Below are 115,343 nucleotides of genomic sequence, written 5' to 3'. Positions count from 1 at the left end.
CAACGCCGTGGCCCGCGGTTTGGCGAGCAAGAAGACAACGACCGTAGGCGTCATCATCCCGGACATCGCCAACGCCTTCTATGCCGAATTGGCCCGCGGCATTGAAGACATTGCCAACATGTACAAGTATAACATCATCCTCTGTAATTCGGACAAACAGCCGAAAAAGGAACTGACGCTCATCGAGACGCTGTTGGAGAAACAGGTGGATGGCCTCTTGTTCATGGGGGCGCAGGTAACGGACGAGCACCTCGCGCTCTTCCGTTCGGCCCCTGTGCCCGTGGTGCTGGCCACGACAATCGATCCGGGATGTCAGCTGCCTTCGGTCAACATTGACCAGCGGCAGGCTGCCTACGACGCCACGCGCCTGCTGCTCAATCACGGCCACACCCGCATTGCCTTCCTGGGCGGCCCGTTGGAGGAGTTTGCCGGACTCAGCCGCTTTGAGGGCTATCGCCTGGCGCTGGAGGATGCCGGCGTGCCCTTTCGGGAGGAGCTGGTGCAACTGGCCGATTACCGCTACGAGACGGCGCTGAAGCGGATGGATCATTTCTTGGCCCTTCCCGAGCGCCCCACGGCGGTGTTTGCCACCAGTGACGAGATGGCGGTGGCCGCCATCCACGCCTATCAGGACGCCGGTTTCCGTGTGCCGGAGGACGTCGAGGTGATCGGCTTTGACAACATCCGCCTGGCGTCAATGGTGCGCCCGACGCTGACGACGGTGGCCCAGCCGATGTACGACATTGGTGCCGTGTCGATGCGCCTCTTGACCAAGTACATGCACAACGAGAAGGTGACCGATTCCCTCGTGTTCCTCCCGCACACGATCGAGTTGCGCGGCTCGACGCGCGCCGAGGCGCAAACGGCGGTTGTGGCGCCGTAACAGGAGTTCCAGGACGGCTGGACCGGATTGTCCCGATGCCCGGTTGGTGCCCGCCTTCGTGGCGGGCACGATTTGCGCCTGGCGCGGGTGACCGCGGCAGGTGCCCCTGTTATAATGGAACCGTTGCCGCCAAGGCGCTAAACCGCCCTGGATAATGGGCGGGGGAGACGGTTACGCTTTGACGCAAAGGGGGAGAGGTGCCATGACGATCGGCATCATCGGGGCCATGGTCGAAGAGGTAGAACGCTACCGCGAGGGGATGTACGGCGAGCAGGAGGTGCGCCATGCCGGAATCCCGTTCTACCGGGGCGAGCTGGCCGGGCAGGATGTGGTGGTGTGCAAGTCGGGCGTAGGCAAGGTGAATGCGGCCGTCTGCGCGCAGCTCTTGATCGATCGCTATCAGGTGTCCCACATCGTGTTCACCGGCGTGGCAGGGGCGCTCCATCCCGAACTGGAGATCGGCGACATCGTCGTCTCGCGGGACTGCGTGCAGCACGACATGGATGCCACCGCGCTGGGGTTTCAGCCCGGCGAGATTCCGTTCCATCCCAAATGGGTGTTTGAGGCCGATCCCCAGCTTGTGGCGCTGGCCGAGCGGGCCGCGCGCCGGGTAACCGAGGTGCGCGTGATGACGGGGCGCGTCCTGTCCGGCGACCAGTTCGTGACGAACCGGGAAAAGGCCCGCTGGCTGCACGAGCGGTTCGGCGGACTGTGCCTGGAGATGGAAGGCGCCGCCGTGGCCCAGGTGTGCGACATGAACGGCGTGCCCTTTGTCGTCATTCGCTCCATGTCGGACAAGGCTGATGGCTCGGCCCACGTGGATTTTCCGGCCTTTGTGAAGCTGGCGTCCCAGCGTTCCTGCGAAGTGGTGTGCGCCATGCTGGAGGAGCTGGCGACTACTTCAGCAGGCCGAGAAGGATGAACAGCCCGCAGGCTGCCGCCGCGACAAGGAACAGGAGGCGAAAGGCCTGGCGAACGGCGGTGAGCACGAACGTGGCGATGAACAGGAGAATGGCGGGCACGTATAAGTCGGGTGCCGAAAAATAGGCCACGGCCAAGAGCACAAGCGACAACAGCCACAGCAGGCGAATCATGACACACCCTCCTTTGGGGGTTGGTTGCGGTTACGGCGCATACAGCAAGGCCAACTCGACGGTGTGCCGGTTGCGCGCGTCGATCTCGGACCGCCGCGGGATGGGCGGGACGATGTCCGGCGGATCCAACAACCGCTGGGGGAGGGGGACCGGGCTCTGGGCCTGCCAGCGTTCCCGCCAGGAAGGCGGCAATTCGGGATTGCCGGCGAAGGGACGGTCGACCAGCTCCGCCCACAGGAGGGCCCACGCGCGCGGTACGACGCGCCAGATGTCATAGCCGCCCCCGCCGACAGCGACGAGGCGCCCGTCGCACAGTTCGTGGGCCAGGCGGTGGGCCAACTTGGGAATTTCCGCGTAGATGCGCGTTGTGGCGCACAAGTGGCTGAGCGGATCCCACACGTGGGCGTCGCAGCCGTTCTGGGTGATGATGATGTCGGGGCGGAAGCGGTGCGCCACGCGCTCCACCACGGTCGTGTAGCATTCCAGCCAGGAATCGTCCTCGGTGAAGGGTTCGAGCGGCACGTTGATGCTGCGCCCGAAGCCGGGGCCGTCGCCCCGCTCATGGACGAAGCCGGTCCCGGGGAAAAGAGTGCGGCCCGTTTCGTGAAGGGAAACGGTGAGCACGTCGGGGTCGTCGTAAAAGGCCCACTGCACGCCGTCGCCGTGGTGGGCGTCGGTGTCGAGATACAGCACGCGCGCGCCGTAGTGGCGGCGCAGCCAGGCGATGGCTACGGCGCAGTCGTTGTAAATGCAAAACCCGGACGCCCGTCCGCGCAGGGCATGATGGAGTCCGCCTGCCAGGTTGACGGCGTGATCGGCCTTCCCTTCCATCACCCATTCCGCGGCGAGCAGCGTGCCGCCCACGGCCAACGCCGCCGCCTCGTGCATGCCGGCAAAGGCGGGATTGTCCTCGGTGCCGATGTAGTAGGCCAGGTAGGCCTCTGGGGTTCCCGGGTTTTCCGATGCCCGCTTCACGGCGTCGATGTACGTGGACTCGTGGGCCAGCTGCAGCTCGTCGTCGGTGGCCACCCGTGGGGCGATGATCTGTCCGGGGGCGATCAGCCCCCATTCCTGCAGCAGATCGACGGTGAGGACAAGCCGGCGTTGGTCGAAGGGGTGGTCGGAATGGAAGCGGTAGGCGAGGCAGTCGGGACTGTAGATGAAGACCGACCGATGGGTCATGGCGATCCTCCTTCGGTGTGTCACCAGATCGTTCGGTTTTGAAAGCGCAGGCGGTCGAAGGTGGCCACCGCTTCCAGGGGGACGTTTTTGCCGATGCGCACCATCAGGCAGTTGGCCGGATGGGCGCAGATTTCCGGATCGTCGGTGGCCATCCACACCAACCCGGCACTGCCCATCACCTTTTCCATCACCCGGCGGTACGCCCACACGTCGAGGCCGGTTCCTTTCAGGTCCCAGTGCCAGTAGTACTCCGTCGTCAGCACAATGTAGTTCTCCATGAACTCGTCGAGAAACGCGACGCGCAGGAGCGTTTTGGCCAGGCCCCCGTGGCGGTAAGGGGGAGCGACCTCGATGGCCCCGAGTTCGAGCAAGCAGTCGATTCCGCCCTGTGCCCAGCGTTCAAAGGGATCGGGATAGTGAAAGGTGACGTATCCGACCACGGTGTTGGCGCGGCGGGCGACGATCACGCGTCCCTCGGGCAGCGCGGCGATCTCCATCAGGGCCTGGTGTTGTTTTGCGGGCGGACGGAAGGCGACAAGGCCGTCATCCAGGCGAAAGGTTGCGAGGACGTCGGGAGATACGGGGCCTTCTACCCGCAGCGTCCCACGGGGATGCGGCCAGTCGATCCCGTGGTAGGTTTTGATGTGCTCCACAGCAATCTCTCCTTGAGGGTTAACGTTGGCCCGCGCCGCCGCTGGTCTCTTCCCCAGCGGCCTCCGCCGCAGCCGGCCCATCGCCCCGGACGGGGGTCAGGGCAATGGCCCGGTTGTGGAGGAGGGCAGGGGGGATGGACCTCTGATTGAATTCCGAACATTATGAACAAACAAACATGCTGGCCTGTTCCTGCAGTACGGACAAACTGCCGCTCTGACCGAGGGCGCGTACCACAGCCGACGTCTTCGGGATGCGGGCGAGGTCCCCCTTCCATGCTGCGCGGGCCTCCGGTCGGTGTTTCCCATGCCTCCGTCAGGGCTGTTTGCCTTCATCCCCAGCGGAGGGCTCTCCTTTTAGCATACCGTTTTGACGGGTTTCGGCAACCTCGGATTGCCCGTACCGTTCTGGACGGGCGGCGCCGTTGGGCGCCGGAGGCGGAGCGGGGCCGAGGTGAAGTTGCGCGAGGATCCGGGTATACCGGTTTGCATCCGCCAGGCTGGGGAACAGACGGGAACCGATGTAGGCGACGGCAAAGCTGAGCGGTACGGTGAAGAGGGCCGGGTTCGTTGGCGACAGGAGGGGCGCGGCGGCGTCGCGGAAGACGGGATAGCCGGAGCGGGAGCTGAGAACAACAAAGGCGATCGGCGCCAGTGTGCCGGCCAGCAGGCACCAGGTGGCGCCGCGGGCCGTCAAGGGGCGCCAGTAGAGTGTCAGCACGAGAACGGGAAAATGGGCCGAGGCGGCCAGGGAAAAGATCAGCGCGACGAGCCCGGCGGCGTTGGCGTCCCGGAATTGCAGGGCCAGCAGGATCGCGATGAAGGCCACGCCGACAGCCGCGCCCCGTGCCACCCGCATCTGGGCCGCATCGGAGACCGCCCCCCGGCGGAGGACGTGTCCGTACACGTCGTGGGCGAAGGAAGAGGAGGCGGCGATGACCACGCCGCAGACGACGGCGAGGATGGTGGCGAAGGCGATGGCGGCGACAAAGGCCATGAGAAAGTCGCCGCCAAGGACCTGGGCCAGCAGGGGAACGGTCAGGTTACCGGTCGGGTCGGCATCCTTTAGCGCGTTCCAGCCGACAAACCGCACGGCGCCGATGCCGAGGAGGGCCGTCATCAGGTAGAAGCTGCCGACCACAAGCGTGGCGGTGAGGACCGAGCGGCGGGCTGTTGGGGCGTCCCGGACGGTCAGGCAGCGAACAAGGATATGGGGCAGGCCGGCCGTTCCCAGTACCAGAGCCAAGCTGAACGAGAGCAAATCAAGGGGGCGCGCAAAGAGGTTGCGGGGGTTGAGGAAGGCCTCGCCCCATGGCGTGGCCCGGGACGCGTAGGCAAGCAGTGCGGCCAGGTCCCACTCGATGCGGGCCAGGATGATCAAGCAGACCATAGCCGTGCCGGTGACAAGGAGAACAGCTTTGACGATCTGCACCCACGACGTGGCCATCATCCCGCCAAACACGACATAGAGGGTCATGAGCAGGCCGACGGCGAGCACCGACGCGGAATACGGCGCGCCGAGAAGCAAGTTTAGGAGCAACCCGGCGGCCACGAGCTGCGCCACCATGTACAGGATGGAAATGAACACGGTGCTCAGCCCGAGCAGCAAGCGAAGGGACAGGAGAGGGAACCGGGCGCAGACCACGTCGGCCAGGGTGAAAGTGCCGAGGTTGCGCACCGGCTCGGCCACCAGTAGGAGCAGCACCAGGTAGGAGGCCAGAAAGCCGATGGCGTAGAGAAACCCGTCAAATCCGTAGAAGGCGATGGTGCCGGTGATGCCGAGGAAGGAGGCGGCGCTGATATAGTCGCCGGCGATGGCCAGGCCGTTCTGCAGGCCGGTCAGCTGGCCCCCGGCCGTGTAGTAGTCGCGGGTGGAGGCGGTCTGCTTGGCCGCCCAGTAGGTGATGAGCAGCGTGCCGACGACGATGGCGAGAAAGAAGAGGAACGTGCTGACGCTCATCGGTTCACCTTCCTCGTTCCCCTTACAGGTGGAAACGCTGCAGCAGCGCTTTCGCCGCCGCACGGCTGACGGGGATGCGCGTTCGCTTTGCATCGTTGACGACGAGGTAGTAGGTGCCGTGCGCCCCGGGGCGAATCTCCTCCACGTGGTTCAAATTGACCAGGTAGGAGCGGTGGGGGCGGAAGAAATGGTACGGCTTGAGCCTGACCTCCAGTTCGTTCAACGTGATTTTAGCGGTATACGTGTTGTGGGTGCTGTGGAGTTTCACCTGGCGCACGTCCCGCTCCACATAGAGAATGGCTGCCGGATCGACGACGATGAGGCGCTCGCCGTCCTCAAGGAGGAGCTTATCCATTTTCGGCTCGGCCTCAGGGGGATTGTGGACGTTCCGCGCCGCGTCGCTTCGCCGCTTGAGTTCGGCCCGCACCCGCCGCAGGGCTTCGGCGAGCTGGGCCTCGCTATAGGGCTTGAGCAGGTAATCGACGGCCTGCAGGCGGAAGGCTTCCACCGCGTAATGGTCGTAGGCGGTGGTGAAGACGATCAGAGGTGGATCTGTGCGGGCGGCCAACTGGCGAGCGGCCAACATCCCGTCGAGGTCCGGCATGTGGATGTCGAGAAAGATTACGTCCGGCTTGTGTTTCTCGTACTGTTCCAAGAGCTCCCGCCCATTGGTTGCGCTGGGAAGGAGGATGAGATCGGAATGCGCCTTGAGGAGGTACTCCAGTTCTTCCCGAGCCAGCTTTTCGTCTTCGGCGATCATCACCTTGATGGCCATGGGCGTTCCCTCCCGCGGATGGCGTCGTGTTGTGGGGGCTCTCGGCGTAGGGAATCGGAGGATTCGCCTGACGGGCGCGGCACGTCGCTGGTGGGGAGGTGCGGCACGCGGAAGGACACGCGGCACCCCCCTTCCGGCTTGTTTTCGATGTGCAGGGCGGCGCGCTCGCCAAAAAGGGTGACGAGGCGCTGGTTAACGTTGTAGAGGCCGATGCCGTTGCCCGGCGTGTTGGGAAGCGGAACGCGTCCCAGGCGGGGCAGGAGGTCTTCCGAGATGCCCGTGCCGTTGTCCTCGACGACGATGGCCACGTGGTCCGGGTGGGGGGTGACGGTGATGAGGAGCCGTCCTCCCGCCGTTTTGTTTTTGAGCCCGTGCTGGATGCTGTTTTCTGCCAGCGCCTGAAGGGTGAGGGGTGGTACGTACGCAGTAGGCGGGACGGCTTCGGCCCGCAAATCGACGTGAAGGCGGTCGGCAAAGCGCACCTGGACGATATCCAGATAGGTCTTCACGTGCTCCAATTCCTGTGCCAGGGGCACGAGGGTTTGAGACAGGATGCTCAGGTTGGTGCGTAGAAATTGGGCCAGCTTAAGCGTGATCTCCCGCGCTTTGGGGGGATCGACGCGAATCAGCGACACGATGGAGTGGAGCGTGTTGAACAAGAAATGCGGGTTGACCTGGGCCTGCAAGAGCCGCAGCTCAGCCTCCCGCATCAGGTCGCGCAGCCGTTCGGCCTCGGCCCGGTGCAACTGGTTGGAGATCAACCGGCCCAGCCCTTGCGCCAGCACGACGTCCACGGCGCGGATCTGCTGTGGCCGCTTGTAGTAGAAGAGGATGGCGCCTGCCCCCCGACCCGCCTGATGAAAGGGAACGACGATGGCCGCCTTCAGCGGGCATTTAGGATGCCGGCAGCCGATTTCCTCCGCTTCGGCAATCACCCGCACGTGGCCGGCATCGGCTTCCCCTTCTCCGTCCCACGGCAGGGGTGCGCCGGGACGGTGGTGATCGGCCCCCAGCCCGACGTGGGCCAGCATGCGCCGTTCGTCGGCAATGGCTACGGCCGCCGGGCCCAGTTCATTCATGAGCAGCTGTGCGGTGGTCCTTGCTGTTTCGGGGGTGAGGCCTTGCTTCAGGTCGGGCAGAATCTTGTCGGCCAATTTCAGCGCTCGCCGCGTTTCGAGGGCCTGAGCACGTTCCGTTTCGTGGAGCACAGCGCGAATCATCAAGGTGAACACGGCGATGGCGATGCTGTTGGTCAGGACCATCGGGATGCCGATGCGGTTGACAAGGCGGACGGCGCCATCGCTGGGGACGGTAAAGGCGAGCAGGAAACCCATCGTCAAGATCGTGGCAAACATGCCGATGAACAAGGATTTTTCCGGCGCGATTACCCGCTCGGCGGAAAAGAACCGGGCCGCCCCGCCGGCGAGGAGGCCGACGAAGGGGGTGGCCACGGCGTACCCGAGACTTGTGACGCCGGCGGTGGCAAAGAGAAACGCTCCCGTGATCAGCCCGGCGCCGAGGCCAACGACCGACCCGCCAAGCAGGCCGGCCATCACCACGCCCACGTTTCCCGAATGGGCCAGCGCGTCCCCCTCCTCAACCACCGGAACCCAAAGCGGCTGCACAACGGTGTCCTGCCGCACCACAATGCCGGCCAGCACCCCGCCGATGCCGAACAGACCAAAGAGCAGGGAATGGGTCGCAGCCGTCTGCCAGGTTAGATCCCGTGCGAGCAGCGCTTGGAAGGATGGGATGCGCGTGAGGAGGAAGGCGGCGAGGAGCAGCAGGCCCATGCGTTCCATCAGCGCAACGGTGAGCACGTCCATCCTGTTGGACTCCTTGTCCGTACAGATGACCGGTTTTGCTGCCAAACAAATGCTCGGTGGGAAACCGCGAAATTTACGGTATTGAGAAAAGAGAATCAATTGAATGACAACGGATGGCGGTCTCTTCTCCGCGATCCGGAGTGGGGCAAAGGGAACGGGCGATGTTAGAATTCGATCTGTGCTTACGGAATTCCTGCATCGGATGCGTGGGAGGATACTGCTTTATGCCCCTCTTGCTGTTCACCAAGAAGTAGACATGCCCCGTCGCCTTGTGGTAAAAGATAAGGCGTAACCTCTCGATCAGCGCAAACGCGAGGAAGGACGCCAGTAGTCCCTGGGAAGCCGCCTGTCAGAGAGCCGGTGGTGGGTGTGAACCGGTGCGGTCCAGCGGGCGAAGTACCGTCCGGAGCGGGGCCGGTGAAGGGCGCGCGGATGCGCCTGCGTAGCCGGCTGCCGGGCCAGAAGGCCCGTTATCGCAACGGAGCGGCGGGAGAAAGCCGGTGTGCGGCCTTGTGTATTCTCCCGGCCAGAAGGGTGGTACCGCGGCGCTGTCCGTCCCTTTAACGGGGCGGTTTTTTGTTTGCGCCCGGTCCCGCCGAAAACCGGACCCGGTTCTGTGTCGGCGTCAACGATGTCGGGTGCATGTTCCGGAACCCTTGCATACGGAGGCGAAGCGGGATGGAGGAAACGAAGGCGCGCAACGGTGAGGAAGCAATTGTCCTGACGGCGGATCAGGAGCGGGAGGTGGAGCGGCAACTGGCCGTCATTGCCCGCGGCGTGGCGGAGATCCTGCCGGAAGAGGAGCTGCGCCGCAAGCTGGCGCGGTCGGTGGCCACGGGGCGGCCGCTGAAGGTGAAGCTGGGGCTGGACCCGTCGGCGCCGGACATCCATATCGGCCACACGGTGGTGCTGCAGAAGCTGCGCCAGTTCCAGGAGCTCGGCCACACCGTGCAGCTCATCATCGGGGACTTCACGGGGCGCATTGGGGACCCGACGGGCAAGTCGGAGACGCGCAAGCCCCTCACCGAGGAGCAGGTGAAGGAAAACGCGCGCACCTACGTCGAGCAGTTTGCCAAGGTGCTCGACATGGACAAGGTGGAATTGCACTTCAACAGCAAGTGGCTGGCGTCGCTCACCTTCGCCGACGTGGTGAAGCTGGCGGCGCAGGTGACGGTGGCGCGAATGCTGGAGCGCGACGACTTCGAAAAGCGGTACAGGGCGGGCCAGCCGATCAGCCTGCACGAGTTTTTCTACCCCCTCATGCAGGGGTACGATTCGGTGGCCCTCCGGTCGGACATCGAGCTCGGCGGCACCGACCAGAAGTTCAACCTCCTGATGGGCCGCCACCTGCAGGAGGTGTTTGGCCAGGAGCCGCAGGTCATCCTCATGATGCCGCTCCTCGAGGGGCTCGACGGCGTGAAAAAGATGTCGAAGAGCCTCGGCAACTACATTGGCATCAGCGAGCCGCCGAACGAGATGTATGGCAAGACCATGTCGGTTCCCGATGAGCTGATGGTCAAGTACTTTGAGCTGGTCACCGACCTGTCCAACGAGGAGATCGCCGCCATCCGTCGCGGTTTGGCCGACGGCACGCTCCACCCGCGCGACGCCAAGATGAAACTGGCGCACACCCTGGTGCGCATGTACCACGGCGTGGAAGCGGCCCGGCAGGCCGAGGATTACTTCCGCACCGTCTTCCAGGAGCGAGCGTTGCCGGACGAGATTCCGGCGGTGGCTGTCGAGCGGGGCAAGCTGGAGGACGGCCGGATGTGGATTGTGCGCCTCCTCGTCGAGCTGGGGCTGGTTCGCTCGAACGGCGAAGGGCGGCGTCTGATCCAGCAGGGCGGTGTGAAGATTGACGGGGAGAAAGTGGCCGACGTCGACGCCGCTGTGGTGGTGCGTGACGGCATGGTCGTGCAGGTGGGCAAGCGCAAGTTTGCCAAGGTGGTCCTGCAGTAACGATCGCCTCGGTGGGGCGATCGAAGGGGTAAAGAGCCCGCTCCTGGTCGGAAACCGCCGGGAGCGGGCGTGGTTTGTTCGTCAAGGTTTCCCAAACCGGGGATTTTCCTTCCGGCCGTTCGGATAGAACGGCCGCTTTTTTGTGCGCCCGGCATGGGCGCTGTCTATAGGGTGAAAGTCCCGAACGGTGAAGGCGGCAGTAGCCGTTAACTTAAGGAAAGGGCGTCCACCGCGAGGCGGAGTCTGAAGGAAGCCGGCGGCAAATCTCCGGCCCGACGAACAGGAACCCCATACGAGGCTGCCTGTGCTTGGACCAGTCTGCACAACAAGACAAAGTCCTTGCCGCCGAAGGGCACAGTCAGTAAATGGGGCGGGTAGATGGAGGGAAAGACAGCGCTCTTACCCGGGGAGGCCTGCCGGGTACGCCCGGTTACCGGGTAACCCGCGTCGAAAGGCGTGGCTGAACCGGCAGGAGTCAGCAGAGGCCATAGTACGTCTCCCGCGACGTCCGGGAGACGGAAGGGCCGAACACAAGGAAAGGGGTGGGTGCGACATGGGTTCGCGAGAAGGGCGACGACAGCCGAAAATCCCGAAAGGGAGCTGCCTACGGGAGGAAGCGGTGAATCCGCGGGGGACCGTAGGAGCGCCGAGTCCTTCTCCGGCACCCCTCGCCACTCCGCCCCGCGAAGCAGGCGACAACCTGATGGAGCAGGTGGTGGAGCGACAGAACATGCTCCGCGCCTTGCGCCGTGTTGAGCAGAACAAGGGTGCACTAGGGATTGACAGGATGGAGGTGAAAGACCTCCGAGCCTATCTCGTCAACCACTGGACACGCATCCGCGAGGAGCTGCTTGCGGGAACCTATCGGCCGTCTCCGGTCCGTCGAGTCGAAATCCCGAAACCCGGTGGCGGTGTGCGGCTGCTGGCCGTTACCAGCCTACCGTTGTTTCGTTGGACTAATTGGTTCCTCAGGATCACCTGGTCCGCAAAATTGAAAACGCCATCGATTTCTCGTTTATCTATGACCTGGTGGAAGATCGTTACTGCCCAGACAACGGAAGACCCAGCATCGCCCCCGTTGTCCTCATCAAAATGGTGCTCATCCAGTATCTGTTCGGCATCCGTTCCATGCGGTAAACCATCAAAGAAATCGAAACCAATCTCGCCTACCGGTGGTTCTTGGGATACGATCTCACCCAGCCCATCCCCCATTTCACGACGTTTGGCAAAAACTATGTCCGCCGATTCAAAGGTACCGACCTCTTTGAAAGGATCTTCACGCGCATTCTCGAAGAAGCCTGCCATCATGGGCTGGTCGACCCTTCCGTGTTGTATATCGATTCCACCCATGTCAAAGCCAACGCCAACAAGAGGAAATATCTCAAGCGGCTTGTCCAGGAAGAAGGCAAGAAATATCAAGAACTTCTCGAAGAGGAAATCAACCAGGACCGTGTAGCGCACGGGAAAAAGCCGTTGCCAAAAAAGTCTAAAGCCGTCTGGAAGGAGGTGAAAAAAAGAACCACCGATCCGGACAGCGGCTGGTTTGTCAAAAACGAAAAGGAACAGACGTTTGCTTACTCCTTCCATGCAGCCAGCGACCAAAACGGCTTTGTCGTCAGTGCCGTCGTCATGGCCGCCAACGTTCATGACAGTCAGGTCTTCACAGATGTGTTCGAGCAAGCTGTCAGGCACGTCGGAAAACCCAGCGCTGTCGCGGTGGATGCAGGGTATAAAATGCCTTATATCTGCAAGTACCTCTTGGACCAACAGGTCCGTCCGGTCATGCCGTATACTCGTCCCCACACAAAAGACGGAAGGTATCGAAAGCAGGATTACGTGTACGATGAGTACTACGATTGCTATCTTTGTCCTGCCGGACAACTGCTCACCTACGAAACCACGACCCGTGAGGGTTACTGAATCTACCGTTCCGATGCCACGACCTGTCGCACTTGTCCATTCCGCTCCCAGTGCACAGAAAGTCACGATGCGGTTAAACGCGCCGAAAGGAAACGATCGAGCGTGTATTTGCGGATCTCAAGGAGAAGCATGGCTTGCGTTGGACCACGTTGCGAGGATTGGAAAAAGTTACAATGCAGGCGATGCTTGTTTTTGCTTGTATGAATTTAAAAAATCTGGCAATTGGTTATGGAGGTTAGGAAAAACAGGGCGCCATGCCCTTCATTTCGGTATCCTTTTTGTTCTCAGACGACAAGAAAACTTCCTCGGCTGCGTTGGCACCGAGGGAGTTTGTCTGCAGTCTGTAGCCCGGCCAATGAGCCGGGCTTTGCATCTATAGAAGAAGGTTCACCCGTTTGGGTCGGGAGGCTTTTTGATGGGCTTACTGGTTGCGGGCAACCTTGGTCGGTTCGGTCGACAAAATATTACAAATTTCACCCCTTGATTCTCCATGTCATACATAAATAGAATAAAATTCGGAAGATGTAAATTGTTATTTGAAGGGGGGTATATGGACATAATTCATGTATCTCTTCTTTCCTTCAATCGAAGACAATGAATTAGAGGTAAGCTGGGACAACAAAAAAAAGAAAATCAATCGAAACGGAGACTTTCTGGATCTTACTGGGATTCCCCCGACGCAGTCGTTTACCCTTTACTGTTCGGGTAATGCCCTTCTTACAACTTCTATCAAAAAAATTAATCCATCTTGAAAAAATGTTAAACTTATTCGAGGAACCACTTGTCTTGATGTGTGGATGAAACAAGATACGCTTTATCCCGTAAGGCCCACCTCCACCTTCTATATCAACGATTCGCAAATTTGCTTGTTTGCCGAATTAATTGGTGTGCAGCACGATTGCCCTGTCATTGTTACCTGGCATCATGAAGGAGTACTCGTACATGGTTCTATGGCGACGATTCCCGTTTCGAAAGATCTGCATCAGTTCCACCGAACATATGCTGCAGGTTTCTACCTTAACCCTGAGGTGTCGACAGGTCAATGGATGGTTACATTGCACCTTGTAACCGGCAGGGAATTGTTCCAACAAAAATTTCAAATTTTAGATCGTGAACGATTGTATTATCGTCCATATAACGAAAATTACACAAGAGGGAGGATTTTCGATGAGCGTGTTGAATAGGTTTGGATATGCGGTCAAGAGTGGCTTCAGGGAATTGTATAGCAATTACGGGTGGGGCGACCTGGCTAAAGATGTGGCCATGCCTAAAGCGGAAGCATATTCTAAAGCGGTTAAAGCAGGATTAATATCGGCAAAAACGCTTGGAAAGGTCGCATCTCGTGCTATCCCTGTGTATGGTTATTATTCTACAGCACAAGATGTATGGACATTTGGGAAGGGGTTTATCAAGGGGTGGCAAGCATATGGTAGATAGAAAAAAAACAGTTTTCCTTTTTGCTTCGTATATACTCGCTATCATCGTAATGTTAATTTTTGGTTATCTTATGGGTCTTGAAATTTCGAAGAAACCAATAGAAAAACAACCTGACAAATACATCAAATCTCTTTTTTGGCCTCTCGTTGGCATAAGTCTATTTTCCATATGGTTTTTAGACAAATCGGGCACCACAAAATATCCTTATTGGAAATATGTTCTTCTTTTCACTCTGAATTCTGTTCCTTTGTTACTTGTCTTTAATCTAATGACAACTCTTTATTCTAACGTTCCAATTCTATACGTTATTATGCTTCTTCCAAGTTTAGTCCTCTCTTTTGTTATTTTCTCAATACATATCTTGATTTCAAAGATGGATGAAGATCGAAGCATATGGCGACAGAAGAAATACTATCTATTCATAATCCTTTTGATCTTAGTGACCTTTTTTGGCGCTATATATGTCTATATCAAAAACGTCAATTCCCATATCTCTTTTCCAATCATATTATTAGTTTTAACGATCATAATGTTTATTTTAAGTTTGTATGAGCTTAATCAAACTGTTAAGAAAAAACAATTAGGTAGAGCAGATCTTGAGTGACGAGAGACTCCATAAGATTGACTATGAGCTTTGCTAGTTTGTACCCGGCTCATTAGCCGGGCTTTTCTGTTGCCTTCGTTTGGGGTACAATACAAACATATGTTCCAAAGAACGTGTGTTTGGGTAAGCCCATGCTCCGAGTTGACGACCCGCAGTTGATAATGCCAGTATGAGATGCTCTGCGAGCTGTGTTGGGGTCAGAGGTGTGTCTGCTGCGTACGGTACGGTAAACACCGATCCAGGAGTAGGGAAGCCGTAGTAGCGGAAGACGAATAATCCCTAGGATCATGGTACCAAAATCGCGCAAGATCACTTGATGCAAGAGAAGAATATTGATATGATACCAACAGAAAAAAGGGGCTGGAGAACAACTCCAGCCCAATATCAAGAAAACAAACCGGAAGAGGAGTGAGAGGGGCAGAGCGGAGCTCTGCCCTTTTCACATCTCTTTATCATGCGGGTGCTTGCCGTTAAACTCAAGTAGTAAAATATTCCAATAGTGTCCCCGTCGGGTTTTCCCCGACCAAAAGCTCCTTTCCGTCTATATGCTTGCTTCTCGGCACCGGCGACGAAGACTTGGCTGCCGAGGGCGAACTTCAATAGCGTTTCACCAGGCAGTCCTTCACAGAACGCCGCATACCCTCGCAACGAGGGAAGATGCGGCGATGCCGAAGCCGAAGCGGCGCAAGTTCAAGCGAGAAGGAAACGTCGGGCATACCATCGAGGAGGGGCCCCTTATGGCCCCTCAACCAGTAGACAAGACAATGTATCGGGATATGGGGTGGGGGACAGGGGTTACAGGCGGATGCCAAAATGTTCTGCCAGCATCCGGCTCCACTCCTCTTCCGACTTGACGGGAAATATCTCCTGTTTGCCGTTTTCCGTCACTTTCAGCTCCGTGCCGGTGAGCGTAATCCGACCGGTTAAGGTGGCAAGCGAACAGATCTTGTGGCGCGTAAAAGGGGATGCGGGCGATGTTTGGTGAGAGCGGCACATCTCTTGAAATTCATCGATGGTGCGGGGCACAAGGGTGAACAGATATTCATCCGACCAGTTTCCCTCGACCCATCTTTGCATGCTGAATTCGCCGTTTTCAAGCTGCTTCACCCGGTAAGTGCCGCTGATGTCTTCACGGGGTTCCCCGCTGAGGGGAAGGGGGTGGCGGGACGAGTTGCCGAAGCCTACGTCAACCAAGTACGGCTCGGGAAGGCGCACAATCAGGGCGAGGTGGTCAAATTCAGGCCCGAATCCGCCTTGCGCTTTTTTCACCCGTGCCGAAATGAGCGTGGAATCGAAATCGAGTGCGGTCAGAAGCGCATGGAACAGATGGTTCAGTTCATAGCAGAACCCTCCCCGCTTCCGGCGTACGATCTTGTCGAACAGGGACGGGATGTCAAGACGGATCGGCCGACCCAGATGAATGTCCAGGTTTTCGAACGGGATGGTGAGAAGATGGCGTTCATGCAGTTTGTTGAGGAAAGAAAGGGTGGGTTTTTGCGAAGTAGGGATGCCTAAAAGGTTGAGATACGCCTGCACGTCAAACTCGTTGATCTCGTTCATGAGGGCTCCTCTCCTTAAAACCGTGGGAAGTTCCGATTGCGACCACGGACTCTTCTTTTTTCAGCCATCCGGAGTCAACCAGCCGAATAACAGCAGCCAGAACCGACGCCGAGGAAGATTCCAGTAGCAGGCCGGATCGCGCTGCTTCCTTCCAAGCCCACGCCACCTCCCGATCTGTCACGGATACGGCGGTCCCTCCCGATTCCGTTACCGCGGCCACTGCCTGATAGGTCACGGTGGACCCATCTATGGAAGCCAACGAGGTCCTTCCTTCGAACCGCCCGCGCCAATCCTCACCATGAAGCACGCGGGTCAGACGCGGGAAAGGTTCCACCGCCACCATGCGAGGAAGATGTGAAATTTCCCCCCGAGTCCGGCACTCTCTGAACCCTTCCCAGATTCCCCAGATCAAATCGCCCCGGGAGGTGGGGACGATCACAGCATCCGGCGCTTCACCCAGCTCTTCCACCAGCTCATAAGCAATGGTTTTCAATCCCTGTACCCCGAAGGGATTGCTGCCCACCGGCGGGACATGGAAATTGCCCGCTGGCCAAAACCCCCGCTCCCGCACCAGTTTGCCCATCAGCGGCCACCGCTCATCTGACCTGCTGACCATCCACACGTTGCCGCCGTAGCTCCGTATCCAGTCCTGAACCTGCGCTGGAACTCTAGGGGTCACGATAACATGGGCGGTCAGACCGGCAGCCGCTGCATACGCCGCCAGGGAAAGACCCGCATTTCCGCTGGACGCGATCACCACATCCGTTTTGCCGAGCAACCGGGCGGCTGCGACGATCAGCGGACTCATGCGGTCCTTGTGCGATCCGGTCGGGTTGGCTCCTTCCCATTTGATCCAGAATCGGGAAAGCCCGAACTTCCTTGCCCACGTTACCAGCGGGAGTAGAGGGGTAAACCCTTCCCCTAGTGATGGAAAGTTCCATAGCGGCAGTCCGGCCGCATATCGCATCATTCCACGCCCTTTTGGTGGCTTTCCGGTATCGGTTTCTTCATACACCATCCGCACACTGGCCGGCATGCCTTCTTCCAGGCATATGGGACATCCCAACGGAAAATCGAAGCCGGTCAGCCTGGCTCCGCAGCGGATGCATTCTGCGCCCTTAAGTCCTGGATTCCAGACAATGGAATTCTTCACGCGAACCACCGCTTTTCGTAACCCTCCAACTTCTTCTATCCGTTGGCCCGTTTCATTTCTCCTGTTTCGAGAATCACGTCCATGAAAAAATGGGGACGTCATCATGGGAATTAATTCGATCAATTTTTTTTATGGTAAGGACCATCATTAATCTGGGTTTCGATAGGTCAGCAGCAAGAGGGAGGCATGGAGCTTGTCCCGAAGGCGGCCATGCGGTTCGACGTAGCAAAGGTGCTTTATCGCTCATCTGACCGAGGCAAGGGGGGCGCCCAGCCCCCTTTTGGTTTGGGAGGGGATTGGACTTGAACGACAAGACCCCTTGCGTCTTCAAAAGGGTGAAAACTCAATCATTCCTGCGGGCCTCGCCCGACCGTTTTTTCTATGCCAATGAGTCAACCGAACTGGGAGCGTGTAAAGTTTCAGTAGGAACACGGTGAGGAAAAAACGAAAAGAGACCTCACCGCAAGTTGTCTGGCCAGGCAACTTGCCCCGACACGAAGTCGAGGAGGCGGTGAGGTCTCATGGAATGGATTCGCGAAACCGTGCAAGAAATCCTCCTTCTTGTACAGGAAATGGCTGACCTCCTGAAGCAAAGCCCGGATTTTGAGGCATTGGAGAAGGGCATCTACCGGCTGGTGCAGCAGGCAACCCTCCGGCTTTTGCAGGCGGCCTGTGCGGAGTTGGATCAACAGTTTATGAAAAGCCGGGATCGGAAGCATTTAAAGATCGTGCATCGCAAGGAGCGCACGGTCCTGACGCCCTTTGGTGAGGTGCGTATTATACGTCGGTACTACGTGGACCGGGAAAGCGGTCAGGGCCGGTACCTTCTGGATGAGGCGCTGGGCTTGGCACCACGCCAGCGGCTTTCGCCGTGGGCAAGACAGTTGGCCGTAGCCCTGGCGGTGGAGATGCCGTATCACCGGGCAGCGGAAGTGCTCAAGCACGTGACGCTTGGGAATGTGGACATCCGGGCCATGAGCATCTGGCAGGAGGTACAAAAGGCCGGTAGGGAATTGGGGCAACAGATCGAACAGCGGCGGCGGGATGTGTTTGAACGGGGCGTAAGCCCCAAAGGGCAACGAAAGAGCTCGGCAGTGTATGTGGAAGCGGATGAGGTTTGGGTACCAGCCCGGCGTTCGGAAGGGAAGCGGGCAACGATTCCCGTCAAGGTGGCGGTGGCCTACGAGGGAAAAGGGGACGTTTCGGCCCAGCGGCGTCGTTTGCAAGAACGTTGTGTGCATGCCGGTGTAGCAGAAGGGTTGACTTTTTGGGAAGAGTGTGTGGCGAAATTTGGTCAGCATTGGGACTTCGATGCAGTGGAGCAATGGTATGTGGGAGGCGATGGGGCCGCGTTTGTAAAGGAAGGGTGTGCGTATTTTCCGGGAGCGCAATACCGGCTCGATCCATTTCACCTTCGCCGGAACTTGGTAGAGAGTCTTCGACATGACGAGAAGGCGTATCGGGAGGTTTGTGCTGCGCTGTCAACATCCGATTGGGAAGGGGTTGAGCAGGCTCTGAAAGCAGCCGAACATCGCAGCCGCGGGGCACAGCGGCAGCGTGTGGTTCAGTTGTGGCGCTATTTGCGGACGAACTGGGAAGGCATTCGGGAGTTGGGAGAGCCCGTGCGATTAGGGGCGATTGAGGGACAAGTGTTTCATCACATTGCACGGCGGATGAAGCGTCATGGAGCGCGTTGGAGCGTCGAGGGGGCCGGCCGGTTGGCGCGGCTTTTGGCGTCGCGGGCAAATGGGGAACTGGCTGAAGTGGTGAAAACCAAGTGGACAGCCCAACCGGAAAGATTGAGCCATGTGTTTGGCAAAGGAGCGGCGGAGGAAAGGGAAAAGAGTTGGAGAGCAGACATAGAGGGATGGCTGCGCGCAAGGATTCCGGCCCTTAACGGGCCTGGATCCGGTGCGCCTTGGGTAAAGTATGTGCTTCGTGAGCTTGTGCGGACGATTCCAAGAATGGTTTAAATTGACCTAATTTTTGTGTCGGGGCACCTACTGAAAGTTGACACGCACCCGAACTGGTTTTTTCTTATTCCTGTCAGATTTACGTGGTAGTATTGATAGTTAATCACGTTGAGCCGGTCTGGCGAACACTTCCCGAGTTGGTGAGGGATTCTTTCACCCTTGTTCTTTGAGATGAGATCGTAAAGTAGCTGTGCTTGGCTGCCAGGAGATCTTACAAAGGTCAAATGGGTTGCTCCTGAATAACTTCGTGGAGAATCTGTTGAGTCTTGTACTGTTTGTATCCAATCTCCATTCTTGCAAGAACTCTCAGGAAGATTCCAACACTTTGTAGGACTTACAGAATCTTGACGGATGGGATTATGTGTTGTACAATGTTTTCAGAAAGTTACGTTCTCACTTCTCCACAATATGGTTTGGAGGTGTTATTTTTGAATGATGGGCGCCTTTTTCGTCAGTTCCTCATTTCCATTATAATGATCTTTGGTGGTGCTTATAATGTATATTCCTATTATAAACAACCATACAGTATTAGTGCTTTCATTCTTAGCATCATTATTCTGATAGGAGGGATTAGTGAATTCATTTCAGGGTTAATACGGGTGAAAAAGTTAAAAAACAATTCCAATAATAATTAACAAATTGTTTTAGTTGAAGACTTCAAGCAAGAAGCTAATCTTTCTATCTCTCAGTATTTCGTGTTCACGCTATCCCCACCTTGTAATCAGGTGGGGATTACTTTTGTGTGCGCCCGGCATGGGAGCTGTCTATAGGGTGAAAGTCCCGAACGGTGAAGGCGGCAGGAGCCGTTAGCTTTAGGCAAGGGCGTCCGCCGCGAGGCGGAGTCTGAAGGAAGCCGGCGGCAAACCTCCGGCCCGACGAACAGGAACCCCATACGAGGCTGCCTGTGCTTGGACCAGTCTGCACAACAAGACAAAGTCCTTGCCGCCGAAGGGCACAGTCAGTAAATGGGGCGGGGAGATGGAGAGAAAGACAGTGCTCTTACCCGGGGAGGCCTGCCGGGTACGCCCGGTTACCGGGTAACCCGCGTCGAAAGGCGTGGCTGAACCGGCAGGAGTCAGCAGAGGCCATAGTACGTCTCTCGCGACGTCCGGGAGACGGAAGGGCCGAACACAAGGAAAGGGGTGGGTGCGACATGGGTTCGCGAGAAGGACGACAGCCGAAAATCCCGAAAGGGAGCTGCCTACGGGAGGAAGCGGTGAATCCGCGGGGGACCGTAGGAGCGCCGAGTCCTTCTCCGGCACCCCTCGCCACTCCGCCCCGCGAAGCAGGCGACAACCTGATGGAGAGGTGGTGGAGCGACAGAACATGCTCCGCGCCTGCAAGGTGAAGGACAAGCGCGTCCTGAAGCTGATTCGGAACTACCTCCAGGCTGGCGTCATGGCGGGCGGAGTGTGCGTGCGCAGCGAGGAAGGGACGCCACAAGGCGGTCCGTTGAGCCCGCTCCTGGCCAACATCCTCCTGGATGACCTGGACAAGGAACTGGAGAAACGCGGCCATAAGTTTGTTCGCTATGCCGACGACTGCTACATCTACGTGAAAAGCCGTCGGGCAGGCGAACGCGTGATGGCTAGCATTCGGAAGGTCGTCGAGGGACGGCTATAGCTGAAGGTCAACCTGGAGAAAAGCGCGGTGGATCGCCCATGGAAACGCAAAAATTCCTGGTATTCTCGTTCACCAGCGAGAAATCGCCGCGCATCCGCCTGGCGGCGGAAACCGTCAAACGGTTTAAAGCGCACATCCGAAACCTCACCCGTCGGAACCACAGCGTCAACATGGAGGAGCGAATGGAGCGGCTGAATGCCTACCTGCGGGGGTGGATCGGCTACTTCCGCTTGATTGACACCCCAAGCCCGCTTCAATCCCTGGATGAATGGATCCGAAGGCGGTTGCGGATGTGCCTCCTAAAGCAATGGAGAAGACCGAAGACTATCCGTCGAAACCTGATAGCCCTTGGGTTGCCGCCTGAATGGGCGAAAATACTGAGCGGTTCCCGAAAGGGATACTGGCGCCGGGCTCTTTTCTCCACAAATGAATAAGGCCACCGGCCTCGCCTACTGGCGAGAACGGAGCCTTTTCAGTTTCGCCGACTTGTACGCTCAGCTTCGTCAATCCTTGTGAACCGCCGTATACCGAACGGTACGGTACGGTGGTGTGAGAGGACGGGGGTTAGCTGCCCCCTTCTACTCGATTGTTCCGGGTTTGCGTCCGGCAAGAAAGACGCCGGTCAAGATGAGGATCAGCCCGAGAAACAGGTTGGGCGTCAGCGGTTCGCCGAGGAAGAGCGTGCCCCACAACATGGCCGTGACGGGCACAAGGTAGGTGACAAGGGTGGCAAACTCGGCGCCGCCGACGCGGATCAGGTAGTAAAACAGCAGGTAGGCCACGCCGGAGCCGAGACAGCCCAGGCCGACGAGGGTGAGCAGGAGGTCGGCGCGCGCGAGATTGGCCCACGTCGCCGCTTCGAATGCAAGGGCGGGGACGAGGGAGCCGAGCGTGCCGACGACGAGGGTGGCCACCGTCGTTTCGTACAGGGAGAGGTTGGTGAGCCGGTGCTTGGCCAGCTGGGAACTGAGGGCGTACCCCCAGGTGGCGAGAAGGACGGAGGCATAGGCTGTCCAGTGTCTCCCCGCCTGGCCCGGCTCGAGGCCGACCACCGTGACGAGCCCGGCAAAACCGACGACGATGCCGAGCCACTGCAGGCCGGCTAGGGTTTGGCGAAAGGCCAACAGGCCGACGAGGGCTGTCCAGATCGGCGTGCTGGCGTTGAGTACCGAGGTAAGGTTGCTGGTCAGGCGGGTCTCGCCGTAGGCGATGAGGGCCCACGGCACTGCCGTGTTCAGGAGGGCGACGACGGCGGCGGTGGGCCACGAAATGGCGCGCCAGCGGATGGGCGTGCGGAGGACGGCAACGAGGGCGGCAACGGCGGCCAAGCCGAACGCCGTGCGAAAAAAGGCGACCGACAGCGGTCCCATCGCCTCCAACAGGATCTTGATGAAAAAAAACGACCCGCCCCAGATCAGGCTGAGCAGTCCGAGCGCTCCAAAGCGCAGTGTGGCGTCCTTCACGGTTTCCACTCCCTTGTTCGGTTGCAGTGATGGCGATCTCTCAGGTTCGATGAGCATGCGATGTCCCGGTTCGATCATATCACAGGGCGACGCACGGGTGGACCGCGGAACAGCCGAACAGTATGATCAACATGAACATTGTCCCCAACACGATGTTTGAGAATCATTTCCCGCATTCTTATAATGAGAAAAGTGAGTTAGAAACAGGGTAAAGGAGAGGAGATTCGGTGAGGAAGAGAATCAAGTTGCAGAACCTTACTGTGCAGGTGTTGTTGGCCATCTTGTTGGGTATCGCGGTGGGCTACGCCTTTCCGGATGTGGGGGCCCGCCTGAAGGTGCTGGCAGACGTGTTCATCAAGATGATCAAGATGATTATCCCACCCGTGGTGTTTTTCACCGTCGTGTTGGGCATCGCCAACATGGGCGACATGAAGAAGTTGGGACGTGTTGGCGGTAAGGCGCTGTTGTACTTTGAGATTGTCACCACGTTTGCCCTCATAATTGGCATGATCGTCGTCAACGTGATTCAGCCCGGTGCCGGTGTTGACCGAACGGCCGTACAGGAGGGAGACATCAGCCAGTACACGCAGCAGGCGCAGGAAGTCAATCAAGGCTTTGTCGACTTTGTGGTGAGCATCATCCCCGACAACGTTGTGGCCGCCATGGCCAAGGGCGACCTGCTGCCTATCCTGTTCTTCGCCGTCCTTTTCGGCATTGCCCTCGCGCGACTCGGCGAGCGTGCCAAGCCGGTGACGCAGCTGTTTGAACGGCTCAACGAGGCGTTTTTCGGCGTGGTGAACATCGTGATGCGGTTTTCCCCCATTGGGGCGTTCGGCGCGATGGCGTACACCATCGGCAAGTTTGGGATTGATTCGCTGCAGTCGCTGGGCAAGTTGATGGCGTGCGTGTACCTGACCATGTTCTTCTTCATTCTTCTCGTCCTGGGCGCCATCGCCCGTATGTACGGCTTCCGCATCCTGTCGTTCATCCGATACATCAAAGACGAGATTTTGTTGGTGTTGGGAACGTCCTCATCTGAGTCGGCCTTGCCGCGACTGATGGAGAAACTGGAACGCTACGGATGTTCGCGTTCCGTGGTGGGGCTGGTGCTCCCGACGGGATATTCCTTTAACCTGGACGGTACCTCCATCTATCTGTCCATGGCCGCCCTGTTTATCGCCCAGGCCTACGGCATTGACCTGTCGCTGTGGCAGCAGCTGACGTTGCTGGGCGTGTTGATGCTGACGTCCAAGGGAGCGGCGGGGGTTACGGGTTCAGGATTTGTCACGTTGGCGGCGACATTGGCGGCCTTTCCAATGGTGCCCCTCGAGGGTTTGACCCTGCTCATTGGCGTGGATCGCTTTATGTCCGAGGCGCGGGCCATCACCAATCTCATCGGCAACGGCGTGGCCACGGTGGTGGTGGCGAAAATGGAGAAGGAGTTTGACGATCACCAGCATCGGCAGGTGGTGGCGGAACTCGAAAGGCGCCAAGCCAAGGCGGGATAAGGATAAATCGAGCCTTGGTTCACGCCGCGTGAGGCACAGGGCGGCCGGGCAGAACCCACCGCGCCGGAAGGGAAGCACAAAAACGCCCTCCCTTCGCTTTGCCGTAGAAGGGAGGGCGTCGTGCTTACCGCGAGTAGAACTCGACAATCAGCTTTTCGTTGATTTCCTGCGGCAACTCGGAGCGTTCCGGATAGCGCAGGTAGGTGCCTTCCATCTTGTTTTCATCGAAGGACAGATAGTCCGGCAGGTACGCGCGGTTTTCCAGCGCTTCCTTCACGACTTGAAGGTTGCGGCTTTTTTCGCGCAGCCCGATCACGTCGCCCGGCTTCACCTGGTAGGACGGGATGTCCACCTTCTTGCCGTTCACCGTCACGTGACCGTGCGTCACCAGCTGCCGGGCCGCCGGACGGGTACGGGCGAAGCCCAGGCGGTACACCAGGTTGTCGAGGCGCGACTCGAGGAGGATCATGAAGTTTTCCCCCGTCGCGCCGGGCATCTTTTGGGCCCGCTCAAAGGTGCGGCGGAACTGCCGCTCCGTGAGGCCGTACATGTGGCGAAGCTTTTGTTTCTCCATGAGGCGAATGCCGTACTCGCTCAGCTTACGACGCTGCCCCGGACCGTGCTGCCCCGGCGGATAAGGGCGTTTCAGCTCTTTGCCCGTCCCGCTGAGGGAGATGCCCAGACGGCGGCTGAGTTTCCAACGAGGTCCCGTGTACCGTGCCATTCAAACCGTCTCCTTTGCTGTAGATTGGAGGGTCCTTCCGGTGGGCGAGTCCGGACTTTTTCTACACGAACGTCGGACGGTAGCGTTCCGCATCGTGCAACCTCCCGGCCACCTGGTTTCCCAGTCAGCCGCTGGGCCGGCAAGGGTCCGAACTCCACTCCGCACCGTTTTTACCCTCAATCATTGCTACCCTACAACAAATGCATATTAGCGCGGATTGGAAGGGTTGTCAAGAGGATGGCGGCTCTACGCTAAAAAGTGTGGGTTCTAAGAGGAAAAGGCGGTCGACAAGCCAAGGGATAGTTAAGCACACCACATCCCGAAGGAGGCTCGCGACCGCCTATGAACAAGCTTACCGCAGAAATGTTCGGCTTACAATCGTGGATTGTTTACCGTACCGTCCATCAATCCGACAGCATCCACGTCTACGCAGGTCGGCCGCGTAAGGAAGCGCGGTGTCCGGATTGTGGACAGCTGACACGCCGCGTCTACGATCGTGCACGTGAATGGAAACGGAAGCTGCACACCTGGTGCAACGAGAAACCGGTTTACCTCTGGGTACGTCCCCGGCGCTTCCAGTGCACGGCCTGTCGAAAAGTGTTCACCGAACGCTTTCCTGGTATTCGCCCCTGGGCACGCAGGACCGAACGGGCCGAAGCCCTTTTGCTCCAGCGCCTGAAAGCGGGCAGTTTCCGTCGTGCCGCCCAGGAAAGCGGGACAAGTGCCAGCACCTTGCGCCGTCTGCTCCTTCGGTACGTAGGTCAGCAGGTAAATCTCGAGGAAGCCCTCCGGGATGTCGATGCCTTCGTGCTTAGCATTGATGAACACAGCTATCGTGGCCGTGACATGATGGTTACGGTCACATGCGTGTGGCCAAAACGGTGCCTTTTGGCCATCTTGCCGGATGACCGCATGAAAACACTGGAGCGCTTTTTGCGCCAGCTGCCGGAGACGGTTCGTCGGCGGATTCGGGCCGTGTGCATCGACCTGAAGGATGCTTGGCGCCATGCCGTGAAGCGCGCTTTGCCCGGCGCTGTCATCGTGGCGGATCCGTTCCACGTCATCCAGGACGCGAATCGGCGGGTTGACGAAGCACGGCTTGTGGAACAGCAGGTGACCGGGGTACGCCTGAGGCGCTGGCCGCTTTTGAAGAACGAGGACGACCTCACCGAACGCCAAGCTGCCCAGCTTGCCGCCATTCGGAAGCATCACAAGAACGTGGCCCACTTTCACTGGGTCAAGGAGCAGCTGCGAGACGTTTACCGTGCTTCCAATCGAGACGAAGCCGCAGCCATCCTGGACCGCGTGATCTTTGAGACCCAGTCGGCAAGCGATGCCGCGCTCCTGCAGTGGGGACGCACGCTCCGCCGCTGGCGCGAGGCGATTCTGGCCTACCACACCTGGCGTGTTTCAAACGGCTACACGGAGGGCGTGCACACCAAGATCAAGCTGCTCAAACGAATCAGCTACGGCTTCCGTAACCGTGAGATCTATGTGCGAAAGATGCTCCTCGCTTTTATACCCTTGGCTTGGTTGACCTCCCATCCACAGTTATTGACTTAGAGCCGAGGATGGCACGACAGAAAAGCGGCTTCCGACGAGTTGGTTTTGACTACAATAGAGAGCAAACGCCGATGGGAGTGATGCGCACGATGACCACAGAGCTCTATTTGGTTCGCCATGGGGAGACGTTGTGGAACCGTGAACGGCGCATCCAAGGTCACCGCGACGTGCCGCTGAGCCCGCAGGGGAAGTGGCAGGCCGAGGTGCTGGCCCGGCGGCTTGCGACCGTCCCCTTTGCCGCCATCTACAGCAGCGATCTCATGCGGGCCCGCGAGACGGCGGAGGCGGTGGCCCGCGCCGTCGGAAAGGCGGTGATCCCGCTGCCCCAGCTGCGCGAACGGTGCCTGGGCGACTGGGAAGGGAAGACGATAGCCGAAATCGGGCTGATGGAGGGGGTACCGCTGGAAGACCCGCGGCTTGCGGCCGTCGGAGCGGAGCCGTTTGAGGCGCTTCAGCATCGTGCGGCGACGGTGTTAACGGCCATCGCCGAACGCCACGTTGGGGCGACGGTGCTTGTCGTCAGCCATGGCGGCTTTTTGAACGCCGCGCTGCACTGGATGACCGCGGGGCGGCTGGGTACCGGCGTGACGCGGCACGGCAACACGGCCATCACCCGCGTGCGCTGGGAGGCGGGGGTGTGGACGGTGCTCACCGTGGCCGACGTCTCGCACCTGGACGAGGCGGAACGGCAGCAGGCAGCGTCGCGTTCGTCGTGAGGGGGGTCTCGTTCGCAGGGAGACACATGGACAGAGCGGCGTCCTTCACCAGCGGTTTGCCTGGGGTGCATCCCGATATTCCCCATTGTCGGAGGGAGCGGGTTTGCGTACAATGAAGCCAAACCCCTTAAAGATTAAAATCCGATTAACTTTTACGGGATTTAGGAGGGACCTTGATGAGCGAGGCCCGATTCAACGAACTGTTTGACCGATGGGCCGCTACGTACGACGAAACGGTCACCGATCCGACGGGGGAATACGCCGAAGTGTTCGCCGGGTATGATCGCATTCTCGCCCGCGTGGCCGGCGAGGTGGGTCTGCCGGCCGGTTCGGTGGTGGTGGAAATCGGGGTGGGCACGGGCAACCTGACACGCGAGCTGCTGATGCGCGGCTACCAGGTCATCGGCGTCGAGCCGTCGAGGGAGATGCGCCAGCAGGCCAAGCGCAAGCTGCCCCCGCTCGACTTGCGGGACGGCGATTTCCTGCACCTGCCCCTTTCCGACGAGCGGGTTGAGGCGTTTGTCAGCACGTATGCCTTTCATCACTTGACCGACGAGGAGAAGGAGAGGGCGCTGACCCAGATGGCCGCACGCCTGGCTCCGGGCGGAAAGGTGGTTTTCGCCGACACGGTGTTTGCCAGCGAGGATGAACGCCGTGCGTTCATCGACGAAGCGCGGCGCAAGGGGTACATCCAGTTGCTGCAGGACCTGGAGACGGAGTTCTATCCCACCCTTCCGGTGCTCGAGACCCTCTATCGCCGCGCCGGTTTTGCCGTGTCGTTTGAACGGCTGAATCGCTACGTGTGGCTGTCCACGGCGGTGCGTCGCTGATCGTTGGGCATGGAGCGCCTTCTTCGCGGATAGGCTATGCCTGGCGGCGAGGACGGCACCACGACACTGCAGCGCAACCAGACGCTCCACGACCTGACCCGCATTCGGTTCAATGGATACGTCGACAAGGGCGACGAGGTACTGGCATCCCGCTGCTCTCGTGCGCGCCGTCGACGCGATGAAGCTGCGCGTTGCCGTCGATCCGCGGCGTTCAACGCCCGACGCGACCTGCCTGCCAATCCTTTGTCACAGTAGTGTCGGACGCGCCCGTTGCGTGGGTGTGGCCATCCATCGTAAAATAGACACGTGCGTATGGCTTTTGCGAAGAACGGGCAAGGAGTTGCGAGGAGGCGAAACCCATGCCGGTGCTGGAAATCCTGTTTCTGCTCATTGGTGCGGTCTGCGTGTGGTCCGTCTTTCGCCAGGCGCGGGAAAAGAATGTGCTGGGCGTGGTGATGTCGATTCTCGGGGCGATCACCGGATTGGGCTTCGGATTTCTGGAGCTGATGGCGAAGCTGAGCTGAGAGAATCGGACCGCCAATCGCGCGGTCTTTTTCTTCTTTCCCCCAACCAAGGCTGCAGGGGTCTGTGGGAGACGGGACAGGAACAGGAGCGATGGCCGTGAAGCGACGAGCGGTCCTTCTCGCGTTGGCGATGGTTGTCGCGTTTTTCTGTGTCCATGCCTCGGCGCAAGCGCTGCCGCCGTGGCAAGACCGGTCCGTCTTGGATGAGGCCCGCCTGTTTTCCACGCCGGAACGGAAACAACTAGAAGATCTGATCCGCGCCTTTCCGTATCCGGTCACCGTCGTCGTCGTGCCGACAATGAACCGTCAGGCGCCCGACGCGTTTGCGCGTAACGCGTTTGCCGCCTATGGTCTCGGCCCGCATCACCTCTTGGTGGCGGTCGACGCGCAGCGCGGCGCCCTGGGCGTCTTTGCGGGATCGGCGCTGTCGGGCGCGGGATTGTCGGCGGAGTGGCTGGCCGAAAAACGGCGCATCTTTTTCGATCCTTATGAAAAGCAGAACGAAATCGCCGCTGGGGTGGCCGCGTTTTTGCAAGCGATACTGGACGACACGGCGCAGCTGGCCGTTGCGGCCAATCCGGCGCACGGGGCGGTCCCCAATGCTACCGACCCGTCCAACCGGTTGAATTGGGGCGTTGTCCTGCTTGCCGCGTCGGCGGTGGGGGCCGCTGCAAGCGGGGCGATGTTGGCGGTGCGCCAGGGGGTGCGGCGCGCCGTGGCGCGGCACCGGGCGCACTTGGCCGCCGTACGCGCCGAGCTGGATGCCGCAGCGCGGGCACATCCGGCTGCCTTGGCCGGCCAGACGGCGTCGGCCTGGGCGGAGTGGTGCCGTGCGCAAGCGGCGTGGATGGAGCAGGCGGCGGCGCTGGACGGGATGCTGGACGACATCGAGGACGCCGGCGAGCGCTTCCGCCTGGTGCGGGCGCTGCGCGGCGTGCGGAGGGCGGCGCAAGAGGGGAGTGCGCTCGAGGAGGAGGGCCGCCGGCTGCTTGAGGTTTCGACCCGGCTGCGCGAGGTGGCCGAGCAGGTGAAGGAGGCGTTGGTGCGCGCAGCGGAGGAGGCCCGCGCCGCCGGCGACGCGCTTGAGGCGGTGCGGCAGGAGACGGGATCCCCCCTGACGGCCCTGGCAGAGGCATGGGAAGCGGGAAACCAACGGCTGGCCGAGGCGGAACGCGATGCCGCTATAGGGGATAGCCTGGCCGCCGAGGCGGCGGTGCGCGAGGCAAGGGAAGCGTTCCGGCGCGTAGTGGCGGACGGCGAAACCCTTTGCCGCAACCGCGGCGCGATGGACGAGCTGGTGAACGCGCTGCGCAGCGTGGAGGCCACCTACCGCATGCTGCAACAGGCCGGGTATCGCTTTACGGAATGGTCCCCGGAAGCGATCCTTGCCGACATTTCCGACCAGGAAAACCGGCTTGTGCAGGCGTGGGAAGCGGGGAACGCCGAACAGGTGACCCTTCTTCTTCCTGCACTGCGCGAAGCGGTGGAAAAGCTGTCGGCACAGCTGGAGGAGGAGCAGACGCTGCAGAGGACCGTCGGCGAACAGCAGCCGGAGGTGGAGGCCCGCTTGCACCGCGCCGAGGAGCTTCTTGCTTCCGTGGAAGAGGAACTGGCCGCCCTGCGGCACATCTACTGCCTCTCGGAGGGGGAGGTATTCGACACCTACGCGCGGCTGCGGGCGGAAGCGGAACACATCGCCGAAAAGCTGGCCAGTGCCGCACTGTTGGCCGGCCCGGAAACGCAGCGGTTTCGCGCCGCGCAGGCCCTCCTGACCGATGCCGCGCAGGCCGTCGACGCCCTGCTGCGCGAAGGGGACGCCTTGCTCCGGCGGCTTGGGGATATGCGCAAGGGGGAGCGGGCGGTGCGGCAGGCGGTGATCGAGATGGAACGCATCCTGCACCGCCGGACGCAGGACCTGGAACGCGCATTTTTACCCCTTCCCCAAGGGATGGACGTCACCTTGCGGGAAGCGCGTGCAGCCCTCCGCCAGCTGCAGGCCGAGTTGCGCAGCGTCCCCCTCGACGTGGAGGCGGTGCAGCAGCAGGCCGACACCCTGATGAAGCAGGTGCGCGCGTGGGAGCAGGCGGTGGAGGGGCTGTTGGAAGGATATCGCCGAGCGGAGACGGCCATCTGTCGGGCCAATCGGTATCGCGGGGCCCATCCGCGTTGGGAAGAGATGCTCAAGGAAGCGGAAGAAGCGTTTCGCGCCCTTGATTTCGCACAGGCCGAGGCGCTCGCGCAGGTGGTCTTGCACGAGGCCGAGGGGCGGCGGCGCTCCTTTGAACGGCGAACAGCAAACCGGTGAGAAACGGGGGAGGGGAGGCCCACGTGGTGACCAACTGGCTGTGGGGGGATCCGAGCTTGCAGGCGTGGACGGTGGCGGTGCGGCGTCACCTCCACGCGCACCCCGAGCTGTCCCATGAGGAAGTGGAAACGGCGCGCTTTGTTCGGTCGCACTTGGAAGCGTGGGGCGTGGAAACCATGGCCTACGGGAACAACCACGTCATCGGGTATGTGCGCGGCGATCGGCCGGGCCCAACTGTCGCCCTGCGCGCGGACCTCGATGCCCTTCCCGTGCAGGAGGAGACGGGCCTGCCCTACGCTTCCACACGGCCGGGCATCATGCACGCATGCGGCCACGACGGCCACACGGCGATTCTGCTCACCGCGGCACGCATCCTGGCCGAACGGCGGGCCGAGTTGGCCGGGACGGTGAAATTCATTTTCCAGCACGCCGAAGAGGCGGTGCCCGGCGGGGCTCGGTTTCTGGTGGAACAGGGCGTCTTGGACGACGTGGACGCCATTTTCGGGCTGCACCTGTGGCAGTCCCAGCCCAAAGGCACTGTGGGGGTGAAGGCCGGCCCGCTGATGGCTGCTGCCGACAGGTTCACGGTGCGCATCCAGGGGAGAGGGGGCCACGGGTCGATGCCCCACGAGACGGTTGACCCCGTTGTGGTGGCCGCCGCTGTCATCCAATGTATGCAAACGGTGGTCAGCCGGAATGTTTCCCCCCTCGAGCCGGCCGTCGTCAGCGTCGGGTCCGTGCAGGCGGGGGAGGGCTACAACGTCATTCCCGATTCGGCGACGCTGGCCGGTACCGTGCGGACCTTTCGCGAGCCTGTTCGCCGTCTCATTGCCGAGCGGCTGCGTCGGGTGGTCGACGGGGTGTGTGTGGCCCACGGGGCGACGGCCGAGGTGATGTACACCTTTGGCGATCCGGCGGTGGTCAATGATGCGGCCATGGCCGATCTGGTTCGCCGCGTGGCCGAGCAGGTGGTCGGTCCCGAGCGCGTTGTCGAGGCGGAGCCGTCGATGGGTGGAGAGGACTTTGCCTACTATCTGCAGCAAAGGCCGGGATGCTATTTCTTTATTGGCATGAACGGGGAGATGGCGCGCTATCCGCACCACCACCCTCGCTTCACAATCGATGAAGCGGTGCTGCCGATTGGGGTGCAGATGATGGTGGGGGTGGCGCTGGCATACTTGGAAGCGGAGTCGGTGAAGGGGAAGCGGTGAGGAAACAAGAAGGCCCCGCCATGCAGGCGGGGCCAAGTCGGTGAGGAAGACGAGGAAGGGGATTTTGGTGTTACCCCTCCCTTACAATAGCAGATTCGCTTGGGCGTGACTGTTAACGTTTTGTGAAAACCAACGTAAGGAAAGTTTCCCGGCTAGGATCGGCGGGTGGTGTCCGTATGCGAAGGAGGGAAACCGGGTACGCTAGCTTCAGGGGGTGATCGGAATGCCCGTTGTCAAATGCAGCGTTTCGAACTGCACCTACTGGGGCAGCGGAAACATCTGCACCGCCGATGCCATCATGGTGGAGATTGACCGCCACGCACGCGCTTCGTTCCGGGAAGAAATCGGGGAAATCCAGGTTGACTCCGACCACAAGGACGTGGCTCAATCGAGCAGCGATACGTGCTGTCACACGTTTAAGCCCCGTCAATGAACAAACCAACCCCGTTCCGGGAACCGGGAACGGGGTTTTCCAATCCCATCAGGTTGCGCAGGGCCGACCAAAGTGGGCGTCCAGGTAGGCGGGGACTTCCCTCCAGGACCGAATGCGCGTCACAAGGGATGGAAGCGGTCCTTGGTTGTAAGGTGTATCAAAAAGCAGCACCGGCACCTGGAGTGCTTCAGCCAAGGCGCAGGCGTTTTCATACCGATCCTCGAGGAACAGCTCCACTTGCTGGCGGCGCGCTTCCGCTACTTTGTCGTGGGAGCCCAGCAGAATGATCTTGTGATAGGGAATGCCATGCGCCTCGAACCATTGTACCGTCACGTCGTAGTGCTCCGGCTCGCGCGCGCTGATATAGATGAGCGTGTGATGACGCGCCAAGCGGCGCAAGACGTCCCGGGCGAAGGGACTGGGCGGTGACGTGCGGTAGACGTCCGCTGAATGGCGTTCGTACCAGCGCCAGAATGCCTCCGGCGTGACCTGGTACACGGGAATCAGATCATATTGGCGCACCTGGGGGTACAACAGCCGCTTGCCAAAGGCGCGGTTGAGGTGGGAAAGGAAGCTGGCGGGGTTCGTCACCGTTCCGTCGATGTCGATGCCGATGCACAAACCGCGAGAAATGTGGGTCACACGCTTCACTCCTCACCAGGCCCGGCGGATGCTCTCATGGAGGAGCATAGCGAAATTGCCGAAGGCTGACAAGGATCCGGCTCCAAAAACTCGGCGCCATAATTGCGGCGGCGGGTCGGCATACTAGGGGTACACCACGCAGAAAGAGGGAATGTGCATGTACGAACCGCGCGCTCGCTGGACGGAAGGCGAGGCGGACGTTCGCGATCGTGCCCGCGCAGGCGATTCCGCCGACGAGGAACTGGCTGCCGAGATTGTGCCCACCACCGCGCCCCGACGTGAGGAGGACACGGGTGAACAATCGGAGCGCACCGACGGAAGCGGGTGGGCGATTGCCGGTATCATCCTCTCGGTGATCAGCCTGTTTGTGCTTCCGTTTCTGTTCGCTCCCGCCGGTGTCATCGTCGGATACGTGGGGCATCGTCAAGGCGCCCGCACCCTTGCCTGGTGGGCCATCGGCCTGGGTTTGATCTCGCTGCTGGGTGCAGTCTTGCTTCGCCCGTTCTTCTTCTAGCGCACGATCCCTTTTCGCGTGAAGAAAGCCTCCGGGACGAACCTGGAGGCTTCCCTGTCGGGCCGGATGCCCGTGTCGCGAGTTAGTTGTACACCTCGGTCAACAGGGTGTCCAACTCGGTGGGTTCAAACCCTTCGGTGTTTTGCAGCATGCGTTGCACTTCTCGATGGAGGCGATCGATTTCCTCTTCCAGACGTTTCAACACTTGCACATCGACGGTCACGGTCATCGTCAGTCCCCTCCGCATCTCATGAATTTATCGATCATTCTAACAACGAATCTTTTACTTGTAAAGAAGTAAAATGTGTTGAAAGCGTTTGCAAATCAACTGGTTTTTTTTAAGATCCTATCGCAAAAAAATACCTTGGCATTAAACCGTGACCGCAGTCGAACGTGATCAGGGACGGCCGCCGGTTTGCTTGCAAGCGGGAAGAATTGTGGTAAGATGGTGAGTGAATGTCAATAGGCAAGGGGTTTTTCACCATGATCTACCTGGATCACGCCGCAACTACGCCGCCCCACCCTGATGTGGTGAAGGCGGTTACGGAAGCGATGACACGTTTTTACGGAAATCCGTCCTCGTTGCACAAGGCGGGAGCGGAAGCGGGCCGTGTGCTCCAGCAGGCCCGCGAAGTTGCCGCGCGGGCCCTCGGCGTGAGCCCGGGGGAGATCGTGTTTACATCGAGCGGTACGGAGAGCAACAACGCGGCGCTGAAGGGCGTTGCCTTTCAGTACCGCGACCGCGGGCGGCACATCGTGACGACGATGGTGGAGCATCCCGCCGTTTACCGCGTGGCCAAACAGCTCGAGGAGCTGGGCTTTTCCGTCACGTACCTGCCCGTTGACCGAACGGGCCGCGTGTCGCCGGACGACGTGGAGCGGGCGCTGCGCGACGACACCCTTTTGGTGTCCATCATGCACGTGAACAACGAGACGGGTTCGCTCCAGCCCATTGCCGAGATCGGCCGCCGTTTGAAGCGGTATCCCAAGGTGCTGTTTCATGTGGATGCCGTGCAGAGCTTTGGGAAGGTGCCCCTTGATCCCAAGGGCTGGGGGATTGACCTCTTGTCGCTCACGGGGCACAAGCTCCGCGGCCCGCGGGGCGTCGGCTTGCTGTACGTGCGGGAAGGGGTGACGCTGTTTCCCCTCTTGGCCGGCGGTGGGCAGGAAGGGGGCCTGCGATCGGGGACGGAAAACGTGCCCGGCATTGTTGGGATGGCCAAGGCCATGCGCCTCATCCGCGAAGAGCAGGCGGCCAAACCCGATCATTTCGCGCGCCTCAAGCGCCGGCTCGTTGCAGGCTTGCGCGCATGGGGCGACCGCGTCCTGCTCAATTCGCCGGAGCGCGACGAAGAGGCTGCCCCCCACATCGTCAACTTCTCGGTTCCTGGAATCAAGCCCGAGGTGCTGCTGCATGCTCTGGAGGAAGAGGGCTACCTCCTGTCGACCAAGTCCGCCTGTTCCTCCAAAAAGGACGAGCCGAGCCGGGTGCTGATGGCCATGTTCGGCGACGAAGAGCGGGCGCGGACCGGCATTCGCGTCAGCTTCGGCTACGAGACCACCGAACGGGACGTGGACGGTTTTCTGGCGGCGCTCGAGAAGCGCCTGTCTGAACTTCTCGCGTGGATGAAGGGGTGACCCATGCGGTACGACGTCGTTCTGCTGCGGTACGGAGAACTGGCGCTAAAGGGAAAAAACCGCGGCCAATTTGAACACCGCCTGCTGGCCAACGTGCGGCAGGCGCTGGCCGATTTTCCGGGTCTGCGTGTGCGCCGGGCCTACGGCCGCCTGCTGGTGGAGCTGGGCGATGTGCCCTTCGCCGAGGTGGCGGAGCGCCTGGAGCGCGTTTTCGGGCTGGTCTCCTTCAGCCCCGCGGTGCGCACGCCGCTCGAACTGGCGGCCATCCAGGAGGCGGCGTTGGCGCTGATGCGCTCCCTTTCGCCCGCGCCGCGGACGTTTAAGGTGGCGGCCCGGCGGAGCGTGAAAAACTTCCCGCACACCTCGCACGAGCTGAACCACCTCGTCGGCGCCCACGTGCTGCGCAACACGGAGAACCTGACCGTCGACGTGCACGAGCCCGACGTGGAGCTGGCGGTGGAAGTGCGCCCGGAGGGGGCGTTTTTGTACGTCGAGTCGCGGCCCGGCCCCGGCGGGCTCCCCGTGGGCGTCAGCGGGAAGGTGCTCCTGTTGCTTTCCGGCGGCATCGACAGCCCCGTGGCCGGCTGGCGCATGCTGAAGCGCGGGGTGACGCTGGAGGCGATCCACTTTCACAGCTACCCGTTCACCAGCGAGCAGACCCTGGAGAAGGTGCGCGACCTGGCGCGGGTGCTATCGCGCTACGGTGGACCGATCCGGCTGCACGTGGTGCCCTTTACGGAGATCCAGACGCGGATTCGCCAGCACGTGCCCGAGGCCTACGGCATCACGATCATGCGCCGGTTTATGATGCGCATCGCCCAGGGAATCGCCGAAAAGCGCCGCGCCCTCGCCCTGGCTACCGGCGAGAGCCTCGGCCAGGTGGCCAGCCAGACGCTGGAGAGCCTCAACACGATCAACCGCGTCGTCACCATCCCCGTCCTGCGCCCCCTCGTGGGCATGGACAAGGCTGAGATCATGGAGACGGCCAAGGCCATCGGCACCTACGAGATTTCCATCCGCCCCTACGAAGACTGCTGCACGATCTTCGTGCCGAAAAATCCCAAAACCAAGCCCGATCCCGAGGAGGCGGCCGAGCTGGAGCAGGCGCTGCCCGTCGATGAGCTGGTGGCCGACGCCATTGCCCGCACGGAGATGGAGACGCTGGACTGGCGCGCGCGCGACGAGATCGCCGATCTGCTGTAACCAAACACCCGGGGAGGAGTGGGGGCCATGTTGGTGCGCTACGAGCACAACGGCAAGGTGCGGTACGGCTGGATGGTGGACGACAAGGTGCGCATGGTGGTTGGCGACGTCTTCTACGCCGAGGGGGGGCGGCCCTACATCCCGGGCAAGGAGCTTCCCGTTTCGGAGGTTCGTCTTTTGGCCCCGTGCGAACCGAGCAAGGTAGTGTGCATCGGCGTCAACTATGTCGACCACGCCAAGGAGATGGGACGCGAGCTGCCCAAAGAGCCGCTCATGTTTCTTAAGCCCTCGACCGCGGTCATCGGGCCGAATGAGCCGATTGTTTACCCGCGGCTGAGCCAGAATGTGCACCACGAGGCCGAGCTGGCCGTGGTGATCAAAAAACGAGCCCGCCACGTGAAGGCGGCCGAAGCGAAGGAGTATATCCTCGGCTACACCTGCGCCGTCGACGTGACGGCCCGTGACCTGCAGTTTGCCGATGGGCAGTGGACGCGGGGCAAATCCTTCGACACCTTTTGCCCGCTGGGACCTGGCATTGTGCCCGCCGCCCAACTGGATCCGATGAATCTGGCCATTCGCCTGACGGTGAACGGCGAGGTGCGCCAGGAAGGGAACACGGCGCAGATGGTGTTTAATGTCTACCAGCTGATCGAGGCGGTGACGGCGGTGATGACGCTCCTGCCGGGCGATGTTATCTTGACCGGAACGCCGCCGGGCGTGGGCCCCATCAAACCGGGCGATGTCGTGTCGGTGACGATCGACGGCATTGGAACACTGACCAACCCGGTGGTGGCCGAAGGGGAGAAGACGGCAAGCGCGTGACGGGTATCCTTTCGTGGGTGTGGAGGAAAGCGCCTCCCCCGTTGGCTCGGGGGAGGCGCTTTCGTTTGTGTGCACAAGGCGTCGGAAGGTGGCAACGCATGACCCACCGGGCTGGCGAATAGGAGTGGTAGGGACAGGGCTGTGCGTCCCGAACGCCTTCTGGTGTCGTCTGCGCTTTGTGGGAAGTAAGGTGTCGGAGGGGAACCGTGTGGCGCTTGAGGAAGGGCTGGCGCTCGTCAACATCCTGCTCATCGACATCGTGCTGAGCGGTGACAACGCTGTGGTGATCGGCATGGCCTGCCGCCATCTCCCCGCCGGCCAGCGCCGTTTGGCCGTGTGGTGGGGGTGTGCCGGTGCGGTGGTGTTACGCGTGACCTTGACAGTGGTGGCCACCTTTTTGCTGCGCATCCCCCTGCTTTCCGCCGTGGGCGGTGTGATGCTATTATGGTTGGCGAAAACGCTCGTCGTTGAACAAGACGACGAGCCCGATCCCCGTTTGGACGGCGGGCGGTCGCTGGGTGCGGCGGTCAAGACGATCGTTGTGGCCGACTTTGTGATGAGCTTGGACAATGTGTTGGCGATTGCCGGGGCGGCGCATGGCGAGGTGTGGCTGATCCTGATTGGCCTTGGCTTGAGCATTCCCCTGCTCATGTGGGGCAGCACCGTCGTGGCGCGGTGGATGAACCGCTATCCCCTGTTGGTTGTGCTGGGCGCATCCGTGCTGGTGTATACCGCGGTGGACATGATCGTGCACGACGCCTGGGTGTCGCGGTGGATGGGGGCGTATCGGGAGCTGGGGCATCGGGTCCTGCCCCTTTTGGCAGCGGTGGCCATGTTTTGGGTGGCTCGATGGCTGCGCACCCGGCCGAGTTGGTGATCCGACGGGCATGGGCGAGGCGCAGGGTGTAAATACTAGGAGATGGGGGTATGATGATCGAAGAAAGGGTTGACGGGGATGAACGGTGGACTGCTGGCCGCATGGCGGTGGTGGGATGCCGTTTACCAGCGATGTACCCGTCTCGAGTACGTGAAAAAAGGGGATAACCTGTTTCGCGTTGTCCTGCTGAGGTATCACGGGGATCCGCTCACGACACGGGATGGCGTGCGCATTCAACCGGGCGACTGGATTTTGAAGCTGCATCTTCACAACCTGCGGTTGGCTGAAATGCTGCGGCATGCCGCGCCGGGCACCCAACTGGGGATTCCGGTCCTGCGGGAGATCCGCCGCTCGCTGCCCGGTCTGGCCCGTTACGTGGCCAACCATCCGCGACGCGCCGAGATCAAGGGCCTGATGGGAACCACCTTCCTGTACCGCGGGGCGGAACGCTTGGGGTTTGACGTGTGCGATGTTCCGCCGACTTTGTATTTCCGGTATAAAAATTATTACCTGAAAGGCTTGCTCTGGCTCATGCATCCATCGGGTGCCAAGCGATTGGCGGAGAAACGCGACTTTCTGATCACGCGTCGGGTATACATTTCGACGGCTGAGCTCTTGCGGCGATACCTTTGACGCGTAAAGGGGTTCGGGTAGGCGATGACCGATGCGGTTCGCATTCTCATCCTCTCGGAATCGATCGCGGGAGAAGGGCACAGCCGGGCCGCCCGCTCACTGGCGGCTGCCATTCAGGAACTGATGCCGACGGCCCGGGTTCGCGTGGTCAATGCCCTGTCGTACGTCAGCCCGCGGTTGGAAAACCTGACGCGCGTGGTGTACCGGCAAACCCTGCAGTCGGCCCCACGCTTGTGGGGATGGGCCTACGAGATGGAACGCCCCTTGAGCTCGCTGATGAAGGAACGACTGGGGCGTGTGGTGGCCGCGCGGCTCAAGCCCCTACTCGAACAGGAACGGCCGGACTTGATCGTCTGCACCCATGCCTTTGCCATCGGGGCCGTGGTGCACCTGCGGCGGCTTATGGGGTTGTCCTGTCGAATTGGGGCGGTGATCACGGACTTTGACATCAACGGGTTCTGGGTTCACGAGGATGTGGATTTTTACCTGGTCAGCGGAGCCGTCCAGCGTGAGAAGCTGGTGCGCGATTTCGGAATCCCGGCCGAGCGCATTTTTCCGACCGGCATCCCGATTGATCCGCGGTTTGGCGAGGTGGCCGATCTGCCTGACCGCGGCCAGTTGCGACGGGCCTTGGGATTGGCGGAAGAGCGCTTCACCCTGCTGTTGGCGGGCGGGGGAATGGGCATCGGGCCGTTCCATGCATTGCTTGAGCAGTTGGCCCAGCGGATCGACGCGCCGCTGCAGGTTCTCGTCGTCACCGGGTACAACCGGGCGTTGTACGACGAATTGACGCCCCTGGTCCGGAGCTACCGCCATCGCCTGGTGGTCTTCCCCTACGTGCACAACATGCACGAGCTGATGGCCGCCTCCGACGTGATGATCACCAAACCGGGCGGCTTGACGACGTCGGAAGCCCTCGCCCTCGGCCTGCCTTTGGTGCTCTTGGAGGCGTTCCCTGGGCAGGAGACGCGCAACCGTTTGTTTCTCGTCGAGCACGGGGCCGCGCTGGCTTGTGAGACGGTAGAGGAGGCGGTGACGACGGTACAGGCGTTGGTGGCCGACCCCAAGCGGCTGGCCGCCCTGCGCGAAGGGGCCCGACGGCTGGGCAATCCCCACTCGTCACGGGATGCGGCGCGCATTGCGCTCAACCACCTTCCTGTGCCGCACGCTGTCGAGCACCCCTCCCGGTAATGGCGAAGGCAGGACTTCCCTTTCTCGGCGTGGAAAAGAAAGAGCGAACGCCAAGGGAGGGAAGCCGATGGATCGCGTGAAACGGTTTTGGCAACAAGGCGGCGCGCAGCTGCCCGACCGGGTGCTGCTGACCGATCCCGCGACGGTGGGGTATTTTACTGGGTTTTGGTGCGAACCCCATGAACGCTTTGTGGGGCTGTTTCTCTTTCGGGACCGGGAGCCGGCGCTCGTCGTCCCCGCCCTGGAGCGGGAGCCGGCTGAAGCGACGGGTCTTTCCGTGTGGGCGTACCGCGACGACGAAGGGCCTGAACAAGCGGTGCGGGGGGCCGCCGGTAGGGGGGAGGGGCCGTTGGGGGTCGAGAAGCACGCCCTCTCCCTGTCCTGGGCCGAACAGCTGGGCGAATGGCTGGGCGTGCGTCGCTGGGTGGACGTGGCGCCGCAGGTCCGCCGCCTGCGCATGATCAAGGACGCGCGGGAAATCGAGGTGTTGCGCCAGGTGGCCCAGTTGACGGACCGCGTCTTGGAAGCGGCACTTCAGCATTTCCGTGTGGGGATGACGGAACGGGACCTGGCCGACGAGCTGGAGCACCAGGCGCGCCGCGCTGGTGCAGACGGCATGGCGTTTTCCCCGCTCGTCTTGTCCGCAGCGCGTTCCGCGTTGCCCCACGGGGTACCGGGGGCCCACCCCATCGAGCCGGGGAGCTTTTTGCTGATCGACTTTGGCCTTCGCTTGGGTGGTTACCATTCCGACATCACGCGCACGTTTGTCGTCGGCGCGGACGATGAACGGATGCGCCGGGTGTACGAGGCCGTGCAAGCCGCTCAGGAAGCGGCGCTGAAGGCGATCCGCCCTGGGATCACGTGTGCCGAACTGGATCGCGTGGCCCGGCAGGTGTTGGACGACGCCGGTTACGGCCCCTACTTCATTCACCGGCTGGGACACGGCGTGGGCCTGTCCGTCCACGAGCCGCCGTCGGTCGACGGGGGGAATAGCGCGGCCCTTGAGGCGGAGATGGTGATCACCGTCGAGCCGGGCGTGTACGTGCCGGGCTGGGGCGGCGTGCGCATTGAGGACATGTGCCGGGTCACCGAGCGGGGGGCGGAGGTGTTGACCCGGTACAGCAAGGCGCTTACCGTTCTCTCCTAACGACACCAGCTTTTTCTTCGCATTTTGTGTCCGGCAGCTTCGCATCATAAGGGTACCACCACACAAGGAGGTGACCAAAATGGCTGATCAGAATCGCGGTGGTCGGAACCGCCTGGTGGTGCCTCAAGCGAACCAAGCGCTGGACCAGCTGAAATACGAGATCGCGCAGGAGTTTGGTGTCCAGCTCGGCCCGGATTCCACCTCCCGTCAGAACGGTTCGGTGGGCGGGGAAATCACGAAGCGGCTGGTGGCGCTGGCTGAACAGCAACTGGCTGGTCGTTTTCCGCAACAATAACCTGATAAGATTGGACCACCCCGGCAGCGGCTTTGGCCGCTGCCTTTATTGGTACCGTTTCCACCGGTGTGCTCCAGCATGAGGTGCGAAGCCGCCGGGTCAACACCCGCGGGGAGCTGCTTGGCCGGGAACGGACGGAACATCTGACCGGGTCTTCTGTTACAGGACTGCCTTCTTCCCGACAGGCAGTTCTTTGTTTTTGAACGTTAAAAATATTTTCATTACTGAAGCAGGGAGATCGGCACTCCTTCGCGAATATACATTGTTGAACAGTTATCCCCCATCTCGTGACAAGGAGGAATGAACAACGTGACGCCGACGCCGGAAGTGGACCTGATTGCGCCAGAGTGGTACAACGTGGCACAGGACATTGACCGCTTTGCCGAAGATCGCACCAAGATTGCGCTATATTGGGAGAACGCCCAGGGTGAAACGCGCATTATCCCGTATTGGCAGCTGAAGGAGGAGTCCAATCGTCTGGCCAACGGTCTGCGTGCGCTGGGGGTGAAAAAGGGCGACAAGGTTGTCATCCTGCTCCCGCGCATTCCGGAGAGCTATGTTGCTTACCTGGCCTGCTTGAAACTGGGAGCTGTGCTCATGCCCGGCTCGGAGCTCTTGCGGGCCAAAGATATCCTGTACCGTGTCAACCACGCGGGGGCCAAAGCCATCATTGCCTATCGAACACTTGTGGACGAGGTCGATGCCATTCGCGCTGAGGCGCCGAGCCTGACGCACTTTGTCGTGATCGGCGGCGAAGCGCATGGATGGGTGCGGTACGAGGACGTCGTGACCGGCCAACCGGTGGCGTTCGAAACGGAAAAGACGCACCGCGATGACCTGGCCTTCCTGCTCTACACTTCGGGCACCACGGGGAACCCGAAGGGCGTCATGCACACCCACGGATGGGCCTATGCCCATCGCGCCATCGCGGCCACGTACTGGCTCGACATCCGCGACACCGACATCGTGTGGGCCACGGCCAGTCCCGGGTGGGCCAAGTGGCTGTGGAGCCCGTTTGTCTCCACGCTGGCTTCGGGTGCAGCGGGATTCGCCTATCATGGGCGGTTCGAGCCGGAAAAGTATTTGCAACTTCTTGAAAAGTATCGCATCAACGTGTTATGCTGTACGCCCACTGAGTATCGCCTCATGGCCAAAGTGGACAACCTGGAGCGGTTCCGTTTGTACCTGCGCAGCGCGGTGAGCGCCGGCGAGCCGCTCAACCGTGAAGTGATCGACACGTTCCGGCGCCATTTCGGCGTGCAGGTGCGCGACGGGTACGGCCAAACCGAGAACACGCTGCTCGTGGCCACGATGGTGGGCATGGAGGTGAGGCCCGGCTCGATGGGCAAACCGACGCCGGCGGCCCGGATGGCTATCATTGACGAGGACGGCAATCCGGTGCCGCCGGGAGTGGTCGGGGACATCGCCGTGCACCGCAGCGCGCCGGCCCTGTTCAAGGGGTATTACAACGATCCCGAGCGCACCGCGCAAGCCTTCCGCGGCGACTGGTATGTCACCGGCGACCAGGCGCGGATGGACGAGGATGGGTACCTCTGGTTTGAGGGCCGCGCCGACGACATCATCATCAGCGCTGGGTACACCATCGGACCCTTCGAGGTGGAGGACGCGCTGGTGAAGCATCCGGCGGTACAGGAATGCGCCGTGGTGGCCAGCCCGGACGAGGTCCGCGGCAGCATCGTCAAGGCGTTTGTCGTCTTGAAAAATCCGGCCGATGCGTCGGACGCACTGGTTGCCGAACTGCAGGAACACGTCAAGAAACTGACGGCCCCCTACAAGTATCCCCGTGAAATCGAGTTCGTTACGGAACTGCCCAAGACGACGTCCGGGAAGATTCGGCGCGTTGAGCTGCGCCAGCTCGAACGGGAGCGCAAGCGCGACCGGATCGGGCGGTGAGTGAACCATTGCCCCCTTCCCCCGTGGAAGGGGGTTTTTGTTGGTCCTGGGCACGTGCGGCAAACGAAAACGCCCCTTCATCGGGGGATGAAGGGGCGTTCAGACTGCAGACAAACTCCCTCGGTGCCAACGCAGCCGAGGGAGTTTTCTTGTCGTCTGTGAACAATAAAGAGAAGAAATTAAGGGCATGGCGCCCTGTTTTTCCTAACCTCCATAACCAATTCGCCAGCTTTTTTAAATTCATGCAAGCAAAAACAAGCATCGCCTGCATTGTCACTTTTTCCAACCCACGTAAAGTGGTCCAACGCAAGCCATGCTTCTCCTTGAGATCCGCAAATACACGCTCAATCGTTTCCTTTCGGCGTGCATATAGGCGTTTATTCACTTCTGTATGGCGCAAGTGCTCCACTTCTTCCATGTAATGGGCCCAGATATGGCGGCTCACACGCTTAACCGCGTCGTGGCTTTCTGTGCACTGGGAGCGGAATGAACAAGATCGACAGGTCGTGGCATCGGAACGGTAGATTCTGTAACCCTCACGGGTCGTGGTTTCGTAGGTAAGCACTTGTCCGGCAGGACAAAGATAGCAATCGTAGTACTCATCGTACACGTAATCTTGCTTTCGATACCTTCCGTCTTTTGTGTGGGGACGGGTATACGGCATGACCGGACGGACCTGTTGGTCCAAGAGGTACTTGCTGATATAGGGTGTTTTATACCCTGCATCCACCGCGACAGCGCTGGGTTTTCCGACATGCTTGACGGCTTGCTCGAACACATCCGAAAAGACCTGACTGTCATGAACGTTGGCGGCCGTGACGACGGCACTGACGACAAAGCCGTTTTGGTCGCTGGCCGCATGGAAGGAGTAAGCGAACGTCTGTTCCTTTTCGTTTTTGACAAACCAGCCGCTGTCCGGATCAGTGGTGCTTTGCTTCACCTCCTTCCAGACGGCTTTAGACTTTTTTGGCAACGGCTTTTTCCCATGCGCTACGCGGTCCTGGTTGATTTCCTCTTCCAGAAGTTCTTGATATTTTTTTCCTTCTTCCTGAACGAGCCGCTTGATGAATTTTCTCTTGTTGGCGTTGGCTTTGACATGGGTGGAATCAATATACAGAACGGAAGGGTCCACAAGCCCGTGATGGCAGGCTTCTTCGAGAATGCGCGTAAAGATCTTTTCAAACAGGTCGGTACCCTTGAATCGGCGGACATAGTTTTTTCCAAACGTCGTGAAATGGGGAATGGGCTGGGTGAGATCGTATCCCAAAAACCACCGATAGGCGAGATTGGTTTCGATTTCCTTGATGGTTTGACGCATGGAACGGATGCCGAACAGATACTGGATGAGCACCATTTTGATGAGGACAACGGGATCGATGCTGGGTCTTCCGTTGTCTGGGCAATAACGATCTTCCACCAGGTCATAGATAAACGAGAAATCGATGGCGTTTTCGATTTTGCGGACCAGGTGATCCTGAGGAACCAATTCGTCCAACGAAACAACGGTAAGCTGGTAACGGCCTTCGGCCGACTGTTTTCTCAGCATGTGGCCACCTCTGCATGATGGGATAAGAACTCTATTCGACAAAAAAGCGTGTAGACCTTGTACCTCCCGGTACTTTGTCTACACGCTGAACGCCCCTTCATCGGGGGATGAAGGGGCGTTTCAAAGGGGTTATTCGGCGTCGAGCTTGAACTTGGCGATTTCCCGGTTGAGTGACTCGGCCATTTCCGTAAGCCGTTGCGCCGCCTGGGCCACTTCTTCGATGGCGCGCGTTTGCTCCTGGGTGGCCGAGTTGACCGTTTGGGCGCCGGCTGCCGTCTGCTGGCTGACCGCGGAGATGTTCTCAATGGTTTGGACGAAGGTGTTTTTGTCGCGGTTCATCTCGGCCATCGCCGCGGCCACCCCTTCCATCTTTTCGCGGATGTGCTCAACGGCCTGCAGGATGCGCTGGAAGGCCTGTTTGGTTTGCTGCACGATGTCGTGCTGTTGGCGGGCGATTTCCGCCGTTTGGCCGATCGTCGTCACCGACGTTTCCACTTGGCTGTGGATGGCCTGTACCACCTGCTCGATTTCCCGCGCCGCCTTGGAGGATTGCTCGGCCAGCTTGCGCACCTCCGAAGCGACGACGGCAAACCCGGCCCCGTGTTCGCCGGCGCGGGACGCCTCGATGGCCGCGTTGAGGGCCAGCAGGTTGGTTTGCTCGGCGATTTCCTTGATCGTGGTGGTGAACGAGGTGATGCGGTTCATCTGTTCGCTGAGGGCCCGGATGTCCGCCGTGACGCGGTCGGCCACCGCCACGTTCTGTTCCGACGAGCGTTCCAGTTCGTTCATTGCTGCCACACCTTGCTCGCCGGCGCGGGTTGTTTCGTCCACGGCTTGTTTCACGCTGTCGGCGCTTTCGTTGACGCGATCGATGGATTGGGCAAACATGTTGACGACTTGGGCCCCTTGTTCCGTTTCCTCGGCCTGTTTGGACACGGCTTCGGCAATTTCGCCGATGGTCCGGCCGATATCGGCCGCTTGGGCCGTGGTCTCCTCGGCCACGGCGGCCAGTCCGGTGGCCGCCTCTTCGATGCTCCGCGACAGCTCCATGTTGGTGGCGATCAAGTGCCGCAGCTGGTCGACCATCTCGTTGAAGCGCAGGGCCAACTCGTCGATCTCGTCGCCCGGCTGGGCGCTGATGTGCTGCGTGAGATCGCCTTCCGCCAGGCGGTTCATCCCGTGGCGGATCTCCTCCACGCGCTGGCCTATGGACCGGGCAAACAGGTAGGCCCCCGTCGCGCAGACGGCGAACAAGACGAGGCCGATTCCCAGCATGACCAGGACGGTGATCAGCTGGCTTGTTTTGAGGGAATCAAGAAGGTGCTGGCCTTGCTGATGGAGGTTGTCGATCGCCAGCTGCAGTTGCAGCAGGTCTTTCTTGTCGACGACGGCGATCAGCTTCCACCCGGTGAGCGGGTTGGTGACGAAATGGCCGAATTTTTCCGTTCCTTGGTACGTGTATTCCACGGTTCCCGTTTCGCGCTGGAAGACGGGGGCCAAGAACGGGAACTTGTCTTTGGCGTTCTGGCCGATCAGCGTTTTGTCTTTGGGGTGGGCGAGCATGACACCGTTTTTGTCGGTCAAGAACGTGTAGCCGGACTGGCCCACTTTGATTTGGCTCACGAGGGTGGTGAGCTTTTCCATGGAAATGTCCATCCCGGCCACGCCGATGATCTTCCCGTTTTGGACAATGGCCTTGGCGATGGTGACGATGGGTTTCCCGGTGACGGCGTCAATGTACGGATCGGTCCACACCACCTTGTCCGGCTGTTTCACGGCCGCCTGGTACCACGGACGGGTGGTCGGGTTGTAGTCGCGCAGATCAGCGTCCGGCACCGGTCCAAGGTATATGGCGCCGTCGGGTGTGCCGAAGAAGGCGTATTGGATTTCTTCATGCGTTTTCGTAAACCGTTCCAGATACGGGATCAGCACCGGATTGAGGGACGGTTTGTTTTTTTGGGGCAATTTGGCGTACGGCGTTCCCTCTGCCGAACCCGACGGGAGTGCCGCGTGGTTGGCGAGGCGTGCCGCCTGTTCCGACTGGGCAATCAGGTTGGTCAGCGATTCCATCTGTTGAAGGAAAAGGGTGAAGCCCTGGTTGATCTGGGTGTCGATGGCGTGGAGGTTTTTCACGAGGGTGTCTTTCGTGATGTTGCTGATCGACCGCATCTGGGTCTGGCTGTCGGAAAGGTACCGGTTCACGTCGCTGGCAAACCGGTAAAACAGGATGCCGAAGCACACCGTGTAGAGCAGCACGGTGAACAGAACGATGGCGGAGATGGATGAGGAGAGCTTCCATTTGAGCGACAGGGTGCGCCACCACTGTTTCATCGATGAAACGCCACCTCCATCAGATCCTGCCGTGGGGTTTTCCGCGTGCATGCGTTTCCAAAAGCTCCGTTCTATTCAAAAGCTCCGTTCCATTATAGAAGGTGACAAAAATCACGTTCAATGGGCCGAAAAGCCTAACGTTGGTGCCCGTCCGTTCACCGAACGTTTTGTGACCGGCGTTCGTGCGGAGAACGAATTGGGGTATCATGTTGAAATGAAGAAGAAAAGCGGCGGCAGAGAGGAGGAGTCGCGAATGAATCGGATCCTGCGCCCCTTGGTGCTGGGAGTGTTGGCGTTGGCGGTCATTATCACCTTTTACCGGGCATTTGGGGAGGACCACCAGGGGGTAGAGAAAGGAGAAGCGGCACCTGACTTTACCCTCCAGACGGTGGACGGGCGGACGTTTACCCTTTCGGAGCTGCGCGGACAAGCCGTTGTGCTCAACTTCTGGGCCACGTGGTGTGAGCCGTGCCAGCGGGAGATGCCGGCCTTGCAAGCGGCGTATGAGGCCTATCGGGATAAAGGAGTCGTGGTGGTCGGGGTGAACTTCGGCGAGAGTCAGGCCACGGTGCGCGGGTTTCTAAGCCGCCGGGGCGTGACGTTCCCCGTTGTGCTCGATCGGGACCAGCAGATCACGACAAAGGTCTATGGCGTCAAATCCTTTCCCACGACGGTGTTCATTGATCCACGCGGGACGGTGCAGGCCGTCCACGTCGGCGAGCTGAACCGGCAGCTGATTGACCAGTATCTCGCGCCGCTGTTGTCGCGTTCCTGAGCGTCGCCGGGCGCGAGCGGAGCGGTGGCCGGAGTTTTACCGGAAAAAATCGAGGAGGAGGGGGCGGCTGCTCCCTCCTCTCACACCTGTTAATCGTTTCGGCGCAACGGTCTCCAGACAAACTCCCTCGGTGTCAACGCAGCCGAGGGAGTTTTCTTGTCGTCTGAGTACGAAGAGGAACCAATTCGTGCAACGAAATAACGGTAAGCTGGTAACGGTCCTCGGCCGATTGTTTCTCAGCATATGGCACCTCTCATGATGGAATAAGCCCCTTCATCGGGGGATGAAGGGGCGTTTCAAAGGGGTTATTCGGCGTCGAGCTTGAACTTGGCGATTTCCCGGTTGAGCGACTCGACCATTTCCGTAAGCCGTTGCGCCGCCTGGGCCACTTCTTCGATGGCGCGCGTTTGCTCCTGGGTGGCCGAGTTGACCGTTTGGGCGCCGGCTGCCGTCTGCTGGCTGACCGCGGAGATGTTCTCAATGGTTTGGACGAAGGTGTTTTTGTCGCGGTTCATCTCGGCCATCGCCGCGGCCACCCCTTCCATCTTTTCGCGGATGTGCTCAACGGCCTGCAGGATGCGCTGGAAGGCCTGTTTGGTTTGCTGCACGATGTCGTGCTGTTGGCGGGCGATTTCCGCCGTTTGGCCGATCGTCGTCACCGACGTTTCCACTTGGCTGTGGATGGCCTGTACCACCTGCTCGATTTCCCGCGCCGCCTTGGAGGATTGCTCGGCCAGCTTGCGCACCTCCGAAGCGACGACGGCAAACCCGGCCCCGTGTTCGCCGGCGCGGGACGCCTCGATGGCCGCGTTGAGGGCCAGCAGGTTGGTTTGCTCGGCGATTTCCTTGATCGTGGTGGTGAACGAGGTGATGCGGTTCATCTGTTCGCTGAGGGCCCGGATGTCCGCCGTGACGCGGTCGGCCACCGCCACGTTTTGTTCCGATGAGCGTTCCAGTTCGTTCATTGCCGCCACACCTTGCTCGCCGGCGCGGGTTGTTTCGTCCACGGCTTGTTTCACGCTGTCGGCGCTCTCGTTGACGCGATCGATGGATTGGGCAAACATGTTGACGACTTGGGCCCCTTGTTCCGTTTCCTCGGCCTGTTTGGACACGGCTTCGGCAATTTCGCCGATGGTCCGGCCGATATCGGCCGCTTGGGCCGTGGTCTCCTCGGCCACGGCGGCCAGTCCGGTGGCCGCCTCTTCGATGCTCCGCGACAGCTCCATGTTGGTGGCGATCAAGCGCCGCAGCTGGTCGACCATCTCGTTGAAGCGCAGGGCCAACTCGTCGATCTCGTCGCCCGGCTGGGCGCTGATGTGCTGCGTCAGATCGCCTTCCGCCAGGCGGTTCATCCCGTGGCGGATCTCCTCCACGCGCTGGCCTATGGACCGGGCAAACAGGTAGGCGCCCGTCGCGCAGACGGCGAACAAGACGAGGCCGATTCCCAGCATGACCAGAATGGTGATCAGCTGGCTTGTTTTGAGGGAATCAAGAAGGTGCTGGCCTTGCTGATGGAGGTTGTCGATCGCCAGCTGCAGTTGCAGCAGGTCTTTCTTGTCGACGACGGCGATCAGCTTCCACCCGGTGAGCGGGTTGGTGACGAAATGGCCAACTTTTTCCACACCATTATGCGTGTACTCGAACGTCCCGGTTTCCCGCTCATACACCGAGGACAGGAACGGAAATTTCTCCTTGACGTTCTGGCCGATCAGCGTTTTGTCTTGGGGGTGGGCGAGCATGACACCGTTTTTGTCGGTCAGGTAGACGTAGCCGGTTTGGCCGATTTTGATTTGTCCCACAAGGTTGATCAGCTTTTCTATCGAAATGTCCAATCCGGCGACGCCGATCACCTTTCCGTTGTGAACAATGGCCTTGGCCACGGTTACGATAGGTTTACGGGTAAATGCATCGAGATAGGGGTCGGTCCAGACTACCTGATCCGGCTGCTTGATGGCGGCTTGGTACCACGGGCGCGTGGTCGGATCGTAGTTGCGATAGTCGTCATTTGTCAACGGGGCAATATAATAGGCACCATCGGGCGTGCCGTAGTAGGCGTATTGGATTTCTTCATACGTTTTCGTGAACCGTTCCAGATACGGGATCAGCACCGGATTGAGGGACGGTTTGTTTTTTGGGGGCAATTTGGCGTACGGTGTTCCCTCTGCCGAACCCGACGGGAGTGCCGCGTGGTTGGCGAGGCGTGCCGCCTGTTCCGATTGGGTGATGACGTTGACCAGAGATTCTATTTGCTGTAGGAAAAGGGTAAAGCCCTGATTGATCTGGGTGTCGATGGCGTCGAGGTTTTTCACGATCGTCTCTTTCGTCGTATTGCTCATGGACCGCATCTTGAGCTGGCTGTCGGAAAGGTACCGGTTCACGTCTCCGGCAAACCGGTAGAACAGAATGCCGAAGCACACCGTGTAGAGCAGCACGGTGAACAGAACGATGGCGGAGATGGATGAGGAAAGTTTCCATTTGAGCGACAGGGTGCGCCACCACTGTTTCATCGATGAGAAGCACCTCCTACAGACCCTGCCGGAGGGGGGCCATGGATGAATGCGTTTCCAAAATCTCCGCTCCATTATAGTTGGTGGCAAAGTCAGGTTCAATAGGGCGAAAAGCCTACGCTGCTTTCCGTCCGTTCATGAGATGTTGTTTTTCTAACATGAGTGGGAGATAAATTGCGGTATTATGGAATAAAAAAGGCCGAGCCGTTTCTGCCTTCCGCAGCATTGTCCAAAAAAGAAAAAGGAGAGCGGCACCCACTTCAATCCAGTTGCCCGCAGGCCCCATCGGCTGGTTGCGGTACACGGTAAAGCCCAGGGTTTCCGTCCAGAAGGCCAGTGCTTTTTCCTGATCTTCCACGTAAATGGTGACGGTGGCGATTTGTTTGATCATGGTTTTCCTCTTTTTCGTTCGCCTTGTCCCTCTCCGCAACCCCCGGCTCTAAGTCAATAACTGTGGATGGGAGGTCAACCAAGCCAAGGGTATAAAAGCGAGGAGCATCTTCCGCACATAGATTTCGCGGTTGCGGAACCCGTAGCTGATTCGTTTGAGCAGCTTGATCTTGGTGTGCACGCCTTCCGTGTAGCCGTTCGAAACACGCCAGGTGTGGTAAGCCAGAATCGCCTCGCGCCAGCGGCGGAGCGTGCGTCCCCACTGCAGGAGCGCGGCATCGCTTGCCGACTGGGCCTCAAAGATCACGCGGTCCAGGATGGCTGCGGCTTCGTCTCGATTGGAAGCACGGTAAACGTCTCGCAGCTGCTCTTTGACCCAGTGAAAGTGGGCCACGTTCTTGTGATGCTTCCGAATGGCGGCAAGCTGGGCAGCTTGGCGTTCGGTGAGGTCGTCCTCGTTCTTCAAAAGCGGCCATCGAGGCAGGCGTACCCCGGTCACCTGCTGTTCCACTAGCCGTGCTTCGTCAACCCGCCGATTCGCGTCCTGGATGACGTGAAACGGATCCGCCACGATGACAGCGCCGGGCAAAGCGCGCTTCACGGCATGGCGCCAAGCATCCTTCAGGTCGATGCACACGGCCCGAATCCGCCGACGAACCGTCTCCGGCAGCTGGCGCAAAAAGCGCTCCAGTGTTTTCATGCGGTCATCCGGCAAGATGGCCAAAAGGCACCGTTTTGGCCACACGCATGTGACCGTAACCATCATGTCACGGCCACGATAGCTGTGTTCATCAATGCTAAGCACGAAGGCATCGACATCCCGGAGGGCTTCCTCGAGATTTACCTGCTGGTCTACGTACCGAAGGAGCAGACGGCGCAAGGTGCTGCTGCTTGTTCCGCTTTCCTGGGCGGCACGACGGAAACTGCCCGCTTTCAGGCGCTGGAGCAAAAGGGCTTCGGCCCGTTCGGTCCTGCGTGCCCAGGGGCGAATACCAGGAAAGCGTTCGGTGAACACTTTTCGACAGGCCGTGCACTGGAAGCGCCGGGGACGTACCCAGAGGTAAACCGGTTTCTCGTTGCACCAGGTGTGCAGCTTCCGTTTCCATTCGCGCGCACGATCGTAGACGCGGCGTGTCAGCTGTCCACAATCCGGACACCGCGCTTCCTTACGCGGCCGACCGGCGTAGATGTGAATACCATCGGATTGATGCACGATACGGTAAACAATCCACGATTGTAAGCCGAACATTTCTGCGGTAAGCTTGTTCATAGGCGGTCGCGAGCCTCCTTCGGGATGTGATGTGCCTAACTATCCCTTGGCTCGTCGACCGCCTTTTCCTCTTAGATCCCACACTTTTTAGCGTAGAGCCGCAACCCCCTTGACAAGGTGGATTATGTATGGTAGTGTTTATCGTGTCAGGCGAACAATCCAAACATGCGTCGTGCGGGAGTGGCGGAATTGGCAGACGCGCTAGACTCAGGATCTAGTGGCCGTTGAGGCCGTGGAGGTTCAAGTCCTCTCTCCCGCACCACCCCTCGCGAGCAAGTCGGACGTCGGTCCGGCTTTTTCTTTTTTCTTGCGTGAGGACGATGCCCCCCCGCCCGGCGTGGACGGCGGGCGGGGGGGATGGAGGTCGGAATCGGTGGGGGGTTGCCGATCAATTGGCTGCGGCCGCCGGCACCACTGAGGCGAGGCGGTCGTAGAGCCGCTTCAGCGCGTCGACTGCCGCGTCGAGGTTTTCGGCGTCGACGGTCGCTTCGAAACGCTCGACGTACCGCTGGCGGGCGTGGCGGTAGCGCGGGTCGTACCAGTGCTCGAGGAGCAGGCGGGCCGCCGTGGCGAAATCATAGCGGTCAAGGGCTTCGTGGATGGCGGCGCGGATGGTGCGTTCCAAGCGCTTTTCAATCGATGCGAGGGCTTCGCGCCACTGGATTCGGACCGTTTCCGGGTTGAGCGGGGCGTATTCTGCCACGATGCGTTGCACCCGCGTTTCGAGTGTGGCCGTCAGCCACACGTGGATTCCGGTTTCCTTCCGTTCCATGATCCATTTTGGGGTCATCAGCTTTCCGATCCGTCGGCTTTCGGCTTCGAGGAAAATGAAGGGCCTGTCCCCCAAGCGATCCAGTGTTTCAAAGAGATAGGCTTCATAGAGCGGCTGCGACGGCTGGCTCCCGAGGCCGATATGGCCAAACACCGAACCGCGGTGGGATGCGCAGGCTTCCAAGTCCAGCACCGGATAGCCGTCGGCGGCGAGGCGTTGGAGGATTTCCGTTTTGCCCACACCCGTGTTGCCGTGGAGGACGATGAAGCGGCCGTTCCAGGACGGCGCTTCATGGAAGGCGAGCACATGGCGCCGGTAGGCTTTGTAGCCCCCGACCAGGCGCAGGGCGGGAATGTCCATGAATTGCGCCATCATCGACACGAATTTGCTGCGCAGGCCGCCGCGCCAGCAATAGATGACGGGAGTCCGGTCGCTTGCGAGGTTCCGGATGGTCTCGACGAGCTGCGGCAATTTGGGGGAAACGAGCGTCAGCCCCAACTTTTTTGCCTCGGTTGCCCCCTGATGCTTATAAACGGTTCCCACTTGAGCCCGTTCGTCGTTGTCCAGCAAGGGAACGTTATGCGCGCCCGGGATGTGCCCTTCGGCAAATTCCCCGGGTGAGCGCACGTCAATGTACACCACATCAGCACGTTGGCGGACCTCGTGAAGGGAAACGTCCATGGTTGTCACCTTCTCGTGCGAATCTATCCCCATTCTTCTCATTTTACCCGATTTTGAAGCGGTTGTGTGCAGAAACAAGCGGTGGTGAGCGACGGATGGATATGATACGATCGAATAAGACATGCGAGCAAGGGGAGCGCCCTTGCAGAAGTTCCGCTATGGAACGGCAGACCAAGACGGCGCCTTGTGTTCAACGCGTTCTCCTCGCCAGCCCCTTTTTGACGGCCAACCGCGGCAACACGATTACGGTGCGGCGCATTGCCGCGGGGCTGCGTCGACTGGGCCTTGAAGTGGAAACGGTCGCCTACGCGGAGGGAAACGCGGTCTTTTCCCCGGCGGATGTGACCCACGTGTTCCACGCCTCGCGTTTTGCCCGCTTCTGGCGGCGCGAAATGGGCCATCTGGCGCCGCCGGCCCCCCTGGTGGTGACGATGACGGGGACGGATGTGAACAGGGACCTGTTTGACGAGAGCGGCCGGTACGACGTGTTCTGGACCCTCGAACGCGCCGCCGCCGTTGTCTTGTTCAGCGAGGAAGCGCGGGAGATGCTCCGGACGCAGTGGCCGGGCGATCCGGCCAAGCTGCATGTCGTGCCGCAGGGCCTGTCGGCGTTTCCCGATGTGCCGCCGGAGGACTGCGCGCGGCATCTCCCGCCGAAGCGAGGGTTTACCTTTCTGCTCCCCGCCGGCATTCGGCCCATCAAGAACGTGTTGTTTGCCGTGCGCGGCCTCAAGCGTCTCCGCGAGCGGGGGATGGAGGTTCACCTTGTCATCGCCGGCCCGGTACTGGATGCCGCCGAGGGGGAGCGCGTGCGGCGCGCCGCACAGGAGGAGCGGGAATGGGTCGCGTATGTCGGCGAGGTGCCGCACGCGTGCATGCCTGCCCTCTACGCGCAGGCCGATGTCGTCCTCAACACGTCGCGCGCCGAAGGGCAGCCGGCGGCGCTGATCGAGGCGCTCCATTTTGGCGTGCCCGTGTTGGCTTCCAACGTCGCGGGAAACCGGACGATCGTGCGGCAGGAGGAGAACGGGCTGTTGTATACCGATCTGGACGAGGAGGATTTCGCCGCCAAGGCGGCGCGGCTGGTGCAGGATGACGCCCTGCGCCGGAGGTTGGTGGAAGCCGGGCGACGCGACGTGGCGGCGCGCTTTTCGGCCGAAACGGAGGCGCGGCGGCTGCTCGCCATTTACCAGGCCGTGCGGGACGGTTGCTGACGGACCTGCATGCGGTACAATAAAGGGTGCGTTCGTTTCGTGTATCGAAACACCGAACGTTGAGGAGGCGTATGCCGTGCGAAAACAAGGGCTCCCGCGTTGGGCGATGATGGCACTGCTGTTGCTGCTCGTGTTCTCGCTCGTCGCGTGCAGCCAGACGCAGGTGCCCGAGCAAGGGCAGGGCGGTGAAGCGGACGAGCCCTTTCACATCGGCGTGATTCCCACACAAAACCAGGGCGAGATGCAGAAGGCGATGAACAAGCTGGCGCAGATTCTGGAAGAGAAGCTCGGCCGTGACGTCGAGATCAAGGTGTATTCCGACTACAACGGTGTTGTCGAGGCCATGGGCTATGGCCACGTCGATATGGCCTTTTTTGGCCCGCTGACCTACGTCATCGCCCACGAAAGGAGCGGGGCGGAGGCGATCATCACCCCGCTCATCGACGGCAAGCCCTACTACTACTCGTACCTGATCACGCACAAAGACAGCCCGTGGAACTCCATCGACGACGGGGTCAAGCATTCCAAGGAGATCCGCCTGGCCTTCGGCGACGTCAACTCTACGTCGGCTTCTCTCATCCCCGGGCTGGTGCTGAAGAAGCAGGGCGTGTTTGAAGACCAGAACCAACACCAATTCAAGTCGGTCGTCTATACGGGGAACCACGACGCGACGGCGCTGGCCGTGCAGAACAAGCAGGCCGATGTTGGGGCCATTGACAGCGCCATGTTCAACGTGCTGAAGAACGAAGGCAAGATTGATGCTGGCGCCTTCAAGGTGATCTGGCAATCGGAGCCGCTCTTTCAGTATCCGTGGGCGGTGAAGAAGGACACGTCGCCGGAGCTGATCAAACAGCTGCAGGACGCCTTTGTCGGCATCAAAGCGCGTAGCCATTGCCCGCGTCCTGATGCAGAAGCCGAAGATGATCCTCGGCGACGAGCCGGTGGCCAGCCTCGATCCGGTGACGGCCCGCTCGATCCTCGCTCGCCCGCGGCTTGACCGTCTACGACGGGCCGCCGGAGGGCGCGTAACCGACGATGTGCTGGCCGAAATCTATCCCCTTGACGCGGTCGGCGTGTGACCGCGAAAGGCGATGAAACGGGAGGTGCGCACGATGACGGAGCGCGAGCGAATCCGGCTGACGGCGCTGTCGACCAAGGCGGGGTGAGGGTGCAAGATCGGTCCCCAGGACCTGGCGCACGTGTTGCGCCACTTGCCCCAGTCGGAAGCCGATCCCCGGCTGCTCGTCGGCTTTGAAACCTCCGACGATGCCGGCGTGTTCCAGCTGACCGATGACCTGGCCCTGGTGCAGACGGTCGACTACTTTACGCCGATTGTCGACGATCCCTACTGGTTCGGGGCCATCGCGGCGGCCAACGCCCTCAGCGACGTCTACGCCATGGGCGCCAAGCCGCTGACGGTGCTCAACATCGTCGGCTTTCCCATCAAAAAGCTGGACCCGGCCATCCTGGCCGATATTCTGCGCGGCGCCGCCGACAAGGTGCGGGAAGCCGGCGCCACCCTGGTAGGCGGACACTCCATCGACGACCAGGAGCCGAAATTCGGCCTGGCCGTCACCGGTGTTGTGCATCCTGCCAAGGTGTGGAAAAACTGCGGCGCCTGCCCGGGCGACAAGCTGATTCTGACCAAGCCCATCGGCGTGGGCATCCTCACCACGGCGATCAAGCGCGACCGCTTGGATGAGGAGGGGACACGTCGCGTCACCCAGGTGATGGCCACGCTCAACAAGGCGGCCGCCGAGGTGCTGGCGTCCTTTTCCGTGCACGCCTGCACCGACGTGACCGGTTTCGGCCTGCTGGGCCACGCTTATGAGATGGCCGTCGGAAGCGGAGTGGGGCTGCGCATCGAGGCCGGTCGCGTCCCGATCTTGCCCGGTGCGCGGGAGCTGGCCGCCGAGGGCATCGTGCCGGGCGGGTCAAGGGCCAACACCCAGTGGTTGGCCGACAAGGTCGACTTTGCCGACGGCGTGGACGAACCGACGCGCGTGGTGCTGTGCGATGCCGTCACCTCGGGCGGTCTCTTGGTGGCCCTGCCGGCCGATGAGACCGACGCGGCCCTGGAAGCGCTGCGCGCGCACGGCGTCGAGGCGTCCATGATCGGCGAGGCGGTGGCCGCGCACCCGGGCCGCATTCGGGTGATCCCGTAACCGGGAGCGGAGCCCCCTTCAGCACACGGTGTTCCGACGATGCAGGTCTTTGGACCTACGAAAAGATAGGTCCAAAGGCCTGTTTTGTTTTTGGGTGATGCCTCGTGATGCTGTTTTCACTTTTTCCTACGCAGAAATTCGGTATCATCTTTGTGAAGGGAAGCGACAACGAATGATGGGAAAAGAGCGAAGGGATGTAATGCGTTTAATACATAATATGTCAGTCAAAAAGAAATTGATGAGCATTTTCCTTTTGATCCTTGTTCTGTTCACCGTGGGCAACGCGATAGCGTGGGGAATGTTGCGGTCCGTGGCCCAGGATGTCGTCCGCTTGGAAGCGGAAGGCCAAATGATGACGCAGATGATGGAGCTGAAGGCCCAGTTGCGTTTGCTGTCCCTCCGCGTGCTGGAGTACCTGCTCAATCCGGACCCGCAGATGCTAGAGGAGTACCGTGCGCAGCAGGAGGCGTTTGCCGCCCAGGCCTTGCAGGTGCAAAAGCGGCTGCAGCCGGAACAACAGGCGGCCTTCCAGCAGGTGTTGGCCCAGTACGCCGCGTTTCGGCAATTGGTTGAGGAGCGGCTGTTGCCTGCGGTGCAACGCGGCGATGCCACCGAAGCCGGCCGATTGGAAGAGGAGATGGCGACTGCCCGCCGCGCGCTGATCAACGAGATCGACCGGCTGGTAAAGGCCGAGAACGATCAGTTTGCCGCCGTTTCTGCCCGAACGCAAGCGAAGGCTACCTTCACCTCCACCATACAGACGGTCGTTTTGGTTGTGGCTTCGGCTGTGGGCCTGACCGTCGCGATTCTGTTCACACGGTACCTGGCGCGGCCGCTGGCCCAAATCACCGCGGTGGCCCAGCGCGTGGCCCAGGGCGATCTGCGCCTCGAAGCGCTTCCCGTTCGTTCGCACGACGAGCTGGGACGCTTGGCACAGGCCGTCAACGAGATGGTGAAACAGTTGCGCGGGATGATTCACAACGTACAGAACGTGGCCCGGCAGCTGGCCGATTCGGCCGACGCGCTGTCGTCGGGCGCTGCGCAGACGTCCCAGGCGGCGCGGGAGATTGCCCAGTCCGTGCAGGCTGTGGCCGGCGGGGCCGAGTCGCAGGTGCGGGCGACGGAGGAGAGCGCGCGGGCGATGGAAGAGATGGCCGCGGGCATCCAGCGCATTGCCGAGGCCATGGGCAAGGTGGCGCAAACGGCCGCGAACGGGGCCCAGATGGCGGAAGGGGGTAGCCGGTTGGTCCAGCAGGCAGTGGGACAGATGGAAACGATTGCCGAAGCTGTGACCCAGACGGCGCAAGATGTGCGTGCGCTAGCCAGCCGGTCCCAGGAGATTGAAACCATCAGCACCGTCATCACCGAGATTGCCGAGCAGACCAATCTCCTTGCCCTCAACGCCGCCATCGAGGCGGCACGCGCCGGCGAGCACGGCCGGGGGTTCAGCGTGGTTGCCGATGAGGTGCGCAAGCTGGCGGAGCAGGCCAAAGGCTCGGCGCAGGAGATCGTCTCCCTCATCCGTACCATCCAGGAGGAGACGCGGCGGGCGACAGACGCCATGGAGGCGACGACGAAGGAAGTAGTGGCCGGCAAGGAAGCGGTGAGCAAGGCAGGGGAGGCCTTTGCGCGCATCGTGTCCGCCATGCATACGGTGAATGGAGAGGTGGAAGAGGTGGCCGCCGTCTCCGAAGAGCTCTCGGCGGGTTCCGAGGAGGTGACCGCATCGGTGGAAGAGGTCGCGCGGCTGGCGCGGGAAGCGTCGGGGAGCGCCGAGCGGGCGGCCGCGTCCACGGAAGAGCAGCTGGCCTCGATGGAGGAAATGACCGCCTCGGCCGCGTCGCTCCACGAATTGGCCAAGACGCTCCGAGAAACGGTGGAAGTGTTCCGCGTTTGACGGCAGCGCACGGCGATCGCAGGCAACGAAAGACGCCTCCGGCGAGGACACGAGGGCGCTCAGCGCGCGGACAGGACGGGGAAGACGCACGGTCGGGCGTTACGGGCGGCCGACAGGGAGGGTATCACCGGGAAGGGGATCGACGAGAATGCCTGCCTCTCTGAGCGCTTGGCAGGCGCGGTCGAGGCGAGACACCTCGGGGGCTTGCAAGGTGTGCAGGTGCAAACCGCCGGTGAGGGAAGAGAGAAGGGGCGCCCGCTCCGCGCGCACCTTGCCGATAAAGCGCTGCACATCTTCACGTGACCGGATCATCAGTGTGCCGCGCAGCTCGCCATAGATCGGGTGTTCGACGATCACGTCGACGACGTTCACACCGTGGTCAACGAGGAGCAGCAGCTCCTGTTCCGTCTCTTCCGGGGTGTGGCGGCAGGCAACGACGCGGGTGATGAGGGGGGGATTTGGCGCCTCCAGCCACACGTAGCCCTGCGGCGTGGCGACAATCGGTTCCTGACGTGCTTTCAAGAGGGCGATGTCCTGCACGATCACCTGTCGGCTGACGCCCATTTTCCCGGCCAGTTCGGTTCCCGTCACGGGGCCGTTTGCCGCTTGTAAAAGCGCGACGATGGCACGGCGCCGTGCTTCGCCAGACAACTTCCGTTTGGGCGCCATTGAGCCCACCCTCCTTAGGTTCGGCGTATCCTCGTGGTTCTGGGTTCATTATAGCGAACGGCGCGAGGAGATCATGGCCTGGCGGCGCGGGGGCGTGTCATGCCGGCGGAGGTGCTTACGACTTTGGAATTCGGGCGATATTGCCGTAACGTAAAGGCATCACATCAATGGTGTATACGAAGCGAAAGACGAAGGGTGCCTTTGAGATGCGCTGCCAAAGAGTGAAATAGGACTGTTAGTCGATTGCAACAAAGGGTCCTCCATGCTATTTTTTTGCTGAATGGAAGAAGATTGGAGAAGGATTAAAGTGGGGTTGAACTTGTTTGTGTGGGTGTTGCGGGGGGTTGTCCCCGAATTTTAAACGTGATTAATGGCTCTACACTTCCTTCCCGGACAGCGAAAATGGTGTACTCGTTTTGTCCCGTTTGAACACTGTAGATCCAACCTTTTTCAGGACAGTATCCAAGATAGTAGTGTTCTTTTTCTTTGATTTGTTGTAAAAACGATTCCTGTGAGAAGGATCCCATAGCACAATCCCCCCTAAGCAAGAAAATTTTACTAGGTTGGGATACCTTTTTTTAATACGACAAAAAAGAGAAGATTCGACAACTTGAAAAAACAACTTCTATGATCAATTAGCTTTTTTAGACGCCGAAAAATGTCGTCTTCGTCTTTTTCTCGTCGTTTTCAAGGGGTTGTGGGTCAATTCAAATGAGAAAAGGGTCAAAGCCGCATCGAGTGAGGGTACCTGTCCTTTTCCCTTACGAGGATGGAAGGGGACAGGTGCCCTTTCGATTTGCAACGACCGGTTTTCCTGTTAGATCGCCAGACGATCTTCTTTACCGACTCAGATGTCAAGGCGGACTTTTGAAATTAAAAAAATGCTCACGCAGTGCTTGCTGCGTGAGAAATTGCAGGCAGATCTTCCGGTTCTCATCTCATCGAGCCCATTGGAACGCATTAGGGTTTGACCAAGATCTTCACTTGGTCTTTTTCGTTCATCAGCGTTTCAAATCCTTCTGTTACGATCTCCTCCAGCTTAATTCGCTTCGTAACGAGTTTTTCGGCTGGGAAGTATCCGCGTTTCATCAATTCCATGACCGCCGGGAAAATGTCACGGTACGCAATAATGCCTTTTACATTCCGTTCTTTCAGGACGATGTTGTTCGGCTGAATGCCGGCTTCTTTTTCCCAGATGCTGACGATGACCGTTTCCCCTTCAAAGGATGTACTATCGATCGCTTGTTGCAATACTGTCGGAACGCCGGTTACTTCAAAGGCCACATCGACGCCACCACCGGTCAGTTCGTGAAGCTTTTGCACCGGATCTTCTTCTCTCGGATTGATGACAGCCGTCGCACCCAACTCTTTCGCTTTTTGCAGCCGTTCCTTGGAGACTTCCACGGCATAAATTTCAGCAACACCGGCCGCTTTTAACGCCTCGATCACCAGAAGCCCGATCGGACCGGTTCCAAAGACGGCGGCTTTGTCGCCGGGTTTGAGCTTGCTCATTCGAACGGCATGCAAGGCGACGGCCGCCGGTTCCACCAGGGCGCCTTGCTCGAAGGAAAGGCCTTCGGGCATTTTGTGAACCATGTACTCGTCCACCACGGTATACTCCGAAAATCCGCCGCCGCCTCCGGAGAGGCCGTGGAACCCGAGCTGCTCGCAAAGGTTGTATTTTCCTTTCAAACAAGCTGGACATTTTCCGCAGCGAAGAATCGGTTCAACGACAACCGGATCTCCCTCCTTGACCTTCGTAACGCCTTCTCCGACCTCGACGACTCGGCCGCAAAATTCGTGACCCAGGATGACCGGCGCTTTGTCACCGCTCAGGGGATGCGGGTCTTTCACCGGAATGAAGATGGGGCCGGCTGCGTATTCGTGCAAATCCGTTCCGCAGATCCCTGCCCATTCCACTTTGATTTTGACTTTTCCTTTTTCTACTTTCGGTTCCTCAACCTCTTCGACGCGAATGTCTCTGGCGTTATACCACCGTGCAGCTTTCATGCCGATTCTCCCCTTTCGTAATTAATCTTTACATTTTTACTGTAACTGAAAATGAGATTTCTGAAAGTGATGTTTGTCACATCATTCCCTCGCTAGCGAAGACGTTGTCCAAATAGAAAAACAGCCGTTCGCATGCACCATCCCGGCGTGGACGGTACCCGCTGTCCGGACCGCGGCGGCATACGGACTGGTTGCGGGGTATCCGGACGGTACGTTTGCCCCAAAAAGCTGACCACCCGCGCAGAAGCGATGGCCCTGCTGTATCGCGCGTTGATGGCTGACGTTCCGACAGAATAAAGACGGGAACGACGGTGACCACTCGTTGACGGTGGAAAACGGCCCTTGCTACAATGAAAGCAAATCCTCGCTGATAACTGGACACGTCCATACCATACGGTGACCATCCACTAGGGGTGCTCCGTTCGGGGCTGAGAGAAGGCGCTTGCGCCTTCAACCCTTGGAACCTGACCTGGGTAATGCCAGCGAAGGGAAGTGGGTGGGTCGGCTCACGAATGCCCAACGCATGCTTCGTGCCGCAGACCGCCCGCTTGTCGGGCGGTTTTTTATTAGGCGTCAAAGGGAGGGGGAAGAATGGCGACCAGCGCGTGGCTGTGGCAGGAAGCACAGCCGATCTTCGCGCGCATCATGGCCCACCCCTTTGTGCGGGGGTTGGGCGACGGCACGCTGCCGCAGGAGAAATTTCGCTTTTACCTCTGCCAGGACTACGTCTACCTCATCGACTACTGCCGCGTCTTCGCCTTGGCGGCGGCCAAGGCCGACGACCTGGACACGATGAAGCTGTTCGGTTCCCTGCTGTCCGAGACCCTGCATACGGAGATGGACATCCATCGCCGCTACGCGGCCCGGTTCGGCATGGCACCGGAGGAGCTGGAGCGGACGGAACCGGCGCCGGTGACGGCCAGCTACACGTCGTTTTTGCTCAAAACGGCTTACGCCGGGACCATCGCCGACATCCTGGCCGCCGTGCTGTCGTGTCAGTGGTCGTACCATGAGATCGCCCTGCGGCTAAAGGCGGCCGGAAGCAGCCCGGCTGACTCGCCCTACAACGCGTGGATTGACGCGTACGCCGCGGACGAGTTTGGCCGGCTTGGCCGGTGGCTGTGTGACAAGCTGGATGCGCTCACGGCCCACGCGTCCGAGGCGGAGCGGGGCCGCCTGCGGGAGCTCTTTGTCACCGGCTTCCGCTTTGAGTACCTGTTCTGGGAGATGGCGTGGCAAGAGGCTCGCTGGCCCCTGTGAGGAGGCGCGCGATGCTGGTCTTTGACGACGTGTGGTATGCCCACCGCGACGGCGACCGGATTGTCCCCGTCCTCGAGGGCGTCTCGTTCCACGTGGGGAAAGGGGAATTCGTCAGCCTTGTGGGCCCGAGCGGGGCGGGGAAGAGCACGATCTTCCAGCTGATCGCCGGGCTGCGCGAGCCCGATCGGGGACGCATCGCCGTAGACGGCCGTGCCGACGGGCGGCTCGGGCGGGTGGGGTATATGCCCCAGCAGGACTCGCTCCTGCCGTGGCGTACGGTGCTCGACAACGCGGTCCTCCCCCAGGAGATCCGCGGCGTGCCGCGGAAGGCGGCGCGGGAGCGGGCGCGGCGGCTGCTCGCGGAGTTCGGCCTCACCGGGTTTGAGCGGTCCTATCCGCACCAGTTGTCCGGCGGGATGCGCCAGCGCGTGGCTTTCCTGCGCACGGTGATGACCGATGCCGAGCTGCTCTTGTTGGACGAGCCCTTCGGCGCCCTCGATGCGTTCACCCGCGCCGCGATGCAGGAGTGGCTCCTGGATGCGCACGGCCGCCTGGGGAAGACGGTGCTCCTCGTCACCCATGACATCGAGGAAGCCGTCCTCTTGTCCGACCGCATCTACGTGCTGCCCGGACGGCCGGCGCGCCGTCTGCACGAGGTGGCCGTGCCCTTGGAGCGCCCGCGGCGGTATGGGCTGGTGACCACCCCGGCCTTCCAGCGCATCCGCCGTGACGTGCTGGCCCTCCTCGCAGGGCAGCAGGGCGCGGCGGGAGGCGAGGGACGGTGAGGCGGGTGTGGACGGATCGGGCGTGGGCCGTTGGGGGTGCCCTCCTGCTCGTGTTGCTGTGGGAGGCCCTCGTGCGGGCCCTCGCCGTGCCCCACTTTATCCTTCCCGCGCCGAGCGGCATCGCGCGGGCCCTGGTGGAGCGGTGGGAGGCGCTCTTCCTTATTCATCTGCCAGCCACGCTGGCGGAAGTGGCCCTGGGCCTCTTGCTGTCCGTCGCCGGCGGCGTGCTCCTGGCCGTGGCGATGGTCGCTTCCCGCTGGGTGGAGCGGCTTGTGTACCCGCTGGTCGTCGTTTCGCAGACGATCCCCATCATCGCGCTGTCGCCCGTCTTTATCCTGTGGTTCGGGTACTCCGTCTGGACGAAGGTGGCCGTCACCGTCCTCGTCACGTTCTTTCCCATCGTCGTCAACACGTACGACGGCCTTACGCGCACGCCGGCGGCACTGGTCGACCTGCTGCGGACGATGGGGGCCACACGCCGGCAGATCTTTTGGAAAGCGCAGGTGCCCGCCGCCCTACCGGCGTTTTTCTCCGGCCTGAAGGTGGCCGTGGTGTTCAGCGTCATCGGGGCCACGGTTGGCGAGTGGCTGGGCGCGGAGGCGGGACTCGGCTATTTCGCCCGGCGCGCGTCCCACAACCTGCGCGCGGAGGAGTTATTTGCCGCCGTCGTCGTGCTGTCTCTGCTCGGCATCGCCCTCTTCGCCCTGACCGCCTTTGTCGAGCGGCGCCTGCTCGATTGGCACCGCGCCGCCACCGGCAACACGGATGGGCGGCCGTAGCGGACCACGGGAACCGGGGACGGTCGGGACGTGTGGCGGGCCCCGCGCGGGGGAAGCGGCACCGCGCGCGAAACGAGCCGGCCGGGGAGGGGGCGGCGTGGTGCCGGGGAGACGGTTTCCCGGTCGGGGTAGAGAAAGGATCGAAGCGGAAGGATAAAGGAGGAAGCCGCGATGCGTCGCATAGGCAAACGCCTCAAGGGGTGGATCGGCAAGCGGGCGGTTCTGCTCGGCTTGGCGGGGCTTGTGGCCCTGCTGGGCGGCTGTCAGACGGCCACGCAGGCCCCGGGAGACGAGGCCCGGAACGCCGGTGCGGGGAGCGGGAGCGAAGCCGGGGACCTGGAACCCGTCACCGTGATGCTCGACTGGTACCCCAACGCCGTGCACGCGTTCCTCTACACGGCACTGGAGAAGGGCTATTTCGCCGAGGAGGGGCTTCAGGTCGCGTTCAACATGCCGGCGGAGACGAACGACCCGCTGCGCCTGGTGGCCAGCGGCGAGGTGATGCTGGCCCTCAGCTACCAGCCGCAGGTGGTGATGGCCCGGGCGGAAGGGATCCCCGTTCAGTCGGTGGCGGCGGTGGTGCGCCATCCGCTCAACCACCTGATGGTGCCGGCTGACTCGCCGATCCGCTCGCCGAAGGACCTGATCGGCAAGAAGGTGGGGTACTCCGGGAGTCCCGTGGATGAGGCGTTTGTCAAAACGATGGTGGAACGGGACGGGGCGGCGTACGACGGGGTGAAGATGGTCGACGTCGGCTGGGACCTTGTGCCGGCCCTCAGCACAAGGAAAGTGGATGCCCTGATGGGCGGCTTTATCAACCACGAGAAACTGCTGATGGAAAAAGAGGGCTTCCCCATTCGCACGATCGACCCCACGCGGTACGGCGTGCCGGACTACTACGAGCTGGTCCTCATCGCCAGCGAACAGACGGTGAAGGAGAAGGCCGAGACGATCCGCAAGTTCTGGCGCGCCGCGCAAAAGGGCCAGCAGTACGTGGTGGAACATCCCGACGAGGGGCTGAACATCCTGCTTGCCCACCAGCAGTCGGAATTCCCCCTCGACCCCGACGCGGAGAAACAGAGCCTGCAGATGCTCTTGCCCCTAATGGACGCCAGGGACAAGCCCTTCGGCTGGCAGGATGAGGCGTCCTGGGACGCAGTGGTCACGTGGATGAAGGACACCGGGTTGATCCAGCAGGCCGTTGCGGGCAACAGATGCTTCGTCAACGTGGCGGAGTGACATCGGAGCGATTTGATGCGTCATGGAAGGAAAAAGACGGGAGGCGATTGCCATGATTCCGCGCGCATTGACCGTCGCCGGATCCGACAGCGGCGGCGGGGCCGGCATTCAGGCCGACCTCAAGACGTTTCAGGAGCAGGGCGTCTTCGGCATGACGGCCCTTACCGCCGTAACGGCGCAAAACACCTTGGGCGTCTCCGGGGTGTGGCCCTTGCCACCGGAGGCGGTTGTCAAGCAGATCGAGGCCGTGGCCACTGACATCGGCGTCGATGCGGCCAAGACGGGCATGCTGTTCGACAGCGCCATCATCGAGGCCGTGGCCGAGGCCGTGCGGCGGTTCGCCATCGACAAGCTGGTCGTCGACCCGGTCATGGTGGCCAAGGGCGGCGCGCCCCTTCTCAAAGAGGATGCCATTGAGACGCTGCGCCGTCGCCTGCTGCCCCATGCCCTTCTCGTCACGCCCAACATCCCCGAGGCGGAAGTGCTGACCGGGATGACCATCCGCACCCGCGCCGACATGGAGAAGGCGGCACGAGCCATCGTGGCCATGGGGGCTAAGGCGGTTGTCGTCAAGGGCGGGCACAGCGACGGGGAGACGGCCGACGACCTCTTCTATGACCGCACGCGCGTCGAGGTCCTCTCGGCGCCGCGCGTGGCCACGCGAAACACCCACGGGACGGGATGCACCTTCTCGGCGGCGGTCACCGCGGCGCTGGCCAAAGGGGAGGATCTCCTGTCCGCCGTGCGGACGGGCAAGGCGTTCATTACCGCTGCCATTCGCGAGGCCCTCGACATCGGCGGCGGCCATGGCCCAACGAATCACTGGGCATACCGCGCGCAACGCGATTCGTGAGGATCCGGGCGCGACGGGCGCAGATGGGCCCGCGCATTGCGAACAAGCGGATTGCGCGCAGGGGAAGCGTTTGACGCGGGGTCGGCGGCCCCGCGCGTTTTTCTAAGCTCCCCGCCGGCCCTCCGTTCTGGTACAATAAAACCAAACGACTTTCTTGTCAGGTCCTCATGCGAATCTGTTCCCGGGAGGTCACGGCATGCCGAACACGCAGCTCTGCGAGTTTTGCGAGGAAACGTATCGGCGCCTGCGTCGGGTGTGCGCGGACATCGAGGCGTTCCTCAACAGCACGACCCTCGCTCAGCTGGTTGAAGAGGCCGGGGGTGACCGCGAGGAGTACGAGGAGTACTTCCGTCTGTACCTTTCCGATTTGCGGCATCTCTTGGTCAATTGCGAAAACGCTTGTGAGCGGCTGGGCATTGTGCTTCGTCGAGCCAAGTTCAACCCCGAGTTTGCCGAAGAAACGCTGTATAAGGTGTACCACAACTGCGTCGACCTGTTCTACTACCCCAAGGGCGAAGTCTACGCCGAGGATGGGCGTTACTCGTACACCGGGCACGATGCGATCATCTTCCGCAAACCGGTGCCGGAACGCCTGAAGCGGCTTACCCTTTCGCTATCCAAGACCTTCGAGTACCTGCGCGACGAGCTGCAGTATTATGAGACCGACTATGTGACAAAAATGCGGATGCGTTCAACGTCCTAAGCGCGTCCTGAGGCCCGGCAACCGGCCGGGTTTTTCCGTTCGAGGAGGTGGGTCCGCTGCGTCTGTTTGTCGCCGTGGAAGTGGATGCGCGCGTGAAGAATCAGGTGCGCGCATGGCTGCCCGCGTTGCGCGGGGCCTTGCCCTTTACACGTTGGGTTCCGATGGACAACCTGCATGTCACGCTGCATTTTCTGGATGAACAACCGCCGGCGCGGGTTCCCGAGATCGTTGCTGGCATGCACCGTGTGGCGCGGGAGATCCCGCCCTTCTCCCTGCGCCTCGGTCCGCTCGGTACCTTCGCACGGCAGGGGGTGCCCACCGTCCTGTGGGTCAGAGTGGAAGGGGACGTGGCCGTGTTGCGCCATGCGCACCGCCGGTTGGGAGAGGTGTTTCGCGACTGGGGATACCGCCCGGACGCGCGGCCGTATACGCCTCATCTTACCCTGGCCCGGAACGGAACGCGTCCGCTGCGTTCCGATGAACTGGCGCACTGTGCGCCGGGAACCCCAATGGCGTGGCGCGTGAACGCCCTTGCCTTGTATCGCTCGGAACTCCATCCCACCGGTGCGCGGTATACGGTGTTGGCGCGCGTTCCGTTGCGCGGGGAACGGCAGGGTGCCGAGGTATGAGATTCCGACGTGCTGCGTATGCATGGTCTTGTGGAGGGAACAGGAACTTGGCCAATCCGTCACGAATGAGTAAGGAGTAGGGAGGACCTTACGGAGGTGAGTGACGTTGCCGTTTACGCCAACCGATGTTCGCAGCACGACGTTTCCCGCCGCGTTCGCCAAAGCCTACGGTCCCCTGGTCGCCTTTTATGTTGGCTGTCGTGCTGGCAGTGAGGCGGAGCGCGATGAACGGTTCCGGCATGCCATCACCCGCTTGCTGGGCGAGGGATGGTTGCGCCGGTACGACGGCGTGGTGTCTTTTGAGCGGTTTCTCTACGTTTGCCTGCGATTTGCCATGGCCGACTACGCCCGGCGCGTGAAAGGGATCTCGCCGCCCGGGACACGGCATATGGAAGGGTGGGCCTTTCCTGCCACATCGGCACCGGTAATCACGAAGGCAGAAGAAGCCTTCCTGATGGACTGGATTGCGGGCCTCGACGTCAAGGACCGCTTGGTGCTGAAACTGACGTACTGGGATCTCTTCGGCGGCCTGACCCCCGAGGAGGAGCGGTACCTCTCCGTGCAGAGCGGATGGCAGCCGGAGGTCTGGGAACGGGCGCGTGTCGGCTTCGAGGCGGATGTGCGTGTCCACGAACTGATCGCCGCCTATGGTTCCGGTTCCGGGGATGCGCACCCGGTTTCCGCGACCGGCGCCGGCTGGGGGGGCATGGAGCTGTCGGCCGGGTCGGCGACGGTGGCCGAGCTGCCCGTGACAACGCAGGTGGTGGCCTTCAAGGGGCATAATCTGGAACAGGTCGGCCGCGTGTTGGGGTTTCCCGGCACGGCGGTGGAGCAGCGACTCTACCGTTTGCGGCGGAAGCTGGCCGACAAGGGCGACGCCGATCTTCTCGACCGCTGGGTGGCGAAACAGCTGAAACGCCGCGCTGTACGGGCAGAATTGTCCGACGCGCTCATCGCCCGCTATGTCCGCGGGGAACTGGCCGACGCCGAATGGGCGGCCCTGGAAGCGTGCCTGGCCGCCACACCGGTGTGGCAGGAGCGGGTGGAGGCGTGGAAGCGCGCCCACATTCCGCCGTTACCGGACCATCTAGCCGCGTGGGTAGACGATTACGTGCAGAAGGTGACCGAATGTTCCGACGACCTCCCCCGCGTGGGCGTTGCCCGGAAGGGGGAAACGGTTGAGGTGACGGTATCCGGTGCGCCGCTCATCGCCGAGGAGGCGGTTTCCACGCCGGCCCGGCGCGCCGACCACTATGCCCAGGCGATGCGGGTGCACGTCGGCATCATTCCCTTGCGCGCGGAACTGTCGCTGACGGCAACGGTTAACCGGTTTGGACAGTGGCGTGTGGAGCTGGGATGGGCGGGCGAGCACGGTCCGCTCGTGAGTGTCCCCGTTGTGTGGCGTTCGGCTTCAGGGGAGGAGAAACGGTGGAAGACCAATTTGCGCGGGCGGTGCGAGGGCTGGCTGAGCCCCGGTGTGTATGTCCTGGCGCTCTCGCGGGAGCCCGTCGCGGAAGTGGCGTTTACGAGCTGACCGTCAGTCATTGTGTGCGGCGGATTGGGAAAGCGGAACGTGGGGCCGGAAACAAACGGGACCGGGGGCGGTTTGCCTCCCGGTCCGTTGTTTTGACCGCGGCCACGAAGGGGCGGCATTACGAGCCGATGTATCGCGCGTAGAGGGATTTGGCCACGGCGGGTTCGTCCGTCCCTTGCACCAGAACCCGGCCGTCGGGGAACACGACCAGCGTGTGGGCATCGGAGACGGTGACACGTAGCAGGAAGCGGTTCCGTGTGACGGGGCCTACCGCAGCAAGCCGCGCTTCCAAATCGGCCAGGTTGAGAGCCAGGGGCTGCGGCGGGGTGATCTGCACCGTGTTTCGCCCGCACAGCGTGGTGACGGTGCCGGCCTCACGCTGGGGATCGAGGAAGTCAAATCGCCGCCGGGCGCAGCACGGACAGTCGGGCTTGCGAGCGCCGTCCAACTTCATGGCGCTGACGTGCCCTTCCCACAGGTCGAAGTAGCGCAAGACCGGGGTGAGCTTATCCGTTGCCCCGACGAGCAGCTTGAGGGCCTCTGCAGCTTGGTACGAGGCCACTACGTGGACGATCGGGCCAATCACCCCGACGGTGTCACACGTTTCCGTATGTGCGGCCGGTGGGCTGTCGAAGAGACAGCGCAGGCAGGGGGTGATGCCGGGACGCAGGAGGGCCACCATTCCCCGTGCGCGAATGACCCCGCCGTATACCCATGGGATGCCGTGCTTGACACAAGCGTCATTGAGGAGGAAGCGGACCTGGAAGTTGTCCGTCCCGTCGAGAACCAGGTCCACGTCGGCCAGAAGCGTTTCAGCGTTGGTGGCGTTGAGATCGACAATGTGCGGCTCCACCGTCACGTCGCTGTTGATGCGGCGCAGCTTTTCCGCCGCCGCCACCGCTTTGGGCAGGTGGTGGTGCGCATCCTCCTCGTCAAACAGCATCTGCCGCTGGAGGTTGCTCATCTCGACCACGTCGCGATCGATGAGCCGCACGTATCCCACGCCGGCGCGCACCATGTGGTTGGCCAGCACTGTCCCGAGGGCGCCCACACCCACGATGGCCACGCGGCTTTGCGTCAGCCGCTCTTGCCCCTCGCGCCCGATCGGGGCGAAGAGGATCTGCCGCGAGTACCGTTCCCACAGGCGGTCCATGCCGAAGCCCCTCCCGTCAGCCGCCGCTGACCGGCGGCAGGATGGCGATTTCGTCGTCCGGGGCCACAGGACGCGTCGGGAGCGCGTAGGCCAAATTGACGGAAACGGCGCAGCGTGGCAGCAAGTCGGCCAGCGCCGGACAGGCGCGGGAAGCGGCATCGAGCACGTCGGCAACGCGTGCGCCGGCGGGGACGGAAAGGATGAGCTCGTCTTGCCCGGCCCGTTCGGCCAGTTCGGCAAAAAGCCGCACCCTAATGGTCATGGCTGGTCCCCCTTTGGATTGGCTCCGAGCGCCATCGCACATCGCACTGGTTCTCCCTACACCCTACCACATGAGGGGCCGTTCTGCCTAGCGTTTTGCATGGTGGAGCGGGGGCGGCGAAAACATGGCGATTTCGGAAACAGCGTGTACATCGCCCGGCTCACATGGGGGTACGCGGTGTACAATAATAGCGATGGGAGGGAAAAGCGAGGTGAGCAGGTGGCCAGTCGGGACGATTTTCACCACGACCCGCACGTGCGCAGGGGAATGCGACAGAATCGGCGCGCCCTGCTGGCGGCTTTTGCGCTGACCCTGATTTTTGCCGTTGTCGAGGGCTTCGGCGGCGTGATCGCCGGGAGCCTGGCCTTGCTGTCCGACGCCGGGCACATGGCCGGCGATGTGCTGGCTCTGGGCCTGTCACTGGTTGCGGCCCTTTTGTCTGCCCGTCCACCCCGTGGGGGTTACACATACGGGTATCTGCGCTTTGAAATGATCGTCTCCTTTCTCAACGGCTTGGCCCTTGTGGCCGTGGCCGGGTGGATTGTCGTCGAGGCGGCGCAGCGGATCCTCCACCCGCCGGAGGTCCAGCCGGGTATCATGATCGCGGTTGCAGCCATCGGGTTGCTCGTCAATCTCGTCGTCGCCGTGATCCTCGGCCACTTTGGCGACACGGAAAACCTCAACGTGCGCAGCGCGCTGTGGCACGTGTTGGGCGACCTGTTCAGCTCTGTCGGCGTCCTCTTGTCGTCGGCGGCCATTTGGCTGTGGAACGTGCGCTGGCTTGACCCCGCAATCAGTGTCCTGATTGCCGTGGTCATCGGACTTGGCGGCATACGCGTTACGGCCCAAGCCGGACGCGTGCTGATGGAAGCGGCGCCGCGCGACATTTCCGTCGATGCCATCCGCGAGCACCTGCTCCGCTTGGACGGCGTAATGGATGTCCACGAGATGCACCTGTGGTCGATTACCAGCACCCAGCATGCCTTTAGCTGTCACCTGCTCCTGGAACACGGCCGCGATCCCCACCAGGTGGTAAAGGAGGCCACCGCGCTTCTCCGGGACCGCTTTGGCATTCGGCACAGCACGATGCAAACGGAATCGCTTCTCGTACACGGAGAGGAGCACCGGCGCCACCCGATCTTTCGGGATCGCGAGGCCGACGCAACGGTGACGTCCGAATGCCTCACGACGGAACCCGACGATTACCCTCCGGCGCGGCAGCCCGTCAAAGGGACATAGCGCCCGGATGGACGCGGATTTTTTCTTGCTTACGGATCTGAACGCGAAGGCCGAGGCGGCGTGGGCGTGCATCTGGAAGGGTGCGGTACGGTACCGGGGTGCGGTACAATGGAGCGGGAGCCACACGCGCCCCGGCCTGCATCGAAGAGCCAGCCGCGGGCCGGTGGAGCTCAACCGCAACGAGGGAGGGCGTGAGATGGACGGGCAAAACCTGACCCACTTTAATACACAGGGGCGCGCGCGGATGGTGGACGTGTCGGGCAAACCGGCGACGAAGCGCAAGGCGGTGGCCGCCAGCACCGTGCGCATGGCGCCGGAGACGCTGGCGCGCATTCGCCAGGGGGGCGTGGAAAAAGGCGACGTGCTGGCCGTGGCCCAGGTGGCGGGCATTCTGGCCGCCAAGAAGACGCCCGAGCTTGTCCCCATGTGCCATCCCCTGCCTCTCACTGGCATCGACATTCGCTTCGCCTTCCCCGACGACCGTACGCTGCGCATCGAGGCGGAGGTGACCACCACCGCCCCCACCGGCGTGGAGATGGAAGCCCTGACGGCAGTCAGCGTCGCCGCCCTCACCGTGTACGACATGTGCAAGGCCCTCGACAAGGCGATGGTCATCGGCCCGACATACCTCGTTGAAAAGCGGGGCGGCAAAAGCGGCGATTTCGTGCGGGACGAGGTTCCGGACGCGCAGTGGGGATGAAACCTGGCCACGGGCCCTGGAACAATAAAAACAGCACCCGAGACCCAGCCCTTGCGGATGACGTGCAGCTGTGGCCGCAGGGGCTGTGTTTTTGGAGAAGGTTTCGTTGGAATTCTTATTCAGATATCGTTGACGCGTTTCTTTTTCCAGGGTTATGATGGAAGCGGAGTAAGGAGATAACCGGGAATTTTACGTAAGTTCAAGGGCAACAATCCAAACCCCAACCCTGGCGAGAAAACAGAGGAACATTTGTCGCACCTTTCGTCACTGGCCGACAAGTTCGACTTGTTACCCGTGACTCATTCTTTTTTCTTATCGGAGGGACATGACGTGACCGTATTTGCCGCATTGTTCCGGATGGAATGGCGCCTGTTCCGAAAGGATCTTTTCCTTTGGTTGGCGCAAGGGCTATTGTTGCTCTATTACACGGGAGTCGGAGGGTATTATCACCGGTATCCCGACGGGATGTTTGATGCCGGGGGCATGTTTAAGACCATGTCGTATTTGATGAGCATGGGCGTGATCATGATCGGTCTTCTCGCGGGCGTGCTTTCGGCCCGCCGGGAGCAGTCTGCCCACTTTGCCGAGGTCATGGCCTCCCTGCCGGGCGATGCCTTTCGCCCCTTTGCCAAACTTTTGGCCTGGGCGACGGTTGTGTTGATCTTTTTCCTCTCGGCTTCTGTTGCGACATTGGGCCTCCAGTGGCTGATGCAAAGCCCGCTTCTTCGTTATTGGCCCGACACCGTCGCTTATCTTGCGGTTTTCTGGGGTCTTCCCCTGTTAAGTGCGGGTATCCTCGGGTACGTGCTGGGCGTGCTGGTGACGTCAAAATGGATTTATCCCCTCATCTTTCTCGTTTGGCTTACGCTCACGCCCTACAATGGTTGGCTTGAGTGGTTCCGTCTCCCGCACGCGCTGACGTTGTGGCTGAATCAGGGTGAAATCGATGATCCCGTGTTCAACAGTTACGAAGGCCTCGCGGTTACCGCGGCGGCGTTTTGGCGTCACATTTTTTTGCTCCTCCTTTCGTTGTCGTTGTTGGCCGCATCCCTTCTTGCCTGCCGTCTTCGCGACCGAACGCGGAAAGAGAGGATTGGGCTGGTCGCGCTTGCCGTGCTCCCCTTTGTATGCGCGTTGGCACTCGTGTCGAAGGTCAATCCCTACCCAGAGGGGGAAAATGTTGCTCTTCTTGGCGGACTGGACATGCGTCACTATGAAGAGGTGCAGCAACAATCCCCCCTGGGGAGCTCGTACGCGCGCCCGCCTTCTTTTTCCGTTCGGCAGGTTGTTTTAGATGTTGAACACCAGGGGTACCGCATGACGTACACCGCTGAACTCGGCATCCAGACCCAGGGCGATGTCGACTGGCTGGAGTTCACCCTCTACCACGGATACACGGTTCAGGAAGCGAAACTTGGCGAGCAAAACCTTCCCTGGGAACGGGAAGGGGATCTCCTGCGGCTGAAATGGCCGGGAGGAAAAAAGGAAGGGACGATTGTGTTGCGCGTCGAAGGTTCCCCGGGGAGCGGCGGCGTGCTGAAGCCCCAGGCGATTTATCTTCCTTCGGGGTTTCCCTGGTACCCAATTCCCGGAAAATGGCGTGTGGCCGAGAGCATTTATGCGTCACCCGCGTTTGGGTATCAATTTCCGAGTCTTTTTCTTAATTTGGAGCTTGAGGAACCGTCGGATTTTAAAGTTTGGATATCTTCCCCTCTCAAAATTTACAGTAACCTGCCAGAGGCCGGTGCCAACGCGTTTCATGGAACAGCTTCAGGGCCAACCCTTCTGGCTGGAAAGCTTGTGGAGGCGCGCGTGAACGGCTACCGGATCGTCGCGCCGCCGGATCGGATCAACCGTGTCCCCGTGATGCTGGCTCATCTCCGGGAGAACGTCAAGCGTATGGGGGAACGGTTGGGAGTACCTAATTATTCCATACCGTCCAATGTTTTTGTCGTGCCGCTGTATAGCGCGCAGGGGGAGCGAAATTTACCGCTCAGGGTTTACCGCGACGCGATTCATCTGGATGAATACTTCCTCCACCTTTACTATGGCAAGGAAGGGGACTTCCTTGCTCAATCAAGGGGCATGTTGCCCGCTTTTTATTGGTATAGTCGCTACCGTGAATCGGACGGCTACGCCCCGTTTTTCCTAACCGCCGTATACGAGCATCTCTATGAAGGATTCTCGCTTTCTTCCTACCTGGATCAACCAATGCCGGCGACCTATCAGAAGGCGGTCCAAGAGATCTTGCATCTGGAGCGGCAAGGGAAGACGGTCGAGGTCAAGCGGAAACTTTCAGCCTGGTACAAGAGCTTGACAGCCGGAACGACAGGGAGGCTGGAGTGGTGATCATTCAAATTGAACAGGTGCAGAAAGCGTTCAGAAAGAAAACGGCGTTGGAAGACGTGACATTGACCATAAAACCGGGCATCTTTGGGCTTTTGGGCCCCAACGGGGCCGGCAAGACCACCTTGATGCGCATCTTGGCCACCATTCTCCGCCCTGACCGGGGTTCGATAACGGCCGACGGGATCGATTGGGCGCGCGACGCCTACCGGGTGCGGGCGATGCTCGGGTATTTGCCGCAGGACTTCGGCGTTTTTCGCAACGTTACGGCGCGTGAGGTATTGGCGTACATCGGCGCACTCAAGGGCGTGGAAAAGGGGCAACTGAAACGGCAGATCGACGCGGTCCTCGAGGAGGTGAACTTGACGGCGCACGCGGACAAGAAGGTGGGCACGTTCTCCGGTGGTATGCGGCGGCGACTCGGCATTGCGCAAGCCTTGCTGGGCGACCCCAAGCTGATCGTGATCGACGAGCCGACGGCGGGGCTTGACCCCGAGGAGCGGGTGCGTTTTCGCCTCCTCCTGCGCCGCCTGGCCCGGGAGGAGCGGGTGGTCGTCCTTTCCACGCACATTGTGGGAGATGTGGAAGCCGTGTGCGACCAGTTGGCGGTGATCAAGAAGGGGAAGGCCCATTCCTTTGCCTCTCCCGAAGAGTTGGTCCAGGTTGCCGATGGCCGGGTTTGGCGCTGGGTGGGCGACGCCCGGGAATACGCCTTGCTGGAAGAGAGGTACCGCATCGTCTCTTCTGTGTCGCGGGGGAGCACCATGGAAGCGCGCATCTTGAGCGACACGCGGCCGAGTGAAGCGGCCGAACCCGTCACCCCCTCGCTGGAGGAGGGCTACCTTGCATGGATCGGCGAATGATGTTCCCCCCGCTGTGGCTCGACCTGCGCGCGATGGGCTGGAACTTTTCCTTTCCCCTTGTGGCGCATCTGGGAATGGTGCTTTACCTTTACTTTGGCCAAGGCGGCCGGGTGGGAATGCTGACGGCGGAAACCATTCTGAAAACGGTCGGCTTATGGTCGCCGCTGTTGATCACGTTTTGGATTGTGGCCCTGTACCAGGACTGGGTCGAAAGCGATGGGAAGGAGACGTTGCTGGCACTGCCCTACAAGAACTGGGTTTTTGGGATCGGACGCGTCCTCCGCACGACAGCGCTCTACGGGTTGTTTGTGTGGGGCGTGGCCCGCTTGCTTTTCCTTTTTAGCCCCGACAGGGGTGTGTCGCCGGTGGTGTGGGTGATGTTGGCCACGAGCATCCTGTTCTTTGCCGCGCTGGCGTTTTTCGCCGTTGCGCTCACCCGGCGCCTGGTCTATACGTATCTGCTTGTGGCTGTCTTTTCCTTGGGGGAAGGAGTGCGCGTGTATGCGTCGAGTCTTCGGGTTGGCTATTCGGTGCTCTCGCACAGCACCGTCTCGTTTAATCCTTTTCAGACGGTATGGCCGTTGCCCGGTACCAGCCCGCTTCGGGTGACGCTGATCTTGTTTGTTGCGGCCCTGCTTCTCCTGTTCCTGGGGCAACTGCTCGTGAACCGGCGGGAGTATCTGCTGGGGTGATTCGCTTCGGTTTTCCATCCCCCTTTAACGTACAGGGCCGCAAGCCCATGGTGGTGCGCGACCATTCGTGGAAAATCTGATGGGGCGCAAGATTCCCTACGTCGGCTTGCGCACAGGGAGGAGGTGCCCAATGAACCGGTTAGGGGCAGTCGCCTTGGGATGTGCCGCGTTTGGCTCGTTTTTCTTCCTCAGCTCTGTGCTGGCCCTGGCCAGCGAGTCCATGCAGGGGGTTGTACGCGGTTCCCTACGCCTTATGTACGAACCGGTTCTCCCCATCTTTAAGTGGTTTGCCTTTGACGACGATGATCCCAGGATTCTCTACCCCATTCTCCTCGCTTCTGCGATGTGGGGGATTCTCGGCGGAGCGGCGAGCGCTTTGGCAGCCTTCTGCGCCCGACGGGAGAGAAGACGCCTGGCGGCTGTGGTGACGGGGGTTGGCATGGCCCTGTTCATCGCGGGCGCCCTGCTCATCGGCAACATTGCCCAGAAAAGCGTGGTGTACCGGACCTGGATGTGGGGCGGGACGGCGGTTCTGGTGCTGCTGGTGGCTGCCGCCGCGGTTTCCTGGACGATAACCGCGCGCTCACCCTGGAGGGCCGTGGGCTTGTCCGTCTTGCTTCCCCTCGTGTGTTTCAGCGTGCTGTTTTCGATCGCGCAGACGTTTCCTACTCTTTATGAACCTGACGGAACGGGTTGGGATGATTATTCGGCAGCGGCTTCCGTTTTGTTGGGCGGCTTGTCGGCGGTGGTGCTCACCCCCGTCTTTACCGTGGCGGCGCTTGTCGGGAAGCGCCTGAAGAGGGATTGAGGGTGGTGAATCCGTGGATTTTTCTGTGGTGGTTCTCCCACGCCGTGTCGGTGATCGCCTTTGGCTATGCCGTTTGGAAAACTTCGGCGGGGTGGGTGCTGGTGAGCCACTCGTCCATGCGGGGTTGGCCATTTAAGTTCCTTGACCATCTGGCTTCCGGGTTAACAGTTCGATTGGGTTGCTTGCCGTGCTCTCGTTGTTCCAGTGAGTATTGTCATTTGCTTTTGTTTGGTAGAAGTTCTTCGGGGAAGGGAGAGAGAAAGGGGGATGGTCGTGGACGCGATTGGGTTTTTTATCTTGCTTATCTGTAGTGTGTCTCTGTCATTTTTGTCGGAATGGATCTTGGCAGTCATGCGATCGCAGCTCGCCACGCAAATGACGCTTCCCGTTCCACTCATAAACGGATTCTTTTTTTTCTCCGACCTGATTTTTTCTTTAGGAATTGGATTGTTGTCCTTTCTCGTTGTTAGAAAAGGAAGGATATGGAAAGCTCTTCTGGTGTTCGCTCTTGGAGTGGGAATGCTGGTACTGTCCGTCGCCGGATTTTACCGTTGGGTTTCGCCTACGTTGTGGGTGGAACCGGGAACGGCTCCTTTTCGGTTTGCCGTTTTTGCGCTCCTCATCGGATTGGTCGGGATGTTTGTCCGGCTGCGAGCCCGGCGAAAGGGGCATGGGTCGAGCTAACCGGGCCATAACCGACCAACTCCACATGCCCATCCGTGGGGAGGGCATGCATCAGAGAGAATGCGGGGGAGATCCATCAAAAAAAACGCCCTTCCGGCGGCCTTGTGCCACCCGGAAGGGCGTTTGCTTTTGCATCGGTCGCGAAACTTATCGTGCCGCGACGGGCGTGGGCTTGTTTTGGCTGTTGGCCATGGGCTGTTCGAGCAGCTTGTTCAGGCCGCCAACCCACAGTTCCTCGATCTTGGCCATCTCCTCGGCGGTCAGCGGCGGGCAGTCGACGGCTTGGGCGAACTCCTTGAGGTTCTCTTCGCTGGTGATGTTCGGCAGCACCGTCTTGACCGACGGGCGGGCCAGGGAGAAGAGGATGGCGGCCTGGCCAATCGTCCGTCCCGTGTCGGGCCCGTACAGGAATGACAGCTGGCGCACCGCCTCCAGCCCGGCCTCCATCCACTTCTTCGGGCGGTGGTTACGGTGATCGCTCTTGTCGAAGTGTTTGTTCGGGTCGTAGGAGCCGTCGAGGAGACCCGAGGCGTGAGGGACGCGGACGATCAGGCTGACCTGCTTCTCCTTGGCCACGGGGAAGAAGTCGCGCGCCGGGTCCTGTTCGAGCAGGTTGTTGATGATCTGCACCGAGGTCATGCCCGGCCGGTTAATCGCGGCGAGGCCCTCTTCGCGCCACCCCAGGTCGGGGCCGAGGGCGACGCCGTAGGCGCGGATCTTGCCTTCCTCCTTCAGCTTTTCGAGGGTCTCGAACACCGCGTCGTTCTGGATGACTTCCATGCGGCAATTGTGCAGCTGATAGAGGTCGATGTAGTCGGTGTTCAGACGCTTGAGGCTGTTTTCGCAGGCCATGCGGATGAAGTCGGGGTCCCACCGCTGGGGCAGCTCGGAATGGCCCTTGCGCTCGCCGGGGTAGGAGTAGATGTCGTAGCCGAACTTGGTGGCGATGACCACCTTGTCGCGCATGCCGGCAAAGGCTTCCGCCAGCATCGTCTCGCCGCGCCCCTGGCCGTAAACATCAGCCGTGTCAAAGAAGGTGATGCCGTATTCCTCGTAGGCCTGGCGCAGGAGCTTGATGCCGAGCTTCTCGTCGGTCACGCCCCACCACTTGGTGGCCACCGACCAGACGCCGAAGCCAACTTCGGATACCTCTATATCGGTGCCGTATAACTTCCGGTATTTCACCGTGGTCACCTCGTTTTTCCATTGGTGTATCACTTCTCATTGTACCACAACGGTTGGTGATTCGAAATGTGGCCATGGCAATTTTGTGGCGGGTGGTGTACACTCCCCATGAAGCCTTTTTCGTATCCACGGTTTTGCGCATGATGGGACGAATGGAGCGAAGGATGGATGTACCGATGGATCAGGCCGCTGTTGTTTCGACTTGACCCGGAGACGGCCCACGAGTGGGCGGTGGGGGCGCTTGCCACCGTGCAGCGTGTGCCGGGCGCGCTGGCCCTCTTGTCCCGCGCCTTTGCCGTGACCGATGCGCGCCTTGCGGTCACGCGGTGGGGCCTGCGCTTTCCCAATCCGGTTGGCCTGGCGGCGGGCTTTGACAAGAACGCGACCGTCTATCCGGCGCTGGCCGCTCTCGGGTTTGGGTTTGTCGAGGTGGGCACAATTACGCCGCGGCCGCAGCCCGGCAACCCTCGTCCGCGGCTGTTTCGCCTGCCGGAAGATGAGGCGGTGATCAACCGGATGGGGTTCAACAACCGTGGGGCGGAGGCGGCGGCCCGCTCGCTGGTGCGGCAGGTGTGCACCGTTCCCGTCGGTATCAACATTGGCAAGAACAAGGACACGCCCAACGAGGCGGCCCTCGACGACTATCGCCGCTGCCTGCGCGCGCTGTATGCCTACGGCGACTACTTTGTCGTCAACGTCAGCTCTCCCAACACGCCGGGCCTGCGCGCCCTGCAGCGCGCCGAGGCCCTTGGCCGCCTGCTCGAAGGGGTGCTGGACGAGGCGCGGTCCCTGGCGCGGGAGACCGGCGCACCGGCCAAGCCCGTTTTGGTGAAGCTGGCCCCCGACCTCGACGTGGAGCTGATGCGGGAGGTGGTGCGCGCCGCTCTCGACCAGGGTGTGGCCGGGTTTGTGGCCACGAACACGACCGTCGATCGCGCCGGGCTGAAAAACCGCGTTCATGCCCACGAAGCGGGGGGACTGAGCGGCCGCCCCCTCGAGGGGCGGGCCACGGAAATGGTTCGCCACGTGTACCGCGCGACGGAGGGACGGGTGCCGATTGTCGGCGTGGGCGGCGTGTTCGACGGTGCCGGCGCCTACGCCAAGATCCGTGCCGGGGCGAGCCTGGTTCAGGTGTATACCGGCCTGATTTACCGCGGGCCGGGGATTGTTCGGCGGATCAATCGCGAACTGCTTGCGCTCCTGGAGCGCGACGGGTATCGTACGATTGACGAAGCCGTGGGGGCCGATGCCTAGACACCGTTGACAGGGAAAGCATCGGCAGTCAGTGGCGGGATACGGCCGTTGGTGCCCAGGGCTAACGCACGGACGAAAAACGTCTCTTGCCCGTTTTGGCGGGCAAGAGACGTTTGTCTATGGTGGGCTACCGGATCGTCGAAGGGTCGCATCCCGCAAATCACGACGATGAAGCGCCTGTCGGGGCGCGGCGAGCCGCAGGGGGCGCTGGTCCCCCGAAGTCTTCCCACGTGGCCATCTGAGGCCAGCACACGCGCGCAAAATAGGCCCAGGCCATGAGCGTGGCCGCGGCGGTCAGGGCGAACGGCACCGTGGCCAGCTCGTGATAGAGGGCTTCACCGGTGGCCCATGTGCCCATGGCCGCGCCGACGTTGCGCGCGATGTTGCGCAGTCCGGCCAGGAGGTCGCGCTGGGCGTCGGGCACAGCCTGGAGGATCTGCCCGTCGGTGACGTTGGCCAGCAGGGTGAACAGGCTGCCCCGTATCAGAAAGAGGAGGACGAATAGCGGAACGGGCAGCGAGACGGCCAGGACGGCAGCGACAAGGGCATTGAGCGCAAAGAGGCGTCCGGCCGTGCGGAAGGTTCCCCATCGCTCCAGCAAGTAGGGGGCCAGCAGGGCGGAGAGGGAAGAGGCCAAGGCATGCACGGCCAGGAGGGTTGCAGTCGCGGTATCGTCCCCTCCCAGCTGTGCGCCGACGATGAGGTTGGCCAGCGGGGTCACCAGGGCGTAGAGCAAGCCGCTGAGGATGCTAAAACCGGTAAACACCCACACCGGGCGCGGCAGACGGGCGGCTCGGAGTGCACCGATTTCGTCACCACGGTGCGGCGCGGAAGGCAAGAGACAGGCGCGCGTCAGAGTGCACAGGGCCATCGCGCCGGCGGCGACCCACAGTTCGGCTTGGTAGGGAGTGCTGCCCGGCAGTGTACCGGCCAGGGCGCCGCCGAGATACGTGCCAAGGGCGGTGAAGGGCGTATACGCGACGAACATCATGCTGAACGCCCGCATACGCGCGCGGCCGTCGGTGCAGTAGCCATACAGCAGCGGTACTTCCGCGGTGAGAAGCAGCGCCAGGCCGATCCCGTAGACGGCTTGGGCCAGGGCCAGGGGGAGCAATTCCCGTACGGCGGCCGTTGCGGCGGTTCCCCCGCTCATCAGGGTGAGGCCCACCAGCAGCACCGCGCGGCGTCCCCATCTGCGGCAAAGCACGATTGCCGGAAGGGACGCGGCGCCCATCACCAGCGTGGAAAACGAGGTGACGCGTCCGATTGTTGCTTCATCATACCCGAGGGCCAGCAGGTGCAGGTTGAGCACCATGGCGATCAAGCCGACGCCGAGACCTAAAAGCGGTTCGCCCAGCAGAAAGCGCCGCACCCCGGGGGGAAGGGAGGCGAGGCTGCGCAGGTACGCGCCCACAGGCCGCCGCTCCTTTCGTAAACCGGATGGTTTCAGCCACGAAAAAAGCATACCACATCTTTCTACGATCGGGGAGGCACGAGGCGTGCCGATGGACGGCATAATCGCGGGGGAGATTGCCATCCTATTGAATGTTGGCGCGCGGATCTCCGCCGCCGGATCATGAAAGGAAAGGGAGGATTCCCATGCACCGGCAAAACCAGCAGCAACAACTGCAGCAACTGCGGCAAGCTGTCCAGCAGGTGCAGCAGGCGGTGCAGCAGGCGCAGGTTGCCGTCAATCCGCAGCAAAAGCAGCAGCAACTGCAACAGGCGCAGCAGCAGCTGCAGCAACTCACGCAGCAGTTGCAGCAAGCCCAGCAGAGCCTGGGTGCACAGCAGGTGCAGCCGGTTCAACAGCAACTGGCGCAGGTGCAGCAGCAACTGCAGCAGTTGCAGGACCACCAATCGCCATTGCAATAACGTGAACGAAGAAAAGTCGCCGGCCGGCGACTTTTCTTCGTTACTCGTTTTCCTTTGTCTTGGCCGAGATGACCCGGAACTGGCCGCGACGGTAATGGGGGCCGAAGAGGGTGGCTTCCCGCGCCCGGGGATAGTGTTGTTCCAGGCGGGCAAAAAAGAGGTCTGTCCACACCTTGGCCATCACGTGGAGGCGCTCGGCATAGTCTTCGTAGCGGGCAGCCCCTTCTTCGCCGTAAGCGTCGAGGTAATCGCCGACCGGCGTCTGCAGGTTGGCGCGAAAGGAAAAGGCCTGTTGAACGGTGCGGAACGCTTCTTCGTCCATGGCGAGGATGGGTTCGGCGATCACTTCTTCCAACGTCTGCAGCGCAGCGAGAAAGAACTCGTTCTTAGCCCCCTCCCAAAACGCCTCGCCCTGGGCAGGGTTGATGCGCTCCCACCAGTCGTCTTCGTGGTAATCGAACAGGGCGTCCAGGATGTAATTTTCGATCCGCTCCTGTGGCGTGTTGCCGAAGTCGTCGGGTCGCTCCTCGATCTGCTGGAGAACGTCGGGCCAGAAGCGGTAGGTGACGCGCAGTCTGCGTAGCATCTCCCAGAATGATTCGATCATCCATTCTTCCAGGGGCAGCACGGCCGACACCTCCTCCTTCAGTATAGCGAAACGGTACACGGGTGGCAGGAGATTTCCGGTTGGCCGCCGAAATCCGACTTCACCACAGATTTCCGCAGTCGACGCAGGAGATGCGGACAAAGGGAGGCGTGTTACGTGCAGACGACGTCACTGGAGACGCGCGTGCGCCGCTTTGCTGAACGCGTGCGTACGATTAAACATTATGAACGGGCCTTGGCCCTGCTCAGCTGGGACGCGCAGACGATGCTCCCCCGAAAGGGCGTGGAAGCGCGCGCCCAGGTGATCGGTACGCTGACGGAACACCAGCTGCGCCTGCTGCTCGACCCGCAGCTGGCTGAGGATGTGGAGGCGTTGACCGAACCGGAGGCGGCGGCGCGGCTCGAGGAGCCGACACGCGAGGCCGTACGCCTGGTAAAGCGGGAGATCGAGCGGCGACGAGCGGTTCCGCTGGAGTTGCAGCGCGCCTTTGCCGAGTTGACCACCGAGGCGGAGGCGGTCTGGGCCGAGGCGCGCAAGGAAAACGACTTTGCCCGCTTTTCGCCCTATCTCGAGCGGATTGTGGCGATGGTGCGCACCTTTGCCGACTGTTGGGGGTATGACGGCCACCCGTACAACGCGCTGCTCGATGATTATGAACCGGGCATGACGGTGGACAAGTTGGATGCGCTTTTTGGGGAGCTTTACCCGCCGCTTCAGGCGCTGCTGGATTGCGTGCGCGGGGCCGGGCCCGTTGACGCGGCCTTCCTGCGCCGCACGTTTCCCGTGGATCGGCAGCGCGCCTTCGTTGAGCGCGTGCTCGCCGACATGGGGTTCGATTTTGACGGCGGCCGCCTTGACGTCAGCGCCCACCCCTTCTGTACGGGCATTCACCCCGGTGACGTGCGCATCACTACCCGGTACAACCCGAACGATTTTGTTGACGCCTTCTTCAGCGCCCTGCACGAGGGCGGGCACGCCTTGTACGAGCAGCATCTGCCGACGGAGTGGGCCGACACGCCCCTCGCGGAGGGCGCCTCAATGGGCATTCACGAATCGCAGTCGCGTTTTTGGGACACGTTCATCGGCCTCAGCCGGCCGTTCTGGGAACGGTACTATCCGGAGGCCGCCAGCCGGTTTCCGGAGGCGTTCGGTGACGTCTCCTTGATGGCGTTTTACCGGGCGATCAATCGGATTGAGCCGTCGCTCATCCGCGTCGACGCCGACCCGCTTACCTATCAATTCCACATTTTGTTGCGGTACGAGCTGGAGAAGCAGCTCCTGACCGGCGATTTGGCCGTGACCGACCTGCCCGCGGCGTGGCGGTCGCGCATGCGGGCGTACCTGGGGATCGAGCCGCAGACCGACGCCGACGGGGTGCTGCAGGATGTGCACTGGTCGGCGGGGCTTTTCGGCTATTTCCCCACGTATACCCTGGGGAACCTCTACGCCGCCCAGCTGTATGACGCGATGCGCCGCGAGCTGGGCGACGTGGACGAGCGGGTGGCCCGCGGGGAATTTGCTTCGATCCGCGCCTGGTTGGCCGATCGCGTGTACCGGCACGGACGCCGCTACTTGCCCGAGACGTTGATCCAGAAGGCCACGGGCGAGCCGCCGACGGCGCGGCCGTTCATTGCCTTCCTGGAGGAGAAGGTGCGCGACGTCTACGGCGTCTGATCGCGCGCATCCCACTGGCCAGAGGAGGGAAACGTACGTGAAAGTCTATGCTGCCTTCTTGCCCATGCGCGATGCGGAGAAAAGCGCGGCCCTCAGGCCGCAGCACCTGGAGTACTTGGAGACCCTGGAGCGGGAAGGGAAGATCTTGGCCCGCGGCCCCTTCGCCGACGGGTCGGGCGGCCTTGTCCTCTACCTGGCGGAGTCGCTGGAGGAGGCAAGACAACTGGCCGAGGGTGACCCGTACGTCGTTCACGGGGCGCGGGGGCTTGCGCTGCACGAGTGGAACGTGACGGGCAAGCTGGTGGAAAGGTAAGGGGAGCAACCGCAAGCCCAGCCGTTTGCTGGGCTTGCGCTGTTGATGTGCGGAACAGGCGGGAGGAGGAAAGAGTTGTCCAAGGTGGAGAAACGGTTTTCCGTGGAGGAGGCGAACGCGCTGCTCCCGTGGTTGCGGGCGCAACTGGAACAACTCCAGCGCCTCAAGGGCGAGTACGAGAACAAATGGATGCAGCTCCAGCGGCTTCGCCGGGCTGTGGCCCAGTACGGGACCCGAGAAACAGATCCCTTTTTCCAGCAGGAAGCGGAGCTGGACTTCCTCAGCATCCAGGCCCGTGCCATCCTTGAGCGCATCCATCAAACCGGGGTTCTGGTGAAAGATATTGATTGGGGGGGTGGTGGATTTCCCGGCGATGGTAAACGGAAAGCCGGTGTTTCTGTGCTGGCGGTTGGGGGAAGATCGCGTCCGTTATTACCACGGCCTTTACGACGGCTTTATGGGGAGCAGGCCACTCGAGTCGGAGGGTGAGGACGGGTAGAGGGAGGGAGCGGCCCGCCCCTCTTTCGGATGTGCGCACACGACCGGATGCGACTGCCTGCGGCTTGTCCCCTCTCTTGAACCCCGTCGGGCTCCGGCTCATACCGTAAAGGAGAGTCGGTTTTCGACGGGGAAGCCGGAACACAGGCGAGGAGGGGATTGACGTGGTTGAACCGTTTCGCCCGCCTTCTGTCGCCGCAGGGCTGGAACGGCTCATCGCGTGGAGCCGGGATGTGGAGCGCGTCCTGCGCCAGGAGGCCGGCGGCCCGTCCCAGGCCGTGGAGGCGGGAATCGACGCCCTGCGCGCGATGCGCCGACAGGCGAGAGCGCTGCTGCCCCATGCGGTTGCCGGAGACCGGGCCGTACACGAGCTGATGCTTCAGGCGCGGCGTATCGGGGACCAGGTGGCGCGCTTGGGTGTTGCCCGGGCGGTCCCGGTGGCGGGAGAGGGGGGATTGCCCCGTCCCGTACCGATTGGTGGTCACACGCTGCCCCCGCTGCCGTATCCCTATGACGCGCTGGAGCCGTACATCGACGAGGAGACCATGCGCATTCACCACGATCGTCTCCATCGCGGATATGTCGAGGCGCTCAACGAGGCGGAGCGGGAACTGGCGCGGGCGCGCCAGTCCGGGCAATTTGCCCTGGTGAAATACTGGGAAGGGCAGCTTGCCTTCAACGGCGCCGGGCACTACCTGCATACCCTCTTTTGGGCGGGGATGTCGCCCCAAGGCGGTGGGCCGGCGACCGGCTCCATCTCCCGGGAGATTGCCCGCACCTTTGGCAGCTTCGACGCGTTCCGCGACCAGTTTTCCGCCGCCGCCGAAAAGGTAGAAGGGCCGGGGTGGGCGCTTTTGGTCTGGTCGCCGCGCGCCCATCGCGTGGAAATCCTGCAGGCGGAAAAGCATCAAAACCTGTCCCAGCAAGACCAGATTCCGCTGTTGGCCCTCGATGTGTGGGAACACGCCTACTTTCTGAAGTACCAGAACCGCCGCCGCGATTACATCGAGGCGTGGTGGCATGTGGTCAACTGGGACGAGGTGAACCGCCGTTTCGCCCAGGCGCGGCGCGTGCTGTGGCCGCCCTATTGACGGGACGGCGTTGCGAGGCGTGTCAGGATGCCGGCGGCTGGGGTGTCGGCGTAGGCGGGCCGTATTTTCCGTACTTGGCGTCAATGTGTTGCCGGATCTCCTGCGTCGATTTCCCGCTTTCTGCCAGGTGTGCCGCCTCCGCCGCGATGCGCAGGCAGGTGTCGCAGCGGGTGGCGTGGTCGTCCCAAATCACCGAGCCGTCCGGCCGGATCTCGTGGATGAAGCAGTCCAGGTTGCTCCGGTGTCCGGCCGACGGACCGCATCCGCACGTGCAGGGCATCCACCGCAGCACGTCGGCGTGCCGCCCGGCCAGGCGGTATGTCGCCCGGATCGGCTCGGGCTTGTCGTCCAAGAAGGTCGGCAGCGTGTCCACCGAGGCGGTCACCTCGCGAAGGTCACCATTCGGCGCCGTGTGGATGGCGGGGTTTGCGCCCTCGTGGGAACCGGCGCCGTTGGAACAGCCGGCCAGCAGGGTGCTGAGGAGCAAGGCCGCCAGCAGCGATTTGCCCTTGCCGCGTCGTGCCATGGCGCAGGAGCCTCCTTTCTCTCCATGCGTCGGGGTTGTTCGACGCCATTATACCAAAGCCGGTACCCGTCCGTGGGGCGTGCGGACGGACAATTTTTTGGCGGGAACCGCGAAACAACAAAGCCGAGCGGGCGACCGCCCGCTCGGCTTGTGCGCCTTACTCGATGTTCACCCACACCGCTTTGACTTCCGTATACAACTCCAGGGCGTAGTGCCCCATCTCGCGCCCGAAGCCGGATTGTTTGTACCCGCCGAAGGGCACGTTGGCGTCAAAGACGTTGTAGCAGTTGACCCACACGGTTCCGGCCTGCAAGGCGTGGGCGACGCGGTGGGCCTTGCGCAGGTCCGTCGTCCATACGCCGGCGGCAAGGCCGTATTCGGAGTCGTTGGCCCTCCGGATCACGTCGGCGAGCTGCTCTTCATCGTCGAAGGGCATCGCCGCAACGACAGGCCCGAAAATTTCCTCCTTGGCGATGGTCATGCGATCATGGACGTCGGCGAAAACTGTCGGCGGAATGAAGTAGCCGGGACCGGACTTGGGCTCGCCGCCGACCAGCGGTTTGGCCCCCTCTTCTTTGCCCTTGTTCAGGTAGCCGGTGACCCGTTCGAACTGTTCTTCCGACACCAGGGGACCGATTTCCGTCGTCTCGTCAAGGCCCGGACCTTGCTTCAGACGGGACGCGTAGTCGGTCAGGTCGGCCAGGAAGTTGTCGTACACCTTTTTGTGCACGAAGAGGCGCGACCCGGCGCTGCACACCTGCCCCTGGTTGAAGAAGATGCCGTGCAGGGCACCCTTAACCGCGCGATCAAAATCGGCGTCGGGGAAGACGATGTTCGGCGACTTGCCGCCCAGCTCAAGGGACACGCGCTTCAGGTTCCCGGACGCCTCGCGCATGATGATCTTCCCGACTTCCGTCGAACCGGTGAAGGCTACCTTGCGCACGCGCGGATGGCGGACGATGGCAGAACCCGCCGTCGGGCCGAAACCGGAGAGGATGTTGACCACACCGTCGGGGAATCCGGCTTCCCGGATCAGTTCGGCCAGGTACAGGGCGGAAAGCGGTGTCTGCTCCGCCGTCTTCAGCACGACGACGTTGCCTGCGGCCAGGGCGGCCCCAAGCTTCCACGCCGCCATGAGGAGCGGGAAGTTCCAGGGGATGATCTGCCCCACGACCCCGATGGGCTCCCGGCGGGTGTACGTAAAGAGGTAAGGGCTTACCGAGTTGGAAAGGGTATCGCCCGTGATCTTGGTCGCCCATCCGGCGTAATAGCGGAAGTGGTCGATCACCAGCGGCAGGTCGGCCTTGCGCGTCTCGCGGATCGGCTTGCCGTTGTCCAGTGTCTCCAGCTGCGCAAGCGGTTCCAGGTTCTCCTCGATGAGGTCAGCCAGTTTCCAGAGCAGGCGCCCCCGTTCGCTGGGAGAGATCTTCGACCACGGTCCCTCCAGGGCCCGCTCGGCCGCTTCCACTGCGCGGTCGACGTCGGCGGCGTCGGCCTCGTATACTTCACACAGGATTTCGCCGGTGGCCGGGTTGACGCTGGGGAACGTTTTTCCGGACGCCGACTCGACAAACTGTCCGCCGATGAACAGCTTCTTCGGAGCGTCGGCGAGAAACGCTTTCACTTTGGGGTGCAGTTCAACTGTGGAAGAGGACGTGGAAACGGACATGGCCATACCTCCTTGATCGTGGGATGTGCGCTTGAGGGGATTCGGAAGGGTGTTGCGTCTCTCCCCTCGCCACAAAATTACGAGCAAGTTGCGTGCCAACGGTTGTGGGGCGGTGGAGGGAGGGGCTGGCCGGCGGTGAAGGCACGCGCGAGGCGCGTTTCGGGACCGGCGTGTTCCGCAGGACCGGTTGGCCGGAGGGGGAACGGTGTCCCGTATTGAAACACCTGTCGCAAAAAACGACACCATTGTGTTCAGAATGTTTGATACAATAACAAATGCACGCCGATCATCCGAAAGGGGGATGGTCGATGAGCCTCGAGGCTTCCTGGCAACGGAGCCGCCGGTTTGGCGTTCACCCGGAGCGGGTTGAGCCGGTGCTGCTTTCCGAAGCGGAACTTCGTCGCCGGCGCAACGCCCGGGGGGAGTTTTTGCGCGAAGCGGACGGGTGGCTCCAGCAGCTTTATGGGTGGGTGAAACAGTGGGGGGCAATGGTACTGGCAGCCGATGCAGACGGCGTGATCCTCGACAGCAAGGGTGATCCCGTTTTCTCGAAAGACGCCGCCCGCGTCCATCTGGCCAGCGGTTCCGATTGGAGCGAGCCGGTAAAGGGGACAAATGCCATCGGGACGGCGCTGGCGGAAAAACGGGCGGTCGCCGTTGTCGGCGACGAGCATTACTGCAGGGAAAACCGCTTCTTGTGCTGCGCCGCGTCGCCCGTGTTTGCCCCGGACGGCTCGCTCGTCGGAGTTCTCGACGTCAGCGGGTACGCCGGTGCCTATCATCCGTTCGTGCTCACGGTCGTGAGCCTGACCGCGCAGGCCGTGGAGGAAGCGCTGGTACGCCGGCGGGCGAACCGGCACCTGCTCCTGCGCATCGCGTCGGATGCGCTGGACTGGCATGCCGTGGTGGCCGTCGATCCTGACGGAAGAATCGTTTGGGGCACGCACGGCGCCTACGCCGGTCCACTGGGCCGGGTGGCGGGCCGGCTGTGGCACACCGTTTTTACCGTCCCCCTCGCCGATGTGGAGAAGGGGGGGCGGCACTCCCTGGTGGTCAAACCGGGAGAGGGGCCCGGGTTTTGGTGCGAGGTGCTGGATGACCGCCGGCCGCGGTCCTTCGGTGTCCCCACGTTCGCGTCCCTGTCGGATGAGGGGGAAGCGGGCCGGTCGAATGCCGAGGCGGGCGGTCAAGAACTGCCAAGGGATGCGGCTTCACCCGGGTCCGTGGCGCCTGCCGTGACGCGGCGGTCGGGGAGGCCAAGGGATACGGTGCGTCGCGAGGCATGGGCGGCCCGTTACACCTTTGACGACCTGATCGGATCCGACCCCGTCTTCCTGAAAGCGCTATCGACTGCTCGCAAAGCGTCGCGCACCGACGAGCCGGTATTGCTTCTCGGGGAAACGGGGACGGGGAAGGAAATGTTGGCCCACGCCATCCATCGTGCCAGCCTGCGCGCCGACGGCCCTTTTGTTCCCGTTAACTGCGGGGCGATACCCGAGAGCTTGCGGGAAAGCGAGTGGTTTGGGTACGAAAAGGGCGCGTTTACCGGGGCAAGCCCGCAGGGACAGCCGGGCAAGTTCGAACTGGCCAACGGAGGCACCCTTTTCCTGGACGAAATTGGCGACATGCCCCTTGAGGCCCAAGGGGTGCTGCTTCGCGTGTTGCAGGAACGGCAGGTTGTGCGGTTAGGCGGGCGCCGCCCGATTGCCGTCGATGTGCGCATCATTGCCGCTACCCACCGCGATCTGTGGGCCGAGGTCAGGGCGGGACGGTTTCGTGCCGACCTCTTTTACCGCCTGCAGGGGGTGGTGATTACCCTTCCGCCGCTGCGCTTGCGCCGTGACCGTGTCGAGCTGGCCGAACGGCTTCTCGCGGGCATTGCCGCCGAGCGGGGCTTGCCTTCCCTATCGCTGACCAATGCCGCCCGCTCCCTGATTGCCGCCCACCCCTGGCCGGGGAACGTTCGCCAGCTGTACGCCGCGCTGCGCCAAGCGGCCTGGGAAGCGGAACAGGGGTGGGTGGATGTGCATCACTTTCCGGAGTGGGTATGGCGGGAAATGGCCGGCGAAGGGGCCGCCGAGGCAGCCGCGGCGGCCGAAGGCGCGGGGAAGAAACCCGGTCCCGGCTTGTTTTCCGCGTCTCTGGCGACGGACGTTCAGACGACGCCTCCGCTCGTGGACCTGGAACGGGAGGCGCTGTTGCGCGCCCTGCAGGCGACAGGGGGCAACAAGTCCAAGGCCGCCGAGCTGTTGGGCATCAGCCGTAGCACGCTTTATCGCAAGTTGCGAACATTCGGGTTCAGGCCGTCTCGTTGACGCAGGAGCGACGCTGCCCTTTAACCTGGTGGTCGGGATCCCGATCGATTTCTGGCTGGCCAATGTGTGGTAACGGCTGCCGATGCCGCGGGGAAGGAGGATGTCCGGTGACGTTGCCTACCTTGTTTGTGGCCCACGGCGCGCCGACGCTCGCCGTGGAGGACAGTGCGTACGCCCGCTTTCTCCGGCAGCTCGGCGACGCGTTGGAGCGTCCGCGCGCGCTTGTCGTGTTTACCGCCCACTGGGTGCATCCGACGCAGCAGGTGAGCGTGGCGGCGCAGCATCGGTTGTTGTACGATTTTTACGGGTTTCCGGAGGAACTGTATCGGCTCACGTACCCCGCACAAGGTGATCCCGAACTGGCGCGGGAGATCGCGGAGTGCCTGGCCCAGGTGGGGATCGCCTGTTCCCTCGACGCGGAGAGGGGGTTGGACCACGGCGTGTGGGTGCCGCTTCGCCTCTTGTACCCGGAGGCCGACGTTCCCGTCGTGGCGTTGTCGGTTAACCCAAGCCTTCCGCCGGAGGAGCAGTATCGCATTGGGCAGGCGCTGATGTCCCTGTGTAATGAAGGCGTGCTGATCATCGGCAGCGGCGGGACGGTGCACAACCTGTTCGCCCTGGATTGGGCGGCTCCGGCGGCGGCGGCGTCGTGGGCGGTGCAATTTGATGACTGGCTGGCGCAGGTGCTTTCGGTATGGGATTTGCCGACGCTCTTTCGGTACGCGGAGCTGGCCCCGCACGCCCAGCGAGCGGTGCCGACAAGCGAACACTTCGTTCCGCTGCTCATTGCCATGGGGGCGGCCGATGGTGTCCAGCGCGCCGCGCGCTTGTACCAGGCGTACCAGTACGGGTCGCTCAGCTTGGGCTGCTGGCGGTTTGGATGAGGACATGGGAAAAGCAAAGCCGTTCGGCATCGCCGAACGGCTTTGTGCGTTCTGGATCATGTTAAGGGATTGTTAAGGAATCATGAAGTCTTTATTTAGGTCATTTTGCGTTTGCCCGCTTTCCCACTATCATAGAAGGGGTGGACAAGTTTTCGCGTGGGAGGAATCAACCTTGTTCTTCAACCGGTCCAAAGACGAGCTGTTCTACCAGACGCTCATCAACGCGGCGCTCAACATCGTCGAGGCCGTGCAGCTGTTTAAGGAGAACGTGGAGACGCTGCGCGAAAAGGAGGTTTACGCGGAGCGGCTGAAGGAACTGGAATCGAAGGGCGACCAGTACACCCACCTGCTCATCAAGGAGCTCAACCAGACGTTTATGACGCCCCTCGATCGCGAGGACATCTTGCAGCTGGCGGTGAAGCTGGACGACGTGCTGGATGGGGTGGAAGCCTGTGCCTCGCGCTTTGTCTATTTCCGCGTGGAAACCACGACGCCCTACCTGGTGCAGTTCGCCGACATCTTGGTCCGTTCGGCCCAGTTCCTGCACGAGGCCTTTGTTGCGCTGAAAAACCGCGACTACGCGACGATTCGCAAGATCAGCGTGGAACTCAACCTCCTGGAGAACGAAGGCGACCGGCTGATGCGGGAAGGGGTGGGACGCCTGTTTGACAGCGCGACCGACCCGATCGAGCTGATCAAGATGAAGGAGATCTACGAAAAGTTGGAGGACGTCACCGACAGTGTCGAGGATGTCGCGGACGTCCTGGAAAGCGTGGTCATGAAGTATGCTTGATCCAATGGTGTTGCTCGTTCTGGTCGTCGTGCTGGCCCTTTTCTTCGACTTCACGAACGGCTGGAACGATTCGGCCAACGCCATTGCCACGGTGGTGGGTACCCGCACCCTGACCCCCATGAAGGCCGTCATCCTGGCGGCCATCCTCAATTTGGCTGGCGCGTTTTTCTCCACGGCGGTGGCGAAGACGATCGGGGGGGACATCGTCGATCCCCATGGCGTGACGCAGCTGGTGATCGTGGCCACCCTGATTGTCGCCACCCTGTGGAACGCGGTGATGACGCTGCTGGGGTTGCCCATCAGCGCCTCCCACGCCCTCTTCGGATCACTGATCGGCGCGGCGGTGGCCTACAGCGGGATCGACGTGTTGCAGACGAAGGGGTTAACGAAAATTTTCCTCGCCATGATCCTGTCGCCCCTCCTCGGCGGGGTGCTGGCGTATGTTCTTATGAAGCTCATTAAAAACCTTTTTGCCAATGTCAGCCCGTCGCGGGTGAAGCGCATTTTCCGGCCGCTGCAGATCTTTTCGGCGTCATTCATGGCCTTTAGCCACGGAACCTCCGACGCCCAGAAAGCGATGGGCATCATTACCCTGGCCTTGGTGGCGGGGGGCGTGCAGGATTCCCTCGAAGTACCCTTCTGGGTCATCCTGGCTTCCGGTCTGGCCATGGCGACGGGGACGGCCGCGGGCGGCTGGCGCGTCATCAAGACGATGGGCCTGCGCCTGAGCCGCATGGAGACGCCCCACGGGTTTGCCGCGGAGACGGCCGCATCGCTGCTCCTCACGACGGTGGCCAAAATCGGCATCCCCGTCAGCACGACGCACACGATCACCGGCGCCATTGTCGGTGTGGGGGCGGCCGAACGCCTGCGCAGCGTGCGATGGGGCATTGCCGGGAAGATCCTCTACGCGTGGATCTTTACCCTTCCGTGCACGGCCGTTGCCGGCTTCGTGGTGTACAAGCTGCTGAGCGTGCTGGAATAAAGCGGGTCACATCGAGAGGGACGCGGTCCCTCTCTTTTTTTGTGGCCGCAGGTGACAACGACATGCCGAGGACCGCGCGAATGGTATAATGGGGGAAAAACGGGAACGGAGGTTCGCCGGTGCCGCTGCGATTATTGCTTGGACGTGCGGGAAGTGGCAAAACCCAATGGTGTCTGGACGAGATCCGTGCACGGCTGGAAGCGGATCCGGGTGGACCGCCGCTGTTTTACGTGATCCCGGAGGCGATGACCTTTCAGGCCGAGCGGGCTCTGGCGTCGCTTCCGGGACTTGGCGGCTTCGCCCGTGTCCGCGTGGTGAGCTTTTCCCGCCTGGCGCAGGTCGTCCTGCAGGAGGTGGGCGGATCGGCGCGCCGGCGGCTGGATGGCGCGGGGCTGGCCCTGGCCGTGCGCCGGGCGATGGAAACGTCCCGCGACGCCCTCGGATCCCTGGGGCGTCTGGCAGATCACCCCGCGTTGATCACGCGGCTGGCTTCCTTGTACCGCGAATGCCGCCGATCGGGTATCGCGCCGGAGCGACTGGCGCAGGAGGCGCGGGCGATGCGGGAGGGCGGTGATGAAGCGGAGGCGCGCCTGGCCGGCAAGCTGGACGCACTGGCACGTCTGTTTGGGGAAGTGGAGCGGTTGCTTGCCGCAGCGTATGAGCTGCCGGAAGATGCTTTGTGGCGGTGTGCCCGGCGCCTCGGGGAAGCCGCCGTGGTGCGCGAAGCCGAAGTGTGGGTGGACGGCTTTGCCGCCTTTGCCCCCCACGAATGGGCCGTCCTGGAAGGGCTCATTTCCCATAGCCGCGGCGTGACGGTGGCGCTGTGCCTGGATCCGCGCGGTCTGGACGACGAGGCGGAGGCGGATGAGCTGGATGTGTTTGCCCCTGTGCGGGAAACGGCGCACGCGCTGTGCGCGCTGGCGGAGCGGCGCGGCGTTCCGGTCGAGGTGGTTGCACTGCCCCAGGGCCGGCGGTTGCCCCGCTTTGCCCGGCGCGACGACCTGGCCCACCTGGCGCAAGCCTTTGAGGGCTGGCCGGCGTCACCCTACTCCGACGTTCCGCGCAACATTCGGCTCTGGGCGGCGGCAAACCGCCAGGCCGAGGTGGAGAAGGCGGCGCGGGAAATCCTGCGCCTGGTGCGCGAGGAAGGGTACCGCTGGCGGGACGTGGCGGTGCTGGTGAGTGACGAGGAGGCCTATTTCCCGCACCTGGCGCGCGTGTTCGCCGACTATGGGATCCCCGTCTTTTTGGACGGGCAAAAGGCGTTGCGCCATCATCCCCTCGTGGAGCTGCTGCGGGCGGCGGCGGATGTCGTGGCCCAGGAGTGGGCCCACGAGGCCGTCTTCCGCTGTCTGAAAACGGACCTGTTGTTTCCCCCGCGTGAGGCGGGGAACATCTCGACCCTTCGTGAGCAGGTGGCACGCCTGGAGAATGTCTGCCTAGCCCACGGCATTGAGGGGCGCGCGTGGACGGTGGCCGAGTCGTGGCCGGAGCTGGGTGCCGACCCCGAACTCGACGACCTGCGCCGCCGGCTCACCGCCCCCCTGCGGGTCTGGGAGGAAGCCCTTTCGGCGGCCACCACGGTGCGCGATGTGGCCGCAGCCATCTTACGGTTTCTCGAGGCCTCCGGCGTTCCGGATCACCTGGCCCGGTGGGCGGCGGAGGCCGAGGCGCGCGGCGACCTGGACGAGGCTCTGGAGCACGCCGATGCCTGGGAGGCGGCGGTGCGCCTGCTCGACCAGCTTGTCGCCCTGATGGGCAGCCTTCGCCTCGGCGCGCTGCCGGTTGTCCGTCTCTTCGTGGCGTGTCTGGAAAGCGCAACGGTCCGCCGCATCCCGCCGTCGCGCGACCAGGTGCTGTGCGGCCGATTTGACCGTTCCCGCGTCTCCAACGTCAGGTGCGTCCTTTTTCTCGGCCTCAACGAGGGGATGCTGGAGCCCCATGGGCATGTCCGCGGCCTGCTGGCGGATGAGGAGTACGAGCGGCTGCGCGCGCGCGGCGTGGTGTTGGCCCCGACCGTCTACCGGCGCCTTGTGGAGGCCCAGCTTGCGGTGTACGAGGCGCTGGCGTCAGCGTCCCACCGCCTGTACCTCAGCTTCGCGTTGGCCGACGAGGCAGGGAACGCGCTCCAGCCGGCAGCGGTGGTCAAGCGGATCCGGACCCTTTTTCCCCGCCTGGCCGAAGCGGCCGTGCCGGACGCGTCCCCGACGGCCGGCACACCGGGCGGGGAGGCCGGGGACTTCCTGTGGCGTCCGTCGGTGGTGCTGCGCGGCCTGGCTGTTCAACTGCGCCGGGCGCAAGACGGGCAGCCCGTCGATGCCGTGTGGTGGGATGCCTACAACTGGCTGGTGGCCCATCCCACGTGGGAAGGCCGCGTGCGCGCGGTAGCCCGGGCGGCGGTGCACCGCAACGAAGAGGGGCCCCTGGCGGAAGAGACGCGTCGCGCCCTCTACGGACCGGTTCTGTCGGTGAGCGCCAGCCGTCTCGAGGCCTTCGCCGCCTGCCCCTTCCGCCATTTTGCGGCGTATGCCCTTCGCCTGGAGCCGCGGCGTCTGGCCCGGTTGGAGGCCGCCGACGTGGGGACCCTGCTGCACGCCGCCTTGCGCATTGCCGTGGAACGGCTGTGGGGTCGTGGGGGATGGGCGGCGGCAGATACCGGAACCTGCCGGAGCCTGGCCGCAGAGGCGGTGGCCCTGGCCGCCCGGGAGGTGGGCGTGGCCGCGCGCGTTCGCACGCACCGCCTGGGCCACCAATTGCGGGTGCTGACGCGCGTGGTGGCGGACAGCCTGTCGGCCTTGGCCGAACAGGGGCGCCGGAGCGCGTTTCGGCCGGTGGCCTTGGAGGCGGCCTTTGGCGCGGGCCGGTCGCTACCGGGCTTGCGCGTGATGCTGGCGGATGGGACCGCGGTCGAGCTGGTTGGGCGCATCGATCGCGTCGATGTTGCCGACGTTGGGGGCAAGCGGTACGTGCAGGTCATCGACTACAAAACGGGCGCGGCGTCGATGACCCTGGCCCAGGTTGTTCACGGCCTGGCCCTGCAGCTCCCACTGTATCTCGAAGTGGCACTGGCCGCTGCCGAAGGGGAAGGGCGGGAAGCCGTGCCTGCCGGGATGTTCCTCTTCCATCCCCATCGTCCCCTCGTCGACGACGCGGTGGCACAGGACGAGACCGAACGAGACCGCCTGCGCTTGCGGGCGTTCCGGCTGCGCGGGTTTGTGACCGCCGACGCGGAAGCAGCGGACCTGCTGGACGGGCAGTGGGCCGGCGGGTACTCCGATGTGGTCCCGGGTTACCGCAAAAAGGACGGCACCATTAGCGGCCGCGGCACCGACACCGTTCTCACCGCGGACCAATGGGCCGTGCTGCGCCGGTTTGTGCGGGCTAAGGTGACCCGCCTTGCGGAGGAAATGGCCGGCGGCACGGTGGCCATCGCCCCGTACCAGCTCAAGGGACAGCGGGCGTGTGCCCGCTGCCCGTACCGGCCGGTGTGCCAGTTTGACGCGCTGATTGACGCCCCGCGCGTGCGCCTGTTGCCCGACGTGGGCGGAGAAACGGCCTGGCAGCTCATGAGCAAAGAGGGGAGGGAAGGGGATGCACACCGTGCCCCCCAAGCCGGAGGGCAGCACGTGGACCGATGAACAGTGGCAGGCCATTTGCCTCCGCGGCGAAAATGTGCTGGTGACGGCCGCGGCCGGTTCGGGGAAGACGGCGGTGCTCACCGAGCGGGTGGTGCGCCGGCTGGCCGACGAGGCGGACCCCGTTGACGTGGACCGCCTGCTCGTGGTCACCTTTTCCAACGCCGCGGCGGCGGAGATGCGCGACCGTATCGCGTCGCGCCTGGAGGCGCTCCTTGCCGCCAACCCGACGTCGCGCCACTTGCGCCGTCAGTTGGCCCTGTTGCCCCGGGCGGCCATCACGACGATCCACGCCTTTTGCCTGGACGTGGTCGAGCGCCACGCGGACGCACTGGGTCTTCCCCCGGTTTTTCGCGTGGCCGACCCGATGGAGGCCCTCCTCCTGGAGGACGAAACGCTGGAGGCGGTACTGGAGGAAGCGTATCGGAGGGTGGACGGCGACCCGTTTTCCCGTCTGGCCGACTGGATGGGGAGCGCGCACGGTGACGCGTCGCTCAAGGCGCTGGTGAAGCGCGTGCATGCCTTTGCGCGCAGCCATCCGTGGCCCGAGGTGTGGCTGGAGGAGGCCGTGCGGGCGTACGAGGAGGCTGACGGCGAACGGGTGGCCATCTGGCGGCGCGAGTGGGCGCGCCACGCGCGGGCGGAACTGGTTGGTCTCCGTGACGCCCTCCGGTACGCCCTGACCCTGACCCGAGAGCCAGGCGGTCCGGCGGCGTACGCCGAGGCGTTGCAGGCCGATCTGGCCCTGCTCGACCGGCTTGTCGCCAGCGCCGGCTCGTGGGAGGGCCTGACTGCCGCCCTGGAGGACGTGACCTTTGCCCGCCTCAAGTCCGTTCGGGGCGAGGTGGACGAGGCACGGAAGGCGCGCGTCAAGGCGATTCGCGATCGGGTGAAGAAGCGCATCGATGCGCTGCGGGAGGTCTTCCGCGCGCACCCGCCCGGGGCGGATGTGGACGACCTGCGCAACATGGCGCCGGTGGTGCGCGCGCTGGTGGAGCTGGTCCGCGCCTTTTCCGACCGTTACAGCCGGGCCAAGCGCGAGCGGGGCCTCGTCGATTTTGCCGACCTGGAGCACGGCGCCCTGAAGGTGTTGTGCGAGCCCGCGGAAGCGCCGCATCGCCTGGTGCCGTCGGCCGCAGCCCAGGCCTTGCGCCGGCGCTTTGTCGAGGTGCTCGTCGACGAGTACCAGGACACCAGCCGCGTCCAGGAGGCCATCCTGCGCCTGGTGGCGCGCGACGGAAGCCGGTTTCTGGTCGGCGACGGCAAGCAGAGCATCTACCGCTTCCGCCAGGCCGACCCGACCCTCTTCGTGGCCAAATCGCGCGCCTATCGCCCGGTGAGCGCCGGAGGGTCGGCGCCGGCGTGCGAGGACGGTGAAGGGACGGTTTTCCCCGGCGCGCCCGCGCGCCGGGATGGCGACGTCGAGGCGGATGCCCGATGGGTCGTGGGAACCTGCGCTGCGGACTGCGAGCGGGAGGCGGAGCGCGGGGTGCGCATCGACCTGGCCCGCAATTTCCGCAGCCGGCAGGAGGTGGTGGACGCGACGAATTTCCTCTTCCGCCAGCTGATGGACGACGAGGTGGCCGAGGTCGCCTACGACGCTCGGGCCGAGCTGGTGTGCGGCGCGTCCTACCCGCCGGCAGACGGGAGCGACTTCACCTGCGAGCTGGTGGTGATCGACCGGGCGGAAGGGGAGAGGGGGATGGACGGTGTCGGCGGCGCGGCGGAAAACGGATCGGGCGGCGAAAACGGTGTCGGAGACGGGAGCGCGACGGATGGCGAGGCAGACGTCGCCGATCTGGAATCGGCCCGCCTGGAGGCGCGGGCCATTGCCCGCACCATCCGTGCGCTGATGGGCCAATCGGGCGCTCCTCCGCTTCAGGTCTTTGACAAGGAACAGGGATCCCTGCGGCCCGTTGCCTATCGCGACATTGTGGTGTTGCTGCGCGAAAGCCGCACCTGGGCCCCGCTCTTGGTCGAGGAGTTTCGCCTTCAGGGCATTCCGGCCTGCGCCGAGCTGTCCACCGGGTATCTCGACGCCACGGAAGTGCAGGTGGTGCTGTCCCTTCTTGCCGTTCTCGACAACCCGTACCAGGACATCCCCCTGGCGGCCGTGCTGCGTTCGCCGATTGTGGGGCTTACGGCCGACGATTTGGCCCACATTCGCCTGCAGAAGCCCGACGGCTCTTTCTATGAGGCGGTCAAGGTCTGTGCCGCGCTGGCGGATCCGGCGCGCCCGGACCTTTCTGCTCGCCTGCGCGCCCTGCTGGCCGATCTGGACCGCTGGCGGACGCTGGCCGTTCGCAAACCCCTCGATGCCCTGCTCGACGCCCTGTACCGGGAAACCGGCTATTTTGAGGCTGTGGGTGCAATGCCCGGGGGATCGCAGCGCCAAGCCAACTTGCAGGCCCTGCTGGCGCACGCGCGCCAGTTCGCCAGGGCCGGCCATCACGGCCTGTACCGCTTCCTGCGCGTGGTGGAGGCCCTCCGCGCGCAGGGGGAAGACTTCGGGGCGGCACGGCCCCTGGGGGAACAGGAAGACGTCGTCCGCATCCTCACCATCCACAAGAGCAAAGGCCTGGAGTTTCCCGTCGTGATTGTAGCCGGACTGGGCAAGCGGTTTAACGAGCAGGACGAGCGGGAGGCAGTGGTGCTGCACCCCCATCTGGGCTTGGGGGCGGCGTATGTCGACCTTGAGGCGGGTGTGCGGCGAGCAACACTGCCCCAGCTGGTGATTCGCCAGCGGCTGAAGCGGGAACGCCTGGCCGAGGAGCTGCGCCTGCTCTACGTTGCCTGCACGCGGGCGCGGGAGAAGCTGGTTCTCGTCGGGACCGTGGGCAACCTGGCCAAGGCGGCGGACAAGTGGGCGCGGGCCGCCGAATCGTCTGGCTGGCTCCTGCCCGCCGCCGAGCGCGTGGCGGCGCGCAGCTTCCTGGACTGGATCGCGCCGGCCGTCCTTCGTCACCGCGACGGCGCGCCCCTGCGCCGGGCGGCCCAGGTGGAGCCGTCCGTTCCACCTGCCGTGTGGAGCGACGCGTCGCGGTGGGCGGTGCGCCTTGTTCCGGCATCTGCGCTGCGCAACGAGCCGTCGGCTTCCGCCCAAGCGGATGCCGAATGGGTGAGGGCGGCGGCCGAGGGGCGCCCGGTACCCGTTTCCTCACCCCAGCGCGACGCGGTGGTGGCGGCCTTGGAATGGCGGTATCCCCATGCCGAGGCGGAGGGACAGTGGGCGAAGTTGTCCGTGTCGGCCCTCAAGCGGAAAGGGGAAACGGAAGGGGATGTTGCCGCGGAGTGGGAGCCGGCTGGTGAGGGAGCGGTTGGCGCGGAACGGGCGGAATTGCCCGGCAGGCGGCCGTTTGCCCGGGTGGCGCAGGCCTTTGCCCAGCGGCCGGCCTTTGCCGCTCCCGCCGCCCTGTCCCCTGCCGAGCGCGGTCGTGCCGTTCACGCCGTGCTGCAACGGCTTGACCTGGATGGCCTGCTGGATGAGGAGGCCATTTGCGCCCAACTGGAGGCGCTGGTCCGCAGCGAGCACCTGACCCCCGAGCAGGCGGAAGCGGTGGATGTGGCGGAGCTGGCCGCGTTTTTCGCCAGCCCCTTGGGACAGCGCCTGCGCGCGGCCCGGCGCGTGTGGCGGGAGGTATCCTTTACGATAGCCGTGCCCGCACGCGCGTGTTATGGCGCTGAGGAAAAAGGCGACGCATCGCCGGCCGAGGATGTGGACGCCGGGGACCTCGTCCTCGTGCAAGGCGTCATCGACTGCCTCTTCGAGGAGGACGGCGGTCTGGTGCTGCTCGACTACAAGACCGACCGCACCGACGCGCTCCCGGACGAGGCAATCATGGCGCGCCATCGCGCCCAGCTGGTGTGGTATGCACATGCGGCCTCGCGTATCTGGCGGCGGCCGGTTCGCGAGCGGTACCTGGTCTTGTTGGACGGATGCAGGGCCATTCGGATCTAAGGACGTCACGAACTTCCCCGGGGGAGCCCTGGGGATGGAAACGAGGGAACAGGTCAGGGGGAGACGGCGGCGATACAGAAAGCCTCCCCGAACCCGGGGAGGCCTTCTGCTTTATGGGCCGTTCCGTTCCCCCAAGTTATTTCGTGTGGGGTTCCAGTTCCGACCGCGCCGGCGGTCCTTGTTTTTCGCGCGGCTTGACCGGATCGGTCACCGTTTCGCGGAGGATGCGCTGAATCTGCTCCAGATCCTCGGCCGAAAGGTTCCAGCCCATGGCGCCCTCCACCTCGTCCAGCTGCTGTGGCCGGCGTGCGCCCCACAGGGCGACGGTGACGCCGCGCTGCGCCAGAACCCAGCGCACGGCAAGCTGGGTAACGGTCTTTCCGAATTCCGCGGCCAAGGCCTTGAGCCGCTCCACCGCGGCCAGGTACTGGCGGAACCGTTCTCCCTTGAAGAGGGGATGTCGGCTGCGCAGGTCGTCTTCCGGGAAGGTGGTGTCGGCCGTGATCTTGCCCGTCAACAGCCCGTGGGCCAGTGTCCCCCACGTCAACGTGGCGATATCGTGGTCGGCGCAGTAGGCGAAAGCGGTGTCGAGCAGATGGGCCTCGAAGAGGTTCAGCTGCAGCTGGTTGGAATGGAGTGGGGCCACCTGGCGCCAGACATCCATCTGGTCCGGCGTGTAGTTGCTCACGCCGATGGCCCGGATTTTCCCTTCCTTGTACAGACGGTGCAGTTCTTCTGCCGTTTCCTCGATCGGCGTGTCGGGGTCGGGCCAGTGGACTTGGTACAGGTCGATGTAATCGGTGCGCAGGCGGCGAAGGCTGTCCTCGATTTCCTGACGGATCCGCTGCCGTGTGGCATTGCGCCACACCCGCTGCTGGTTGTCCCACTCCAACCCCACCTTTGTGGCGATGACCACGTCGTCGCGCCGGCCGCGAGCAGCCAGGGCCTTGCCCACGATTTCCTCCGAGAGGCCGAACCCATATACCGGTGCCGTATCGATCAGGTTGATGCCGAGATCCAAGGCCCGATGGATGGCGGCGATGGCCTGCGCCTCATCTGTGCCGCCCCACATCCATCCGCCCATGGCCCACGTACCGAGACCAATGCGTGAAACGGTCAGCTCTGAGGTTCCCAATTTGACGTACTCCATCTTCCCATCCCCCCTGGCATGCGTTCTCTTCCATTGTCAAAGCTTACCGGTTGTCTGTCAAGGCGTGCGATAGCGAGCAGGTGTGTCTTTCGTGACGCCGCGGTGGGGAGTCGCCACAGGATGTTGCCCGTTGTTGCCGCGGACACCCAGGGAGACGCCGGCGACAATGCAGGCCAAGGCGATGCCGTGCAACCAGTGCAACGCCTCGTCGAGCAGGAGAGCGGAAAAGACCAGGCTGGTGGCGGGGAGCCCGTTCAGCCACATGGCCGTTGACGCCGCCCCGATGTGCCGGACGGCCCAGTTCCAGAGGAGAGCCCCCAGGGCGGTAGACACCCAAGCGGAGGCGAACAGCACCACAATTGGCCACCACCCGATCGCGGGTGGAAGCGGGTGTTCGTCGACGATGAGAGCCGTCACGCCCAGTTGCACGGCGGCGAGCAGGTGAGAGTAAGCGCTGACGACAAGGACCGACGCCTCCCGGGTGGCGACGCGCACCAGCAGCGTGCCGATCACGTAGGTGAGCATGGCACCGAACATCAGCGCGTCGCCCCACTGGATATCCCCGATGCGGCGCAGGTCGCCATCGGTGACGAGGAGAGCCACCCCGAGAAAGCCGATGGCGATGCCGGCAAGGCGTTGCCGCGTAAGCCGTTCGCCGAGGAGCCACGCGGCCAAGAGGGACGTGGCCAAGGGGTTGAGACCCAGAATGAGCGCGCCGTGGGCGGCGGAGCTGTGGACCAGGCCGACGGAAAGAAAGATCTGGTGCAGAAAGATCGACGACGTGCCCGCGGCGGCAATCATCCCCCATGTGCGGCGGGAGAGCCGCGGGAGCCCCTCCCGCCACCACACCAGCGGCACCAGCAAGAGCGCCGCCAGGGCGATGCGCGTAGCGGAAAGCGCAAGCGGTGGGAAGATCCCCACCAGGTACTTCACCATGACCACATTCAGCCCCCATGCCGTCACCACAAAGCTGAGGGCCAGGAAAACCGAACGGCGCATGCCGAATTCCCCTTTCCGCTCGGCGGTCTAATCCTTCGGCACACGAAAGGAAACGGCTATTATTGTACCACAACAGATGGGCAGGGGAAGGGGGGGGAACGCGGAATGGCGGTTTGCGGCAACTTTTGTCGACCCGGCAGGAAAATGCCTTCGGTTCGCGAATTTAGACTCCGTCGCGGAAGACAGTTGCCGGCATGCGGGCCGTCGCCATACCGGGTTTACGAGAGGAGGGGAAGCGGTGGGCGTTCGCTTTGTCCATACCGCCGATGTTCATCTTGACGTACCGCTTTCACACCTTTCCTTGTCGCCGGCGAAACTTGCCCAGCGCCGCGCAGAGTACCGGGAAACGGTGGCCCGCATCTTTCAGCTGGCGCAGGAAAAAGGGGCACACCTGATCCTCATTGCCGGCGATTGGTTTGAGCATGATCTGGTGCAAAAAAGCACCATTTCCTTTTTGCGCGAGTTGTGCACCCGGGTGGCGCCCATCCGCGTCTTCATCGCCCCTGGCAATCATGACCCCGCCCTTCCCGATTCCTATTACCGGACCGTTGAGTGGCCGGAAAACGTACACGTATTTGGCGGGGATTGGGAAACGGTGTACCTTCCCGAGCTGGATTGCGCCGTGCACGGGTACGGGTTTGACCGCTACGCCGTGACCGAGTCGGTGGTTCGGGCCTTTGAGAACCCGGTTCCCGAAGCAAGGCACCACATCATGGTCGTTCACGCGTCGCTGGTGCAGTCGGAGCATGCCGGTGAGCACGATCCCTATCTGCCGGTGACGGTGGAGGAGTTGGCGGCGACGGGCGTGGATTACGTGGCACTGGGCCACATCCACAAGGGGCAAAAGATCCCTCATCCCGCCGAACCGAGCCGCGTGCTGGCCGCCTACCCCGGCAGCCCCGAGGGGCTGGGGTGGAAGGAACAAGGGGTGCGCACCGTGCTCTACGGCGAGCTGACCGAGCGTGGGGTGAAGCTGGAGACGCTTCCCGTCTCGCGCCGCGCGTATGTGGTGCGGGACGTGGACGTCTCCGGATGTGAAACCCCCGAGGCCGTGCTGGAACGCGTGATGCGCCAGATCCGGGAGGAAAACCGCGAGAGTCTGCTCCGGTTGCGCCTCGTTGGCCAGGTTGATCCCGCCCTGGCCGTGGAGGTGGGGTGGCTCCGTGAACGGCTGGCCGACGCCTTCTTTGCCGTCGATGTGGTGAGCGACGTGCGTCCGGCCTATGACGTGCAGCAGTTCGCCCAGGAGCCCACCGTGATCGGCGGCTTCGTGCGCGAAGCGTTGCGCCGCATCGACGAGGCACCGGACGAGCGGGAAAAACGGCTGTGGACCGACGCACTCCACGCTGTGCTGGACCTCCACGCCTACGGAAGGCTGGTGGAGCGAGGATGATCGTGCGCCAATTGTTTATCCGGGGATTCGGCAAATGGGAGAACGCCACCTTCACCTTTTCCCCGGGTTTCAACCTGATTGAGGCCCCGAACGAAGCGGGCAAGACGACGCTGCTCGAGGCGCTTCTTGCTGCCCTGTACGGTCTGAAGCGGGATTACGTGTCGCAGCGCAAGTTCCTGCCCCAGTATGAGCGGTACAAGCCCTGGACGGCGAAGGCCTACGGAACGGTGGTGGAGTACGAGGTACTGGGCCAGGTCTACCGCCTCGAGCGCAACCTGGACCGGCAGAAGGACGAGAGCCGGCTGTTCCTCCTTCCCGAGATGGCCGACATCACCCGCCAGTACCCTCAGGACAGGCGGCGGGAACGCAATTTTGTGGAGGGGCAGATCGGCCTTAACCGCACCTTGTTTGAGCAGGTGGCCGTTTTGCACCCGCTTCCAGTGGAGCACGCCGATCATCTCCTGGATCACCTGCGCGGCCTTAGCGCCTTCGGGGACGAGACATCGGTCGCGCCGCTGGTGGAGGCACTGGAACGGGAGATTCGCGCCATCGGGAAAACCGACCGCGGCCAGACGCCGTACGCCGTGGTCCTGCGCGAGATGCGCGAGGTGACGGCGGAGTGGGAGCGGGCCCAGCAACGCGCGGCGCGTTTGCGCGCGCTCGAACAGGAACACCGCAGGGTCCGCACGCAGCTGGCCGAGGTGGAACGCGTGGTAGCCGCGTGTGAAGAACGCCTCGCCCGCGTGCGCGCCGAAATGCGTCGTCTGGATGCCCTGCGCGCACGCGAGCAGGAGCGGCAGGTCCTCCTTGAGCGGCATCAGCGGGCGGTGGCGGCCCTGGCCGAGTGGAATGAGGCGGTGGAGCAGCTGGCGCAATTGGACAAGGCCTTGGCCGAGGTGAGCCACGCTGCCGCCTACCGGCCCGGCGACGCGGAGCGGGCGCGGGAACTGGCCGACCGGGTAGCGCGTGCGGAGCAGGCCGTTGCCGAATGGGAAGCGCGACTGGCGGCGGTGACCGAGGCGCTCAAGGAACTGGAGAAGGACACGCCTTTCACCGTTGACTGGCTCGCGGTGTCCGCTGCCGACTGGCAGGCGTACGAGCGGGCCGTGGAGCGGTGGCAGGAGGCAACCGCGCGCCTTGCGCAGGTGGGTGAGGAAAAAGGGCACGCCCCCGGTGCGGTGGACCAGGGCGAACGAGCCGCCTTGCGCGGCGCGTTGCGGGCCCTGGAAGCGCACCAAGCGGAGCTGCGCGCACTGAAGGAGCGGCTGGCGGAAGCGCAGCGCCGGCGCGCGGCGTTCGAGGCCAGGAGGGCCGCGCTGCGCGACCAGCAGCAGCAGCGTGCGGACTTGGCCCGGCGGGTGGCGGACAAGGAAGCGCGCCTGCGCGAGCTGCGACAGCGGCAGGCGCGCTCCGGTGGCAAGGGGATCCGGCGCGTGGGCTTTGCCCTCGGTGCGGCCTTCCTGGCGCTGGGCGGGGCGCTGGCCCTGTGGCGGCCGCTGTGGGGCGTCCTCCTTGCCGCACTGGGGTTGGCCGGTCTGGCGACGGGGTTACGGTTCCGGGCGGCGGCCAATGGGGAGGAGACCCGCGCCGTGCTGGAACTGCTTACCCGTGAGTGGGAGGCGGACCGGCAGGCCTTGGCCGCGTTGCCGACGGAGGACGAGCTCGCGCGGGACGATGCGGAACTGGAGCGGCAGATCACAGAAGCGACCCGCGAGGCCGAGGAGACTGCCCGATTGGTCCGCGGAAAAGAGCGGGCCGTGGAGCAGCTCTTGGCCCAGTGGAATTGCGCCGACGCGGAGGACTTCTACGCTCTTTACTATGATACGCTGCGCGAGGCTGACGAGCGGGAACGCCAGCGCCTGTTGCGCGAGGAGCTCCAGCGGCAGAAAGGGAGGGCGTGGGAGACGCTTGCCGCGCTTCTTGCGGCATGGGGAGTGGTCCCGGAGGCTCGCGATCCCGTCGGGCAAGCGGAGCGCCTCCGGATCGAACGGAATGCCTATGCGGAAGCTGAGGCGAAGCGCGCCGCCCTCGAGCGCGAACGCGCCGCCCTTGAGCAGCGCTTGGCCGAAGTGCGGGCGGAGCTGGAGGCGGATCGCGCGGCGCTGGCCGATATTCTGGCACGGAATGGCGTGGAGACGGTGGAGGCACTGGCCGAACGGGCTGCGGCCCACCGGCGGTGGACGGCGCTCACGGCCGCCCGGTCCAGCGTCGCGGAACGGTTGGAGGCGCTCGCCCGGGAAGGGGACGGGCGGGCACGGCAGGCGGCCCTCGCGGAGGTGGAAGAGGCGCTGGCGTCGCTTTCCGGCGCAGCAGCTGCCGAAGGCGAACCGGCTTCCGGCCAGGACGTAGGTGAGGAAGCGGAGGAAGATCCGCACGCGCAGGATTCGGCGTCGCGGGGAGCGGAGGAGAGGGTGGCCCGGATTTCCGCCCGCCTCGTGGCGTTGCGCCGCGAGGAGGAGGCCCTCAAGGAGGAGCTGTCCCGCCACGCGGCGGACCGCGATCGGCTCCGCGCGGATGCCAGCCGCCTGCAAGGCGAGATGGCGGCGCTGGAAGGCGATGGTCCCGGGCCGGCCGACCTGCGCTCGCGCCTCGAGGCCCTGCGCGCGGAAGCCCGCCGCCTCGACGACAGGCGGGAGGCCCTCGAACGCGGGCTGGCGCTGCTGCGTGAGGTGGCCAAAACCGTGCATCGCGACGTCGCGCCGGTGCTCAACTGCCTGGCCTCCGAGGTCATGGCGCACATCACAGCCGGACGGTACGACGTGCGCGTCAACCCCAACGAGCGTATGGCCGTCATGGCCATCGAGCAGGAGACGCAAAGCGCCCGATCACAGGATGCGCTCAGCCGCGGAACATCGGACCAGCTGTACTTCGCGCTGCGCGTGGCTCTGCTTAAACGATTTTCCTACCGCACCCCCCTTCCGGCGCTCCTCGATGACAGCTTTGCCCACTACGACAACGAGCGCCTCCGTCGCGCCCTGGCTTACATGGGGGAACTGGCCAAGACCCACCAGGTGCTGCTGTTTACCTGTCGGGACCGCGAGCGCGCCGTTCTCCGCGAATTAGGCATTCCCTTCACCGCCATTCCGCTGGTGCGGGAGCCGGTCCGTGCCGTCGCTCTTACCAGCAAATCATGAAGCATCTTCCGAACATAGCGGGTAGCCCAACCCACCCGTCGAGGGTAGGCGGTTGGGCGTGCGACAAAAAACTCCCTCGGCTCCGTTGGGACCGAGGGAGTTTGTCTGTAACCTGCGACCGCTGTCCTGGGTGAAGGACAGCGGTATGTTTACGACTTGTAACGCCCGCGCGGCAAGAGGCCGATCTTTTCGCGCACCGCCTCGAGCGTGCGGTCCGCCACCTGGGCCGCACGCTCGGCGCCTTCGGCCAGATGTTCGCGCAACGCCGCCGATTCGATCAGTTCGCGGTACCGCTCCTGGATCGGCGTGAGGGTTTCCACCACCACCTCGGCCAGATCGGCCTTGAACACGCCATAGCCCTTGCCGCGGTAGCGTGCTTCGATTTCTTCCAGCGACAGGCCGGAGCACAGGGAGTAGATGGTCATCAGGTTGCTGATGGCCGCTTTCGTTTCCGGGTCGTAGCGCACTTCCATCTCCGAGTCGGTGACGGCGCGCTTGATCTTCTTGCGGATGACGTCGGGCTCGTCCAAGAGGGAGATGTAGCTGTTGGGATTGGGGTTCGACTTGCTCATCTTCTTCGTCGGGTCGTCGAGGGACATGATCCGCCCGCCGACCTTCTGGATGAGCGGCTCGGGCAGGACAAAGGTTTCGCCGAAGCGCTTGTTGAACCGTTCGGCCAGGTCGCGCGTCAGTTCCAGGTGCTGCTTCTGGTCTTCGCCGACGGGCACGTGTGTGGCCTGGTAGAGGAGGATGTCCGCCGCCTGCAATGTCGGATAGGTGAACAGCCCCGCCGAGACGGACTCCTTGCCGGCCGACTTGTCCTTGAACTGCGTCATCCGGCCCAGCTCGCCGAAGTGGGCCAGACACTGCATCACCCAGCCGAGCTCCGTGTGGGCGGGGACGTGGGACTGCACGAAGACCGTCGCCTTTTGCGGGTCGATCCCGGCAGCGTAGTACATGGCCGCCACCTGGAGCGTCTGTTGCCGCAGTGCCTCCGGTTCCTGCGGCACGGTGATGGCGTGGTAGTCGGCGATCATGAAGAAGCACTCGGCCTCGTGTTGCAAAGCGACAAACTGCTTGATGGCCCCGAGGTAGTTGCCGATGGTGAGCCGTCCGCTCGGTTGGATGCCCGAGAGAATCCTGCGCATGGTTGCCCTCCTTTTTGGTGAAAGGTGTGATCCGATCGCGTCGTCGATTTCCACGACTGGCGTCATGGTCACTCCAGGGCGCGGCCCCGCGTCTCCGCGCCGACAAGGAAGGCGAAGGCGCCCGCCGCGGCGAGGAGCACGCCGTGGGCCAGCAGCACGCCGCCCGCCCCCAGCGCCGGGAGCAGGGCTCCGGTGAGGTACGGCGCGGCCATGCCGCCGAGGCGGCCCGCCGCGCCGGCCAAGCCGGCGCCGCTCGTCCGCAGCGCGGTGGGGAACAGTTCCGGCGTGTAGGCGTAGATGGCGCCCCATGCCCCGAGGTTGAAGAAGGACAGGGCCGCGCCAAAGACGAGCAGCTCCGCCACTGTGTCGGAGCGGGAAAAGAGCAGGGCCGCCAGGGCGGACAGGAGAAGGAAGCTGACCAGTACCGGTCGACGGCCCCATCGCTCGACAAGCCACGCGGCGGTCAGGTAGCCGGGGAGCTGCGCCGCGGTCATGATCAGCACGAATGCCAAGGATCGCACCAGGGAGTAGCCCTGCTCGACGAGGAGCGACGGCAGCCAGATGAAGGCGCCGTAGTAGCCGGCGTTGAGGGTCAGCCACGCCAGGGCGATGAACAGGGTGCGGCGCACCAGCGGCGGACGGAACAGGTCCCCGTAGGGGCGCGGCGTCGGCTCCGGCGCGGGTTGCGGTTCCGGGAGCTCTTTTCCCTCGCCGCGCAGGGCCGCTTCCATGCGGGCCACCAGCGCCTCGGCCTCCCGGGCGCGCCCGCGCGCCGCCAGCCAGCGCGGCGACTCCGGCGCGCCCAGGCGCAGCCAGGCCGCATACAGTGCCGGGATCGCTCCGATGACGAAGGCCCACCGCCAGCCCGCTTCGGGCACGAGGAGGAAGCCGACCAGCGCCGCCAGGAACCAGCCGACGGCCCAGAAGGCCTCCAGCCACACGACAAAGCGCCCGCGGGAGGTGCTGGGCACGAGCTCGCCCATCAGGCTGGCCGCCACGGGCAGCTCCGCTCCCAGACCGATTCCCGTGAGGAAGCGGGAGAACAGCAGGGCCCCGTAGGACGGCGCCAGGGCGGTGAGCAGGCTGCCGACGCCGGCGACGAGCAAGCTGTAGGCGACAACGGCGCGCCGGCCGTACCGGTCGGCCAGCCGTCCGCCCACGGCGGCTCCGAGGAACATCCCCACCAGGCCGGCGCTGCCCAACAGCCCCATCTGTGCCGACGAGAGGTTGAAGGCCGCCTTGATCGCCGGCAGGGTGAAGCTGATCAGGCCCACGTCCATGGCGTCGAGAGCCCATCCGAGCCCCAAGAGGTACAGGTAGCGGTAATGCACACGGCCGATCGGCAGGCGTTCCAGGCGGCTGATGGCGTTCACGGTGGATCCCCTTTCTGCACGGGTAAATGCTGGCTCCTATTGTACCACAATTGTGGACTTACGCGCGCGCTGCGGCATGGTCGCGGGAAATGAAAAAGGCCACCGGTTTCGCCTACCGGCGAGACCGGGGCCTCGTTGTCTCGGGGACAAGAACGGCTCCTTGTCGCCCACTCATGCCAACGTTAACACGACACGCCCGTTGATTTGCCCCTTTTCCAAACGCTCGAAGACCTCATTGATCTTTTCGAGGGGCTGCGTCTCGATGTTCACCCTCACTTTCCCCTGGGCGGCGAATTCCAGGGCTTCCTGCAGATCTTTTCTTGTTCCGACGATTGAACCTTTCACCGTCACCCCGTTTAACACCGTGTCGAAGATGGGGAGCGGCATCTCTTCATTCGGCAATCCGACAACCACGAGGGTACCGCCGCGTTTCAGGGAACGGTACGCTTGATCAAAGGCCTTCCGGGTAACGGCCACGCTGATCGCCGCTTGCACGCCACCGAATCGTTCTTGAATCTCCTGTGCCGGATCGACTTTCGCGCCGTTGATGGTGGCGTCTGCCCCCAGCTTGGTCGCGAGCTCCAATTTTTCATCGACAATGTCGACGGCGACCACATGGTATCCCATGGCCTTCGCGTATTGCACGGCGACGTGTCCCAGACCGCCGATGCCGTAGATGGCGACCCAGTCGCCCGGTTTCGCCCCACAAATTTTCAGTGCTTTATATGACGTTACCCCCGCGCAAAAGATCGGCGCCGCTTGCTCGAACCCAAGGTTGTCCGGGATTTTGACGACATAAGCAGCGGGGGCTTTGCAGTATTCGGCAAAGCATCCGTGTACCGAATACCCGGTGTTCAGCTGGTGCGGGCACAACGTTTCCTGACCGGTCAAGCAGTATTCGCATTCGCCACACGCAGAATAAAGCCAGGGAATCCCGACCCGGTCACCCACTTTGAGCGCGGTGACGCCCGGACCGACCGCCTCGACGACGCCCACTCCCTCATGCCCTAGGATGGCGGGAAGTTTAGGTTTCAGTGACCAATCGGCACGTGCCAAATGCAGGTCGGAATGACACACACCACACGCTTTGATTCTCACGAGGACTTCCCCATAGCCGATTTCCGGAGTGGGCATCTCTTGGATTTCCAGCTTTTCCTTAAAACCCTTGAGAACAGCCGCCTTCATCGATAGCCCTCCCGTGGATCCGTTTTCAATTTCACTCTCTCCTCTCGCAATCGCGATGTCTGTGACAAAGTGCACAGCGTCACAGAATGTTTTTCGGTTGCCCGTATTGGGTACAAGAACAAAACCCGCGCGGGATGGGGGGAAAAAGCGGGAACGTTTGACATGCCGCTGGCGTTTCGGTATCGTTAAAAGTACGACAATCTGACGCGTGATAACGGCATATGGCCCCGCGATGAGAGAGAGGAGTAGCCAGGGGCGCTGCCTCCCAGCGAGCCGGGGAGGGTGGAAGCCCGGCGGCAGTCCTGGTGAAGGGCGCTCTCGAGCGATGGTCGATGAGGGGGTCGACGGCGCCGCGCGGCAGGTGAGCCGAAGCGGGTACGGCGTGCGCGGCAACGCGTGTCCGTCGGCCAACTAGGGTGGAACCGCGGGAGAGCCTCCCGTCCCTAGCGCGCGGCGCTGGGGGCGGGAGGTTTTCTGTTGGGCGTCCGGCAACCATGAGGATGGAGGTGTCCGCCGTGAACTTTCAGGACATGATTTTGGCCCTGCAAGCCTTTTGGGCCAAGCAGAACTGCCTTATCGTGCAGCCTTATGACATCGAAACCGGCGCGGGAACGATGAACCCGGCCACCTTCCTTCGCGTGATCGGCCCAGAGCCGTGGAACGTGGCCTATGTGGAGCCGTCGCGCCGCCCGGCTGACGGGCGCTACGGGGAGAACCCCAACCGCCTCTACCAGCATCACCAGTTCCAGGTGATCCTTAAGCCGTCGCCGGACAACGTGCAGGAGATCTACCTCGACAGCCTGCGCGCCCTCGGCATCGAGCCGGAGGAACACGACATCCGTTTTGTGGAGGACAACTGGGAAGCGCCGACCCTCGGGGCCTGGGGGCTCGGTTGGGAAGTGTGGATCGACGGGATGGAGATCACCCAGTTCACCTACTTCCAGCAGGTTGGCGGCCTTGATTGCCATCCGGTGGCCGTGGAGATCACCTACGGCCTGGAGCGCCTCGCCTCGTACATCCAGGGGAAGGACAACGTGTTTGACCTGGAATGGGTGGGGGGATTCACCTACGGGGACGTGTTCAAGCAACCCGAATACGAGCATTCCAAGTACACCTTCGAGGTGGCCGACGCGGCGATGTTGTTCCGCCTTTTTGCCGATTACGAGCGGGAAGCGCAGCGGGCGCTGGAGGCCGGCCTCGTTTTTCCGGCCTACGACTACGTGCTGAAATGCTCCCACACCTTCAACCTCCTCGATGCGCAGGGGGCAATCAGCGTCACCGAGCGGACGGGGTACATCGCACGCGTGCGCAACCTGGCCCGCGCCTGTGCCCAGGCCTATTTAGCCGAGCGGGAGCGGCTGGGCTTTCCGCTCCTGAAACGAAGCGGCGAACCGGCGCGGCCGGCGTTGGGCGAAACCACGGTCATCGGCAATCCGGTGAAGGGGGAGTGACGGATGGGAACGCGCGATTTTCTGCTGGAAATCGGCACCGAGGAGATTCCGGCCCGTTTCGTGCAGGGGGCCACTCGCCAGCTGGCCGAAAAGGTGCAGGCCTTCCTCCGCGATCGGCGCATCGCCTTTGGGGTGGTGCGCACCTATGCCACGCCGCGCCGGCTGGCCGTATTGGTGGAGGACGTGGCCGAAAAGCAGGAGGACGTGAGCGAAGAGGTGCGCGGGCCGGCCAAGCACATTGCCGTTGACGAGGCCGGCAACTGGACAAAAGCGGCGGAAGGGTTTGCCCGCAAACAGGGGGTGGCCTTGCGCGACCTGTTCATTCGGGAGGTGAAGGGAGTTCCATACGTCTTCGCCCGCAAGTACCACCCCGGCGCGCCGACGCGGGAGATCCTCACCGAACTGGGCGACGTCATTCGCTCCCTCTCCTTCCCCAAGAGCATGCGCTGGGGGACCCACGACCTGCGCTTCGTGCGGCCCATCCGGTGGCTTGTCGCGCTGTTCGGGGCTGACATCGTGCCCATTGAGGTGGCCGGCGTGCGGGCGGGGAACGTTACCCGGGGGCACCGCTTCCTCGGACGAGCGGTGACCATCGACGAGCCGGCACACTACGAGACGCTGCTGGAGGCGCAGTACGTCATCGCGGATGTGGAAAAGCGTTGCCAGCGCATCGTCGACCAGATCCGCGCCTTGGAAGCGGAGAAGGGCTGGCGCATCCCTATCGACGAAGGGCTGCTGGAAGAGGTGACCCACCTCGTCGAGTACCCAACGGTGCTGTGGGGGGCCTTTGACGAGGAGTTTCTCGCCGTCAACCGCCATGTCCTCGTCACCGCGATGCGCGAGCACCAGCGCTACTTCCCGGTGGAAAACGTGCGCGGCGAATTGCTTCCGTACTTCGTCACCGTGCGCAACGGCGACGACCGGCACCTCGACACGGTGCGCAAAGGGAACGAGAAGGTGCTGCGGGCGCGTTTGGCCGACGCGCGGTTTTTCTACGAGGAGGACCAGAAGCTGACCATCCCTGAAGCCCTCACCAAGCTGAAGACGATCGTCTACCACGAGGACCTGGGCACGCTGGCTGACAAGGTGGACCGCGTGCGCGCCCTCTCCGCGCGCGTTGCCGACGCCCTCGGACTCGACGAGGAAACGAAGCGGCTCGTGGACCGTACGGCGGAGATCTGCAAGTTTGACCTCGTTACGCAGATGGTGTATGAATTTCCCGAGCTGGAGGGCATCATGGGCGAGGACTACGCCCGCCGGGCCGGCGAGCCGGAAGCGGTGGCCCGGGGCGTCTTTGAGCACCACCTGCCGCGTTTTGCCGGGGACCAGCTGCCCGCCTCCGATGTGGGCGCCGTGGTGGGCGTGGCCGACAAGGTGGACACCCTCGTTGGCTTCTTTTCCCTCGGCCTCATCCCGACCGGCTCGCAAGACCCCTACGCCCTGCGCCGGGCGGCGAACGGCGTGGTGCAGATCCTCCTCGACCGGAAGTGGCCGCTTGCGCTCGACGCGCTGGTGGAGGCCGCCCTGGACCTGTACGCAGGGAAAGGCCTCGGTAAGCGGCCGGCCGATGCGGTGAAGGCCGACCTGCTCGCCTTCTTTGCCCAGCGCCTCAAGACGGTGCTGCAGGAGGAGGGCATCCGCTACGACGTGATCGACGCCGTGCTGGGGTCCGACTTTGCCGATCTCCGCGCTGCCGTGGCGCGGGCCAAGGTGCTGGAGGCGCGGCATGAAGAAGAAGCCTTCCGCGCCGCTGTGGAAGCCTTCACCCGCCTGTACAACCTGTCGCGCAAGGCGGAGACGGCGGGAGAGGTGCAGGAGGCGCTGTTCGAGGACGATGCCGAGCGTGCCCTGTACAGGGCGTATGGGGCGGCGAGGGAGCGAGCGCGTGCAGCCGAGGAGGCCGGGGACTGGGCCGGCGTCCTCGACGCCTGGAGCGCGCTGGCGGAGCCGATCCATGCCTTCTTCGATGCCGTCCTCGTCATGGCCCCCGATCCCGCCGTGCGGCAGAACCGCCTGTCGCTCATCAAGCGCATCGCCGACGACCTGTGGCGGTACGCCGATTTCAGCAAGCTTGTGCTGGCGTAAATGTGCGCTCGTCAGCCCCCGGGACCGGGACGTATCGGTGCCTTCTGTCCGGATTCCGGGGGCTTTCCCTCACAACAAAACCATGCAAAAGGAAGCGTGAACCTTGACACCAACGGTACATCTCGAATAGTTTGTTAAGGATTTTAAAAAATCAGTCGATTTTTATCAAACCGCAATCCAGTTGGAGCTTTCTTCCCAGAGCGAAACCAGCGCCCTGCTCAAATCGGAACTGAAAGAACAACCGTGGGGCATGACCGAGTTCCGATGCGGAAAAAACGCATGCCTTCTACGCCAACGGGCTCCCGGAACGGCCCGGGAGCCCGACTGGGTTCAGTCGATGCGTCACGGGGAGACGCATACGGGTCTTGCCGATGCGCGAGGGCGCTGTCGGTTTCAGTGGGCCAGAATCAGCTCGCTTGCCGCGTAGGCGCTGGAGAAGGACAGCTCCGACAGCTGTCCCTTCCCCTCGCACCAGTCGCCGGCGAAGTAGAGGTTGCGGTAGTCGGGGAAGAAGACGGGCATCGGCTGCTGGTCCATCGTCCACTTGATTTCCTGCACCACGGCGCGCGGGGAGATGCGGGGCACGACGAGGCGCTCGCGCCAGCCGGGGAAGTGTTTGTCGTACAGGTCCTCCACCGTTTTCTTGTACGCCTCG

92 protein-coding genes, 1 tRNA gene, 6 pseudogenes and 1 riboswitch (2 of these 100 cut by a window edge) are annotated in these 115,343 nt (G+C 62.5%); of the genes and pseudogenes, 66 read left to right on the top strand and 33 right to left on the bottom strand.

From position 1 onward, the window contains the following. On the top strand, window positions 1-883 hold the 3' portion of the coding sequence (gene ccpA / locus ACYQ0Z_RS11310) for a catabolite control protein A (RefSeq protein WP_459868185.1). The gene continues 143 nt to the left of window position 1, outside the view; only the last 883 of its 1,026 coding nucleotides appear in the window; its start codon lies off the left edge, out of view; the stop codon is at window positions 881-883. 202 nt (window positions 884-1,085) lie between these two features. Further along, window positions 1,086-1,805 (top strand): 5'-methylthioadenosine/adenosylhomocysteine nucleosidase, encoded by a 720-nt coding sequence (locus ACYQ0Z_RS11305; protein WP_459868182.1) that lies wholly within the window; start codon window positions 1,086-1,088, stop codon window positions 1,803-1,805. Here ACYQ0Z_RS11305 and ACYQ0Z_RS11300 read toward each other — a convergent pair. The 6 genes from ACYQ0Z_RS11300 to ACYQ0Z_RS11275 all read right to left on the bottom strand — a co-directional run bounded on the left by ACYQ0Z_RS11300 (window position 1,780) and on the right by ACYQ0Z_RS11275 (window position 8,370). Further along, window positions 1,780-1,977: a hypothetical protein gene (locus ACYQ0Z_RS11300; RefSeq protein ID WP_459868179.1), complete on the bottom strand. Its 198-nt coding sequence runs from the start codon at window positions 1,975-1,977 to the stop codon at window positions 1,780-1,782. The genes ACYQ0Z_RS11305 and ACYQ0Z_RS11300 overlap by 26 nt on opposite strands. Before the next feature lie 30 nt (window positions 1,978-2,007). Continuing rightward, complete coding sequence (locus tag ACYQ0Z_RS11295; RefSeq protein ID WP_459868176.1) at window positions 2,008-3,159, bottom strand: acetoin utilization protein AcuC; 1,152 nt, start codon at window positions 3,157-3,159, stop codon at window positions 2,008-2,010. A gap of 20 nt (window positions 3,160-3,179) precedes the next feature. After that, a complete protein-coding gene (locus tag ACYQ0Z_RS11290; RefSeq protein ID WP_459868173.1) occupies window positions 3,180-3,812 on the bottom strand; it encodes a GNAT family N-acetyltransferase in 633 nt (210 codons plus the stop codon). Window positions 3,813-4,125: 313 nt separating this feature from the next. Further along, on the bottom strand, window positions 4,126-5,769 hold the full coding sequence (locus ACYQ0Z_RS11285; protein WP_459868170.1) for a solute symporter family protein: 1,644 nt from the start codon (window positions 5,767-5,769) through the stop codon (window positions 4,126-4,128). Window positions 5,770-5,791: 22 nt separating this feature from the next. Beyond that, window positions 5,792-6,544 carry a LytR/AlgR family response regulator transcription factor gene (locus tag ACYQ0Z_RS11280; RefSeq protein ID WP_459868167.1) on the bottom strand — a complete coding sequence of 251 codons (753 nt, stop codon included), beginning with the start codon at window positions 6,542-6,544 and terminating at the stop codon, window positions 5,792-5,794. Further along, window positions 6,529-8,370: a LytS/YhcK type 5TM receptor domain-containing protein gene (locus tag ACYQ0Z_RS11275; protein WP_459868164.1), complete on the bottom strand. Its 1,842-nt coding sequence runs from the start codon at window positions 8,368-8,370 to the stop codon at window positions 6,529-6,531. The genes ACYQ0Z_RS11280 and ACYQ0Z_RS11275 overlap by 16 nt, the downstream gene beginning before the upstream one ends. A 678-nt stretch (window positions 8,371-9,048) precedes the next feature. Between ACYQ0Z_RS11275 and tyrS the strand changes: the two genes are divergently transcribed. The 3 genes and pseudogenes from tyrS (at window position 9,049) to ACYQ0Z_RS11260 (ending at window position 13,686) form a co-directional block, all read left to right on the top strand. Further along, entirely contained in the window at window positions 9,049-10,329 is a 1,281-nt protein-coding gene (tyrS, locus tag ACYQ0Z_RS11270; RefSeq protein WP_459868161.1) for a tyrosine--tRNA ligase, read from the top strand. 960 nt (window positions 10,330-11,289) lie between these two features. Continuing rightward, window positions 11,290-12,628, top strand: a pseudogene (locus tag ACYQ0Z_RS11265) (IS1182 family transposase). Window positions 12,629-13,416: 788 nt separating this feature from the next. After that, a complete protein-coding gene (locus tag ACYQ0Z_RS11260) occupies window positions 13,417-13,686 on the top strand; it encodes a hypothetical protein (RefSeq protein ID WP_459868158.1) in 270 nt (89 codons plus the stop codon). Between the two features lie 1,399 nt (window positions 13,687-15,085). On the opposite strand, the gene ACYQ0Z_RS11255 is transcribed toward ACYQ0Z_RS11260, so the two are convergent. Both ACYQ0Z_RS11255 and ACYQ0Z_RS11250 read right to left on the bottom strand, forming a co-directional pair. Next, window positions 15,086-15,850 carry an arylamine N-acetyltransferase family protein gene (locus tag ACYQ0Z_RS11255; protein WP_459868155.1) on the bottom strand — a complete coding sequence of 255 codons (765 nt, stop codon included), beginning with the start codon at window positions 15,848-15,850 and terminating at the stop codon, window positions 15,086-15,088. Beyond that, window positions 15,828-17,012, bottom strand: a complete 1,185-nt coding sequence (locus ACYQ0Z_RS11250; protein WP_459868152.1) for a threonine synthase — start codon at window positions 17,010-17,012, stop codon at window positions 15,828-15,830. The genes ACYQ0Z_RS11255 and ACYQ0Z_RS11250 overlap by 23 nt, the downstream gene beginning before the upstream one ends. Before the next feature lie 512 nt (window positions 17,013-17,524). Here ACYQ0Z_RS11250 and ACYQ0Z_RS11245 point away from each other — a divergent pair. The 3 genes from ACYQ0Z_RS11245 to ACYQ0Z_RS11235 all read left to right on the top strand — a co-directional run bounded on the left by ACYQ0Z_RS11245 (window position 17,525) and on the right by ACYQ0Z_RS11235 (window position 21,033). Continuing rightward, entirely contained in the window at window positions 17,525-18,976 is a 1,452-nt protein-coding gene (locus ACYQ0Z_RS11245) for an ISLre2 family transposase (RefSeq protein ID WP_459865361.1), read from the top strand. Window positions 18,977-20,287: 1,311 nt separating this feature from the next. Further along, the gene (locus tag ACYQ0Z_RS11240) at window positions 20,288-20,599 is read left to right on the top strand and encodes a reverse transcriptase domain-containing protein (protein WP_459868149.1); all 312 of its coding nucleotides are present in this window, start codon (window positions 20,288-20,290) and stop codon (window positions 20,597-20,599) included. 38 nt (window positions 20,600-20,637) lie between these two features. After that, complete coding sequence (locus ACYQ0Z_RS11235; RefSeq protein WP_459868146.1) at window positions 20,638-21,033, top strand: group II intron maturase-specific domain-containing protein; 396 nt, start codon at window positions 20,638-20,640, stop codon at window positions 21,031-21,033. Between the two features lie 144 nt (window positions 21,034-21,177). Here ACYQ0Z_RS11235 and ACYQ0Z_RS11230 read toward each other — a convergent pair whose 3' ends face one another. Next, complete coding sequence (locus tag ACYQ0Z_RS11230) at window positions 21,178-22,062, bottom strand: DMT family transporter (protein ID WP_459868143.1); 885 nt, start codon at window positions 22,060-22,062, stop codon at window positions 21,178-21,180. Between the two features lie 227 nt (window positions 22,063-22,289). Between ACYQ0Z_RS11230 and ACYQ0Z_RS11225 the strand changes: the two genes are divergently transcribed. After that, complete coding sequence (locus ACYQ0Z_RS11225) at window positions 22,290-23,570, top strand: dicarboxylate/amino acid:cation symporter (RefSeq protein WP_459868140.1); 1,281 nt, start codon at window positions 22,290-22,292, stop codon at window positions 23,568-23,570. 124 nt (window positions 23,571-23,694) lie between these two features. Here the strand turns inward: ACYQ0Z_RS11225 and rpsD are convergent, their stop codons facing one another. Further along, entirely contained in the window at window positions 23,695-24,294 is a 600-nt protein-coding gene (gene rpsD / locus ACYQ0Z_RS11220) for a 30S ribosomal protein S4 (RefSeq protein ID WP_054671022.1), read from the bottom strand. Window positions 24,295-24,636: 342 nt separating this feature from the next. On the opposite strand from rpsD, the gene ACYQ0Z_RS11215 reads away from it, so the two are divergent. The 7 genes from ACYQ0Z_RS11215 (at window position 24,637) to ACYQ0Z_RS11185 (ending at window position 31,876) form a co-directional block, all read left to right on the top strand. Then, window positions 24,637-25,857: an ISL3 family transposase gene (locus tag ACYQ0Z_RS11215; protein WP_459864201.1), complete on the top strand. Its 1,221-nt coding sequence runs from the start codon at window positions 24,637-24,639 to the stop codon at window positions 25,855-25,857. Window positions 25,858-25,928: 71 nt separating this feature from the next. After that, complete coding sequence (locus tag ACYQ0Z_RS11210) at window positions 25,929-26,573, top strand: histidine phosphatase family protein (protein ID WP_459868135.1); 645 nt, start codon at window positions 25,929-25,931, stop codon at window positions 26,571-26,573. Between the two features lie 176 nt (window positions 26,574-26,749). Then, window positions 26,750-27,403: a class I SAM-dependent methyltransferase gene (locus ACYQ0Z_RS11205; RefSeq protein ID WP_459868132.1), complete on the top strand. Its 654-nt coding sequence runs from the start codon at window positions 26,750-26,752 to the stop codon at window positions 27,401-27,403. A 359-nt stretch (window positions 27,404-27,762) separates the two neighbouring features. Beyond that, on the top strand, window positions 27,763-27,927 hold the full coding sequence (locus ACYQ0Z_RS11200; RefSeq protein WP_459868129.1) for a DUF2759 family protein: 165 nt from the start codon (window positions 27,763-27,765) through the stop codon (window positions 27,925-27,927). A gap of 97 nt (window positions 27,928-28,024) precedes the next feature. Continuing rightward, on the top strand, window positions 28,025-30,232 hold the full coding sequence (locus tag ACYQ0Z_RS11195) for a septation ring formation regulator EzrA (RefSeq protein WP_459868126.1): 2,208 nt from the start codon (window positions 28,025-28,027) through the stop codon (window positions 30,230-30,232). Between the two features lie 26 nt (window positions 30,233-30,258). Continuing rightward, a complete protein-coding gene (locus ACYQ0Z_RS11190; protein ID WP_459868123.1) occupies window positions 30,259-31,443 on the top strand; it encodes a M20 metallopeptidase family protein in 1,185 nt (394 codons plus the stop codon). Window positions 31,444-31,666: 223 nt separating this feature from the next. Then, window positions 31,667-31,876: a DUF1540 domain-containing protein gene (locus tag ACYQ0Z_RS11185; RefSeq protein WP_459868120.1), complete on the top strand. Its 210-nt coding sequence runs from the start codon at window positions 31,667-31,669 to the stop codon at window positions 31,874-31,876. A 48-nt stretch (window positions 31,877-31,924) separates the two neighbouring features. Here ACYQ0Z_RS11185 and ACYQ0Z_RS11180 read toward each other — a convergent pair whose 3' ends face one another. Continuing rightward, window positions 31,925-32,518, bottom strand: a complete 594-nt coding sequence (locus ACYQ0Z_RS11180) for a 5' nucleotidase, NT5C type (protein WP_459868117.1) — start codon at window positions 32,516-32,518, stop codon at window positions 31,925-31,927. Window positions 32,519-32,675: 157 nt separating this feature from the next. Here ACYQ0Z_RS11180 and ACYQ0Z_RS11175 point away from each other — a divergent pair, with 157 nt between their 5' ends. Beyond that, complete coding sequence (locus ACYQ0Z_RS11175; RefSeq protein ID WP_459868114.1) at window positions 32,676-33,032, top strand: hypothetical protein; 357 nt, start codon at window positions 32,676-32,678, stop codon at window positions 33,030-33,032. An 82-nt stretch (window positions 33,033-33,114) separates the two neighbouring features. On the opposite strand, the gene ACYQ0Z_RS11170 is transcribed toward ACYQ0Z_RS11175, so the two are convergent. Then, window positions 33,115-33,261: a hypothetical protein gene (locus ACYQ0Z_RS11170; RefSeq protein WP_459868110.1), complete on the bottom strand. Its 147-nt coding sequence runs from the start codon at window positions 33,259-33,261 to the stop codon at window positions 33,115-33,117. A gap of 254 nt (window positions 33,262-33,515) precedes the next feature. On the opposite strand from ACYQ0Z_RS11170, the gene ACYQ0Z_RS11165 reads away from it, so the two are divergent. The 9 genes from ACYQ0Z_RS11165 (at window position 33,516) to mbcS (ending at window position 42,752) form a co-directional block, all read left to right on the top strand. Beyond that, on the top strand, window positions 33,516-34,670 hold the full coding sequence (locus tag ACYQ0Z_RS11165) for a cysteine desulfurase family protein (RefSeq protein WP_459868107.1): 1,155 nt from the start codon (window positions 33,516-33,518) through the stop codon (window positions 34,668-34,670). 3 nt (window positions 34,671-34,673) lie between these two features. Continuing rightward, entirely contained in the window at window positions 34,674-35,873 is a 1,200-nt protein-coding gene (gene thiI, locus ACYQ0Z_RS11160; RefSeq protein ID WP_459868104.1) for a tRNA uracil 4-sulfurtransferase ThiI, read from the top strand. A 27-nt stretch (window positions 35,874-35,900) separates the two neighbouring features. Continuing rightward, complete coding sequence (locus ACYQ0Z_RS11155; RefSeq protein ID WP_459868101.1) at window positions 35,901-36,695, top strand: fumarylacetoacetate hydrolase family protein; 795 nt, start codon at window positions 35,901-35,903, stop codon at window positions 36,693-36,695. Between the two features lie 208 nt (window positions 36,696-36,903). Beyond that, complete coding sequence (locus tag ACYQ0Z_RS11150; protein ID WP_459868098.1) at window positions 36,904-37,572, top strand: TerC family protein; 669 nt, start codon at window positions 36,904-36,906, stop codon at window positions 37,570-37,572. Between the two features lie 78 nt (window positions 37,573-37,650). Beyond that, entirely contained in the window at window positions 37,651-38,205 is a 555-nt protein-coding gene (locus ACYQ0Z_RS11145) for a YkoP family protein (RefSeq protein ID WP_459868095.1), read from the top strand. 24 nt (window positions 38,206-38,229) lie between these two features. Further along, entirely contained in the window at window positions 38,230-39,396 is a 1,167-nt protein-coding gene (locus ACYQ0Z_RS11140) for an MGDG synthase family glycosyltransferase (RefSeq protein WP_459868092.1), read from the top strand. Window positions 39,397-39,463: 67 nt separating this feature from the next. Continuing rightward, window positions 39,464-40,543, top strand: a complete 1,080-nt coding sequence (locus ACYQ0Z_RS11135) for a M24 family metallopeptidase (protein ID WP_459868089.1) — start codon at window positions 39,464-39,466, stop codon at window positions 40,541-40,543. Window positions 40,544-40,622: 79 nt separating this feature from the next. Next, on the top strand, window positions 40,623-40,838 hold the full coding sequence (locus ACYQ0Z_RS11130) for an alpha/beta-type small acid-soluble spore protein (RefSeq protein ID WP_054669035.1): 216 nt from the start codon (window positions 40,623-40,625) through the stop codon (window positions 40,836-40,838). 300 nt (window positions 40,839-41,138) lie between these two features. Beyond that, window positions 41,139-42,752: an acyl-CoA synthetase MbcS gene (mbcS, locus tag ACYQ0Z_RS11125; RefSeq protein WP_459868085.1), complete on the top strand. Its 1,614-nt coding sequence runs from the start codon at window positions 41,139-41,141 to the stop codon at window positions 42,750-42,752. 205 nt (window positions 42,753-42,957) lie between these two features. On the opposite strand, the pseudogene ACYQ0Z_RS11120 reads toward mbcS, so the two are convergent. Further along, a pseudogene (locus ACYQ0Z_RS11120) lies at window positions 42,958-44,298 on the bottom strand (IS1182 family transposase); the annotation flags it as partial. A gap of 129 nt (window positions 44,299-44,427) precedes the next feature. After that, the gene (locus ACYQ0Z_RS11115) at window positions 44,428-46,629 is read right to left on the bottom strand and encodes a methyl-accepting chemotaxis protein (RefSeq protein ID WP_459868082.1); all 2,202 of its coding nucleotides are present in this window, start codon (window positions 46,627-46,629) and stop codon (window positions 44,428-44,430) included. Between the two features lie 253 nt (window positions 46,630-46,882). On the opposite strand from ACYQ0Z_RS11115, the gene resA reads away from it, so the two are divergent. Further along, window positions 46,883-47,404, top strand: a complete 522-nt coding sequence (gene resA, locus ACYQ0Z_RS11110) for a thiol-disulfide oxidoreductase ResA (protein ID WP_459868079.1) — start codon at window positions 46,883-46,885, stop codon at window positions 47,402-47,404. A gap of 305 nt (window positions 47,405-47,709) precedes the next feature. On the opposite strand, the gene ACYQ0Z_RS11105 is transcribed toward resA, so the two are convergent. From ACYQ0Z_RS11105 to ACYQ0Z_RS11095, 3 genes and pseudogenes are all read right to left on the bottom strand, one after another. Next, on the bottom strand, window positions 47,710-49,911 hold the full coding sequence (locus ACYQ0Z_RS11105) for a methyl-accepting chemotaxis protein (protein WP_459868076.1): 2,202 nt from the start codon (window positions 49,909-49,911) through the stop codon (window positions 47,710-47,712). Between the two features lie 253 nt (window positions 49,912-50,164). Next, window positions 50,165-50,302, bottom strand: a pseudogene (locus ACYQ0Z_RS11100) (VOC family protein); the annotation flags it as partial. Between the two features lie 48 nt (window positions 50,303-50,350). Further along, window positions 50,351-51,571 (bottom strand): ISL3 family transposase, encoded by a 1,221-nt coding sequence (locus ACYQ0Z_RS11095; RefSeq protein WP_459863420.1) that lies wholly within the window; start codon window positions 51,569-51,571, stop codon window positions 50,351-50,353. A 174-nt stretch (window positions 51,572-51,745) separates the two neighbouring features. On the opposite strand from ACYQ0Z_RS11095, the gene ACYQ0Z_RS11090 reads away from it, so the two are divergent. Next, a tRNA-Leu gene (locus tag ACYQ0Z_RS11090) sits at window positions 51,746-51,833 on the top strand. A gap of 126 nt (window positions 51,834-51,959) precedes the next feature. Here the strand turns inward: ACYQ0Z_RS11090 and mnmH are convergent. Beyond that, a complete protein-coding gene (mnmH, locus tag ACYQ0Z_RS11085) occupies window positions 51,960-53,024 on the bottom strand; it encodes a tRNA 2-selenouridine(34) synthase MnmH (RefSeq protein WP_459868073.1) in 1,065 nt (354 codons plus the stop codon). Window positions 53,025-53,182: 158 nt separating this feature from the next. Between mnmH and ACYQ0Z_RS11080 the strand changes: the two genes are divergently transcribed. From ACYQ0Z_RS11080 to ACYQ0Z_RS11060, 5 genes and pseudogenes are all read left to right on the top strand, one after another. Further along, window positions 53,183-54,238: a glycosyltransferase gene (locus tag ACYQ0Z_RS11080; RefSeq protein ID WP_459868070.1), complete on the top strand. Its 1,056-nt coding sequence runs from the start codon at window positions 53,183-53,185 to the stop codon at window positions 54,236-54,238. Between the two features lie 106 nt (window positions 54,239-54,344). Continuing rightward, a pseudogene (gene phnD, locus ACYQ0Z_RS11075) lies at window positions 54,345-55,100 on the top strand (phosphate/phosphite/phosphonate ABC transporter substrate-binding protein); the annotation flags it as partial. A gap of 16 nt (window positions 55,101-55,116) precedes the next feature. Then, a pseudogene (locus tag ACYQ0Z_RS11070) lies at window positions 55,117-55,218 on the top strand (phosphonate ABC transporter ATP-binding protein); the annotation flags it as partial. 132 nt (window positions 55,219-55,350) lie between these two features. Continuing rightward, window positions 55,351-56,403: a selenide, water dikinase SelD gene (selD, locus tag ACYQ0Z_RS11065; RefSeq protein WP_459868067.1), complete on the top strand. Its 1,053-nt coding sequence runs from the start codon at window positions 55,351-55,353 to the stop codon at window positions 56,401-56,403. Window positions 56,404-56,500: 97 nt separating this feature from the next. Further along, window positions 56,501-58,300, top strand: coding sequence for a methyl-accepting chemotaxis protein (locus ACYQ0Z_RS11060; RefSeq protein WP_459868064.1), 1,800 nt, complete (start codon window positions 56,501-56,503; stop codon window positions 58,298-58,300). A gap of 99 nt (window positions 58,301-58,399) precedes the next feature. On the opposite strand, the gene ACYQ0Z_RS11055 is transcribed toward ACYQ0Z_RS11060, so the two are convergent. After that, entirely contained in the window at window positions 58,400-58,969 is a 570-nt protein-coding gene (locus ACYQ0Z_RS11055) for a transcription repressor NadR (RefSeq protein WP_459868061.1), read from the bottom strand. Window positions 58,970-59,929: 960 nt separating this feature from the next. Continuing rightward, window positions 59,930-60,979, bottom strand: coding sequence for a 2,3-butanediol dehydrogenase (locus ACYQ0Z_RS11050; RefSeq protein ID WP_459868058.1), 1,050 nt, complete (start codon window positions 60,977-60,979; stop codon window positions 59,930-59,932). A 73-nt stretch (window positions 60,980-61,052) separates the two neighbouring features. On the opposite strand from ACYQ0Z_RS11050, the gene ACYQ0Z_RS11045 reads away from it, so the two are divergent. The 9 genes from ACYQ0Z_RS11045 to ACYQ0Z_RS11005 all read left to right on the top strand — a co-directional run bounded on the left by ACYQ0Z_RS11045 (window position 61,053) and on the right by ACYQ0Z_RS11005 (window position 68,761). Then, window positions 61,053-61,211, top strand: a complete 159-nt coding sequence (locus tag ACYQ0Z_RS11045; RefSeq protein ID WP_459868055.1) for an S-layer homology domain-containing protein — start codon at window positions 61,053-61,055, stop codon at window positions 61,209-61,211. 167 nt (window positions 61,212-61,378) lie between these two features. Further along, a riboswitch (TPP riboswitch) is annotated at window positions 61,379-61,487 on the top strand. An 83-nt stretch (window positions 61,488-61,570) separates the two neighbouring features. Then, a complete protein-coding gene (gene tenA, locus ACYQ0Z_RS11040; protein ID WP_459868052.1) occupies window positions 61,571-62,239 on the top strand; it encodes a thiaminase II in 669 nt (222 codons plus the stop codon). Window positions 62,240-62,250: 11 nt separating this feature from the next. Next, window positions 62,251-63,024 carry an ABC transporter ATP-binding protein gene (locus ACYQ0Z_RS11035; RefSeq protein WP_459868049.1) on the top strand — a complete coding sequence of 258 codons (774 nt, stop codon included), beginning with the start codon at window positions 62,251-62,253 and terminating at the stop codon, window positions 63,022-63,024. After that, complete coding sequence (locus ACYQ0Z_RS11030) at window positions 63,021-63,803, top strand: ABC transporter permease (RefSeq protein ID WP_459868046.1); 783 nt, start codon at window positions 63,021-63,023, stop codon at window positions 63,801-63,803. The genes ACYQ0Z_RS11035 and ACYQ0Z_RS11030 overlap by 4 nt, the downstream gene beginning before the upstream one ends. Window positions 63,804-63,974: 171 nt before the next feature. Beyond that, a complete protein-coding gene (locus tag ACYQ0Z_RS11025; RefSeq protein ID WP_459868043.1) occupies window positions 63,975-65,042 on the top strand; it encodes an ABC transporter substrate-binding protein in 1,068 nt (355 codons plus the stop codon). Window positions 65,043-65,094: 52 nt separating this feature from the next. Then, a complete protein-coding gene (thiD, locus tag ACYQ0Z_RS11020; RefSeq protein ID WP_459868040.1) occupies window positions 65,095-65,895 on the top strand; it encodes a bifunctional hydroxymethylpyrimidine kinase/phosphomethylpyrimidine kinase in 801 nt (266 codons plus the stop codon). A 196-nt stretch (window positions 65,896-66,091) separates the two neighbouring features. After that, a complete protein-coding gene (locus ACYQ0Z_RS11015; protein ID WP_459868037.1) occupies window positions 66,092-66,598 on the top strand; it encodes a DUF3907 family protein in 507 nt (168 codons plus the stop codon). Window positions 66,599-66,645: 47 nt separating this feature from the next. Continuing rightward, window positions 66,646-67,227 (top strand): RNA 2',3'-cyclic phosphodiesterase, encoded by a 582-nt coding sequence (gene thpR / locus ACYQ0Z_RS11010; protein ID WP_459868034.1) that lies wholly within the window; start codon window positions 66,646-66,648, stop codon window positions 67,225-67,227. A gap of 106 nt (window positions 67,228-67,333) precedes the next feature. Beyond that, window positions 67,334-68,761 carry a sigma-70 family RNA polymerase sigma factor gene (locus ACYQ0Z_RS11005; RefSeq protein WP_459868031.1) on the top strand — a complete coding sequence of 476 codons (1,428 nt, stop codon included), beginning with the start codon at window positions 67,334-67,336 and terminating at the stop codon, window positions 68,759-68,761. Between the two features lie 118 nt (window positions 68,762-68,879). Here ACYQ0Z_RS11005 and ACYQ0Z_RS11000 read toward each other — a convergent pair whose 3' ends face one another. Then, window positions 68,880-69,914, bottom strand: coding sequence for a ThiF family adenylyltransferase (locus ACYQ0Z_RS11000; protein ID WP_459868028.1), 1,035 nt, complete (start codon window positions 69,912-69,914; stop codon window positions 68,880-68,882). Between the two features lie 16 nt (window positions 69,915-69,930). Further along, complete coding sequence (locus ACYQ0Z_RS10995) at window positions 69,931-70,176, bottom strand: MoaD/ThiS family protein (protein WP_459868025.1); 246 nt, start codon at window positions 70,174-70,176, stop codon at window positions 69,931-69,933. A 219-nt stretch (window positions 70,177-70,395) separates the two neighbouring features. Between ACYQ0Z_RS10995 and ACYQ0Z_RS10990 the strand changes: the two genes are divergently transcribed. From ACYQ0Z_RS10990 to ACYQ0Z_RS10960, 7 genes are all read left to right on the top strand, one after another. Further along, window positions 70,396-71,415 (top strand): cation diffusion facilitator family transporter, encoded by a 1,020-nt coding sequence (locus tag ACYQ0Z_RS10990; protein ID WP_459868022.1) that lies wholly within the window; start codon window positions 70,396-70,398, stop codon window positions 71,413-71,415. A gap of 196 nt (window positions 71,416-71,611) precedes the next feature. Continuing rightward, entirely contained in the window at window positions 71,612-72,115 is a 504-nt protein-coding gene (gene moaC, locus ACYQ0Z_RS10985; protein ID WP_459868019.1) for a cyclic pyranopterin monophosphate synthase MoaC, read from the top strand. Between the two features lie 330 nt (window positions 72,116-72,445). Then, entirely contained in the window at window positions 72,446-74,464 is a 2,019-nt protein-coding gene (locus ACYQ0Z_RS10980; protein WP_459868016.1) for a hypothetical protein, read from the top strand. After that, window positions 74,461-75,324 carry an ATP-binding cassette domain-containing protein gene (locus ACYQ0Z_RS10975; RefSeq protein ID WP_459868013.1) on the top strand — a complete coding sequence of 288 codons (864 nt, stop codon included), beginning with the start codon at window positions 74,461-74,463 and terminating at the stop codon, window positions 75,322-75,324. The genes ACYQ0Z_RS10980 and ACYQ0Z_RS10975 overlap by 4 nt, the downstream gene beginning before the upstream one ends. After that, window positions 75,309-76,016 carry a hypothetical protein gene (locus ACYQ0Z_RS10970; protein ID WP_459868010.1) on the top strand — a complete coding sequence of 236 codons (708 nt, stop codon included), beginning with the start codon at window positions 75,309-75,311 and terminating at the stop codon, window positions 76,014-76,016. Before ACYQ0Z_RS10975 ends, ACYQ0Z_RS10970 begins: the two co-directional genes overlap by 16 nt. Window positions 76,017-76,146: 130 nt before the next feature. Then, window positions 76,147-76,824, top strand: a complete 678-nt coding sequence (locus ACYQ0Z_RS10965; protein ID WP_459868007.1) for a hypothetical protein — start codon at window positions 76,147-76,149, stop codon at window positions 76,822-76,824. A gap of 273 nt (window positions 76,825-77,097) precedes the next feature. Beyond that, the gene (locus tag ACYQ0Z_RS10960) at window positions 77,098-77,508 is read left to right on the top strand and encodes a hypothetical protein (protein ID WP_459868004.1); all 411 of its coding nucleotides are present in this window, start codon (window positions 77,098-77,100) and stop codon (window positions 77,506-77,508) included. Between the two features lie 147 nt (window positions 77,509-77,655). On the opposite strand, the gene ACYQ0Z_RS10955 is transcribed toward ACYQ0Z_RS10960, so the two are convergent. Beyond that, the gene (locus ACYQ0Z_RS10955; RefSeq protein ID WP_459868001.1) at window positions 77,656-78,693 is read right to left on the bottom strand and encodes an aldo/keto reductase; all 1,038 of its coding nucleotides are present in this window, start codon (window positions 78,691-78,693) and stop codon (window positions 77,656-77,658) included. A gap of 168 nt (window positions 78,694-78,861) precedes the next feature. Here ACYQ0Z_RS10955 and ACYQ0Z_RS10950 point away from each other — a divergent pair, with 168 nt between their 5' ends. Then, window positions 78,862-79,947: a quinone-dependent dihydroorotate dehydrogenase gene (locus ACYQ0Z_RS10950; protein WP_459867998.1), complete on the top strand. Its 1,086-nt coding sequence runs from the start codon at window positions 78,862-78,864 to the stop codon at window positions 79,945-79,947. Window positions 79,948-80,107: 160 nt separating this feature from the next. Here ACYQ0Z_RS10950 and ACYQ0Z_RS10945 read toward each other — a convergent pair whose 3' ends face one another. Beyond that, window positions 80,108-81,361 carry an MFS transporter gene (locus ACYQ0Z_RS10945; protein ID WP_459867995.1) on the bottom strand — a complete coding sequence of 418 codons (1,254 nt, stop codon included), beginning with the start codon at window positions 81,359-81,361 and terminating at the stop codon, window positions 80,108-80,110. A gap of 185 nt (window positions 81,362-81,546) precedes the next feature. Between ACYQ0Z_RS10945 and ACYQ0Z_RS10940 the strand changes: the two genes are divergently transcribed. Continuing rightward, window positions 81,547-81,822: a hypothetical protein gene (locus tag ACYQ0Z_RS10940; protein ID WP_459867992.1), complete on the top strand. Its 276-nt coding sequence runs from the start codon at window positions 81,547-81,549 to the stop codon at window positions 81,820-81,822. Between the two features lie 40 nt (window positions 81,823-81,862). Here the strand turns inward: ACYQ0Z_RS10940 and ACYQ0Z_RS10935 are convergent, their stop codons facing one another. Continuing rightward, a complete protein-coding gene (locus ACYQ0Z_RS10935) occupies window positions 81,863-82,459 on the bottom strand; it encodes a hypothetical protein (protein ID WP_459867989.1) in 597 nt (198 codons plus the stop codon). A 126-nt stretch (window positions 82,460-82,585) separates the two neighbouring features. Between ACYQ0Z_RS10935 and ACYQ0Z_RS10930 the strand changes: the two genes are divergently transcribed. The 5 genes and pseudogenes from ACYQ0Z_RS10930 to ACYQ0Z_RS10910 all read left to right on the top strand — a co-directional run bounded on the left by ACYQ0Z_RS10930 (window position 82,586) and on the right by ACYQ0Z_RS10910 (window position 86,005). Next, window positions 82,586-84,103 carry a carboxypeptidase M32 gene (locus ACYQ0Z_RS10930; protein ID WP_459867986.1) on the top strand — a complete coding sequence of 506 codons (1,518 nt, stop codon included), beginning with the start codon at window positions 82,586-82,588 and terminating at the stop codon, window positions 84,101-84,103. Window positions 84,104-84,140: 37 nt separating this feature from the next. After that, window positions 84,141-84,416, top strand: a complete 276-nt coding sequence (locus ACYQ0Z_RS10925; RefSeq protein ID WP_459867983.1) for a YciI family protein — start codon at window positions 84,141-84,143, stop codon at window positions 84,414-84,416. Between the two features lie 45 nt (window positions 84,417-84,461). Beyond that, window positions 84,462-84,776: pseudogene (locus tag ACYQ0Z_RS10920) on the top strand (DUF2203 family protein); the annotation flags it as partial. 13 nt (window positions 84,777-84,789) lie between these two features. After that, on the top strand, window positions 84,790-84,915 hold the full coding sequence (locus ACYQ0Z_RS10915) for a DUF2203 family protein (RefSeq protein ID WP_459867980.1): 126 nt from the start codon (window positions 84,790-84,792) through the stop codon (window positions 84,913-84,915). A 163-nt stretch (window positions 84,916-85,078) separates the two neighbouring features. Beyond that, window positions 85,079-86,005, top strand: coding sequence for a superoxide dismutase (locus tag ACYQ0Z_RS10910; RefSeq protein WP_459867977.1), 927 nt, complete (start codon window positions 85,079-85,081; stop codon window positions 86,003-86,005). Window positions 86,006-86,027: 22 nt separating this feature from the next. Here ACYQ0Z_RS10910 and ACYQ0Z_RS10905 read toward each other — a convergent pair whose 3' ends face one another. Both ACYQ0Z_RS10905 and ACYQ0Z_RS10900 read right to left on the bottom strand, forming a co-directional pair. Then, window positions 86,028-86,531 (bottom strand): PCYCGC motif-containing (lipo)protein, encoded by a 504-nt coding sequence (locus tag ACYQ0Z_RS10905; RefSeq protein WP_459867974.1) that lies wholly within the window; start codon window positions 86,529-86,531, stop codon window positions 86,028-86,030. A gap of 157 nt (window positions 86,532-86,688) precedes the next feature. Continuing rightward, on the bottom strand, window positions 86,689-88,200 hold the full coding sequence (locus ACYQ0Z_RS10900; RefSeq protein ID WP_459867971.1) for an aldehyde dehydrogenase family protein: 1,512 nt from the start codon (window positions 88,198-88,200) through the stop codon (window positions 86,689-86,691). Window positions 88,201-88,508: 308 nt separating this feature from the next. Between ACYQ0Z_RS10900 and ACYQ0Z_RS10895 the strand changes: the two genes are divergently transcribed. The 6 genes from ACYQ0Z_RS10895 to ACYQ0Z_RS10870 all read left to right on the top strand — a co-directional run bounded on the left by ACYQ0Z_RS10895 (window position 88,509) and on the right by ACYQ0Z_RS10870 (window position 100,770). Then, complete coding sequence (locus ACYQ0Z_RS10895; RefSeq protein WP_459867968.1) at window positions 88,509-90,515, top strand: sigma-54-dependent Fis family transcriptional regulator; 2,007 nt, start codon at window positions 88,509-88,511, stop codon at window positions 90,513-90,515. 107 nt (window positions 90,516-90,622) lie between these two features. Beyond that, window positions 90,623-91,399 (top strand): DODA-type extradiol aromatic ring-opening family dioxygenase, encoded by a 777-nt coding sequence (locus ACYQ0Z_RS10890; RefSeq protein ID WP_459867965.1) that lies wholly within the window; start codon window positions 90,623-90,625, stop codon window positions 91,397-91,399. Window positions 91,400-91,571: 172 nt separating this feature from the next. After that, window positions 91,572-92,192, top strand: a complete 621-nt coding sequence (locus tag ACYQ0Z_RS10885) for a DUF47 domain-containing protein (protein WP_459867962.1) — start codon at window positions 91,572-91,574, stop codon at window positions 92,190-92,192. A gap of 4 nt (window positions 92,193-92,196) precedes the next feature. Next, window positions 92,197-93,177 (top strand): inorganic phosphate transporter, encoded by a 981-nt coding sequence (locus tag ACYQ0Z_RS10880; RefSeq protein WP_459867959.1) that lies wholly within the window; start codon window positions 92,197-92,199, stop codon window positions 93,175-93,177. Window positions 93,178-93,296: 119 nt separating this feature from the next. Continuing rightward, a complete protein-coding gene (locus ACYQ0Z_RS10875; protein ID WP_459867956.1) occupies window positions 93,297-96,815 on the top strand; it encodes a PD-(D/E)XK nuclease family protein in 3,519 nt (1,172 codons plus the stop codon). Then, window positions 96,769-100,770: a UvrD-helicase domain-containing protein gene (locus tag ACYQ0Z_RS10870; RefSeq protein ID WP_459867953.1), complete on the top strand. Its 4,002-nt coding sequence runs from the start codon at window positions 96,769-96,771 to the stop codon at window positions 100,768-100,770. Before ACYQ0Z_RS10875 ends, ACYQ0Z_RS10870 begins: the two co-directional genes overlap by 47 nt. A gap of 136 nt (window positions 100,771-100,906) precedes the next feature. Here the strand turns inward: ACYQ0Z_RS10870 and ACYQ0Z_RS10865 are convergent, their stop codons facing one another. Together ACYQ0Z_RS10865 and ACYQ0Z_RS10860 are read right to left on the bottom strand one after the other, a co-directional pair. Further along, complete coding sequence (locus ACYQ0Z_RS10865) at window positions 100,907-101,920, bottom strand: aldo/keto reductase (protein ID WP_459867950.1); 1,014 nt, start codon at window positions 101,918-101,920, stop codon at window positions 100,907-100,909. A gap of 57 nt (window positions 101,921-101,977) precedes the next feature. Beyond that, entirely contained in the window at window positions 101,978-102,919 is a 942-nt protein-coding gene (locus ACYQ0Z_RS10860) for a DMT family transporter (protein WP_459867947.1), read from the bottom strand. A 238-nt stretch (window positions 102,920-103,157) separates the two neighbouring features. Between ACYQ0Z_RS10860 and ACYQ0Z_RS10855 the strand changes: the two genes are divergently transcribed. Next, a complete protein-coding gene (locus ACYQ0Z_RS10855; RefSeq protein WP_459867944.1) occupies window positions 103,158-104,312 on the top strand; it encodes a metallophosphoesterase family protein in 1,155 nt (384 codons plus the stop codon). Continuing rightward, window positions 104,309-107,446, top strand: coding sequence for an ATP-binding protein (locus ACYQ0Z_RS10850; protein ID WP_459867941.1), 3,138 nt, complete (start codon window positions 104,309-104,311; stop codon window positions 107,444-107,446). The genes ACYQ0Z_RS10855 and ACYQ0Z_RS10850 overlap by 4 nt, the downstream gene beginning before the upstream one ends. Before the next feature lie 149 nt (window positions 107,447-107,595). On the opposite strand, the gene trpS is transcribed toward ACYQ0Z_RS10850, so the two are convergent. From trpS to adhP, 3 genes are all read right to left on the bottom strand, one after another. Further along, entirely contained in the window at window positions 107,596-108,594 is a 999-nt protein-coding gene (gene trpS / locus ACYQ0Z_RS10845; RefSeq protein ID WP_459867938.1) for a tryptophan--tRNA ligase, read from the bottom strand. 68 nt (window positions 108,595-108,662) lie between these two features. Next, window positions 108,663-109,967, bottom strand: coding sequence for an MFS transporter (locus ACYQ0Z_RS10840; protein WP_459867935.1), 1,305 nt, complete (start codon window positions 109,965-109,967; stop codon window positions 108,663-108,665). A gap of 171 nt (window positions 109,968-110,138) precedes the next feature. Beyond that, a complete protein-coding gene (gene adhP, locus ACYQ0Z_RS10835; protein ID WP_459868929.1) occupies window positions 110,139-111,152 on the bottom strand; it encodes an alcohol dehydrogenase AdhP in 1,014 nt (337 codons plus the stop codon). Window positions 111,153-111,667: 515 nt separating this feature from the next. Between adhP and glyQ the strand changes: the two genes are divergently transcribed. Next, window positions 111,668-112,603, top strand: coding sequence for a glycine--tRNA ligase subunit alpha (glyQ, locus tag ACYQ0Z_RS10830; RefSeq protein ID WP_459867932.1), 936 nt, complete (start codon window positions 111,668-111,670; stop codon window positions 112,601-112,603). 3 nt (window positions 112,604-112,606) lie between these two features. Then, on the top strand, window positions 112,607-114,688 hold the full coding sequence (gene glyS / locus ACYQ0Z_RS10825; RefSeq protein WP_459867929.1) for a glycine--tRNA ligase subunit beta: 2,082 nt from the start codon (window positions 112,607-112,609) through the stop codon (window positions 114,686-114,688). Window positions 114,689-115,081: 393 nt separating this feature from the next. Here glyS and ACYQ0Z_RS10820 read toward each other — a convergent pair whose 3' ends face one another. Beyond that, window positions 115,082-115,343 carry the end of a phytoene desaturase family protein gene (locus tag ACYQ0Z_RS10820; RefSeq protein WP_459867926.1) on the bottom strand. Its footprint extends 1,019 nt past the window's final position, so the window shows 262 of its 1,281 coding nt (coding positions 1,020-1,281); the start codon falls outside the window, past its right edge; the stop codon is at window positions 115,082-115,084.

Source organism: Calditerricola yamamurae (assembly GCF_054654135.1).
Note: the sequence above shows the minus strand (reverse complement) of the source record. Positions and strands in the feature narration are given on the sequence as shown.

Excerpts from the sequence above, each read along its gene's own strand:
- ACYQ0Z_RS11305 (WP_459868182.1), top strand. The coding sequence starts at position 1,086 with ATGACGATCGGCATCATCGGGGCCATGGTCGAAGAGGTAGAACGCTAC.
- ACYQ0Z_RS11300 (WP_459868179.1), bottom strand. The coding sequence starts at position 1,977 with ATGATTCGCCTGCTGTGGCTGTTGTCGCTTGTGCTCTTGGCCGTGGCC.
- ACYQ0Z_RS11295 (WP_459868176.1), bottom strand. The coding sequence starts at position 3,159 with ATGACCCATCGGTCGGTCTTCATCTACAGTCCCGACTGCCTCGCCTAC.
- ACYQ0Z_RS11285 (WP_459868170.1), bottom strand. The coding sequence starts at position 5,769 with ATGAGCGTCAGCACGTTCCTCTTCTTTCTCGCCATCGTCGTCGGCACG.
- ACYQ0Z_RS11280 (WP_459868167.1), bottom strand. The coding sequence starts at position 6,544 with ATGGCCATCAAGGTGATGATCGCCGAAGACGAAAAGCTGGCTCGGGAA.
- ACYQ0Z_RS11275 (WP_459868164.1), bottom strand. The coding sequence starts at position 8,370 with ATGGACGTGCTCACCGTTGCGCTGATGGAACGCATGGGCCTGCTGCTC.
- tyrS (WP_459868161.1), top strand. The coding sequence starts at position 9,049 with ATGGAGGAAACGAAGGCGCGCAACGGTGAGGAAGCAATTGTCCTGACG.
- ACYQ0Z_RS11260 (WP_459868158.1), top strand. The coding sequence starts at position 13,417 with ATGAGCGTGTTGAATAGGTTTGGATATGCGGTCAAGAGTGGCTTCAGG.
- ACYQ0Z_RS11255 (WP_459868155.1), bottom strand. The coding sequence starts at position 15,850 with ATGAACGAGATCAACGAGTTTGACGTGCAGGCGTATCTCAACCTTTTA.
- ACYQ0Z_RS11245 (WP_459865361.1), top strand. The coding sequence starts at position 17,525 with ATGGAATGGATTCGCGAAACCGTGCAAGAAATCCTCCTTCTTGTACAG.
- ACYQ0Z_RS11235 (WP_459868146.1), top strand. The coding sequence starts at position 20,638 with ATGGAAACGCAAAAATTCCTGGTATTCTCGTTCACCAGCGAGAAATCG.
- rpsD (WP_054671022.1), bottom strand. The coding sequence starts at position 24,294 with ATGGCACGGTACACGGGACCTCGTTGGAAACTCAGCCGCCGTCTGGGC.
- ACYQ0Z_RS11215 (WP_459864201.1), top strand. The coding sequence starts at position 24,637 with ATGAACAAGCTTACCGCAGAAATGTTCGGCTTACAATCGTGGATTGTT.
- ACYQ0Z_RS11210 (WP_459868135.1), top strand. The coding sequence starts at position 25,929 with ATGGGAGTGATGCGCACGATGACCACAGAGCTCTATTTGGTTCGCCAT.
- ACYQ0Z_RS11205 (WP_459868132.1), top strand. The coding sequence starts at position 26,750 with ATGAGCGAGGCCCGATTCAACGAACTGTTTGACCGATGGGCCGCTACG.
- ACYQ0Z_RS11200 (WP_459868129.1), top strand. The coding sequence starts at position 27,763 with ATGCCGGTGCTGGAAATCCTGTTTCTGCTCATTGGTGCGGTCTGCGTG.
- ACYQ0Z_RS11185 (WP_459868120.1), top strand. The coding sequence starts at position 31,667 with ATGCCCGTTGTCAAATGCAGCGTTTCGAACTGCACCTACTGGGGCAGC.
- ACYQ0Z_RS11175 (WP_459868114.1), top strand. The coding sequence starts at position 32,676 with ATGTACGAACCGCGCGCTCGCTGGACGGAAGGCGAGGCGGACGTTCGC.
- ACYQ0Z_RS11170 (WP_459868110.1), bottom strand. The coding sequence starts at position 33,261 with ATGACCGTGACCGTCGATGTGCAAGTGTTGAAACGTCTGGAAGAGGAA.
- ACYQ0Z_RS11165 (WP_459868107.1), top strand. The coding sequence starts at position 33,516 with ATGATCTACCTGGATCACGCCGCAACTACGCCGCCCCACCCTGATGTG.
- thiI (WP_459868104.1), top strand. The coding sequence starts at position 34,674 with ATGCGGTACGACGTCGTTCTGCTGCGGTACGGAGAACTGGCGCTAAAG.
- ACYQ0Z_RS11155 (WP_459868101.1), top strand. The coding sequence starts at position 35,901 with ATGTTGGTGCGCTACGAGCACAACGGCAAGGTGCGGTACGGCTGGATG.
- ACYQ0Z_RS11145 (WP_459868095.1), top strand. The coding sequence starts at position 37,651 with ATGAACGGTGGACTGCTGGCCGCATGGCGGTGGTGGGATGCCGTTTAC.
- ACYQ0Z_RS11140 (WP_459868092.1), top strand. The coding sequence starts at position 38,230 with ATGACCGATGCGGTTCGCATTCTCATCCTCTCGGAATCGATCGCGGGA.
- ACYQ0Z_RS11135 (WP_459868089.1), top strand. The coding sequence starts at position 39,464 with ATGGATCGCGTGAAACGGTTTTGGCAACAAGGCGGCGCGCAGCTGCCC.
- ACYQ0Z_RS11130 (WP_054669035.1), top strand. The coding sequence starts at position 40,623 with ATGGCTGATCAGAATCGCGGTGGTCGGAACCGCCTGGTGGTGCCTCAA.
- mbcS (WP_459868085.1), top strand. The coding sequence starts at position 41,139 with ATGAACAACGTGACGCCGACGCCGGAAGTGGACCTGATTGCGCCAGAG.
- ACYQ0Z_RS11115 (WP_459868082.1), bottom strand. The coding sequence starts at position 46,629 with ATGAAACAGTGGTGGCGCACCCTGTCGCTCAAATGGAAGCTCTCCTCA.
- resA (WP_459868079.1), top strand. The coding sequence starts at position 46,883 with ATGAATCGGATCCTGCGCCCCTTGGTGCTGGGAGTGTTGGCGTTGGCG.
- ACYQ0Z_RS11105 (WP_459868076.1), bottom strand. The coding sequence starts at position 49,911 with ATGAAACAGTGGTGGCGCACCCTGTCGCTCAAATGGAAACTTTCCTCA.
- ACYQ0Z_RS11095 (WP_459863420.1), bottom strand. The coding sequence starts at position 51,571 with ATGAACAAGCTTACCGCAGAAATGTTCGGCTTACAATCGTGGATTGTT.
- mnmH (WP_459868073.1), bottom strand. The coding sequence starts at position 53,024 with ATGGACGTTTCCCTTCACGAGGTCCGCCAACGTGCTGATGTGGTGTAC.
- ACYQ0Z_RS11080 (WP_459868070.1), top strand. The coding sequence starts at position 53,183 with ATGGAACGGCAGACCAAGACGGCGCCTTGTGTTCAACGCGTTCTCCTC.
- ACYQ0Z_RS11060 (WP_459868064.1), top strand. The coding sequence starts at position 56,501 with ATGCCTCGTGATGCTGTTTTCACTTTTTCCTACGCAGAAATTCGGTAT.
- ACYQ0Z_RS11055 (WP_459868061.1), bottom strand. The coding sequence starts at position 58,969 with ATGGCGCCCAAACGGAAGTTGTCTGGCGAAGCACGGCGCCGTGCCATC.
- ACYQ0Z_RS11050 (WP_459868058.1), bottom strand. The coding sequence starts at position 60,979 with ATGAAAGCTGCACGGTGGTATAACGCCAGAGACATTCGCGTCGAAGAG.
- tenA (WP_459868052.1), top strand. The coding sequence starts at position 61,571 with ATGGCGACCAGCGCGTGGCTGTGGCAGGAAGCACAGCCGATCTTCGCG.
- ACYQ0Z_RS11035 (WP_459868049.1), top strand. The coding sequence starts at position 62,251 with ATGCTGGTCTTTGACGACGTGTGGTATGCCCACCGCGACGGCGACCGG.
- ACYQ0Z_RS11025 (WP_459868043.1), top strand. The coding sequence starts at position 63,975 with ATGCGTCGCATAGGCAAACGCCTCAAGGGGTGGATCGGCAAGCGGGCG.
- thiD (WP_459868040.1), top strand. The coding sequence starts at position 65,095 with ATGATTCCGCGCGCATTGACCGTCGCCGGATCCGACAGCGGCGGCGGG.
- ACYQ0Z_RS11015 (WP_459868037.1), top strand. The coding sequence starts at position 66,092 with ATGCCGAACACGCAGCTCTGCGAGTTTTGCGAGGAAACGTATCGGCGC.
- ACYQ0Z_RS11000 (WP_459868028.1), bottom strand. The coding sequence starts at position 69,914 with ATGGACCGCCTGTGGGAACGGTACTCGCGGCAGATCCTCTTCGCCCCG.
- ACYQ0Z_RS10995 (WP_459868025.1), bottom strand. The coding sequence starts at position 70,176 with ATGACCATTAGGGTGCGGCTTTTTGCCGAACTGGCCGAACGGGCCGGG.
- moaC (WP_459868019.1), top strand. The coding sequence starts at position 71,612 with ATGGACGGGCAAAACCTGACCCACTTTAATACACAGGGGCGCGCGCGG.
- ACYQ0Z_RS10970 (WP_459868010.1), top strand. The coding sequence starts at position 75,309 with ATGGATCGGCGAATGATGTTCCCCCCGCTGTGGCTCGACCTGCGCGCG.
- ACYQ0Z_RS10965 (WP_459868007.1), top strand. The coding sequence starts at position 76,147 with ATGAACCGGTTAGGGGCAGTCGCCTTGGGATGTGCCGCGTTTGGCTCG.
- ACYQ0Z_RS10950 (WP_459867998.1), top strand. The coding sequence starts at position 78,862 with ATGTACCGATGGATCAGGCCGCTGTTGTTTCGACTTGACCCGGAGACG.
- ACYQ0Z_RS10940 (WP_459867992.1), top strand. The coding sequence starts at position 81,547 with ATGCACCGGCAAAACCAGCAGCAACAACTGCAGCAACTGCGGCAAGCT.
- ACYQ0Z_RS10915 (WP_459867980.1), top strand. The coding sequence starts at position 84,790 with ATGGTAAACGGAAAGCCGGTGTTTCTGTGCTGGCGGTTGGGGGAAGAT.
- ACYQ0Z_RS10905 (WP_459867974.1), bottom strand. The coding sequence starts at position 86,531 with ATGGCACGACGCGGCAAGGGCAAATCGCTGCTGGCGGCCTTGCTCCTC.
- ACYQ0Z_RS10900 (WP_459867971.1), bottom strand. The coding sequence starts at position 88,200 with ATGTCCGTTTCCACGTCCTCTTCCACAGTTGAACTGCACCCCAAAGTG.
- ACYQ0Z_RS10895 (WP_459867968.1), top strand. The coding sequence starts at position 88,509 with ATGAGCCTCGAGGCTTCCTGGCAACGGAGCCGCCGGTTTGGCGTTCAC.
- ACYQ0Z_RS10880 (WP_459867959.1), top strand. The coding sequence starts at position 92,197 with ATGGTGTTGCTCGTTCTGGTCGTCGTGCTGGCCCTTTTCTTCGACTTC.
- ACYQ0Z_RS10870 (WP_459867953.1), top strand. The coding sequence starts at position 96,769 with ATGCACACCGTGCCCCCCAAGCCGGAGGGCAGCACGTGGACCGATGAA.
- ACYQ0Z_RS10865 (WP_459867950.1), bottom strand. The coding sequence starts at position 101,920 with ATGGAGTACGTCAAATTGGGAACCTCAGAGCTGACCGTTTCACGCATT.
- ACYQ0Z_RS10860 (WP_459867947.1), bottom strand. The coding sequence starts at position 102,919 with ATGCGCCGTTCGGTTTTCCTGGCCCTCAGCTTTGTGGTGACGGCATGG.
- ACYQ0Z_RS10850 (WP_459867941.1), top strand. The coding sequence starts at position 104,309 with ATGATCGTGCGCCAATTGTTTATCCGGGGATTCGGCAAATGGGAGAAC.
- trpS (WP_459867938.1), bottom strand. The coding sequence starts at position 108,594 with ATGCGCAGGATTCTCTCGGGCATCCAACCGAGCGGACGGCTCACCATC.
- adhP (WP_459868929.1), bottom strand. The coding sequence starts at position 111,152 with ATGAAGGCGGCTGTTCTCAAGGGTTTTAAGGAAAAGCTGGAAATCCAA.
- glyS (WP_459867929.1), top strand. The coding sequence starts at position 112,607 with ATGGGAACGCGCGATTTTCTGCTGGAAATCGGCACCGAGGAGATTCCG.